105 protein-coding genes (1 of these 105 running past the window's edge) are annotated in these 114,116 nt (G+C 71.3%); 57 read left to right on the forward strand and 48 right to left on the reverse strand.

The features are described 5' to 3' along the window. Positions 1–421: 421 nt before the first annotated feature. A complete protein-coding gene (locus JIG36_RS06010) occupies positions 422–3,271 on the reverse strand; it encodes an ATP-binding protein (protein WP_236045991.1) in 2,850 nt (949 codons plus the stop codon). An 83-nt stretch (positions 3,272–3,354) separates the two neighbouring features. Beyond that, positions 3,355–3,534: a hypothetical protein gene (locus JIG36_RS06015; RefSeq protein WP_203375048.1), complete on the reverse strand. Its 180-nt coding sequence runs from the start codon at positions 3,532–3,534 to the stop codon at positions 3,355–3,357. Positions 3,535–3,703: 169 nt separating this feature from the next. Between JIG36_RS06015 and JIG36_RS06020 the strand changes: the two genes are divergently transcribed. After that, a complete protein-coding gene (locus tag JIG36_RS06020) occupies positions 3,704–4,393 on the forward strand; it encodes a DUF4191 domain-containing protein (RefSeq protein WP_203375049.1) in 690 nt (229 codons plus the stop codon). A 501-nt stretch (positions 4,394–4,894) separates the two neighbouring features. Beyond that, positions 4,895–5,110, forward strand: coding sequence for a hypothetical protein (locus JIG36_RS06025; RefSeq protein WP_203375050.1), 216 nt, complete (start codon positions 4,895–4,897; stop codon positions 5,108–5,110). 281 nt (positions 5,111–5,391) lie between these two features. Here the strand turns inward: JIG36_RS06025 and JIG36_RS06030 are convergent, their stop codons facing one another. Then, the gene (locus tag JIG36_RS06030) at positions 5,392–6,366 is read right to left on the reverse strand and encodes a hypothetical protein (protein WP_203375051.1); all 975 of its coding nucleotides are present in this window, start codon (positions 6,364–6,366) and stop codon (positions 5,392–5,394) included. 296 nt (positions 6,367–6,662) lie between these two features. Next, the gene (gene lipA, locus JIG36_RS06035) at positions 6,663–7,559 is read right to left on the reverse strand and encodes a lipoyl synthase (RefSeq protein WP_203375761.1); all 897 of its coding nucleotides are present in this window, start codon (positions 7,557–7,559) and stop codon (positions 6,663–6,665) included. A 380-nt stretch (positions 7,560–7,939) separates the two neighbouring features. On the opposite strand from lipA, the gene aspS reads away from it, so the two are divergent. After that, on the forward strand, positions 7,940–9,199 hold the full coding sequence (aspS, locus tag JIG36_RS06040) for an aspartate--tRNA(Asn) ligase (protein ID WP_203375052.1): 1,260 nt from the start codon (positions 7,940–7,942) through the stop codon (positions 9,197–9,199). Between the two features lie 63 nt (positions 9,200–9,262). Here aspS and JIG36_RS06045 read toward each other — a convergent pair whose 3' ends face one another. Continuing rightward, the gene (locus tag JIG36_RS06045; RefSeq protein ID WP_307872591.1) at positions 9,263–11,803 is read right to left on the reverse strand and encodes an endonuclease/exonuclease/phosphatase family protein; all 2,541 of its coding nucleotides are present in this window, start codon (positions 11,801–11,803) and stop codon (positions 9,263–9,265) included. A gap of 429 nt (positions 11,804–12,232) precedes the next feature. Between JIG36_RS06045 and JIG36_RS06050 the strand changes: the two genes are divergently transcribed. Continuing rightward, positions 12,233–13,387 carry a PQQ-binding-like beta-propeller repeat protein gene (locus tag JIG36_RS06050; protein WP_236046007.1) on the forward strand — a complete coding sequence of 385 codons (1,155 nt, stop codon included), beginning with the start codon at positions 12,233–12,235 and terminating at the stop codon, positions 13,385–13,387. A gap of 127 nt (positions 13,388–13,514) precedes the next feature. On the opposite strand, the gene JIG36_RS06055 is transcribed toward JIG36_RS06050, so the two are convergent. The 6 genes from JIG36_RS06055 to lpdA form a co-directional block, all read right to left on the reverse strand. After that, the gene (locus tag JIG36_RS06055; RefSeq protein WP_203375055.1) at positions 13,515–13,679 is read right to left on the reverse strand and encodes a DUF5808 domain-containing protein; all 165 of its coding nucleotides are present in this window, start codon (positions 13,677–13,679) and stop codon (positions 13,515–13,517) included. Continuing rightward, positions 13,679–14,314: a lipoyl(octanoyl) transferase LipB gene (gene lipB, locus JIG36_RS06060; protein ID WP_203375056.1), complete on the reverse strand. Its 636-nt coding sequence runs from the start codon at positions 14,312–14,314 to the stop codon at positions 13,679–13,681. Before lipB ends, JIG36_RS06055 begins: the two co-directional genes overlap by 1 nt. 10 nt (positions 14,315–14,324) lie before the next feature. Beyond that, the gene (locus JIG36_RS06065; RefSeq protein ID WP_203375057.1) at positions 14,325–16,187 is read right to left on the reverse strand and encodes a DUF6311 domain-containing protein; all 1,863 of its coding nucleotides are present in this window, start codon (positions 16,185–16,187) and stop codon (positions 14,325–14,327) included. 31 nt (positions 16,188–16,218) lie between these two features. Beyond that, a complete protein-coding gene (locus JIG36_RS06070) occupies positions 16,219–17,127 on the reverse strand; it encodes a TIGR01777 family oxidoreductase (RefSeq protein ID WP_203375058.1) in 909 nt (302 codons plus the stop codon). A gap of 85 nt (positions 17,128–17,212) precedes the next feature. Beyond that, complete coding sequence (gene sucB / locus JIG36_RS06075) at positions 17,213–19,033, reverse strand: 2-oxoglutarate dehydrogenase, E2 component, dihydrolipoamide succinyltransferase (protein ID WP_203375059.1); 1,821 nt, start codon at positions 19,031–19,033, stop codon at positions 17,213–17,215. 38 nt (positions 19,034–19,071) lie between these two features. Continuing rightward, positions 19,072–20,460 (reverse strand): dihydrolipoyl dehydrogenase, encoded by a 1,389-nt coding sequence (gene lpdA / locus JIG36_RS06080; RefSeq protein WP_203375060.1) that lies wholly within the window; start codon positions 20,458–20,460, stop codon positions 19,072–19,074. A gap of 246 nt (positions 20,461–20,706) precedes the next feature. Here lpdA and JIG36_RS06085 point away from each other — a divergent pair, with 246 nt between their 5' ends. Beyond that, positions 20,707–21,036: a hypothetical protein gene (locus tag JIG36_RS06085; protein ID WP_203375061.1), complete on the forward strand. Its 330-nt coding sequence runs from the start codon at positions 20,707–20,709 to the stop codon at positions 21,034–21,036. 37 nt (positions 21,037–21,073) lie between these two features. Here JIG36_RS06085 and JIG36_RS06090 read toward each other — a convergent pair whose 3' ends face one another. Further along, complete coding sequence (locus JIG36_RS06090; RefSeq protein ID WP_203375062.1) at positions 21,074–22,609, reverse strand: leucyl aminopeptidase; 1,536 nt, start codon at positions 22,607–22,609, stop codon at positions 21,074–21,076. Between the two features lie 140 nt (positions 22,610–22,749). Between JIG36_RS06090 and gcvT the strand changes: the two genes are divergently transcribed. After that, positions 22,750–23,832, forward strand: coding sequence for a glycine cleavage system aminomethyltransferase GcvT (gcvT, locus tag JIG36_RS06095; protein ID WP_203375063.1), 1,083 nt, complete (start codon positions 22,750–22,752; stop codon positions 23,830–23,832). Between the two features lie 186 nt (positions 23,833–24,018). Here gcvT and cobS read toward each other — a convergent pair whose 3' ends face one another. Both cobS and JIG36_RS06105 read right to left on the reverse strand, forming a co-directional pair. Further along, on the reverse strand, positions 24,019–24,774 hold the full coding sequence (gene cobS, locus JIG36_RS06100; RefSeq protein ID WP_203375064.1) for an adenosylcobinamide-GDP ribazoletransferase: 756 nt from the start codon (positions 24,772–24,774) through the stop codon (positions 24,019–24,021). Beyond that, entirely contained in the window at positions 24,771–26,609 is a 1,839-nt protein-coding gene (locus tag JIG36_RS06105; protein ID WP_203375065.1) for a bifunctional adenosylcobinamide kinase/adenosylcobinamide-phosphate guanylyltransferase, read from the reverse strand. The genes cobS and JIG36_RS06105 overlap by 4 nt, the downstream gene beginning before the upstream one ends. Positions 26,610–26,690: 81 nt before the next feature. Here JIG36_RS06105 and JIG36_RS06110 point away from each other — a divergent pair, with 81 nt between their 5' ends. Then, positions 26,691–26,888, forward strand: a complete 198-nt coding sequence (locus JIG36_RS06110) for a hypothetical protein (RefSeq protein ID WP_203375066.1) — start codon at positions 26,691–26,693, stop codon at positions 26,886–26,888. 10 nt (positions 26,889–26,898) lie between these two features. Further along, entirely contained in the window at positions 26,899–27,726 is an 828-nt protein-coding gene (locus tag JIG36_RS06115) for a site-2 protease family protein (protein ID WP_203375067.1), read from the forward strand. A 115-nt stretch (positions 27,727–27,841) separates the two neighbouring features. Here JIG36_RS06115 and JIG36_RS06120 read toward each other — a convergent pair whose 3' ends face one another. Beyond that, positions 27,842–28,840 carry an aldo/keto reductase family protein gene (locus tag JIG36_RS06120; protein ID WP_203375068.1) on the reverse strand — a complete coding sequence of 333 codons (999 nt, stop codon included), beginning with the start codon at positions 28,838–28,840 and terminating at the stop codon, positions 27,842–27,844. A gap of 20 nt (positions 28,841–28,860) precedes the next feature. Further along, a complete protein-coding gene (locus JIG36_RS06125; protein ID WP_203375069.1) occupies positions 28,861–33,624 on the reverse strand; it encodes a WG repeat-containing protein in 4,764 nt (1,587 codons plus the stop codon). A gap of 2,096 nt (positions 33,625–35,720) precedes the next feature. On the opposite strand from JIG36_RS06125, the gene JIG36_RS06130 reads away from it, so the two are divergent. Genes JIG36_RS06130 through JIG36_RS06140 form a run of 3 tightly spaced genes read left to right on the forward strand, consistent with a single transcriptional unit; the run spans position 35,721 to position 38,294 of the window. Then, positions 35,721–36,533, forward strand: coding sequence for an ABC transporter permease (locus JIG36_RS06130; protein WP_236046015.1), 813 nt, complete (start codon positions 35,721–35,723; stop codon positions 36,531–36,533). After that, the gene (locus JIG36_RS06135) at positions 36,526–37,326 is read left to right on the forward strand and encodes an ABC transporter permease (protein WP_203375070.1); all 801 of its coding nucleotides are present in this window, start codon (positions 36,526–36,528) and stop codon (positions 37,324–37,326) included. Before JIG36_RS06130 ends, JIG36_RS06135 begins: the two co-directional genes overlap by 8 nt. Then, positions 37,323–38,294, forward strand: coding sequence for an ABC transporter ATP-binding protein (locus tag JIG36_RS06140; RefSeq protein ID WP_203375071.1), 972 nt, complete (start codon positions 37,323–37,325; stop codon positions 38,292–38,294). Before JIG36_RS06135 ends, JIG36_RS06140 begins: the two co-directional genes overlap by 4 nt. On the opposite strand, the gene JIG36_RS06145 is transcribed toward JIG36_RS06140, so the two are convergent. Then, the gene (locus JIG36_RS06145) at positions 38,278–38,844 is read right to left on the reverse strand and encodes a helix-turn-helix domain-containing protein (protein WP_203375072.1); all 567 of its coding nucleotides are present in this window, start codon (positions 38,842–38,844) and stop codon (positions 38,278–38,280) included. The genes JIG36_RS06140 and JIG36_RS06145 overlap by 17 nt on opposite strands. 55 nt (positions 38,845–38,899) lie before the next feature. Here JIG36_RS06145 and JIG36_RS06150 point away from each other — a divergent pair, with 55 nt between their 5' ends. Continuing rightward, the gene (locus JIG36_RS06150; protein WP_203375073.1) at positions 38,900–39,562 is read left to right on the forward strand and encodes an AzlC family ABC transporter permease; all 663 of its coding nucleotides are present in this window, start codon (positions 38,900–38,902) and stop codon (positions 39,560–39,562) included. Positions 39,563–39,699: 137 nt separating this feature from the next. Next, positions 39,700–40,008 carry an AzlD domain-containing protein gene (locus JIG36_RS06155; RefSeq protein WP_203375074.1) on the forward strand — a complete coding sequence of 103 codons (309 nt, stop codon included), beginning with the start codon at positions 39,700–39,702 and terminating at the stop codon, positions 40,006–40,008. Between the two features lie 263 nt (positions 40,009–40,271). Here the strand turns inward: JIG36_RS06155 and JIG36_RS06160 are convergent, their stop codons facing one another. The 4 genes from JIG36_RS06160 to nadA all read right to left on the reverse strand — a co-directional run bounded on the left by JIG36_RS06160 (position 40,272) and on the right by nadA (position 44,638). Then, the gene (locus JIG36_RS06160) at positions 40,272–41,048 is read right to left on the reverse strand and encodes a class I SAM-dependent methyltransferase (RefSeq protein ID WP_203375075.1); all 777 of its coding nucleotides are present in this window, start codon (positions 41,046–41,048) and stop codon (positions 40,272–40,274) included. Positions 41,049–41,201: 153 nt separating this feature from the next. Then, positions 41,202–41,825 (reverse strand): DUF3043 domain-containing protein, encoded by a 624-nt coding sequence (locus JIG36_RS06165; RefSeq protein WP_203375076.1) that lies wholly within the window; start codon positions 41,823–41,825, stop codon positions 41,202–41,204. A gap of 69 nt (positions 41,826–41,894) precedes the next feature. After that, positions 41,895–43,250, reverse strand: a complete 1,356-nt coding sequence (gene murA, locus JIG36_RS06170; RefSeq protein WP_203375077.1) for a UDP-N-acetylglucosamine 1-carboxyvinyltransferase — start codon at positions 43,248–43,250, stop codon at positions 41,895–41,897. Positions 43,251–43,459: 209 nt separating this feature from the next. Beyond that, complete coding sequence (nadA, locus tag JIG36_RS06175; RefSeq protein WP_236046022.1) at positions 43,460–44,638, reverse strand: quinolinate synthase NadA; 1,179 nt, start codon at positions 44,636–44,638, stop codon at positions 43,460–43,462. Between the two features lie 60 nt (positions 44,639–44,698). Here nadA and JIG36_RS06180 point away from each other — a divergent pair, with 60 nt between their 5' ends. From JIG36_RS06180 to JIG36_RS06195, 4 genes are all read left to right on the forward strand, one after another. Continuing rightward, complete coding sequence (locus tag JIG36_RS06180) at positions 44,699–45,805, forward strand: glycerate kinase family protein (RefSeq protein ID WP_203375079.1); 1,107 nt, start codon at positions 44,699–44,701, stop codon at positions 45,803–45,805. A gap of 129 nt (positions 45,806–45,934) precedes the next feature. Beyond that, on the forward strand, positions 45,935–46,306 hold the full coding sequence (erpA, locus tag JIG36_RS06185; RefSeq protein WP_203375080.1) for an iron-sulfur cluster insertion protein ErpA: 372 nt from the start codon (positions 45,935–45,937) through the stop codon (positions 46,304–46,306). A gap of 134 nt (positions 46,307–46,440) precedes the next feature. Beyond that, entirely contained in the window at positions 46,441–47,418 is a 978-nt protein-coding gene (locus tag JIG36_RS06190; RefSeq protein WP_203375081.1) for a carbohydrate kinase family protein, read from the forward strand. Positions 47,419–47,488: 70 nt separating this feature from the next. Then, on the forward strand, positions 47,489–47,989 hold the full coding sequence (locus tag JIG36_RS06195; protein WP_203375082.1) for a P-loop nucleotide/nucleoside kinase family protein: 501 nt from the start codon (positions 47,489–47,491) through the stop codon (positions 47,987–47,989). Positions 47,990–47,996: 7 nt separating this feature from the next. Here JIG36_RS06195 and JIG36_RS06200 read toward each other — a convergent pair whose 3' ends face one another. Beyond that, positions 47,997–48,209 (reverse strand): sulfurtransferase TusA family protein, encoded by a 213-nt coding sequence (locus JIG36_RS06200; protein WP_203375083.1) that lies wholly within the window; start codon positions 48,207–48,209, stop codon positions 47,997–47,999. After that, a complete protein-coding gene (locus JIG36_RS06205) occupies positions 48,206–49,351 on the reverse strand; it encodes a cysteine desulfurase family protein (protein ID WP_203375084.1) in 1,146 nt (381 codons plus the stop codon). The genes JIG36_RS06200 and JIG36_RS06205 overlap by 4 nt, the downstream gene beginning before the upstream one ends. A gap of 250 nt (positions 49,352–49,601) precedes the next feature. On the opposite strand from JIG36_RS06205, the gene ctaC reads away from it, so the two are divergent. Beyond that, on the forward strand, positions 49,602–50,480 hold the full coding sequence (gene ctaC, locus JIG36_RS06210; protein WP_203375763.1) for an aa3-type cytochrome oxidase subunit II: 879 nt from the start codon (positions 49,602–49,604) through the stop codon (positions 50,478–50,480). A gap of 10 nt (positions 50,481–50,490) precedes the next feature. Beyond that, the gene (locus tag JIG36_RS06215; protein ID WP_203375085.1) at positions 50,491–50,916 is read left to right on the forward strand and encodes a cytochrome c oxidase subunit 4; all 426 of its coding nucleotides are present in this window, start codon (positions 50,491–50,493) and stop codon (positions 50,914–50,916) included. 614 nt (positions 50,917–51,530) lie between these two features. Here the strand turns inward: JIG36_RS06215 and JIG36_RS06220 are convergent. The 4 genes from JIG36_RS06220 to JIG36_RS06235 form a co-directional block, all read right to left on the reverse strand. Then, entirely contained in the window at positions 51,531–51,722 is a 192-nt protein-coding gene (locus JIG36_RS06220) for a hypothetical protein (protein WP_203375086.1), read from the reverse strand. A 272-nt stretch (positions 51,723–51,994) separates the two neighbouring features. Next, a complete protein-coding gene (gene trpD, locus JIG36_RS06225) occupies positions 51,995–53,053 on the reverse strand; it encodes an anthranilate phosphoribosyltransferase (RefSeq protein ID WP_203375087.1) in 1,059 nt (352 codons plus the stop codon). A gap of 38 nt (positions 53,054–53,091) precedes the next feature. Continuing rightward, positions 53,092–53,526: a hypothetical protein gene (locus JIG36_RS06230; protein ID WP_203375088.1), complete on the reverse strand. Its 435-nt coding sequence runs from the start codon at positions 53,524–53,526 to the stop codon at positions 53,092–53,094. 50 nt (positions 53,527–53,576) lie between these two features. Beyond that, positions 53,577–54,590 carry a cytochrome c oxidase assembly protein gene (locus tag JIG36_RS06235; RefSeq protein WP_203375089.1) on the reverse strand — a complete coding sequence of 338 codons (1,014 nt, stop codon included), beginning with the start codon at positions 54,588–54,590 and terminating at the stop codon, positions 53,577–53,579. A gap of 106 nt (positions 54,591–54,696) precedes the next feature. Between JIG36_RS06235 and ctaE the strand changes: the two genes are divergently transcribed. From ctaE to qcrB, 4 genes are read left to right on the forward strand one after another with little or no spacing between them, the layout of a single operon-like run. Continuing rightward, entirely contained in the window at positions 54,697–55,296 is a 600-nt protein-coding gene (gene ctaE / locus JIG36_RS06240; RefSeq protein ID WP_202993007.1) for an aa3-type cytochrome oxidase subunit III, read from the forward strand. Between the two features lie 51 nt (positions 55,297–55,347). Then, on the forward strand, positions 55,348–56,196 hold the full coding sequence (qcrC, locus tag JIG36_RS06245) for a cytochrome bc1 complex diheme cytochrome c subunit (RefSeq protein ID WP_203375090.1): 849 nt from the start codon (positions 55,348–55,350) through the stop codon (positions 56,194–56,196). Beyond that, the gene (gene qcrA / locus JIG36_RS06250) at positions 56,193–57,299 is read left to right on the forward strand and encodes a cytochrome bc1 complex Rieske iron-sulfur subunit (RefSeq protein WP_203375091.1); all 1,107 of its coding nucleotides are present in this window, start codon (positions 56,193–56,195) and stop codon (positions 57,297–57,299) included. The genes qcrC and qcrA overlap by 4 nt, the downstream gene beginning before the upstream one ends. Then, a complete protein-coding gene (gene qcrB / locus JIG36_RS06255) occupies positions 57,296–58,906 on the forward strand; it encodes a cytochrome bc1 complex cytochrome b subunit (RefSeq protein ID WP_203375092.1) in 1,611 nt (536 codons plus the stop codon). Before qcrA ends, qcrB begins: the two co-directional genes overlap by 4 nt. Before the next feature lie 58 nt (positions 58,907–58,964). Here the strand turns inward: qcrB and JIG36_RS06260 are convergent, their stop codons facing one another. After that, on the reverse strand, positions 58,965–59,723 hold the full coding sequence (locus tag JIG36_RS06260) for a PKD domain-containing protein (protein ID WP_203375093.1): 759 nt from the start codon (positions 59,721–59,723) through the stop codon (positions 58,965–58,967). Between the two features lie 141 nt (positions 59,724–59,864). On the opposite strand from JIG36_RS06260, the gene JIG36_RS06265 reads away from it, so the two are divergent. Further along, the gene (locus tag JIG36_RS06265) at positions 59,865–60,152 is read left to right on the forward strand and encodes an Lrp/AsnC family transcriptional regulator (RefSeq protein WP_203375094.1); all 288 of its coding nucleotides are present in this window, start codon (positions 59,865–59,867) and stop codon (positions 60,150–60,152) included. Between the two features lie 41 nt (positions 60,153–60,193). On the opposite strand, the gene JIG36_RS06270 is transcribed toward JIG36_RS06265, so the two are convergent. The 5 genes from JIG36_RS06270 to JIG36_RS06290 all read right to left on the reverse strand — a co-directional run bounded on the left by JIG36_RS06270 (position 60,194) and on the right by JIG36_RS06290 (position 66,563). After that, entirely contained in the window at positions 60,194–61,417 is a 1,224-nt protein-coding gene (locus JIG36_RS06270; protein ID WP_307872592.1) for an MFS transporter, read from the reverse strand. Between the two features lie 85 nt (positions 61,418–61,502). After that, a complete protein-coding gene (locus JIG36_RS06275; RefSeq protein ID WP_203375095.1) occupies positions 61,503–62,336 on the reverse strand; it encodes a nucleotidyltransferase family protein in 834 nt (277 codons plus the stop codon). Further along, positions 62,333–62,782, reverse strand: a complete 450-nt coding sequence (locus JIG36_RS06280) for an NUDIX hydrolase (protein ID WP_203375765.1) — start codon at positions 62,780–62,782, stop codon at positions 62,333–62,335. Before JIG36_RS06280 ends, JIG36_RS06275 begins: the two co-directional genes overlap by 4 nt. An 82-nt stretch (positions 62,783–62,864) precedes the next feature. Further along, positions 62,865–64,655 carry a RelA/SpoT family protein gene (locus JIG36_RS06285; protein ID WP_203375096.1) on the reverse strand — a complete coding sequence of 597 codons (1,791 nt, stop codon included), beginning with the start codon at positions 64,653–64,655 and terminating at the stop codon, positions 62,865–62,867. Between the two features lie 108 nt (positions 64,656–64,763). Beyond that, positions 64,764–66,563, reverse strand: coding sequence for a DEDD exonuclease domain-containing protein (locus tag JIG36_RS06290; protein WP_203375097.1), 1,800 nt, complete (start codon positions 66,561–66,563; stop codon positions 64,764–64,766). A 104-nt stretch (positions 66,564–66,667) separates the two neighbouring features. On the opposite strand from JIG36_RS06290, the gene JIG36_RS06295 reads away from it, so the two are divergent. From JIG36_RS06295 to JIG36_RS06320, 6 genes are all read left to right on the forward strand, one after another. Next, entirely contained in the window at positions 66,668–68,038 is a 1,371-nt protein-coding gene (locus JIG36_RS06295) for an NYN domain-containing protein (RefSeq protein WP_203375098.1), read from the forward strand. 116 nt (positions 68,039–68,154) lie between these two features. Next, positions 68,155–68,376, forward strand: coding sequence for a hypothetical protein (locus JIG36_RS06300; RefSeq protein ID WP_203375099.1), 222 nt, complete (start codon positions 68,155–68,157; stop codon positions 68,374–68,376). 55 nt (positions 68,377–68,431) lie between these two features. Continuing rightward, entirely contained in the window at positions 68,432–69,685 is a 1,254-nt protein-coding gene (locus tag JIG36_RS06305; protein WP_203375100.1) for a M48 family metallopeptidase, read from the forward strand. Further along, a complete protein-coding gene (locus JIG36_RS06310; protein ID WP_203375101.1) occupies positions 69,685–70,809 on the forward strand; it encodes a glycosyltransferase family 4 protein in 1,125 nt (374 codons plus the stop codon). Before JIG36_RS06305 ends, JIG36_RS06310 begins: the two co-directional genes overlap by 1 nt. A gap of 424 nt (positions 70,810–71,233) precedes the next feature. Then, positions 71,234–73,021, forward strand: a complete 1,788-nt coding sequence (locus JIG36_RS06315) for an ABC transporter ATP-binding protein (RefSeq protein ID WP_236046039.1) — start codon at positions 71,234–71,236, stop codon at positions 73,019–73,021. A gap of 51 nt (positions 73,022–73,072) precedes the next feature. Continuing rightward, on the forward strand, positions 73,073–73,675 hold the full coding sequence (locus JIG36_RS06320; protein ID WP_203375103.1) for a TlpA family protein disulfide reductase: 603 nt from the start codon (positions 73,073–73,075) through the stop codon (positions 73,673–73,675). 25 nt (positions 73,676–73,700) lie between these two features. Here JIG36_RS06320 and JIG36_RS06325 read toward each other — a convergent pair whose 3' ends face one another. Beyond that, a complete protein-coding gene (locus JIG36_RS06325; protein WP_203375104.1) occupies positions 73,701–74,936 on the reverse strand; it encodes an MFS transporter in 1,236 nt (411 codons plus the stop codon). Positions 74,937–75,004: 68 nt separating this feature from the next. On the opposite strand from JIG36_RS06325, the gene JIG36_RS06330 reads away from it, so the two are divergent. Both JIG36_RS06330 and JIG36_RS06335 read left to right on the forward strand, forming a co-directional pair. Then, entirely contained in the window at positions 75,005–75,508 is a 504-nt protein-coding gene (locus JIG36_RS06330; RefSeq protein ID WP_203375105.1) for a MarR family winged helix-turn-helix transcriptional regulator, read from the forward strand. Between the two features lie 59 nt (positions 75,509–75,567). Next, the gene (locus JIG36_RS06335) at positions 75,568–75,981 is read left to right on the forward strand and encodes a DUF4395 domain-containing protein (protein WP_203375106.1); all 414 of its coding nucleotides are present in this window, start codon (positions 75,568–75,570) and stop codon (positions 75,979–75,981) included. A gap of 62 nt (positions 75,982–76,043) precedes the next feature. Here JIG36_RS06335 and JIG36_RS06340 read toward each other — a convergent pair whose 3' ends face one another. Beyond that, positions 76,044–76,712 carry a response regulator transcription factor gene (locus tag JIG36_RS06340; RefSeq protein ID WP_020512124.1) on the reverse strand — a complete coding sequence of 223 codons (669 nt, stop codon included), beginning with the start codon at positions 76,710–76,712 and terminating at the stop codon, positions 76,044–76,046. Between the two features lie 7 nt (positions 76,713–76,719). Then, a complete protein-coding gene (locus tag JIG36_RS06345) occupies positions 76,720–78,402 on the reverse strand; it encodes a GAF domain-containing sensor histidine kinase (protein WP_438870700.1) in 1,683 nt (560 codons plus the stop codon). 90 nt (positions 78,403–78,492) lie between these two features. Here JIG36_RS06345 and JIG36_RS06350 point away from each other — a divergent pair, with 90 nt between their 5' ends. The 6 genes from JIG36_RS06350 (at position 78,493) to JIG36_RS06375 (ending at position 83,922) form a co-directional block, all read left to right on the forward strand. Then, positions 78,493–78,942 (forward strand): SRPBCC family protein, encoded by a 450-nt coding sequence (locus tag JIG36_RS06350; protein ID WP_203375107.1) that lies wholly within the window; start codon positions 78,493–78,495, stop codon positions 78,940–78,942. A 24-nt stretch (positions 78,943–78,966) separates the two neighbouring features. Further along, complete coding sequence (locus JIG36_RS06355) at positions 78,967–80,067, forward strand: hypothetical protein (protein WP_203375108.1); 1,101 nt, start codon at positions 78,967–78,969, stop codon at positions 80,065–80,067. Positions 80,068–80,081: 14 nt separating this feature from the next. Further along, positions 80,082–81,032 (forward strand): ROK family glucokinase, encoded by a 951-nt coding sequence (locus JIG36_RS06360; RefSeq protein WP_203375109.1) that lies wholly within the window; start codon positions 80,082–80,084, stop codon positions 81,030–81,032. Further along, complete coding sequence (locus JIG36_RS06365; protein WP_203375110.1) at positions 81,032–81,715, forward strand: endonuclease/exonuclease/phosphatase family protein; 684 nt, start codon at positions 81,032–81,034, stop codon at positions 81,713–81,715. The genes JIG36_RS06360 and JIG36_RS06365 overlap by 1 nt, the downstream gene beginning before the upstream one ends. Before the next feature lie 75 nt (positions 81,716–81,790). Continuing rightward, positions 81,791–83,152: a flavin-containing monooxygenase gene (locus JIG36_RS06370; protein WP_307872593.1), complete on the forward strand. Its 1,362-nt coding sequence runs from the start codon at positions 81,791–81,793 to the stop codon at positions 83,150–83,152. Then, the gene (locus JIG36_RS06375; RefSeq protein WP_203375111.1) at positions 83,149–83,922 is read left to right on the forward strand and encodes an alpha/beta hydrolase; all 774 of its coding nucleotides are present in this window, start codon (positions 83,149–83,151) and stop codon (positions 83,920–83,922) included. Before JIG36_RS06370 ends, JIG36_RS06375 begins: the two co-directional genes overlap by 4 nt. A 46-nt stretch (positions 83,923–83,968) precedes the next feature. Here the strand turns inward: JIG36_RS06375 and JIG36_RS06380 are convergent, their stop codons facing one another. Together JIG36_RS06380 and JIG36_RS06385 are read right to left on the reverse strand one after the other, a co-directional pair. Beyond that, positions 83,969–85,375, reverse strand: a complete 1,407-nt coding sequence (locus JIG36_RS06380; RefSeq protein ID WP_203375112.1) for an alpha,alpha-trehalose-phosphate synthase (UDP-forming) — start codon at positions 85,373–85,375, stop codon at positions 83,969–83,971. Between the two features lie 80 nt (positions 85,376–85,455). Further along, positions 85,456–86,277: a DUF308 domain-containing protein gene (locus JIG36_RS06385; RefSeq protein ID WP_203375113.1), complete on the reverse strand. Its 822-nt coding sequence runs from the start codon at positions 86,275–86,277 to the stop codon at positions 85,456–85,458. Positions 86,278–86,406: 129 nt separating this feature from the next. Between JIG36_RS06385 and JIG36_RS06390 the strand changes: the two genes are divergently transcribed. Further along, positions 86,407–87,138, forward strand: coding sequence for a lysophospholipid acyltransferase family protein (locus tag JIG36_RS06390; RefSeq protein WP_203375114.1), 732 nt, complete (start codon positions 86,407–86,409; stop codon positions 87,136–87,138). Here JIG36_RS06390 and JIG36_RS06395 read toward each other — a convergent pair. After that, positions 87,089–87,769, reverse strand: a complete 681-nt coding sequence (locus JIG36_RS06395; protein WP_236046255.1) for a Crp/Fnr family transcriptional regulator — start codon at positions 87,767–87,769, stop codon at positions 87,089–87,091. The two genes, JIG36_RS06390 and JIG36_RS06395, sit on opposite strands and share 50 nt — an antisense overlap. A 248-nt stretch (positions 87,770–88,017) precedes the next feature. Between JIG36_RS06395 and JIG36_RS06400 the strand changes: the two genes are divergently transcribed. The 5 genes from JIG36_RS06400 (at position 88,018) to proC (ending at position 91,986) form a co-directional block, all read left to right on the forward strand. Next, positions 88,018–88,872 carry a phosphotransferase enzyme family protein gene (locus JIG36_RS06400; protein ID WP_203375116.1) on the forward strand — a complete coding sequence of 285 codons (855 nt, stop codon included), beginning with the start codon at positions 88,018–88,020 and terminating at the stop codon, positions 88,870–88,872. Positions 88,873–88,894: 22 nt separating this feature from the next. Beyond that, positions 88,895–89,383, forward strand: a complete 489-nt coding sequence (locus JIG36_RS06405) for a polyadenylate-specific 3'-exoribonuclease AS (protein ID WP_203375117.1) — start codon at positions 88,895–88,897, stop codon at positions 89,381–89,383. Between the two features lie 41 nt (positions 89,384–89,424). Continuing rightward, positions 89,425–89,922: a pyridoxamine 5'-phosphate oxidase family protein gene (locus JIG36_RS06410; RefSeq protein WP_203375118.1), complete on the forward strand. Its 498-nt coding sequence runs from the start codon at positions 89,425–89,427 to the stop codon at positions 89,920–89,922. A gap of 147 nt (positions 89,923–90,069) precedes the next feature. Continuing rightward, complete coding sequence (locus JIG36_RS06415) at positions 90,070–91,098, forward strand: 6-phosphofructokinase (RefSeq protein ID WP_203375119.1); 1,029 nt, start codon at positions 90,070–90,072, stop codon at positions 91,096–91,098. A gap of 66 nt (positions 91,099–91,164) precedes the next feature. After that, positions 91,165–91,986 (forward strand): pyrroline-5-carboxylate reductase, encoded by an 822-nt coding sequence (gene proC / locus JIG36_RS06420; protein WP_203375120.1) that lies wholly within the window; start codon positions 91,165–91,167, stop codon positions 91,984–91,986. Positions 91,987–92,125: 139 nt separating this feature from the next. On the opposite strand, the gene JIG36_RS06425 is transcribed toward proC, so the two are convergent. Further along, positions 92,126–92,803, reverse strand: a complete 678-nt coding sequence (locus JIG36_RS06425) for a DUF429 domain-containing protein (protein WP_203375121.1) — start codon at positions 92,801–92,803, stop codon at positions 92,126–92,128. A gap of 217 nt (positions 92,804–93,020) precedes the next feature. On the opposite strand from JIG36_RS06425, the gene JIG36_RS06430 reads away from it, so the two are divergent. From JIG36_RS06430 to JIG36_RS06460, 7 genes are all read left to right on the forward strand, one after another. Then, entirely contained in the window at positions 93,021–94,496 is a 1,476-nt protein-coding gene (locus JIG36_RS06430; RefSeq protein ID WP_203375122.1) for a glycosyl hydrolase family 18 protein, read from the forward strand. A 74-nt stretch (positions 94,497–94,570) separates the two neighbouring features. Further along, positions 94,571–95,977, forward strand: a complete 1,407-nt coding sequence (locus JIG36_RS06435; RefSeq protein ID WP_203375123.1) for a class II 3-deoxy-7-phosphoheptulonate synthase — start codon at positions 94,571–94,573, stop codon at positions 95,975–95,977. Then, positions 95,970–96,995, forward strand: coding sequence for a threonine aldolase family protein (locus tag JIG36_RS06440; RefSeq protein WP_203375124.1), 1,026 nt, complete (start codon positions 95,970–95,972; stop codon positions 96,993–96,995). The genes JIG36_RS06435 and JIG36_RS06440 overlap by 8 nt, the downstream gene beginning before the upstream one ends. 23 nt (positions 96,996–97,018) lie before the next feature. Then, complete coding sequence (locus JIG36_RS06445; RefSeq protein WP_203375125.1) at positions 97,019–98,221, forward strand: hypothetical protein; 1,203 nt, start codon at positions 97,019–97,021, stop codon at positions 98,219–98,221. Beyond that, positions 98,218–98,730, forward strand: a complete 513-nt coding sequence (locus JIG36_RS06450; RefSeq protein WP_203375126.1) for a hypothetical protein — start codon at positions 98,218–98,220, stop codon at positions 98,728–98,730. The genes JIG36_RS06445 and JIG36_RS06450 overlap by 4 nt, the downstream gene beginning before the upstream one ends. After that, positions 98,727–99,365 (forward strand): hypothetical protein, encoded by a 639-nt coding sequence (locus tag JIG36_RS06455; protein ID WP_203375127.1) that lies wholly within the window; start codon positions 98,727–98,729, stop codon positions 99,363–99,365. Before JIG36_RS06450 ends, JIG36_RS06455 begins: the two co-directional genes overlap by 4 nt. Then, on the forward strand, positions 99,362–102,370 hold the full coding sequence (locus JIG36_RS06460; RefSeq protein ID WP_236046048.1) for a coiled-coil domain-containing protein: 3,009 nt from the start codon (positions 99,362–99,364) through the stop codon (positions 102,368–102,370). The genes JIG36_RS06455 and JIG36_RS06460 overlap by 4 nt, the downstream gene beginning before the upstream one ends. Here JIG36_RS06460 and JIG36_RS06465 read toward each other — a convergent pair. Together JIG36_RS06465 and JIG36_RS06470 are read right to left on the reverse strand one after the other, a co-directional pair. Beyond that, on the reverse strand, positions 102,354–102,971 hold the full coding sequence (locus JIG36_RS06465; RefSeq protein WP_203375128.1) for a thymidine kinase: 618 nt from the start codon (positions 102,969–102,971) through the stop codon (positions 102,354–102,356). The genes JIG36_RS06460 and JIG36_RS06465 overlap by 17 nt on opposite strands. Positions 102,972–103,088: 117 nt before the next feature. Next, positions 103,089–103,289: a hypothetical protein gene (locus tag JIG36_RS06470; protein ID WP_203375129.1), complete on the reverse strand. Its 201-nt coding sequence runs from the start codon at positions 103,287–103,289 to the stop codon at positions 103,089–103,091. Between the two features lie 55 nt (positions 103,290–103,344). Between JIG36_RS06470 and JIG36_RS06475 the strand changes: the two genes are divergently transcribed. Together JIG36_RS06475 and JIG36_RS06480 are read left to right on the forward strand one after the other, a co-directional pair. Continuing rightward, positions 103,345–103,869 (forward strand): SigE family RNA polymerase sigma factor, encoded by a 525-nt coding sequence (locus tag JIG36_RS06475; protein ID WP_203375130.1) that lies wholly within the window; start codon positions 103,345–103,347, stop codon positions 103,867–103,869. After that, entirely contained in the window at positions 103,850–105,208 is a 1,359-nt protein-coding gene (locus JIG36_RS06480) for a hypothetical protein (protein WP_203375131.1), read from the forward strand. The genes JIG36_RS06475 and JIG36_RS06480 overlap by 20 nt, the downstream gene beginning before the upstream one ends. Positions 105,209–105,278: 70 nt before the next feature. On the opposite strand, the gene JIG36_RS06485 is transcribed toward JIG36_RS06480, so the two are convergent. Beyond that, a complete protein-coding gene (locus JIG36_RS06485; protein ID WP_236046062.1) occupies positions 105,279–106,718 on the reverse strand; it encodes an MFS transporter in 1,440 nt (479 codons plus the stop codon). Between the two features lie 144 nt (positions 106,719–106,862). Between JIG36_RS06485 and JIG36_RS06490 the strand changes: the two genes are divergently transcribed. Next, positions 106,863–107,342, forward strand: coding sequence for an SCO5741 family PH domain-containing membrane protein (locus JIG36_RS06490; RefSeq protein WP_203375132.1), 480 nt, complete (start codon positions 106,863–106,865; stop codon positions 107,340–107,342). A gap of 5 nt (positions 107,343–107,347) precedes the next feature. On the opposite strand, the gene JIG36_RS06495 is transcribed toward JIG36_RS06490, so the two are convergent. The 3 genes from JIG36_RS06495 to metF form a co-directional block, all read right to left on the reverse strand. Continuing rightward, a complete protein-coding gene (locus JIG36_RS06495; RefSeq protein WP_203375133.1) occupies positions 107,348–107,815 on the reverse strand; it encodes a MarR family winged helix-turn-helix transcriptional regulator in 468 nt (155 codons plus the stop codon). 145 nt (positions 107,816–107,960) lie between these two features. Then, positions 107,961–108,617 (reverse strand): CDP-alcohol phosphatidyltransferase family protein, encoded by a 657-nt coding sequence (locus tag JIG36_RS06500; RefSeq protein WP_203375134.1) that lies wholly within the window; start codon positions 108,615–108,617, stop codon positions 107,961–107,963. A gap of 4 nt (positions 108,618–108,621) precedes the next feature. After that, entirely contained in the window at positions 108,622–109,539 is a 918-nt protein-coding gene (gene metF, locus JIG36_RS06505) for a methylenetetrahydrofolate reductase [NAD(P)H] (protein WP_203375135.1), read from the reverse strand. A 50-nt stretch (positions 109,540–109,589) separates the two neighbouring features. Here metF and JIG36_RS06510 point away from each other — a divergent pair, with 50 nt between their 5' ends. Beyond that, the gene (locus JIG36_RS06510; protein WP_203375770.1) at positions 109,590–110,645 is read left to right on the forward strand and encodes a polyprenyl synthetase family protein; all 1,056 of its coding nucleotides are present in this window, start codon (positions 109,590–109,592) and stop codon (positions 110,643–110,645) included. On the opposite strand, the gene JIG36_RS06515 is transcribed toward JIG36_RS06510, so the two are convergent. Together JIG36_RS06515 and JIG36_RS06520 are read right to left on the reverse strand one after the other, a co-directional pair. Next, on the reverse strand, positions 110,642–110,992 hold the full coding sequence (locus JIG36_RS06515; protein WP_203375136.1) for an Rv2175c family DNA-binding protein: 351 nt from the start codon (positions 110,990–110,992) through the stop codon (positions 110,642–110,644). The genes JIG36_RS06510 and JIG36_RS06515 overlap by 4 nt on opposite strands. 89 nt (positions 110,993–111,081) lie before the next feature. Beyond that, positions 111,082–111,531 (reverse strand): hypothetical protein, encoded by a 450-nt coding sequence (locus tag JIG36_RS06520; RefSeq protein WP_203375137.1) that lies wholly within the window; start codon positions 111,529–111,531, stop codon positions 111,082–111,084. Between the two features lie 328 nt (positions 111,532–111,859). Here JIG36_RS06520 and JIG36_RS06525 point away from each other — a divergent pair, with 328 nt between their 5' ends. Together JIG36_RS06525 and JIG36_RS06530 are read left to right on the forward strand one after the other, a co-directional pair. Then, positions 111,860–113,803 carry a PASTA domain-containing protein gene (locus JIG36_RS06525; protein WP_203375138.1) on the forward strand — a complete coding sequence of 648 codons (1,944 nt, stop codon included), beginning with the start codon at positions 111,860–111,862 and terminating at the stop codon, positions 113,801–113,803. Further along, positions 113,794–114,116 carry the 5' portion of a deoxyribonuclease IV gene (locus tag JIG36_RS06530; RefSeq protein ID WP_203375139.1) on the forward strand. Its footprint extends 526 nt past the window's final position, so the window shows 323 of its 849 coding nt (coding positions 1–323); its start codon is at positions 113,794–113,796; its stop codon lies beyond the right edge, outside the window. The genes JIG36_RS06525 and JIG36_RS06530 overlap by 10 nt, the downstream gene beginning before the upstream one ends.

The raw sequence follows: 114,116 nt of genomic DNA on the forward strand, positions 1-114,116 counted from the left end.
CACCGAGGCCGCGACCGGGGTGCATCATCGTGCTGCAGAAGTCGGGGCTGCCGCTGCACCGTGTTGCGGGAGATGAGTGTCTGCACCGAGGCCGCGACCGGGGTGCATCATCGTGCTGCAGAAGTCGGGGCTGCCGCTGCACCGTGTTGCGGGAGATGAGTGTCTGCACCGAGGCCGCGACCGGGGTGCATCATCGTGCTGCAGAAGTCGCGGCTGCCACCGCACGGTGTTGCATGAGACGGGGATGGCGCCCGCGCCGGGGCGCGTCAGGGCTGCCACATCACCGTGCTGCGGAAGTTGCGGCTGCCACCGCACCGTGTTGCGGGAGACGGGACTGCCGCTGCACCGGGGCCCGACGCAGCTGCCGCTGCACCGTGAGACGGAGCGGCCACCGCGCCGAGGCCGCGGCCCGACCCCGGCGTCAGTTGTCGAGCAGGCCCAACCGTCGTGCCACCGCGGCGGCCTCGCCCCGGTTGGAGACCTCCAGCTTGGCGATGATGCGGGAAACGTGGACGCTGGCCGTCTTCGGGGAGATGTAGAGGTCGGCGGCGATCCGGCTGTTGGAGTGGCCCTCGGCGACCAGCCGCAGCACCTCGCGTTCCCGGGCCGTCAGCAGCTCGTCGCGATCGGCCGCGGGTGTCGACGGCCGGATGCCCAGGCGGCGGGTGAGCGTGTCGGCCGCATCGAGGAGCGGCTTCGCGCCCAGCGCCGAGGCGACCGCCACCGCCTCGGCGATGGAATCTGCGGGCGCGGACCGGTCGCCGGCCGCGGCCTGGGCCTCGGCCAGGCTGAGCAGGGCCGACGCCAGCTCGTGGCGATGCCCGTCGGTGCGCCAGGCGGCCACGGCCTCGGCCCAGCGGGCCGGCCCGCCCTCGAGCACGGCCCTCATCTGGGCGGCGAACGCCGTCTCGGCCGGGTAGCGCTGCGGCAACCCCTCGGCAACGCCGGCGACCGCGCCGGCCAGTTCGGTGTCGCCGGCCCGGACCGCGGCCTGGGCGGCGTGGGCCAGGATCGACCACGAATAGCGCGGCAGGACGGTCAGGCGGGGTTCGGCCAGGGCCGTGCGTGCGGCGTCGGCGGCGGTGACCGGGTCGGGGTCGTCGAAGGCGGCGACCAGGCACAGGTCGAGCGTGGCCAGGCGGCCCTCGGTGCTCAGATAGGGCCGGCGCAGAAACGCGGCCGAACGGCTCACCAGGGACTCGGCTCCCTCGCGGCCGCGGGCCAGGCGGATGCGGGCCCGCAGGCGCAACCAGGGCAGCGCCATCGTCTCGGGCGGGTCGAGGCGGGCGGCCTCGGCCAGACGGGCGTCGGCCTCGTCCCACCGGCCCAGGGCGATCAGCGCCTCGGCGTGGTTGGCCAGCAGATAGACCCCGGTCGTGCGGCCGACGCCGATGCGGCCCGCGTCGGGCAGCCCCTCGGCCGCGGCGGCCGCGGAATCCTCGTAGCGCCCGAGCTCGAACAGCGAATCGGACACGCTGACCAGACCTCGCGTCACGCTGGGGAAATCGTCGGCGGCGCGGGCCCGGTCGACGGCCTCACGCATGACCGGCAGGGCATCGCCGGCCGGTATGCGGCCGGAGCACGAGGACCCGTACGCCACCTCGGCCGACACCATCGCGACGAGGTCGCCGGACTGGTGGGCGTCTTCCATCGCGAGGCGTGCCACCTCGGTGCCCTGCTCGGGGTCGACGGCCGAGATGAGGTGGGCCAGCTCGGCCAGCAGCCGGACCCGCGTGGCGCCGCGCGGGGCGTGGGTGAGCAGGCGCAACGCCTCGTCGCACTCGGGCGTGGCGTCGGACTTGCCGGCGGTGCGCAGCAGTTTGGCCCGCCGCACCAGAAGCCGGCCCGCGCGCAGCGGCTCGGCCTCGCAGTCGAGATCGCCGAGGGCGGCCCGGGTGAGGCTGAGCGCGCGCATGTATTCCCCGGAGTCGATCGCGGCCAGCGCCGATTCCTCGAGCAGGTCGAGGTGGTCGATGCCGAGCCGGGCCGCGGCGTCGGGGACGTCTTCCCACAGCTGCAGGACCCGATCGAGCAGACGGGCCTGTTCCCCGTACGCGAAGCGGCACTTGGCCTCATCGGCCGCGATCTTGGCAGTGAGCAGCGCGCGTGGATGATCGTGGGCGGCGTGCCAGTGGTGGGCGATCTCGGCGGCCGCGCGCCCGGCCGCGACCAGTTGCGGTTCGGCCTCGACGGCCTGGGCGTAACGCGCGTGGAGGCGGGCATGCTCGCCGGGGAGCAGGTCGTCGTGTACGGCCTCGCGCACCAGGGCGTGGCGGAACTCGTAACCTCCCTCGGCGTCGACGACCACGACGAGCTGGGCCGCGACGATGACCCGCAGCGCGGACTCGAGGTCGGCCTCGTCCATGCCGGCGACGCGGGCCAGCAGCGCATGGCCGAACCGGGTGCCCCCGACGGCCGCCACCCGCAGCACACGCTGGGCCGGCTCGGGCAGCAGGTCGACCCGGGCGAGAAGCAGGTCGCGCAGGGTGGCCGGGATGTCGCCGCAGGCCGGATCGGCGGTCGCCGCGAACTGCTCGATGAAGAACGGATTGCCCTGGGCGCGCTCGTTGATGGTGTCGACCGTGCGCGGGTCGGGTTCGGCCCCGAGCAGATGGGCCAGCATCTCGGCGGTGCCCTCGCGGTCGAGCCGGTCGAGCTCGAGGCGCAACACACCCCGTACGCGGTCGAGCTCGCCCAGGAAAGGCCGGAGCGGATGCCCGCGGTGGAGCTCGTCGGTGCGGTACGTCGCCACCAGCAGCAGCTGGGGCAGCCGGGCGGCGCGCACCAGGAAGCCGATGAGGTCGCGGGTGGAGCGGTCGGACCAGTGCAGATCTTCCAGTACGAGGACGAGCGGCTGCTCGGCGCTGAGCCGGCCGAACAGCGCGGCGACCGCCTCGAACAGCAGCCCCCGGCGGACGTCACCCTCGGGCGGCGGGCCCAGCTCGGGCAGCAGGCGGGCCAGCTCACGCTCGTGGCCGTCGAGAACCTCGCGGCCCTCGGCGCGCACCAGCTCACGCAGCGCGCCGGCGAACGGGGCGAACGGCAGGCCCTCCTCACCCAGCTCGAGGCACTGACCGGCCAGAACGCGGGCGGGCTCGGGGGCGAGACCTCGCCGGAACTCCTCGACCAGCCGCGTCTTGCCCACTCCCGCCTCACCGCCGACCAGCACGGTCGACGGCTCGGCGTGGCGCGCCCGCTTCAGTGCGTCGCGCAGCACGGCCAGGTCGGCCTCGCGGCCGACGATGACCTCGCTGTGGGCATGCACCGCCATGAGTTCGAGCATGCCATGGGGGTGCGACAGAATTTCCGGCCCGAAATCAGCAGCCGGCCGGGTCCCCCCGAAGCCCGTGACCGTCATGCGGCCACGGCGGCCCGGGCCGGCTGCTGTTCCGCCCGCGACCGGCGTGGCCACCGGCCGAAGCGGCGTACGCGCGCTTCCCGGACCAGCCGCGCCGAGGCCGCCCGGCCGGCGAGCTCACGGGCGCGCTGGTGGTGCAGGTCGAGCATCGTGTAGGGGTCGTTGTAGGGAAACATCGCGGGCTCCTTCGAAGAGTGGGTCCTCCTTGCTGACTTCGACTCTTCGCCCGAAGGCCCCCGCCGGGCATGGGGCAGCTTCCTCATCTTGGGCCGCAGGCCCTCCTTACGCGGTGGGCGAACCTCCCGCCCCGCGTAAGGAGGTCCCGTCCCACTACACTTTCGAGCTATGGCAAAACCCCAGGAGAAGGTGTCGTTCGGCGAGCGCCTGAAGCAGATCGGCCAGGTGTTCTCGTTCACGGCAAAGCAGGACAAATGGTTCGTTCCGCTGCTTCTGGCGGCCGTGCTGATCCCGCTCGCCCTGACTGTTCTCCTGGTGATCCTGTTCGGCTGGATCTACCTGCCCATCGGCATCATGGTCACGCTGCTGGCCGCCGTCATCGTGCTCAACCTGCGCTCCAACGCCGCGATGATGAACGCGGCCGAGGGCCAGCCCGGCGCCGCGGCCTCGCTGATGGAGAACATGCGCGGTGACTGGCGCGTCCGCCCCGCCGCCGCGTCGACCACCCAGTTCGACATGGTCCACGTGGTGATCGGCCGCCCCGGCGTGATCCTGCTGGCCGAAGGCAACCCGCAGCGCGTCCGCGGCCTGCTCGGCCAGGAGAAGAAGCGCTTGGCCAAGGTCATCGGCAACGCCCCGCTCTACGACTACGTCATCGGCTCCGACGAGGGCCAGCTCCCGGTCCGCAAGCTGCGCACCACGATGATGCGCCTGCCGCGAAACCTGACCGGCAAGGACGTGAACTCCCTCGACAAGCGCCTGGGCGCCCTGATGGCCCGCCCCCAGATGCCGAAGGGCGCCATCCCCAAGAACATGCGCCCCAGCAAGGGAGCGTTCCGCCAGCAGCGGCCGCGCTAAAAGCAAACAACGACAAAAGCGTTCCCGTACGCTCCCACGCGCGCAAACCAAGCGCCAACTTCCCGCGTACGCCTCCTGACACGCCCGCCAAGCAGTCAGTCTCCCGCGTACGTGTTCTCGTGCGCGTGCCGAGCGGCGAGCCTGCCCCTCCTTACGTCTGTTGGCCGGCCTTCTTGCGCACTCCAGGAGTCGGCGTGGCCTTTGCCGGCTCGTTGGCTCTGTGCGCGGTGCTGAGCACGGCACGTCTCGACGTCCGACGTTGCCGGCGGAGCGCTGCGGTGGCCGCGGCGCTCCGCGCTTGACGACGGGCATTCGAGGTCGCCGCAAAGGCCGTGTCCCTGGCCCTGGCGACGGCATCATTGTGGCGCGTTCGGCCGATCTCTGCGGGCGGGCTGTGGATAACTGTGGACTGTGGACAAGTCTGGTTTGTCGACCGGGTGGTCGGTGCCGCAAGCCGGAAAGGCGTCGCCAGGCGTTGACCGTGATCGTTACCTTGTGGTCATGACTTGGCTGCGTTCGGTGGTGGGATTGTTCCGGAAGCGGGAGCTGACCAAGGAAGAGCGTCTGCGTCAGGCGCAGCGGGCCAGCATGCAGGCCTCGCGGCAGAGCCGGCGCATGCGTGTGGGCAAGATGGCCGGCAAGGGCGGCGGCGGTCAGGACTACAACGCCACAGACGCGGCCATCGGCAGCGACGCCGGAACGCCGTCGGGCATGTAGCGCCTGCCCTGGGCGGGCGGCTCGCCCACAGGCGAACGGGCGCGGTCGAGCAGGGCGTGCCGAGTGGGGCCTGCTTGGGCGCGGTCGAGCAGGGCGTGTCGAGTGGGGCAGTTGCGCAGCCGCGGTCAGCGGGGCACGCCAAGTGGGGCAGTTGCGCAGGCGTGGTCGAGCACGCGCAGCCGGGCATCGTGGCAATGTGAAGGTGGCCGGGCGCGTGGGCATCAACCCGCCCGGCCGGCCGGGTGATCCGGGCCCCCGCCGGGTGGCTGGTGTCGGCGGCGCTAGGCGGGGTCGCGTAGGGACTTGATCACGCGGACCAGCAGGATGCTTCCGCCGCCGATCAGGACCAGGCCGAAAGCGATCGCTATGACGCTGCTTGTGCTCATGGCCTTTTTCAGGGCCGTGGCCGTGGTCTCGGGGGTTGGCGTGGGAGTCACGTAGACGGCGGCGGGAGCGTCGGCGGTTGCGGTCGTGGTGCCGCTCTGCGGGGCCGACGCGGCGGGCGGGACCGCGACCGACGGTGGGACCGGAGGCGCCGCGGTGGGGGCGGTTGCGGCCGGTGGCGGCGTGTTCCCGGTGGTGCAGCCGCTTGCGGGTGGGCGCCAGGTCCCGACGTACGTGGTGAAACTGCTGTCTCTGATCGTCAGCGAACCGCCGATGGGGGCGGGGACCGTGGTGGAACGACCGGGGGCCAGGCGGGTCAGGCGGCCGCTCACCAGGAAGCCGGCGCTGACGTTGGCGCTGGCGGCGTTGGACAGGGTGGCCTGGAAGGAGCCGTCGCAGGCGTTCGTGAAGGCGACCCGGGGCTGGGGCTGACACTCGGCCGAGCCGCCGCGGTAGTGGGCCAGTGTGCCGGAGGAGCGGCTGCCCGAGGTGCCCAAGGTCCTTGCGCCGTACGGGTTGTCGGTGCTCGTGACCTCGTCCAGCAGCTCGTTGCCGAGGATCGCGGTGACCTGGGTGTTACAGGGCGGGACGACGACGTCCAAACTGACGCTGCGGCGGGACGAGGTGATCGAGGCGCGGTCGGTCGAGTACACGAACTGGCCGGCGTTGCCCGTGCCCGCCGTGTAGGCGATCATCGCGAACGCCTGCGTCTGGCCGGGGCACAAAGGCCGTACGGAGGAAATGGTCGTCTTGCCGGAATTGCCGTTGAACGTGTGACGGAAGGTGGCGGAGGAGGCGGCCGTGCACGACTCGGCGGCCGAAGCGGTGACCGGTGCTACGAACGCGGTCGCCACGGCGGCGAGCAGAAGCATGGTCCGGCGCACCCTGGCGACCTCCTGGAAACCGTACGAGACCTCATTATCAAAATCGGCCGAAATATCGGATTTGCTTAGCGCGGAGGGCAGCCCGGCGTGGGGGAGGGCGGGCGCGGCTGGCAGAGGCGCGAAGAGCAGGGCGCGGAGGGCAGGAGTGCGAAGCGGCGCGCGGGGGAGGGGGCGGAGGACAGAGGTTGCGGCGCGGGGAAAGCGCGGAGGGCGGGAAGTGGAGCACCGCGCATACAACGATGCCCCGGCCTCGTGGCGAGACCGGGGCATCGGCGGAAGACGGGTTACTTACGCGCCTCGAGGGCCTGCTTGTAGAGGCGGCCCGCCCGGTACGACGACCGGACCAGCGGCCCGCTCATCACGCCGGCGAAGCCGATCTGCTCGGCCTCCTCGCGCAGCTCGACGAACTCTTCGGGCTTGACCCACCGCTCGACCGGGTGGTGACGCGGCGTCGGGCGCAGGTATTGCGTGATGGTGATCAGCTCGCAGCCCGCGTTGTGCAGGTCGCGCAGCGCCTGGGAGATCTCGGCCCGCTCCTCGCCCATGCCCAGGATCAGGTTGCTCTTGGTGACCAGGTCGGCCGCGCGGGCCTGGGTGATCACGTCGAGGGAGCGTTCGTAGCGGAAGCCGGGACGGATCCGCTTGAAGATGCGCGGCACGGTCTCGACGTTGTGCGCGAGCACCTCGGGCGCGGCCCCGAACACCTCGGCCAGCTGGTCGGGCTCGGCGTTGAAGTCGGGGATCAGCAGCTCGACACCGCAGTCGGGCTGGAGCTTGTGGATCTGACGGACGGTCTCGGCGTAGAGCCAGGCGCCGCCGTCGGGCAGGTCGTCGCGGGCGACGCCGGTGACGGTCGCGTATTTCAGGCCCATCGTGGCGACGGACTCGCCCACACGACGCGGCTCGTCGGCGTCGAACTCGGCCGGCTTGCCCGTGTCGATCTGGCAGAAGTCACAGCGCCGCGTGCACTGGTCGCCGCCGATGAGGAACGTGGCCTCGCGGTCTTCCCAGCACTCGTAGATGTTGGGACACCCGGCCTCCTGACAGACCGTGTGCAGGCCTTCCTTCTGCACCAGCCCGCGCATCTGGGTGTATTCCGGCCCCATCTTCGCTTTGACCTTGATCCACGGAGGCTTCCGCTCGATCGGAGTTTCGGCGTTGCGCGCTTCGATGCGCAGCATGCGGCGGCCCTCGGGAGCAATAGTCACAGGGTCGAGGTTACGCCTGAATAGGTCCCTGCCTAGACAGGGGCGACGAGGCTCACGTGACGTCTCCTGTGACCGCCGCCACATGAAACGTGTTAAATGCCTTTCGCACGGCCGTTGCCCCTTGTTAACGTCGCCGCACGGCGTTGACGGAACCGAGTAGCACCCCGATCCGCCGGCCGAGAGAGCCACCGCGAGCTGTGAAGGTGGCCCGCGCGCCGGGGTGCGAAGACACTCCCGAGCCGAGCACGACAAGAGGCGCCCGCGAGGGCGCGAAGGTGTGGTGGTACCGCGAGGATCCCGCTCGCCCACGCCTCCCTGGGGCCGCGTTGCCGAATCCAAGGAGGTCACCCACCGTGCAACGCATCCTCTCCTCCCAGCTCACGGCCCATGTCCGCGAGACCGTGACGATCGCCGGCTGGATTCACCGCCGCCGCCTGCTCAAGGCGGTGGCCTTCCTGATCGTCCGGGACGCTGAGGGGCTCAGTCAGGTCGTCGTCACCGAACCGGCGGCCCGGACCCAGCTCGAGGAGCTCACCGAGGAGACCGTCGTCGAGGTGGTCGCCACGGTCACCCCGAACGAGCAGGCGCCCGGCGGCGTCGAGCTCACCGAGCCCAAGATCCGCGTCCTCTCCGGCGTGGCCGCGCCGCTGCCGTTCGAGCTGCACCGCCCCGCGATCGGGGCCGCGCTGCCGACGCAGCTCGACCACGCGGCGCTCGCCCTGCGGCACCCCACGCGCCGGTCGGCCCTGCGGATCGCGGCAGCCGCGACGGCCGGCTTCCGGGCCGCGCTCACCGAGCAGCGCTTCGTCGAGATCCAGACGCCGAAGATCGTGGCGTCGGCCACCGAGTCCGGTGCGAACGTGTTCGAACTGGACTACTTCGGCCGTCCCGGCTATCTCGCCCAGTCGCCGCAGTTCTACAAGCAGCTCATGGTCGGCGTCTTCGAGCGGGTCTTCGAGGTCGGTCCGGTCTTCCGGGCCGAACCCAGCGACACCGTGCGGCACCTGGCGCAGTACACGTCGCTCGACGCCGAGATGGGCTTCATCGCCGACCACCGCGACGTGATGGCGATGCTGACGCGGACGCTCTCCGGGATGATGGCCGCGGCGGCGCCCTTCGCGGAGGTGCCGCCGGTGCCGTCGGAGATCCCCGCCGTGCACTTCACCGAGGCGTTGCGCATCGCCGGAGCACCCGCCGACGAGCCCGACCTGGCCCCCGCGCACGAGCGGGCGCTGGGCGAATGGGCGCTGCGCGAGCACGGTTCGGAATTCGTCTACGTGACCGGTTATCCGATGCGGAAGCGGCCGTTCTACACACACCCCGACCCGGCCCGACCGGCGTACTCGAACGGTTTCGACCTGCTTTTCCGAGGCCTCGAGATCGTGACCGGTGGCCAGCGCCTGCACCGATGGACCGACTATGTGGAGGCGCTGACCCGAGCCGGCGAGCCCCTGGAGCCGTACGCGGGATATCTGGACGGCTTCCGCTACGGCATGCCCCCGCACGGCGGCTGGGCGATCGGCCTGGAACGCTTCGTGGCCCGCCTGACCGGGACCGCGAACGTGCGCGAGGTGACCGCCTTCCCGCGCGACCTCAACCGCATAACCCCATAGATCAGTTTCCTTCCGTACGGCGGTGGGGCCCCTCGGGTGTCGAGGGGCCCCACCGTCCAGGCCTTACGGTCCGACCGCAACCGGGATCGGGTCTCCCGAGACCGATGGTCCGCCGGTGAGCCGGGTGAGGTCGGCCGCCGCCCACGCGCCGCCGGACAACCTGAGCTCCCGGACGTGATCGTCCCGGTCCCGGTAGACAACACGTTGCGTGTCGGTCAGGAACGTCGTCAGGTATCCGGCTGGGCGTCCGTCGGCACGGCTGTCCCCGGACAGGGGTGCCAGTCGTTGCGAGGTCCACGCGCCGGTCGGCTGCTGCACGAACTGCCAGACCTGGCCTCCGGAGTCGCGGAACTGGACGGTCGCCAACGGCGTCGCGATACCCCACGGGTCGTCGGAGACCGATGCCGTCGCGCCGGCGAGCCGGTTCAGGTCGGCGAACTTCCACCCGCCCGCCCCGGCCGGGGAGAAGAGCTCGTGGATGTGGTTGTCGTCGCCGCGGTAGATCACCCGGGCCCCCGACGAGGACAGGTAACCCTTCGGCGTGCCACGCACGTCCGAGCCCCGGCCGGCGAGCGCGTTCAGGTCGGCGTGCACCCATCCGGACGTGCCGAGGAACATTTCGTGGACGCGATTGTCGGTGCCCCGGTAGACGACACGGGGTGCCGGCGACGCGTAGCCGTACGGGTCGCTGCGGACCTGAGCGTTCCGGTTACCCGCCACGTTGGACAAAGCGGTCAGGTCGGACCGGGCCCATCGGGTGCCGTCAAAAGACAGCTCGTGGAGACGGTCGTCCCCGGTCCGGTAGACCACCCGCGGCGCCGGCGCCAGGAAGACCTGCGGTGAACCGACCGCCTTCTGCCCCGATGGAAGCCGTCCGGTCGGCGGGACACCGGCGGCCGTGGACAGATTTTCGTCCCGCCACACGCCGCGTGCGTCGTTGACCAGCTGGTGGATCCGGCCGTCCTCGGCCCGATAGACGACGCCCACCGTGGTGCCCTGCTTGTAGCTGGAGACCTGCCCGGCGGCGGGAACGGCGCCGTAGGTCACGCGGGTGACGTCGGTCCACGCCCAGGCGCGGTCCGGGCCGAGCGCGTACTCGAGCACGTGCCCGTCCGACACCACATGGACCCGCGCGGAGGGATTCGTCGAAGCTGTCTGCAGAGTGACCGAGAGGGGCAGGTGGTCGGAGACCTCCCAGTACTTCTTCGTGCTCCCGGCGCGTTTCGGAATCTGGGCGTCCTCGTCCGGGACGTTCGCCGCCACGACCTCGTATCCGCTGTTCTTCCCGACGAAGGCGTAGTCGATCCGCGCGGTCGGAATGATCCGGCCCACGTTGGCTTTGGCGTTCTTCCGCACCGGGTTGGTGAGGCCGCATTCGGGTGGTCCGGGTTTGGTCAACGTCCCGATCGCGAAGAAGCACGAAGCCTGCTCGGCCGCTTTCGGGTGCAGGGCGGCCCACGCGTCGGTCAGGACCGACGAGAATGCCTGGCCGGCCGGTTCCCACGCGAACGAGTTGAGGTCGCCGACCAGCACCGGGCGGAAAGTGCCGCGTTCCGCCGTCCGATCCTGCTCGATGCGGGCCAGCGCGGCCTGAGCCTGGGCGCCCATCTGGCCGGCCTTGTTGGTCAGATGCGTGTTGTAGAAGTACATCTTCTGCCCGCGCACAGTCAGCGTCGCGCGCATCAGGAAGCGGTCGTGATCGCCCGTCCCGGCCGGGAGGAGTTTCCAGCTGGTGCTGCCGGTCAACGGATAACGGCTCAAGATCGCCGTGCCCTCACCGGTCCAGAAGCTCACCTGTTTCCAGAAGCAGTACGGCAGGGCGCAGGAATCGGCCCAGCCGAGCTTCCGCGCGACCTGGCCGGCCTCGTACCGATTGATCTCCTGCAGTCCGACGACGTCGGCGTTCTCGGCGGCGATGGCGTCGGCGTAGTCGGTCGGGCCGCCGGGCTCGTGCCGATCCGGGGAATCGTTGTTGCCGCGCACGTTGTAGGACATCACCGTGAAGCGGGCCTGCTCACCACCCCCGCCGAGGGCGGCGTCGATGGCCTTCTTGATGCCCTCGGTGTCGGAGGCCGGAAAATACGATCCGCCGGTTGCCGTGGCGATGCAGGACAGTTCGGTCTCGGCCTGGCCGTCCGTCTGGAAGCCGACGGTGAAGGCGGTGAAGGCGATGCCCTGCTGCTCCTTCAGTTCACGCGCGACCGGGCACGGATCGCCACAGCTGCTCTGCCCGTCGGAAACCAGAATGAGGACCTTCTCCTTGGCGCCGGCCGGAAAGTTCGCGGCCGCCGACCGGAGTGCGTCCGGTGTCGGCGTCCCACCACTGGCCTCCAGGGCGCCCACGGCCGTGTGCAGGGACTCCCGATTGCCCACACCGGGCGGAACCAGCAGCTCCCCGCCGTCACCGCAGGCGCCGCCGTAGCGCTGCACGCCGGCCACATCGCTCGCCGGAAGGGCGTCGATGCCGGCGTTCAACGCGGACTTGGCCTCGTTCAGCCGCGTGCCCGCCATGGACCCCGACGTATCGACCACAAACATCACCGCCCGCCCGTCGGCGGCCGACGCCACCGGCGCCGTCAGCGTGACGAACGCTCCCGCGGTCACAAGAAGCGCGACACCGCAGACTGTGAACCGGAACGATCTCCACCGATGCGCTGAACCCATCGCGTACCTCCTGGACCGGTTGAGCATGGACAGCTATATCGATGCCCAACGGCGCCCGGAAGCCGAGGTTGTGTCACCGGGGCCGACCGTTCCTTCAATCCACCCGAACGGTCGCGTGGCCGTGGGCGATCCGCGGGATCGTGCACCGGCCGTAGGACCCCCTTCCGGGTCCCGAAGACGGATGAGCCGTCCGCCAAGATCGCTTCGGCCGCTGTAGTGCCATCCCCAACCCCCACCCGCCACTGGGGATAAGGAAGCAAGCTACGCCCGTGTCAAGGTGATCAAGCTGGTTGTCCACAGCTCCTGCGGCGGCCGGGGCGGAATGTGGACAACCGATTTTGATCTCCGGCTCGGCGTAAAGTCCCGTTCGTGGTCATCGATCTCGATGTTGGGCCCGCTCACCGTGAGCGGGTCAGAAGTGCGGGATCGGTTCGCTACGCGGTCGTGGCGGTTGTCGCCGCGGCTCTGCTTCTGCTCGGGGGCTCGGCCGCTCTGCCCCGCGGCTCCGGGGTCGTCGAGGTGCTCAAGGCCGACGCCCGCGGACTGTCGGCCGAGCTGCTCACGACCGAGGCGCTTTACGTCGTACGGTCGGACGGGCTGGTCCAGGCGACCCCGCTCTGTGCGGGGTGCCCGTCGTGGAGTGCCCAGATCACGGCGGGGCAGCGGGTGACCTCGGCCGGGGCCGGGACGCTCGTCATCGACGCGAACGACGCGGGGGTGGCGACGTTTGTCGACGCTCGTACGGGCGCTGTGCTGTGGAGCCGGGACGGCTTTCCGGTGGTGCAGCTGGTCGGCGGGCGGGTGGCCGACTGGAACCCGGAAGACGGGGTGCTGAGCGTGCGTGACCTGCGGACCGGGCGCCTGTTCTGGAAACGGCCGGCCGCGGGGTTCACGGGCGACGACCGGCGGATCGTGCTGCTCGAGGGGACGCGGGCCGCTGTCTACGCCGCCGAGGACGGGCGAGAGCTCACCGGGTTCAGTGATCTCGGCGTACCGGAGGAACTGAACTTCTCTGCCCCGGGCGCGGGAGCGTTGATCGTGGGGGAGAGGCTGATCGTCTTCGGCGGGAACCGCATCGCGTCCTACCGGCTCGACGGGCTCTCGCGGGAATGGATCAAAAAGGTCGTTTCCCCGTACGCGGTCGCGAGTTGCGGCGATGCGCTGCTGTGCGCGATCGGGTACGAGGGGGCGACCGTGCTCGATCTCGTCACGGGTGTCGAGCGGTGGAACGGCGAGCAGTGGCGCCTGGTCACCGAGAGCGGCGTGCTGACCGACGTGAACGGGCGTTCCGCTCGGGTCGACCTCGCCACCGGCCGGGTCGAGGCCGACTTCGGGCGGGGGCGGCCGGTCAGCGACCTGGTCTTCTATCCCGAAGGCGACCGGACGACGCTGGTCGGGCCGGAGGACGGCCGCGTCCGGGCGGTCATCCCGCGGGTCACGCCCGACGCCTGCTCGACCGCCGGTGACCTGCTGGCCTGCCGGCGCTACGACCTGACCGTCACGGTGTGGCGCACAACGGGCTAGGCGGTCCCGGCAGCGGCGTGCCGCCCGGCAACGGGCCAGGAGCGAGGGGCGTAGTGCCGCGCGGGGCCAGGAGCGTGGGGCGTAGTGCCCGCGCGGGGCCGAGAGCGCGGCGACGGCGGCCGGCGGGCTAGGAGAGGACCGCGATGGTCATGCCGATCACGATCGCGAACGGGATGATCGTGGTGCAGATGAGGATCACCCAGGCGATGGGGTGGCCGAAGTTCAGCGACACCCCACCGCCACGTTTGGGGACGAAGACGCGCTTGTCGTTCGGGTCCCGGTAGAGAGCCATCAGAGCAGGGTAGTGAGGTGCTTCTCGACGACCGGCAGCACCTCGGCCACCGTCACGTCGCGGCCCAGCTCGGCCGAGAGCGACGTCACGCCGGCGTCGCGGATACCGCACGGGGTGAAGCGGTCGAAGTTCGCCAGGTCGCAGTCGGCGTTGATGGCGAAACCGTGCTGCGTCACGCCGCGGGCGACCCGGATGCCGATCGCGGCGATCTTGCGGTCGGGGCCGCGGTCGTCGGCCAGGACCCACGCGCCGCTGCGGCCCTTGATGTCGGAGCGGGCGGCGGTGACACCGAACTCGGCGCACACGTCGATCAACATCTGTTCCGTACGGCGGACGTAGGCGACCACGTCGATCGGGTCCGGCAGCTTGAGGATCGGGTAGCCGACCAGTTGGCCGGGGCCGTGCCAGGTGATCTTGCCGCCGCGGTCGACGTCGACGACGGGGGTGCCGTCGATCGGCAGGTCGGCCGGTTCGGTGCGCTTGCCCGCCGTGAGCACGCTGGGGTGCTCGAGCAGCAGGACCGTGTCGGGCTGGGTGCCGTCCACCACGGCGTCGTGCAGGCGCCGCTGCTCGTCCCAGGCCTCGCGATAGTCGACCAGGCCGGGCCGCAGGACAGTGAGCGTGGAAGTTGTCACGCGATCCACGTTAGTCCCCTGCCGGCCGGTCGACCGGATCCACACCGGGACGGATGCGCCACACCAGCACGTCGCCGACGCGCTCGGGCTCGCCCAGCAGGTCACGCGCGGTGACCTCGACCGCCGAGCGGAACAGCGGGCCCTCGGGACCGGTGATCTCGTCGGGCAGGAACAGCGCGTTGATGCCCCAGCGCTGGAAGTCGGCGCGGGCGGTGGCCCGGTCGGCGTTGTCCAGGTCGGCGATGTAGCCGTAGAGGGCGGCCCGCAGGAACAGCCAGTCGGTGGCGCGCGGGACGGCCCCGATGCGGCCCTTGCCCTCGACGCCGTCGATGTCGGGACCGAGGAAATAGCCGTCGGGGATGCGGAACATCTGGCCGCCCCGGGCCATCGTGTACGCCTGCCAGCGCTGCCCGTCGGCCGCCACGTTGATCGCGAACGGCAGCGCGCTGATGACGCCGCCGTCGGGGACGTACCTCTCCCACGTGCCGTCGGCGATGAACTTCGGCTCGGGGGCGCGGTGCCGGTATTCGAGCGGGATCGGGAAGATCGGCAGGAGGGCGACGACCAGGCCCATCACGTACAGGGGCTGGGGTTTGACCTGGCCGAAGGCCTGCTCGCACGCCATCGCCAGGATCACGCCGAAGACACCGACCAGCACCAGGGCGAAACGGGCCGGGAGCGCCGCGTCGAACAGCGGCACGTGCTGGAGGAGGGCGTACAGAAGGGGAATGGGGGTTTCGCTCCCGGCCACCCGCAGCCGGGGGCCGAGCGAGATGAGCAGGAACAGCCCGCCCACCACCATCAGGGCCCGCAGGGTCGCGCGGCGGCGGTCGTCCGCGTTCCGATAGAGCATCACCAGCGACACGATGATCAGGATCATCAGCGGCAGGCCGAAGAAGCTCTGCTCCTCGGTGCGGTTGGCCGCCAGGTCGTTGTCGAGCCCGGCCCAGCTGGCCAGCGACCGGTCGGCGAACGCGAAGAACGAGAACAGGTCCTCGGAGTAGTGCCGCTGGTTGAAGCCGGTGCCCTTGAAGGTCTGCGGGCCCGCGAAGTGCATGTAGAGCGGGTAGGCGAGCAGGGCGCCGGCCACCACGGCGGTGACTCCGAGCCCGGCCAGGAACTTCGGCAGCGCCGCCCGCGCCTCGGCCCGGTTGATCGGGGCGAGCGCCCACGTGATCACGAACACGCCACCGGCCAGCGCCGCGAAGAACAGGCCCTCGGCCGCGATCGAGAAGCCGAGCGCGAGCGTCACACCCAGCAGCAGGCCGTTGCGCAGCCAGCGGCCGGTGTCGCGCATCTTGAGCAGCCGCCACAGCACCAGCGGCGCGATCCAGCCCGAGGTCCAGTTGAGGTGGCCGTTGGCGTGTGCGATGAAGCCCGGCGCGAACCCGCAGAACAGGCCGGCCAGCGCGGCCGCGGCCCGGTTGGCGGTGATCCAGCGGCCGAGGAACAGGTACCACGCGAAGGCGGAGCCGGCCAGGTTGAGTGTGAGGATCGTCAGGAACGTGACCTGCGGGCCGGCCAGCATCGTCAGCGGGGCGAACAGGATCGCGTACACCGTGATCGAGGTGTTGGCGGCCAGGTTCACGCCGTCCGGCACGTTCAGCAGATCGGTGAAGAACGGGTCGCCGCCGTGCTGCAGCAGGTGCACGCCGTAGGACAGCACCCATTCGAAGAACGCCTGGTCGCCGACGTTCTCGGCGACGGCGTGCTGAAACGGGTCCTGCCACAGCCGGCTGATCACGTAATAGCCGAGCAGGAGGGCGGCCAGCGCGACGAACAGATGCGACCGCCACCGCCGGGTCGCCGCGGGGGCGTCGGGCGGGGCCGGCTCGTCGGCGGCGGACGTGGTGGTGGGAACGGCGACGGACATCAGGCGCAGGTTAGCAAGCCCGCACCGCTGCTCAGCGCGATGCCGTCGCTTCCTGCCCGACGGCGGCCCGCAGAGCGGACTCGATGGTCGGGTGCGTCCACCGGAAACCGGCCCGTTCCAGCACCGCCGGGACGACCCGGCTGCTGCGCAGGGATTCGCCGGCGAGCTCGCCCAGCGCCAGGAACAGGGCCGGGCTGGGGACCGACAGGAGCGCCGGGCGGTGGACGGCGGACGCCAGGGCCTTGGTGAACTCGGCGTTGGTGGCCGGCTCCCGCCCGACCAGGTTGACCGGGCCCGCGATGTCTTCGCGCTCGAGCACGAACTCGGCCGCACCGAGCCAGTCGGGCACGTTGGTCCACGGCATCCACTGCTTGCCGCCGCCCAGCTTGGCCCCGGCGCCCAGCTTGAACAGCAGCACCAGCCGCTCGACCAGGGTCTCGACGGCGATGCCGGTGCGCAGGAGCACGACGCGTACGCCGGCGTCCTCGGCGGGCCGGGCGGCGGCCTCCCACACGCGGCACAGGTCGGCCAGGAACGTGTTGCCGGCCGGCGCCTCCTCGGTGACCGGGTTGTCACCGGTGTCGCCGTACCAGCCGACGGCAGAGGCCTGCAGCAGCGTGTGCGGTCGGTCGGCCTCGGGCAGCTTGCGGATCGCCCGGGCGAGCGTGCCGGTGGTGTCGACCCGGCTCGAGCGCAGTTCGCTCTTGTAGCGGGCCGTCCAGCGCTTGGCGCCGACGTTCGCGCCGGACAGGTTGATCACCACGTCGGCCGCGGCCACCACGTGCGGGTCGATCTGCCCCTGGGAGGGCTGCCAGGTGGCCTCGTCGGGCTTCTCGGCGGGCCGGCGCACCAGCCGGGTCACCTCGTGGCCGCTCTCGCGCAGCCGCTCGACGAACGGCGTGCCGAGGAAGCCGGAACCGCCGGAGATCAGGATCCGCATGGTTCTCATCATGCCCTGAAATGAACCCGTTCAAAACGAAGGGAGCGCCCGGGATGATCCCGGACGCTCCCTGTCGTCGGTGTCGTTACGCGAGACCCAGGTCGCCCTCGAAGTGGCCGCCCTCGAGGCGCTCCTTCAGCGTGACCAGGAAGCGGGCGGCGTCGGCGCCGTCCACGATCCGGTGGTCGTAGCTCAGGGCCAGGTAGACCATCGAGCGCGGCGCGATGATCTCGCCCAGCTCGGGGTCGTTGATGACCACGGCCCGCTTGACCACGGCGCCGGTGCCCAGGATGCCGACCTGCGGCTGGTTGATGATCGGCGTGTCGAAGAGCGCGCCCCGGCTGCCCGTGTTGGTCAGCGTGAACGTGCCGCCCGAGATCTCGTCCGGGCCGATCTTGTTGTTGCGGGTGCGGTCGGCCACGTCGGCGATCCGCTTGGCCAGCCCGGCCAGGTTGAGGTCACCGGCGTCCTTGATGACCGGGACGATCAGGCCCTTCGGCGTGTCGACGGCCATGCCGAGGTGCTCGGCGTCGTGGTAGGTGACCGTGCCGGCCTCCTGGTCGATCGACGAGTTCACGACCGGGTGCTGGCGCAGCGCCTCGACGGCGGCCAGGGCGAAGAACGGCAGGAAGCTGAGCTTGACGCCGTGCTGGGCCAGGAAGTCGGCCTTCGCCTTGTTCCGCAGCTGGGCGATCCTGGTCACGTCGACCTCGACCACCGTGGTGAGCTGCGCCGAGATCTGCAGCGACTCGACCATGCGACGGGCGATCGTCGCGCGGGTGCGGGTCAGCTTCTCGGTGCGGCCCCGCAGCGGGCTCGGGGCCGGCTTGGCGGCTGCGGCGGGCTTGGCGGCCGGCTGGGCCGGGGCGGGCGCCGGAGCGGCCTTGGCGGCGGCCGCCTTGTCGGCGGCGTCGGTCACGTCCTGCTTGCGGATGCGGCCGCCGACGCCGGTGCCGGTCAGGGTCGACAGGTCGACGCCCTTCTCGGCGGCCAGCTTGCGGACCAGCGGCGTGACGTAACCGGCGTCGCCGGCGCCGTTCGGGCTGGCCGTCTCGGTGCGCGGCGTCGACGGGGCGGGCGGCTCGGCCTTGGCCTCGGCCGCCACCGGGTCCTTCGACGTCTCGGCCTCGGGGGCCGGGTCGGCGTAGGACTCGCCGGACGGCGCGAAGTCGGGCGCGGGGGCCGACTCGACCTTCGGGGCTTCCTGCTCCTGCTTGGGGGCGGGAGCCTGCTGCGGGGCCGGCGCTGCCTTCTCCGGCGCCGGCGCGGGAGCCGCACCCTCGGCGCCGATGATCGCCAGGTCGGCGCCGACGTCGGCCGTCTCGTCCTCCTGCACCTTGATCTCGAGCAGCGTGCCCGCGACCGGCGAGGGGATCTCGGTGTCGACCTTGTCGGTCGAGACCTCGAGCAGCGGCTCGTCGACCTCGATCGAGTCGCCGACCGCCTTGAGCCAGCGGGTGACGGTGCCCTCGGTGACGCTCTCGCCGAGCGCCGGCATCTTCACCGCGGTGCCCTCGCCGCTGGAGGCGGAGGCGGTCTGCGGGGCCGGGGCCTCCTCCTCGACCGGCTTCTCGGTCGACGGGGTGGTCGGCGCCGCCGGCTCGGGCTCGGGCTCCGGCTCGGCCTGCTGCTGGGCCGGGGCGGGGGCGGAGGTGTCCGCCTCCTCGCCGTCGCCGGCGATGACCGCGAGCTCGCTGCCGACGTCGGCCGTCTCGTCCTCGCCGACGACGATCCGGGTGAGCACACCCGCGGCCGGCGACGGGATCTCCGTGTCGACCTTGTCGGTGGAGACCTCGAGCAGCGGCTCGTCGGCCTCCACCCGCTCGCCCTCCTGCTTCAGCCAGCGAGTGACGGTGCCCTCGGTGACGCTCTCACCCAGCCGCGGCATGGTGACCGATGTCGGCATGTCTCAGAACTCCTTAACCGCTTCTCGTAAGACTCAGGTCAGCTGTGTGCGTGCAGGGGCTTGCCGGACAGGGCCAGGAACGCCTCGCCGAGCGCCTCGTTCTGCGTCGGGTGGGCGTGGACCAGCTGAGCGACCTCTTCCGGGAACGCCTCCCAGTTGTAGATCAACTGAGCCTCGCCGACCAGTTCGCCCATCCGCGCGCCGACCATGTGGACGCCCAGCACGGGGCCGTCGTTGAGGCGCACCAGCTTGACGAAGCCCGCGGTCTTGAGGATCTGGCTCTTGCCGTTGCCGCCGAGGTTGTAGTTGTACGTCGAGACCTTGTCCGCGCCGTACTGCTCCTTGGCCTTGGCCTCGGTCAGGCCCACCGACGCGACCTCGGGGTCGGAGTAGGTGACCCGGGGGATGCCCGCCTCGTCGATCGGCGCCGGGCGCAGGCCCGCGATCTCTTCGGCCACGAAGATGCCCTGCTGGAAGCCGCGGTGCGCGAGCTGCAGGCCGGGGACGATGTCGCCCACGGCGTAGATGTTGCCGACGCCGGTGTGCAGCCGCTCGTTGGTGATCACGAAGCCGCGGTCGAGCGTGATGCCCTGCTGCTCGTAGCCCAGGTTGGCCGTTGTCGGGCCGCGGCCGACCGCGACCAGCAGCACCTCGGCCTCGACGGTCTCGCCGCCGGCGATGGTCGCGCGGACGCCGTTGGAGGTGTGCTCGACCTTCTCGAACGGCTTGCCGACCTTGAAGTTGATCTTGCGCTTGCGGAAGGCGCGCTCGACCGTCTTGGAGATCTCCTCGTCCTCGGCCGCGACCAGGCGGGGGAGGGCCTCGAGGATGGTGACGTCGGCGCCGAACGACTTCCAGACGCTGGCGAACTCGACGCCGATCACGCCGCCGCCCAGGACGATGGCCGAGGACGGCACCCGGTCGAGCTTGAGGGCGTGCTCGCTGGTGATGACGCGCTTGCCGTCGACCTCGAGGCCGGGCAGCGAGCGGGAGTAGGAGCCGGTCGCCAGGATGACGTTGCGCCCGGTGTAGCGCTTGCCGTCGACCTCGACCGTGTCCTTGGCGACAAGCTTGCCGGCGCCCTGCACCAGCGTGATCTTGTCCTGCTTGAGCAGGCCCTGCAGGCCCTTGTAGAGGCGGGCGACCACGCCGTCCTTGTACGCGTTGACGCCGGCCATGTCGATGCCGACCAGGTCGGCCTTGACGCCGAACTGCTCGCTCTCGCGGGTCTGGTCGGCGATCTCGGCCGCGTGCAGCAGCGCCTTGGTCGGGATGCAGCCGCGGTGCAGGCACGTGCCGCCCAGCTCGGCCTTGTCGATCAGCGCGACGGAGAGGTTGAGCTCGGCCGCGCGCAGGGCGGCCGCATAACCACCGCTGCCGGCGCCGAGGATGACGATGTCGAAGGTTCCGCCGTTCGGCTGGCTCACGTTGACTCCAGTGTTCGCGTCGTTGCCATGCGGGTCACACAGTCAGAATTATTCGGGGCGGTGGGCGCCGAGGCGTTCAGCTGTAGCTGTGCGTCGGTCAAGGTGAGCCCCGAATAACTCTGAATGGAAACGGTCACAGTATGTCCAGGCCATCTTTCCACTTGACGATCCCGCGGATGCACTCAGGTTCCCCACGGCGAGCGTGCCCGACGTACTCTTGCCGCAATTGAACGTGAGGAGTGTGCGGTGGCCTGGTTTCGGCGTCGCCAGGAGCCGCGTGCCGCGGCCGGACGGGCTGTCGACCGTGCCGATCTTGAGTATCTTGCGGAGTTCGTCCGCACTCGTCGCGGGGTCGAGGCCTTCATCGAACCGCGCACCAACGTGACCGAGACCACGGTGTTGCTCGTGGCACACGACGGTGAGTGGACGCGGCGTCGCACCGAGACTCCCGAGATCGCCCGTCGGTGGGCTCATCAGCTGAGCGTTCCCATCTATGACGTGCGGCTCATGGGTTATCCGCAGCGGATGCGTGACTACAACGAGCGCCAGAAGCGCCGGCCCGCTCAGGAAAACTGACATGGTTCCGGGCGATGTGCGCCCGGAACCATGATAATCAGCTCAAACGGTCGATAACCGCCAGCAGCGTACGAATCGGGACGCCCGTGCCGCCCTTCGTCCAATAACCGGTCGGCTCGCCCGTGTGGTAGCTCGGGCCCGCGATGTCGATGTGCGCCCACTCGACACCCTCGGCGACGAACTCCCGCAGGAACACCCCGCCCTGCAGCATGTGGCCGGAGCGGTCCAGGTTCGAGTTGGTCTGGGAAATGTCGGCGATGTCCGACTCCATGCCCTTGCGCACCTCGTCCGGCAACGGCATCGGCCAGGCCGGCTCGCCCACCAGGTCACCCGCCGCGCGCACCAGCTCGACCGCCTCGTCCGAACCCATCAGGCCCGAGATGCGCTTGCCCAGCGCGACCACCTGGCCGCCGGTCAGCGTCGACGCCTCGAGCACGTAGTCGGTGCCGTCGGCGCAGGCGCGGGCGATCGCGTCGGCCAGCACCATGCGGCCCTCGGCGTCGGTGTTGTAGACCTCGACGCGCTTGCCGTTGAACATCGTGATGACGTCGCCCGGCCGGTACGCCGTACCGGAAGGCATGTTCTCGGCCATCGCGAGATAGGCGCTCACCGCGACCTGGGGCTTGAGCGCGGCGACGGCCAGCATGGTGGCGCCCACCGCGGCGGCGCCGGCCATGTCGGACTTCATCTCCCACATGCCCGCCGACGGCTTGATGCTGATGCCACCGGTGTCGAACGTGATGCCCTTGCCGACCAGCGCGACCCGCTTCGGCGACTCGACGCCCTCGGGCGTGTAGCTGAGCTTGACCAGCCGGGGCGGGGCCTCGGAACCCTGGCCCACGGCCACGATGCCGCCGTAGCCGCCGGCCTTCAGCTCGTCGAAGTCGAGCACCTCGACCTCGAGGCCGGTGCCCTTGGCCGCGGCCACCACGGCGTCGGCGAACTGCGGCGGGCGCAGCGAGTTGGGCGGCGTGTTGACCCAGTCACGGGTCAGGCGGACGGCCCGCGCGACGACCTCGGCCCGCGTCACCTCGGCGGCCGCGGCCGCGTCGGTCGCGTCCGGCACGTGCACCTGCAGGGCCGAGACCGGGTCGCGGCGGTTCGGCTGCGGCTTGGTCTTGTAACCGGCGAACTTGTACGACCCCAGCAGCGCGCCCTCGAGGATCGCGCGCAGCACGCCCGGAGCGTCCTCGTCGTCGGGCAGCGGCAGTGCCAGCGCGACGGTGGTGCTGCCGGCCAGCGCGCGCACGGCGGCGCCGGTGCCGCGGCGCAGCGTCTCGAGGTTGGGCGCCGACCCGGAGGGCTCGTCGCCCAGGCCGACCGCCACCACCAGGGGGGCCGTGATCGTGCCCAGGGTGGCCAGCTTGGTCACCTCGCCGGGCGCGCCGCTCGCGCCGAGCAGCGCCAGCGTCGAGGTCAGCTTGCCGTCGAACGCGGCGGCGATGCTTTCGGCGCCGGCCGCCGGCAACAGGGCGCCACCCTCGTCGGGCTGGCTGTGCAGGCCGATGACGATGGCATCGACGGCCAATTCGGCCGGGTCGGTGTCGACCAGGCTGAGGCTGGGCTGGCTCACAGAAGGCTCTCCGCGGACTTCGGGGCCGGGCGCCTCATGGGCCACGCCGGCTGATCGGTGGTTCCCCGGCGGACTGACGCCGGAGGTGGGGTGTCCCCGCGACTCTAACCACATGCAAGGTCACGGGTAAGTTGACTCTCATGTCTGCCGACGCCCTTTCTCGTTCCCCGTTGCACGAGCGCCATGTCGCCCTCGGTGCGAAGTTCGCCGCTTTCGGGGGCTGGGAGATGCCGCTGGAGTACGCGGGCGGCGGCGTCATCAAGGAGCACACGGCGGTCCGGGAGGCCTCGGGCGTCTTCGACGTCTCCCACCTGGGCAAGGCCCGCGTACGGGGGGAGGGCGCGGCCGCCTTCGTCAACGCGTGCCTCACCAACGACCTGGGCCGCATCGCACCCGGCAAGGCGCAGTACACGCTGTGCTGCGACGAGTCCGGTGGCGTGGTCGACGACCTCATCGCCTACCTGGTCTCCGACGACGAGGTCTTCCTCATTCCGAACGCCGCGAACACCGCTTCCGTCGTACGGCTCCTGACCGCCGCTGCCCCGGCCGGGGTGACCGTGACCGACGAGCACTCGGGCTGGGCCGTTCTCGCCGTGCAGGGCCCGCAGTCGCCCGAGGTGCTGGCCAAGCTGGGCCTGCCCACGCCCGACGACTACATGGCGTTCGTCCCCTCCGGCGAGTTGATCGTCTGCCGCACCGGCTACACCGGCGAGCACGGCTACGAACTCGTCGTGCCCTGGTCGGCGGCGGGCGAGGTGTGGGACTCGCTGATCGGCGCCGGGGTGCGCCCGTGCGGTCTGGGCGCGCGCGACACCCTGCGTACGGAGATGGGTTATCCGCTGCACGGTCAGGACCTGTCGCTCGACATCACGCCGGTGCAGGCGCGCTCGGGCTGGGCCGTCGGCTGGGGCAAGCCGGCCTTCTGGGGGCGGGACGCGCTGGTCGCCGAGAAGGCCGCCGGTCCGCGTCGCACCCTGCGCGGTCTCGAGCTGACCGGGCGGGGCATTCCCCGAGGCCACATGCCCGTGTACGCCGGTGAGTCGCTGATCGGCGAGACCACGTCGGGCACGTTCTCGCCGACGAAGAAGGTGGGCATCGCGCTGGCCCTGCTCGACACGGCGGCCGGCATCAGCGACGGTGACCTGGTCGAGGTCGACATCCGTGGACGCCGTACGGAGGCCCGGGTCGTGAAGCCGCCGTTCGTGCAGCCGTCCGTCCGCTAGCCGCCGCTCGCCCGGGGGCCTGTTCCCTCGCTGCCCTGTGCCGGCCTGTTCCGCAGCGGCCTGTTCAGCGCGCCTAGCACTGTTTGGGCTGGGAATACTGTTGGCAGGCTCACCTGTGGATAACCCGGATCGCTCGTCTGGCGGCGCGTATTTTTTGGCCAGCCCCCTGGGAGCGGTGGGGTGGGCCTAGTTGGCGGCGATCTTGGTGAACGACAAGCCGATCATGGCTAGCGTCGTGGCGACCTCGACCGAGGCGCCGAGCACGTCGCCGGTGATGCCGCCGAAACGGCGTACGGCGTGGTGCACCAGGGCGACCACCGCCAAGAGCGAGACGGCCACCGCGACCGGGCCCTGCCACGGACGGTCCGGAGTTGCGGCCACCCCCGCGGCGACCACCAGCGCCCCGATCACCACGGCCGGCCATCGGGGCACCGTGCCGGCCACCAGCGCGCCCAGGCCCTCGTTGCGGGCCGCGGGCACCCCGGACCGGCAGGCCAGCGTGATCGCCGTCCGGCCGGCCGCGAACGCCACGACCACCGCCGCCACCGGGAGCGTGGACAGCGCCGACGCCTGGATCAGCAGCGTCAGGGCGATCGCGGCCACCCCGAACGGGCCGATGTCGGACTTTTTCATGATCTCCAGGGCGGCCTCGCCCCGGCGGTAGGAACCCAGCGCGTCGACCGTGTCGGCCAGCCCGTCGAGGTGCATGCCCCGGGTCAGCAACGCGGCCGCGGCCACCGTCACCGCGGCCGCCACCATCGCGGGCGCGTGCGCCTCGCGCAGCGACCACAACAGGGCGCCCAGGATCAGGCCCAGCAGCGCTCCGACGGCCGGGGCCACGCTCATCGCCACCGCGGCCGCCGGGCGGTCGATGCGGCCGGCCCGGACCGGCAGGACCGTCAGCGTGGTGATCGAGAGGCGGATCCCGGCCGTGAGGCTCACGTGCTCGCCGGGCCCGGCCCGTCCGGTTCCGGCTCGATGAACTCCGCGTCGTCGTCCGACAGGCCCTCGTCGCCGTGCTCGGCCAGCATCGCCGGATGCACGCCGACCGCCGACGCCAGACCCACGGCCGTCCTCAGCAGCGGCAGCGCGGCCAGGGCGTTCGCTCCTTCACCCAGACCCAGACCCAGGTCCAGTACGGGGTTCAGCCCGAGCACGTCCCCACCCTGGCGCACCAGTTCGAGGTTGCCCACGTCGACCAGCATCGACCAGTGCCGGGTCTGACTGGCGAGGTCGCGGGCGATCAGGCCGGCCGCGACACCGACCGGCCCGTCGAGCACCACCGGCAGGCGGCGGGCGGCCGCGCCGAGGAGCGCGCCCGTGGCGACCGCGAAGTCCTGGCCGCCGAGCTCCCGCAGCACGTCCTTGGCGCCGCGGGGCTCCCGGCGGATCCGGTGCATGGCGTCGCGGACGGCGGCGCACCGGACCATCCACGACTCGTCGTCGATGACCCCGCCCGGCAGCAGCACCCGGGGCAGCACGGCGACCGCCTCGGCGCCGGTGGTCGCGACCGAGACCGCGGCCGCGACGGCGTCGGTGCCCGTGCCGATCGACGCGAGCACGAGCAGGTCCTTGCCCGCCTCGGCGGCCGCGTCGGCCAGGTGCCAGCCCTGCAGCAGGGCCCGTTCGACCTCTTCGTCGGTGGCGGCCGGACCGTCCTCGATGGGCGCGGCCTCGCCGGTGCGCAGGACGGCGATGTCGGCCCCGGCCGAACCGGCCAGGCGGCTCAGCACACCCTCACCGTTCTCGACCTGGGCGACGCGGCGCTCCACGTCCTCGATGTCGTCCCCGGCCGCGGCCCCACCGGCGTGCCGGCCCGAGAGCAGCAGCACCCGCACGGCCGACCACGGCTGCGGGGTGACCGTGGACTGGGTGGCGGCGGCGAACTCGACCGCCTCGACCAGTCGGCCCAGCCCGGCGCCGGGGAAGTCGACGGTGGCGAGGCGGTCGCGCGCGTCGGGGCCGGCGTCGCCGTCGGGCAGCGGCAGTTCCATGCCGGGCTCGATGACGGTCTGCGACGCCACCAGCGGAAGCACCATGGTGGGCTCGTCGATGACTCCGGGCGTACGGGAAACCGGGGTCGGCTCTTCCACCTCGGGACTGACGACCGTGGCCTCGACCGGGGGCACCTCAACCGGGGGCGCCGGAATGATCGCGGGCGCCTCCACCAGGGGCGCCGGAGACGCGGCGGCCGGAGCGGCGGGTGCCGGAACCACGGGCGTCGCGGCCTCGGGCGACTCCTTCAACCACACCGCGCGGCCGGCGACGACCAGCGCCACCCGGTCACAGGCCTCGGCGAGGGCCTGGTTCGTGGTGCCCAGCGCGTCGGCGAAGGCCCGCCCCACCGGCGTCGTGGGCACCAGCGCCAAACCGACCTCGGGGCTGACGAACACGACCCGGGCCGAGCACGTACGCACCGCGGCCGCCAGCGCCTCCACGTCGGCCTCGTCGTCGTTGGGCTGCCGGGCCGGGTCGAGCACCGCCGCCACCCAGCCGCCCAGGTCGTCGACGAGCAGCGTCTCGTCGGGCTTGGCCTCGGTCAGCAACTCGGTCAGCCGGGCCGGGTCGGCCCCGGTCTCCTCGGTCGACCACGACTGCGGCCGCCGCCGCTGATGGGCCTCGATCCGCCCCAGCCACTCGGGATCGTCCTCGCCGCCGGTCGCGGTGGCCACGTAACGCACCGCGGGGGCGTCGGCCACCAGCGATTCGGCGAACGCGGACTTGCCGGAACGGATACCGCCGAGCACCAGGACCGTGTGCCACCGATCATCGGACATGCCCCGTACCTTAAGGCCGGAGCGCACAGCCGGAAGCCGTAGGGTGGAGTCGCACCGACCGAAGACGTGAGGGGGCGGCGAATGCCGTGGAGTTGGCGGTACGAGAACGTCGAAGGTCAGCCGGTGGGCGGGCCGCAGGAGACGTTCAGCAGCCAGGCCGACGCCGAGTCGTGGATCGGCCAGGAATGGCGTGCTCTGGCCGAGCAGGGAGTGGCCGGGGTCGTGCTCCTGGAGGACGATCGCGTCGACTACCGGATGAGCCTGCTCCCGGCGGAGTGAGCGGAGCGACGTGACTTACGAACCGGTCTACACCAGGACGCCTCGCCACGCCTTCGTGCCCAGCCCGGTGTTCGTGGGCATCGTCGCGGTCTTCGTCGTCAGCGGCTGGATGACCTGGACGGGCTTCGGCAACGTCCGGGTCGACGTCTTCCTGTTCATCGTGGCGGGCTGGCTGGTCTCGCTGTGCCTGCACGAGTACGCCCACGCGCTGATCGGCTATTTCTCGGGCGACCGCAGCGTGGCCGAGCGCGGCTACCTCAAGCTCAACCCGCTGAAGTACACCAGCCCGCTGCTGTCGATCGTGCTGCCGGTGGTCGTGGTGGTCCTCGGCGGCATCGGCCTGCCCGGCGGCGCCGTCTGGATCGACCACCGCTACATCAACAGCAAGGTCAAAGACTCGCTGATCAGTGCGGCCGGTCCGCTGACCAACGTGGTGCTCGCGCTGATCTGCGCGTTCCCGTTCCTGATCGGCGTCGGGCCCACGCTCGACGTGGTCGGCGGTCAGCTCGTCGCGGGCGGGTCGAGCGATCACCTGGAGTTCTGGGCGGCGCTCGCGGCGTTGGCGTTCCTGCAGGTCACGGCGACGATCCTCAACCTGCTGCCGATTCCCGGGCTCGACGGCGGCAGCATCCTCTCGCCGTGGATGAGTCCCGCCTATCAGCGGGCGTGGAACCTCTTCGCGCCGTACGGCTTCATCCTGCTCTTCCTGCTGCTCTGGCAGACGCGTATCGGCGAGTGGTTCTTCGACCTCGTCTACTGGATCACCGACCGTCTCGGCCTCTCCCAGGTCCTCATCCAGGTCGGCCTCGAGCTGATGAGGTTCTGGTCGGGCAGCTGAGCCGGTCGGCTCAGCTCGCTCCACGGGAGTTGGCACGCGGTTCGCCGCCGGCCTCGCGGCCGTCGAGAACCGAGTGCCAACTCACCGGCGGCGATCACCCGGGAGGGCAGTTCGCCTAGGGACGCCGAGCGGGGCTCTGGGTCTTGGCCGGGTCGCGCTCGACGACCGGCTCCAGGGCCGCGTCGATCGCCTTCATGAGGTCGGCGTCGAGCTTGCGGCCGGAGGCGACCGCGTTGTCGTGCACCTGCTCGGGCCGCGACGCGCCGATGATGGCGGCCGAGACGTTCGAGTTCTGCAGCACCCAGGCCAGGGCGAGCTGGGCCATCGACAGCCCGGCCTGCTCGGCCAGGGGCTGCAGCTGGGCCACGGCCGACAACGTCTCGTCGTTCATGAAGCGGGCGATGAAGCCGGCGCCCGACTTCTCGTCGGTGGCCCGCGAACCGGCCGGCGGCTGCTCGCCCACCTTGTACTTGCCGGTCAGCACACCCTGCGCGATCGGCGAGAAGACGATCTGACCGACACCCAGCTCGATCGAGGTCGGCACCACCTCGGCCTCGATGACCCGGTGCAGGGCCGAGTATTGCGGCTGGTTCGAGACGAACGGGATCCGCAGCTCCTGGGCCATCTCCCAACCGGCCCGGATCTCGGACGCGGTCCACTCCGAGACGCCGATGTAGAGCGCCTTGCCCGAGCGGACCACGTCGGCGAACGCCTGCATGGTCTCCTCGAGCGGGGTCGAGTAGTCGTAGCGGTGGGCCTGGTAGAGGTCCACGTAGTCGGTCTGCAGCCGGCCCAGCGACGCGTCGATCGACTCCATGATGTGCTTGCGGGACAGGCTGCGGTCGTTCGGGCCGGGCCCGGTCGGCCAGAACACCTTGGTGAAGATCTCCAGGCCGGCGCGGCGCTCGCCCTTCAGGGCCCGGCCCAGCACCTCCTCGGCGCGCCCACCGGCGTACGCGTCGGCGGTGTCGAAGCTGGTGATGCCCACGTCGAGCGCGGCCCGTACGCACGCGACGGCGGCCTCCTCCTCGACCTGGGAACCGTGGGTGATCCAGTTGCCGTAGGCGAGCTCACTGATCAGCAGGCCGGAGCGGCCGAGATGACGATGTTCCATGCCCCGACCCTATGCCTTGCTCAGAGCACGGGCCGCGTGTCCTTGATCAACTTATCGATCTCGTCGAGCACGTCGGCCCGCTCCCGATACTTGAGCTCGACCATCGGCTGACCCTTGCGGTCGAGCGCGCCCCACAGCCCGAACTTGTCGGCCACCAGGAACGCCGCCGGGTGGATCAGCAGCGCGGCGTGCACCGGCTGCACCAGCAGCTGCCCCGAGCGGTCGACCACGCCGTAGACCTCGCCCGCGTCGACCACCGCGAGCCCTTCCTCGGTGAAACCGTCGACCGGCTTCCCCGAGGCGAGCATGGTCGCGAACGCCCGGTAGTGCGGCTGCACCACGAGCCGGGCGTGGCGGTCGACCACACCCCAGCCCCCACGCCGTACGAGGGCCAAGCCGTTGTGGAAAGGCCGCGCGTCATCAAATCCGCCCGGCACGATGACCCGGTTCTGCTTGTCGACGGCGTACCAGCCACCGGCGTCGTCCCGCGACACCCAGGCCAGCCCCTCGGCGAACCGGCCGGCCGCGCGGTAGCCGGCCGACGCGTCGATCAGCAACGCCCCCGACTCGTCGATCAGCTCCCAGGCCTGCGCCTCGGGCCGGCGCACCCACGCCACGCCGTCCGCGAACGGTTGCGCCTGCGCGAACACGGGCGCCAGCGACCCCGGATACCCGTAAAGCCCCGAGCTCTCGTCCCGCTGCGGGCGCGGAGACGCCGTACGGCCGATGATCTCCTCGCGGGACCGCGGGTACGGACCCCACCCCTCCGAGGCGTGCCCGGTGATCGTGTCGAGGGCCAGCTCGATCCGCTCGACCAGGTCGGGATCGGCCCCCTTCCGCAGATCGAGAGCGCTCTCCAGATGGTTGACGGCCTCCAGCCAGCGCCCCTGTTCGAACGCCGACCGCCCCGCCAGCTCGTGGATCTCGGCCCGCAGCCGGTCCGGCAGCTCGGCCGAACTGATCTCCGCGTAGATCCGGTCGGCCTCGGCGAACTCCCCGCGCCACTGCAACACGTGTGCCAGCCGCGCCCGCACGACCGCGGCCTTCGCGAGATCCCCGGCCGCCTCGGCGTGCACGAGGGCCGCCCGCGCATCTTCCAAGGCCGGGTCCAGGTCGCCCAGCAGCCGCGACGCCACCGCCCGCAGACTCAGAAGCCGCGCCCGGTCGGAGTCGCGCTCGGCATACTCGAGCTTGTCGGTGAGCCGGTCCAGAACCACCCACATCGGTTCGTCGTCCTCGATGCGTTCCCGCAGCGTCCGGGGGTCGAAGACGACCGGGTAGGCGGCCAGAATCTGCTCCGGGTCGGTCCGCCGGTTGCGGGGGTCCGCCTGCTGTTCGCGCCGCTGCCGGATCGGTGCGAGTTCCTTTTTCCCGTACGGGGTGACGCCCGTCCCAAGCCCAGCCGGCGCGTCGCCGTCCGCCTCCGCGGTCTCCCCGGTCAGGGGCTCGGCCGTGTCCGCGGTTTCGTGCTCGGTCGCGTGCTCGGCCGCTTCTGCCGTTTCGCGCTCGGCGTTGTCCGCGGTCTTGTGCTCGGTCGCTTCTGCCGTCTCGTCCTCGGCCGTGTCCGTGGTGTCCTGCTTGGCCGTCGCGACGGTTTCGGCTGTCTCTGAGGTCCCGCGCTCGGCCGTGTCCACGGAGTCGGCGTCCCCGGCCCCGCGTCCGGCCGTGTCCTCAGCGTTGGTGCCTGCGGTCGCGGGCCCGGTTGTTTCTGACGTTTCTGCGGCCCCGCGCCCGGCCGTGTCCTCAACGTGGGCGCCTGCGGTCGCAGGCCCAGTCGTGCCCGCCGCTTCCGCGGTCGCGCGCTCGGCTGTGTCCGCCGTGTCGGTGTCCGTGGTTCCGCGCTCGGCTGTGCTCTCAGCGTGGGCGCCTGCGGTCGCGGGTCCGGTCGGGCCCGTCGTGCCGCCAGATTCCGCAGTTCCGCGCCCGGCTGTGTTCGCCGCGCCGGCGTCCGCAGTTCCGCGCCCGGCCGTGTTCGCCGCGCCGGCGTCCGCAGGTCCGGGCCCGATCGTGTCCGCTGTGCCGGTCGTGTCCGTGACCGCTTCCGGCCAGTGCTGATCCGCCACAGCGTTGCCGGTCTCGGCCGCCTCGTGCACGGCCGGTTTCGCCGTGTTTGCCGAGCTCTCGGTATGCACGGTTCCGGGCCGGACGGTTCCGGCGGCGTTCCGCGTGTTGTCGTCCTCGGGCGCGTCGCCGGTGGTGGTCGGTGTGCCGTGTCCGGTCGTTTCGGCGTTGCTCTCCGCCGCGCCGTGGTGGGGCGTGTCGGCGGTCGGGTCGGCCGCTGCGGACTCGATGTTCCGTTCGGACACGCGCGAGTCCGTGTGCGTGGTGGGGCTGTCCGAATCGGGCTCGCCGGCCAGGGGATCGGTGGCCCGATCGAACGCGTGCGAGGCCGTAGACCTGGTGAAGCCGCCCGTGTCCGGCTCGCCGGCGACGGTGTCCTGCTCGTAGGCGGAACCGGAGGGCTCGGCCGTGATCGCGTGCGTGACCGACGGAGCCGAGAGCACGCGGGGCGGGTCCTCGATGAGCTCGGCGTCCACGATGTCGTCATCGTCGTTGGCCTCGGTGGCGTGCACCACCACCGGAATGCCGGCACCGGATTCCGGTTCGATCAGCTCAGCGTCGATCGGCTCGTCGTAGTCGTGAAGTCCGGGCTCCGCGTCGACGTGGAACCGGGCTGCCGGCTCGTAGTCACCGTCCGCGTAGCCGTGCTCATCCCGCCCGGTAGCTCCGGTTTCGGCAGCCTCCGCCGAGCCGTGGCCCGTGGACTCGCTGTGGTGCGTTCCGGCGTAATCCGTGCCGGCGTCGGCCGCCGCGTGGAAGCCGGGCGCGGCCGTTGACGCGTCGGAGTCGGGAAGACCGGAGGTGGGCTGCGCCGACACCGGGCGGGCCGAGACAGGGTGCGCTGAGACAGGGGCGCCCGATGTCGGCTCCGTCGGAGCCGGAGGAGCCGAAACGGGGGTGTCCCAGCCCGGTTGAGCGGAAGTCGGTCGTGTGGGAGCCGGGGAGTCCCAACCGGACTGTGTCGAGTCGGGCCGGCCGGAAACTGGCTGTGCCGAGACCGGGTCGACGGAGGTGGGCGCCGCAGACGTGGGCTGGTCGGTGTCGGGCGCGGACTCCGGTTGGGCGTGGGCCGGCTGGGCCGAGGTGGGGAAGGACGACGTCGGCTGGGCTGACGTCGGGTGGGACGACGTGGGTTCGGATGAGACCGGGTGTGTTGCGGCCGGCTCGTCGTAGGTCGGCTGGGCCGAGACGGGTTGCGCTGAGACGGGTTCGGCTGCGACGGGGTGGGCCGACACCGGGCTGGTCGGCGTCGGCTCGGCGGAAACCGGGCGCGTGAGGATCTGCTGGACGGCGATCGGCTCGTCGTAGTCCGCGTAGGGGAGGTCGGCGTAGGGCGCGGCCTGGGACGGCTCCTCGGCTGAACTGGCCGAAGGGGTCGCAGAGGTCGGGCTGGATTCGGGCTGGGCCATGCCCTGGGGAACCACGATGGGCTGGGCGCCGGAGGGGGCGAACCAGTCCGGAGATTCGGCGCCGGGGTCGGTGGCGCCGGGGCTTGTCGGAGCCGTGGCCGGAGTCGGGGGAGCGGGTTGCGCCCACTTCGAACCGGCGTCAACCGGCCGGGTCCCGTCCGGCCGTCCCGCGTCGGCGGCCATGGGCTGACCGGAGACCGGATGCGGCCAGCTCGGTGCTGCCGAGACCGGCTGCGTGACGGGCTGCACGGAGACCGGGTGCTGGGCGCCCGGGAACGACTGAGCGGTTCCGGGCTGGCCGGAGACCGGGTGGGGCCCGGTGTACGACTGCGCGGCTTCGGGCTGACCGGAGGCCGGACGGGGACCGTCCTGCCAGTCGGTGGCTTCGGGCTGACCTGAGACCGGGCGGGGACCGCCTTGGGGTCCGGCGTACGACTGCGCGACCTCGGGCCGGGCGTAGAGGTGCTGGGCGTGGGGGTCGCCGGAGACTGGGCTCGGGCCGCCTGGCTGCGCGGATGTCGGGCCGCCTGGCTGCGCGGATGTCGGGCCGCCTGGCTGCGCGGATGTCGGGCCGCCTGGCTGCGCGGATGTCGGGCCGCCTGGCTGCGCGGATGTCGGGCCGCCCGGCTGCGCGGACGTGGGGGCGCTCGGCTGTGCGGAGACCGGCTGGGTGTTGCTGGGGTAGCCGGAAACCGGCCGGGAGCCGGGGGCCGAGACCGGGTGGGTTGCGGCGGGCTGGGCTGATGTCGGCTGCGTGGGGGCCCAGATCGACCGCGCGGCCGGAGCGTCGGTTGTGGGCTGGGCAGCCGAGACCGGGGCGGCGGCAGCGGGCGAGACCGGGCGCGAGGCGGGCGAGACCGGTCCGGAAGGGCTTTCCGGATCGGTGATGGGCTCGATGGCTACCGGCTGGGCGACCGGGGGCTGGGCGATCGCCTGCGGGACCGGCGGGGGCAGCGGCGTGACCGCGCCCAAGCCGCTCTGGGAGAGCAGCCAGCCCAGGCCGTGCGGTTCGTCGTCGCCGGCCGGAGCGGCCGGGGCGTGGCTCTGATCGCGCTCGGCGGCCGGGCCCCACGACGGAGACGGGTTCGAGGGCTCGGTGTTCGGGGGAGGCGGGTTCGAAGGCTCGGTGTTCGCGGGAGGCGCGGTGACCGGATCGAGGGCCTCGGTGGGGCGGGGCGACGCCGACTGGCCCGCGGGCAGGGTGGAGACGGGGCCGACCGACGGGTCGTACGCGTCGTCGCGGGTGGTGGTCGTGTCGTCCGGCACGGGGTAGGGCGGCGCGGTGGTGGGTGCGATGGACTCGGCCGGGGACACAGGATCGGATGCGTTCCGCCGCGACGGGTCTCCCGGGCCGGACTGCGCGGGCGGTGCTGAGCCCGGGCGCGGCGACACGGGCTGAACCGACGACGGGGGACGACCCGCTTCGGGCCAGCCGGGTGCCTGGTATCCGGTCGACGAGTGAACACCCGACACCGGCTGCGCGGCCTCCGGACGCGATGCCGGGTAGTCCGGATAGTGAGGCTGGCCGGACGTCGGATACGCCGGCGACGAGGTCGGACGCGGCGTCGGCTCGCCCGAGACCGGGTGCGCGGACGCGGGCTGCGCCGAGCTCGGGTACGTGGGCGGCTGCTGTCCCGCGCCCGTGCGTGGCTGCATTGGCTCGCCCGAGACCGGGTGCGCGGACGCGGGCTGCGCCGAGCCCGGGTACGTGGGCGGCTGCTGTCCCGCGCCCGGGCGTGGCTGCATCGGCTGGCCCGAGACCGGGTGCGCGGACGCGGGCTGCGCCGAGCCCGGGTACATGGGCGCCGACTGTCCCGCGGCGGGGTATGGCTGCCCCGAGGCGGGACGGGGCTGCGCCGGCTGACCCGAGGCAGGGCGCGGCGGCATCGGCTGTCCTGAGGCCGGGTGCGTGGGTGTCGGCTGTCCCGAGGTCGGGCGCGGCATCCCCTGACCCGAAGTTGGGCGCGGCATCGGCTGGCCCGAGGTCGGGTTTGCCGGCGTGGGCTGACCCGGAGCGGGGCGTGGCGGCGTCGGACCCGCGGCCGGGTGCGGCGCGGGCTGGGACGACACGGGATGGGGCACGCCGGGCTGGGCGGGGAGGGGCTGGGGCCGTACGGGAGCTTGGTCCTGATGGGTGGGAACCGGACGGCCGGGCGTGTGGGGATAGGCGGGCGCGGGCGCATCCGGACGCTGCGGAGTCATCCGGGTGGGCTGTGGCGTCGGGCGCGCCTGGGCCGGCGTTCCGCGCTCGGGCGGCGCGGGGCGCAGGTCGAAGGGGGCGTCGTCGCGGCCGTCACGCTGAGTGGGGGCGGGACGGGAGCCGGGCCGGGACGGGAAAGCGTCGGCCGGCGCGGGACGGGCGTTTCCATAGACGCCGGCCGAGGGCGACACGGGACGCGGCCCGGACGGTGACTCCGGTGGACGACGGTCGTCGGTCGGCCGGCGGCCGTAGTAGGGCTCGGACGACGGGCGCGCGGCGCCGTAGACGCCGGACGCGGGAGGTGAGACCGGCGCCGCCTGCGAACGGCCGTAGGGCTGGCCCTGAGGCTGAGGCTGAGCCGGCGGCTGCTCCCGACCAGGCGCGGAAGACTGCCGACCGGGCGGGGAAGACTGCTGCCCAGGCGCCGAGGACTGCCGACCGGGCGCGGAAGACTGCCCAGGCGCGGAAGACTGCCGACCGGGCGGGGAAGACGGCTGCCCGGGTGCGGAAGACTGCCGGCCGGACGCGGGCGGCGGCCCGGGCGTGAACGGCTGGCGACCGGGCGACGAAGGCTGCTGAGGTCCGGGCGTCACGGGCACCTGCCCACCGCCGCGGAACTGCGGCGGCCGCGGCCCGGAAGACGACGGCGGCGTGGCGGCCTCGCGCATCTGCGCCTCACGGAACTGCACAGCGTCGCGGTAGGAGCCGCCGCTGTCGGGGGACGGCGACCGCCCGTACGTGCCTCGCCTCTGTTCCGGCATCGCCCCGGCCGGCCGGTTCCACAGCGGTTCCTCACGAGGAGCCGCGGGCGGCTGCGGGGGCCGGCTCTCGCGAGCAGAGTCGGGAGGCGACCAGGAGGCCGGCGCCGAGGTGGAACCCGAGTCGGACGCCTCGTAGACCGGCGTGTGCACGGCCTTGCGCTTGCCCGGATCGCCGGGATAGCGCTGACCGGGCTGCGGCTCCCACTCCCAGGTGACCTCGTAGACCCACGCGGGTTCGTCGGCCCAGTCGCCCCAGCCGCTCATCGGGCACCCAGAGCCGGGCCCGGCGAATGGCGACGCTCCGTCACGGCGAACTTCCACTTCTGGTCGAAATTGTGCGTGGGCGTCCGGAATCCCGGGTAGAGTCGCCCGGCTCTACTTCAGGGAAGGAGATTAACGGCGTGGACGGGCTTGACGCCAGCGTGCCGACGATCTCCCCTCACCGTCCGATGAGCGCCTCCGTCGCTACTTTCGGTGCGTTGATGTGGTCGGGTTTCCGGCGCTACGCGACGTATCGGCAGGCCACGGTGGCCGGATCGTTCACCAACATAGTCTTCGGTTTTCTTCGCTGCTACGTGCTGCTCGCCGTCGCGGCCGGCGCCGCGGCCGGTGCGGCCGGGGGATACGACGCGCGGCAGCTCGCGACCTTCGTCTGGGTGGGTCAGGGGTTACTCAACGTAGTTGGCATCTGGGGCTGGAACGACCTGGCCGAGCGGATCCGCACCGGTGACATCGCCGCCGATCTGTTGCGGCCGGTCCCGCCGGTCACCGCCTATCTCGCCGCCGACCTGGGACGATGCGGCTATCAGATGCTCACCCGGTTCACCCCGCCGGTGATCGTCGGCGCGATCGCCTTTCCGCTGGTCGCGCCATCGCGCTGGCAGACTGTGCCGCTTTTCGCAGCTTCTGTGCTCCTGGCCGTGATCGGCAGTTTCGGATGTCGCTATCTGGTGAATGCGACCGCGTACTGGCTCGGCGACGCCCGCGGCCCGCTCATGTTCTGGACGCTGGGCTCGGGGGTGCTGGCCGGCCTCTACTTTCCGTTGCGCCTGCTGCCGGAGTGGGCGACCGTCACGATCTGGGTCGCCACGCCCCTTCCGGGTCTGCTCCAGACGCCGCTCGACGTGCTGGTCGAACGGGACGGCCCGGCGCTGCAGGCCGGGCTGGTCGCGCTCCAGGCGGTCTGGGCAGTGATCATGGTCGCACTCGCGGGCGTCGTGCAGCGCCGGGCCGAACGCAAGCTGGTGGTCCAGGGTGGCTGAGCTCCGGGCGTACGCGGCTCTGCTCGGCGGCCGGTTCCGCAGCGCCACCGCGTACCGGACCTCTTTCGCCGTTGAATTGATCACCAATGCGGGCGGTACGGCGGTCGACGTCTCCACGGTCTTCGTGCTCTTCCACGCGGCCAAGGTGGTGGGCGGGTTCACGCTGGGTGAGGCGCTGATGATGACCGGGCTGACCGCGTCCGGGTTCGTGCTGGCCGACCTCACCGTGGGAAACGTCGACCAGCTCAAGACGTACGTGCGGAACGGGACCCTCGATGCGGTTCTCGTACGTCCCCTGGCCGTACTGCCGCAATTGGTGATCGCCGACCTGCCGCTGCGCAAGCTGATGCGGTTCGTGGTGGGTGTCACCGTGCTGGTCGTGGCGGTCCTCAGCAACGACATCGACTGGACCCCGGGCCGGGCCGTGCTGCTCGTGACCGCTCCGCTGGCGGGCGCGGTCTTCTTCGGGGCGATCTTCGTGCTGAGCGCCAGCCTGGCCTTCTGGTGGGTCGAGTCGGGCGAGGTCGGGGCGGCTTTCACGTACGGCGGTCGCGACTTCACCTCCTACCCGATCACGGTGTACGGCACGTGGTTCCGAGCCGTGTTCGCGTACGGGCTGGGCTTCGGTTTTGTGGCTTATCACCCGGCGCTGACCCTGCTCGGGCGCGCCGACCCGCTCGGTCTGCCGGCCTGGGCGGGATACCTGTCCCCGCTGGTGGCGCTGGCCGCCGCGGGGATCGCCGGGATCGTCTGGAGGACTGGCGTGCGGCACTACCGGAGCACCGGCTCATGATCGAGATGCGGGAGCTGCGCAAGGATTTCACCGTACGGGTCAAGGCGGGCCGCCTCCGCCGGGAGAAACGGGTGCTGGCGGCGGTCGACGGGGTCAGCCTGTCGATCGGCGCGGGGGAGATGGTCGGCTACATCGGGCCCAACGGCGCCGGCAAGTCGACCACGCTGAAGATGCTGACCGGCGTGCTCTCCCCGTCCGGCGGCGAGGTGTCGGTGTGCGGGCTGCGACCGGTGCCGCAACGCACCCGGCTGGCGCTGCGTATCGGCGTGGTGTTCGGCCAGCGCTCCCAGCTGTGGTGGGACCTGCCGCTGGGCGAGTCGTTCCGGCTGCTCCGGTACGTCTACCGGGTGCCCGCGGCCGAGCACGAGGCCCGGTTGCGCCGCTGCCGTGACCTGCTCGACCTCGACGAGTTCATGGACACTCCCGTACGTCAGTTGTCGCTCGGCCAGCGCATGCGCGGTGAGCTGACGGCGGCCCTGCTGCACGGTCCCGAGGTGCTGTTCCTCGACGAGCCGACGATCGGGCTCGACGTGGTGAGCAAGCAGGCGGTCCGCTCGTTCCTGGGCGAGCTGGGCGCGACCGGCGACGTCACGCTGGTGCTGACCACCCACGACCTGGCCGACATCGAGCGGCTCTGCGAGCGTCTGGTCGTCATCGACCACGGCCGGGTGGTGCACGACGGCACGATCGACGACCTGCATTCCCGGTACGGGTCGAGGCGCAGCCTGGTGGCCGACCTGGACACGCCGTTGCCGCCCGGGTTCGCGCTGCCCGGCGCCACGACGGCCTCGATCGAGGCCGACGGTCACCGCGTCACGTTCACGCTGGAGTCGACCACGGCCGGCGCGGCGGTGGCGGCCCTGGTCAACGCCGCACCGGTGCGTGACCTGTCGGTGGTCGAGCCGGAGATCGAGGACGTGGTGGCGCGCCTCTACACGGATGGCCGCGGTGTCAGCGGTGTTCCATGACCAATACGGCCCATGAGGGCTCGAGCGCCTCGTAGTGGTGGTCGACGTCGCCCGGGAACGTGATGTAGTCACCCGGGCCCAGTTCGACCTCCTCGCCCACCGGCCCGGCCTTGATCCGGCCTGAGGCCAGCACGATGTGCTCGATGCTGCCCGGGATGTGCGCGACGGCGTCGCGGGCCTGCCCCGGCTCGAGCTCCATCAGATAGAGGTCGCGCCGGGTGTGCGGCGCGCCCGCCGCGAGCAGGGTCGCGATGAAGTCGGCCTCGTCGGCCTGCAGGCGCGGCCCCTCACCGGACCGGATCACCCGGACCTGCGTCTCGGGCGGCTCGACCAGGCGGCTGAACGGCACGCCGAGCGCCACCCCGAGCGACCACAGCGTCTCGATGCTCGGGTTGCCGGTGCCGTTCTCGAGCTGCGAAAGCGTCGACTTGGCCAGGCCGGCGCGCCGAGCCAGCTCGGCCAGCGAGATGCCGGCCCGTTCCCGTTCCCGGCGCAGGGCGGCAGCGATCGTGGCAAGCGGGGGCGCCGGCTGATGCAATGTTCGCTCCATCGATCGAGTTGTTCGGTTTGACGAACGCGCTTCACGTCGTTCAGTATCTCGAACTATGCGTACGATACAGCGAACGCTCCTGCGGGACGCCGTCGCCATTGCCGCCGCGATGGTGGCCGTCGGCGCGTCGTTCGGGGCCATCGCCATCGCGTACGGTCTCCCGGTCTGGGTGCCGTTCCTCATGTCGACGGTGGTGTTCGCCGGGGGAGCGCAGTTCCTGGCCGTTGGCCTGCTGGCCGCCAGCCCCGTCGCCGCGGTGTTCGCCGGCCTGCTGCTCAACGCCCGCCACCTGCCGTTCGGCATGGCGATCGGCAGCAGCATGGGCACCGGGTGGCGCGACCGCCTGATCGGCAGCCACCTGATGACCGACGAGGTGGTGGCGTTCACGCTGGCCGAGGACGATCCCGTCCAGCGTCGCCGCACCTACTGGCTGATCGGCATCACCCTGTTCACCTCGTGGAACCTGGGAACCGCCCTGGGTGTGCTGCTGGGCACCGCCGTCGGCGACTACGAGTCGCTGGGCCTGGACGCCGCCTTCCCCGCCGCGCTGATCGCCCTGATCCTGCCCTCGCTGCGCGACCGCCCCACCCGCACGGTAGCCCTGACCGGCGCCGCCGTCGCCGTGCTGGCAACGCCGGTGCTGCCCGCGGGCCTGCCCGTCCTGTGCGCCCTGCTGGGCCTGCTTACATTGCTGCTCCCCAGGAGGGCCGCCACATGACGCTGGGCTTGCTTCCCTCGCCGTTTCTGGGGAGGGCCGCCGCATGACGCTGGGCTTGCTTTCCTCGCCGTTTCTGGGGAGGGCCGCCGCATGATGCTGGGCTTGCTTCCCTCGCCGTTTCTGGGGAGGGCCGCCGCATGACGCTCGCCGCGATCATCGTTCTGGGCATCGGCACGTACACGATGCGCCTCGGCGGCGTGCTCCTGCGCGAGCGACTGGAACTCTCCGACAGCCTGCAGCGCCTGCTCCCCATGGCCGCCGCCGCCCTGCTGACCGCCTTGGCCGCCACATCGACCCTGATGGCCGGCAGCGGCTTCGCCGGAACTGCCCGCCCAGCCGGCGTCGCCGTCGGGGCCCTGCTGGCCTGGCGCAAGGCCCCTTTCGTCGCGGTGGTCGTGGCCGCCGCAGCCACCGCCGCCCTGCTCCGCATGGCCGGCATCGACTGACACAGTTATCCACAATCTTCGGTTGTCCACAGCCGGAGCGCCCGGCCCCCGCAGAGATCGCCATTCCCCGCCACACTTATGGCCGAGGGCGGGGGCCCCCGGTAAGGGTGGGTTATGGGTAGGAGTACGTAGCAGCCGATCTTGGTGACGGCTCCTGGAGTCGTCAGCAGCGGGCAGCCGTTAGTGGAGGGCCTTGGAGCTCAGCGGCGGCCTTGGAGTTCTCAGCGGCGGCCCGGTGCCGTCGGCGGCGGGCCGTGGAGCTGTCAGCGGCGCGCCAGCCAGACCGTCCGCTCGGTGCGGATGCTCAAGTCGTCGCGGCTCGACAGCCCGGCCACCACCCGGTCCAATGCTTCCAGATCGGCCCGCCCCTCGAGCCGGTGCCGCATCCGCCCCAGCGTCACCTCGGCATAGCGCCGCGCCGCCGCGGGCAACGGCGGCTCCAGGGCGATGTCGAAGTGTCGCTCGACCACCTCGGTGAAGCCGGCCTGCGACGCCCGCGTGCCCCAGTTCTCGTGCATGTGCAGGCCCGCGTCGTGGCGCATCTTGTCCGCCTCGGTGTGGACCATCGCTTCGACCTGCTCGTCGGCGGTGCCGGTCAGGAAGCGCGGGAACGACTCGAGCTCGGCGATCAGCAACACGCCGCCGGGGCGCAGCGCGGCGTGGGCCGAGGCCAGCGCGCGGGCCGGGTCGGCCATGTGGTGCATCGAGGACGACGCCCAGATCAGGTCGACCTCGCCGAACTCGGGCCACGGCTGGTCGAGGTCGGCCTCGACCGTGGTGATGCGCCCGCCCAGGCCGGTGGCGTCGGCCCGGGAGCGCAGGTGGGCCAGCATCTCGGGGGACACGTCGACCGCGGTGACCCGGGCGCCGGGCAGTTCGCGGGCCAGGGCCAGCGAACCGGTGCCGCTGCCCGCGCCCAGGTCGACGATGTGGGGGCGGTCGCCGGCCTCGCGACCGGCCCAGGCGATCAGGTCGCGGTGGTAGGCGCTCAGGACCTCGGCGTCCAGGTCCAGCATTTCGATCAGGTGGTCGTGTGCCATACCTCGACGCTAGACACCGTTTGCACCGACGGCACGTACCCTTGCGGAATCAGCAAAATCCCAACCCGGCGCGCGGCCAAGGTAAGGAAGCACCAAAGCCAGACGAGCACTCAAGAAGCCGACGAGCGCCCGCGAGCCGGCAAGAGCTAGGAATCAGACAGCGTCGCCCAACTCGACCCGCGCCTTGGGAACGCGCATCCGGCGGAACGTCAGCCCGCGCATCACACCGTAGATCTGCAGTGACCCCACCCGCTGCGTCGTCTTCGGGAAGCGTTCGTTGACCAGGCGCTTGACCTTGCGCGAGATCAGCACGCTGTCGATCACCACGCCCACCGCCAGGATCAGCCAGAGCAGGTTGCTGGCCAGCTGCACCGCGGGGATCTGCACCGTCGAGCCGATCAGGACGATCAGCGCGCCGCCGAAGAAGTAGGTGCCGACCGTGCGGCGGCTGTCGATGATGTCGCGCACCAGCGCCCGCTCGGGGCCCCGGTCACGGGCCAGCAGGTAGCGCTCGTCGCCCGCCTTCATGCCGGCCGACGCCTCGGCCCGCTCGACCCGCTGGCGCTCGCGCATCTGCTTGAGCTGCTCACGACGGTTGGCGGGGGCGGGCTCGGCACCGCCAACCCGGCGGCCGGTCGACGTGCGCTTGGGCGTGACGACGCCGAGTTCCTTCTTGCTGGGGGTGTAGCCCTTCGGGCGCGACTCGGCCGGCGTCACCTCCTCCTCGACTTCGGGAGTGGCGACGTCGGACTGCTTGCGGCGAAAAAGCGAGGGCACGCTAGGAGAGTAGCCAAGCGGCGCGGTGTGATTCACACCGCGCCGCTGATAGTGATGAAACTGAAGGGTTTACAGCCGCTCGACGTGGGCGCCGAGCGCGGCCAGCTTGCCTTCGAAGTCCTCGTAGCCCCGGTTGATCAGGTCGACGCCGTACACCCGGGAGGTGCCCTCGGCGGCCAGCGCCGCGATCAGGTGGGCGAAGCCGGCCCGCAGGTCGGGGATGACCAGGTCGGCCGCGTGCAGCTTGGACGGGCCGGCGATGACCGCGGAGTGCTTGAAGTTGCGGCGGCCGAACCGGCAGGGGGTGCCGCCCAGGCAGTCCCGGTAGACCTGGATGGTGGCGCCCATCTGGTTGAGCGCGTCGGTGTAGCCCAGCCGCTGCTCATAGACGGTCTCGTGCATGATCGACAGGCCGCGGGCCTGGGTCAGCGCCACCACGAGGGGCTGCTGCCAGTCGGTCATGAAGCCGGGGTGCACATCGGTCTCGAGCGCGACCGCCTGCAGCTCGTGGCCGGGGTGCCAGAACTTGATGCCGCCCTCGGCCCCGGTCACGCCGGGGCGCGCGACCCGGTCGTCGGTGATCTGGAACTCGCCACCGATCGAGCGGAACACGTTGAGGAACGTCATCATGTCGGCCTGCCGGGCGCCCAGGACCTCGATCTCGCCCTTGGTCGCGAGCGCGGCCGCGGCCCAGCTGGCGGCCTCGATGCGGTCGGGGATCGGCTTGTGCGCATAGCCGTACAGCCTCGGCACACCCTGGATCTCGATGACCCGGTCGGTGTGCACGGTGATGATGGCGCCCATCTTCTGCAGCACGCAGATCAGGTCGATGATCTCCGGCTCGATGGCCGCGTTGCGCAGCTCGGTCACACCCTCGGCCCGTACGGCGGTCAGCAGCACCTGCTCGGTGGCGCCGACGCTCGGGTAGGGCAGTTCGAGCTTCGCGCCCTTGAGGCCGTTCGGCGCGCTCAGGTGCATGCCCTCGGGCTGCTTGTCGACGACCGCGCCGAACTCGCGCAGCGCCTGGATGTGGAAGTCGATCGGGCGCGGGCCGATGTGGCAGCCGCCGAGGTCGGGAATGAACGCGTGCCCGAGCCGGTGCAGCAGCGGGCCGCAGAACAGGATCGGGATACGGCTGGAGCCGGCGTGCACGTTGATCTCGTCGGTGCTGGCGCTCTCGACGTTGGTCGGGTCCATGACGATCTCGCCGTCGTCGGCCCCGTCGGAGACCTTGACGCCGTGCAGTTCGAGCAGGCCGCGGACGACCTCGACGTCGCGGATGCGCGGGACGTCGAACAGGCGGCTCGGCGTCTCGCCCAGCAGGGCGGCCACCATGGCCTTGGAAACCAGGTTCTTGGCGCCACGGACCCGGATCTGACCCTGCAGCGGCGTTCCGCCGTGCACGACCAAGACGTCGTCGGTCAACGTAACCTCCAGCCGGTGGGCGTCAGGGGCGCCCGAAGATGATCGAGGGGGCAGGCGCGGGTGGGGGTACCCGTTCCTGCAACCGGGGAAGCATAGCGCTGAGTGACAAGGACGCCAGTCACACAACGCCCGCGAGGCCGCGAAAAGCCGACAGTTAAGACAGCGCAAAGAAATCCTCGCGCTGAGCGGATCTTGCTGACTACGGTCCGTTACGGCAAGGCGAGCATCTGGTCCAGCGCGACACGCGCGTTGGCGGCCGTGTCCTCGTCCACCGTGATCACGTTGGGGACCCGGCCCGCGACCAGCTCCTCGAGCGCCCACACCAGGTGGGGCAGGTCGATCCGGTTCATGGTGGAGCAGTAGCAGACCGTCCGGTCGAGGAACATGATCTGCTTGTCGGGGTGCGCCAGGGCCAGACGCCGTACGAGGTTGAGCTCGGTGCCCACCGCCCACGCCGACCCGGCCGGGGCCGCGTCGAGCGCCTTGATGATGTATTCGGTCGAGCCCACCTGGTCGGCCGCGCGCACGACCTCGTGGCGGCACTCCGGGTGCACCAGCACGTTGACCCCGGGCACCCGCTCGCGCACCTCGCGCACGCTGTCGAGCGTGAACCGCCCGTGCACCGAGCAGTGCCCCCGCCACAGGATCATGCGGGCGTTGCGCAGCTGGTCGTCGGTGAGCCCGCCGCCCGGCTTGTGCGGGTCGTAGAGCACGCAGTCGTCGAGGTCGAAACCCATCTCCAGGACGGCGGTGTTGCGTCCCAGGTGCTGGTCGGGCAGGAAGAACACCTTGCTGCCCTGCTCGAACGACCAGGTCAGGGCCCGCTGGGCGTTCGACGACGTGCAGACCACGCCCTTGTTGCGCCCGACGAAGCCCTTGATGTCGGCCGACGAGTTCATGTACGTCACCGGGACGATCTCACCGGTGATGCCGAGGTCTTCGAAACGCTCCCACGCCGCCTCGACCTGGCCCAGCACGGCCATGTCGGCCATCGAGCAGCCGGCCGCCAGGTCGGGCAGGATCACCTGCTGGTCCTTGCCGGTCAGGATGTCGGCGCTCTCGGCCATGAAGTGCACGCCGCAGAACACGATGAACTCGGCGTCGGGCCGGGCCGCGGCCTGCTGGGCGAGCTTGAACGAGTCGCCGGTGACGTCGGCGAACTGGATGACCTCGTCACGCTGGTAGTGGTGGCCGAGAACGAAGACGCGGTCGCCGAGCGCGGCCTTGGCGGCGGTGGCGCGGGCGACCAGGTCGGGGTCGCTGGGTGCGGGCAGGTCGCCCGGGCAGTCCACGCCACGCTCGGAGGCGGGGTCGCTGCCCCGGCCGAGCAGCAGCAGGGCGGTGGCGGTGTTCGAGGGTTCGGTCCAGGTCGACGTCACATCGGCCATCGTCGCACAGCGCGGGAAGGGTATCGCTGGTCAGAAGAGTGGGCTGCCACACTCGTACGCGTGCGCGTACTCATCTGTCCGGACAAGTTCGCCGGCACCCTGTCCGCCCCCGAAGTCGCCGAGGCCGTGGTCGCAGGCTGGTCCAAGCCTGATGAATTGATCAAGAGGCCGCTGTCCGACGGCGGGCCCGGGTTCATCGAGGTGCTGGCGGGCGCGCTGCCCGGCCGGCGCATCCCGGTGCCGACCGTCGACCCGCTCGGGCGACCCGTCGAGGGCGAGATCCTGCTCTCCGGCACGACGGCCTACGTCGAGAGCGCACACGCCTGCGGCCTCCATCTGCTGAGCGCCGAGGAGAGAGACCCCAACAGCGCTTCCTCGTACGGGTTGGGCCTGCTCCTCCAAGCAGCGGTGGAAGCGGGCGCCGCCGAGGTCGTGATCGGCCTGGGCGGCTCCGCGGTCAACGATGCCGGGGCCGGCATGCTGGCCGCGCTCGGCGCCCCACCGGTCGACATCGCCGGGTACGCCCTGCCCTACGGCGGCGCCTATCTGAACGCGGCCGCCTCGCTCGGGGGCGTCCCCCGGTTGCGGCAGGTCAGCCTGGTCGCCGCCACGGATGTGGACAACCCGCTGACCGGCCTGCAGGGGGCGAGCAACGTCTTCGGGCCGCAGAAGGGTGCCAGCCGGGAAGACGTGTATCGACTCGACGCCGCCCTCGAGCAGTTCGCCGGCGTACTGGAGAAGGCCTTCGGGGTCGAAGATCTGCAACGGGCCCCGGGTGGGGGAGCGGCCGGTGGGATCGGCGCCGCCCTGATCGCTCTCGGCGGGCGTGTGGTCTCGGGGATCGGCCTGGTCAGCACGGCGATCGGGCTGGAGAAGGAGCTCGACGCGGCCGACCTGGTGATCACCGGAGAGGGATCTTTCGACCACCAGTCGCTGCGGGGCAAGGTCGTGGCCGGCATCGCCAACGCCGCCCGCGACCGTGGCCTCCCCTGTGTGGTGCTCGCCGGGCGCAACGAGACCGGCTACCGCGAGGCCGCCGCGGCCGGTGTCACCGAGACGTATTCCCTCACCGAACACTTCGGCAGCACCGATCTGGCGATGGCCGAGCCCGCCCGGGGCTTGCGTGAGCTGGCCGGACGCCTGTCGGAGCAGTGGAGTCGCCTGTAGTCCGATCAAGGGGTGGTGGCCGGGGTGGTTGGACGGGGTGAACTGGGCCACCCGGATTGGGAATCTTCCGGAATGGGGCTAGCGTTGGCCAGTACGGCAGATCTGTCCGCACCTGCAGGGAGATACCTAGTGACCACTGAAGCGCACACCGAGTCGGCCGAGGCGACGACCGCCCCGTCCGGCGTCATTCTGACCGACGTCGCCGCGGTGAAGGTCAAGGCCCTGATCGAGCAGGAAGGGCGCGACGACCTGCGCCTGCGCATCGCCGTCCAGCCCGGTGGCTGCTCCGGCCTTCGCTACCAGCTCTTCTTCGACGAGCGCTCGCTCGACGGTGACATCGTGGCCGACTTCGGCGGTGTCGAGGTCGTCGTCGACCGGATGAGCTCGCCCTACCTGGCCGGCGCCACGATCGACTTCGCGGACCGCATCGACGCCCAGGGCTTCACCATCGACAACCCGAACGCGCAGAACTCCTGCGCCTGTGGCGACTCGTTCCACTGATCCACCGGCTGATCGCCACCACATAGCAGAACCTTGCAGCAGGCCGCTCCGTTAACGGGGCGGCCTGCTGCGCGTAACCAGCCGGTAGGCTGCGTACGTAAGCCCCCCGTTCCCTGAAGACCCTGAGGGCCCTCATGAAGATCGCCGTGACCGGCTCGATCGCCACCGACCATCTGATGCACTTTCCGGGGCGGTTCGCCGACCAGCTCATCGCGGACCAGCTGCACAAGGTGTCTCTCTCGTTCCTCGTCGACGACCTGGTGGTCCGGCGCGGCGGCGTGGCCAGCAACATCTCGTTCGGCATGGGCAAGCTCGGCCTGCGGCCGATCCTGGTCGGGGCGGTCGGCGCCGACTTCGCCGACTACCGCTCCTGGCTCGAGCGTCACGGCGTCGACTGCGACTCGGTGCACGTCAGCGAGGTCGCGCACACCGCGCGTTTCGTCTGCACCACCGACGACGACCTCAACCAGATCGCCTCGTTCTATGCGGGCGCGATGTCCGAGGCCCGCAACATCGAGCTGGCGCCGGTCGACCAGCGCGCAGGCGGCCTCGACCTGGTGCTGATCAGCGCGAACGACCCGGCCGCCATGATCCGCCACTCGCAGGAGTGCCGGGCCCGCGGCTTCAAGTTCGCCGCCGACCCGTCGCAGCAGCTCGCCCGCATGGACGGCAGCGACGTGCTGACGCTGATCAGCGGCGCCGACTACCTGCTGACCAACGAGTACGAGCGGTCCCTGCTCGAGACCAAGGCCGGTCTGAGCTCCGAGCAGGTCCTCGAGCAGGTCAAGATCCGGGTCACCACGCTCGGCAAGGACGGCGTCGAGATCACCGGTCACGGCATCGAGCGCATCCACGTGCCGGTGGCGCGCGACGTGCTGGCCGAAGACCCGACCGGCGTCGGCGACGGCTTCCGGGCCGGCTTCTTCTCGGGCGTGTCCTGGGGCCTCGGCCTCGAGCGGGCGGCCCAGGTCGGCTCGCTGGTGGCCGCGCTCGTGCTCGAATCGGTCGGCCCCCAGGAATACGACATCCGCGCCGAAGACTTCGCCAAGCGCTTCGCCGACTCGTACGGCGACGCCGCGGCCGCGGAGATCAAGGCCCACCTTCCGGCCTGATCCGGCAAAGCGTTCGCCAAGATCCAGGCCCGTCTTCCGGCCTGATCCGGCTCATGGTCTGATCGGAGTCATGGTCCTAGCGGTTTTCGCCGGTCTCCCCGGTGTCGGGAAGAGCACGCTCGCCGCGCGGGTGGCCACGGAGCTGCCCGCGTGTGTGCTCGCCGTCGACACGGTCGACTCCGCCCTCCAGCGCTACGAGGTGAGCGAGCCGAGACCCGGTTTCGCCGCGTACGGGGCGGTGGCCGCGCTGGCCGAGGTCCAGCTCGGCATCGGCCACCACGTGATCATCGACGCCGTCAGCCCGGTCAAGGCGGCCCGCCAGCTGTGGGTCGACGTCGCCGACCGGGCCGGGGTGCCGCTGCGGGTGGTCGAGGTGGTGGTCGGTGACGACGCCGAACACCGCCGCCGCGTCGAGAAGCGCTACGAGAACCGCGACCACGACGGCGTACCGGACTGGGTGCGGGTTCTGGAGCGCCAGGCGGAATACGAGCCCTATCTCGGCCCGCGCCTGGTCGTCGACACGAACCTGGCCCAGGACCCGGTCGAGGCCGTCGTCCAGTACCTGCGCTGAGGAGCCGTCAGCTCAGGCGGCGGACCTCGAAGGCGTTCGGGGACGGCGAACCCACGTACTCCTGCTTCTTCATCCGGCACCAGGCCGGGATGTCGTTGGCGGCGGCCGGATCGTCGGCGAGGACGCGGACGATCCCGCCCACCTCGACCCGGCCGATCGTCTGGGCGAGCCTGATCACCGGGAGCGGGCACTTCTGACCGAGGCAGTCCAGTTCGATCACATCCCCGCCTCCTTCCGGATCGCCTCGACCAGGCCCGGCAGCACGGCCAGGAACCGGTCGACGTCGGCCTCGGTGGTGCCGCGGTGCAGCGAGACCCGTACGTTGCCGTGACTGAGCACGCCCATGGCCTCGAGCACGTGACTGGGCCGCAGCGTCGACGCCGTGCACGACGAACCCGACGACACCGCGAAACCGGCCCGGTCGAGCGCGTGCAGCAGCGCCTCCCCGTCCACGTACAGGCACGAGAACGTGACCAGGTGCGGGAGCCGTTGCGCGGGATCGCCGACCACTTCGACGTCGGGCACCAGCGCCGGCACCTGCTCGCGGATGCGGTCGACCAGCGCGCTCAGGCGTACGGACTCGGTCCGGGCCTCGGCTTGGACGGCGCGCAGGCTCGCCGCGGCGGCAACCACCGCGGGCAGGTCGACACTCCCAGGCTGGCCGGGGCGATAAAGATCATCCTGCGGGTACGGGGAGATCCAGCGCACACCCTTGCGGACCACCAGCACGCCGACTCCCGGCGGGCCGCCCCACTTGTGGGCGCTCGCGCTCAGCAGCGACCAGCCCGGCGGCACATCGGCCCGGCCCACGGTCTGCGCGGCGTCCACGAACAGCGGCACCCCCGCCTCGGAGCAGTAGCCGGCGGCGGCCGCGACCGGCTGGATCGTGCCCACCTCGTGGCTGGCGCTGATCAGCGAGGCCAGCGCGACCCCGGGGGCGCTGACGGCCCGGTCCCAGGCGTCGAGGTCGAGGCGGCCCAGGCGGTCGACGCCGACCTCGGTGGCCCGGCCCCGGGCGGCCGCGTGCAGCACGGCCGAATGCTCGATGGCCGAATGCACCAGCGTGTCGCCCTGACGGGCCCGGCCGGTCAGCCCGCCCAGCACGGCGGCCTGGGCCGCGGCCGTGCCCGAGGGCCAGAAGGACACTTCGTCCGGGCGTACGGCGAAAGCCTCGGCGAACGCGGCCCGGGCCGCGTCGGAAAGCTGCTGGGCCCGCCGGCCCGCGGAATAGAGGCGCGCCGGGTCGGCCCAGCCGTCGGCCAGCGCGGCCAGCAACGCCTCGCGGGCCACCGGATGCAGTGGAGACGCGGTCGCCGCGTCGAGGTATGCGGCCGGACCGGCGGGATCGCCCGTGAATTCCACCCAGGAACGGTATCGTCCGGTTGTTGAGGGGTACACGCGCACGGCCGAAGATCGGACCCCCGGAACGGTGTGTCAAGGCCTGGTCGAGTAGTGTGCGACCGTCGGTAACGCCTGGCCACTCGTGTCCGTTTCGGGCGGGAGGCGGCGCTGCTAAGGGAGGCAAAAGCAGGTGAGCGCAAAGAGTTCGGCCGCGCGGCCACGAGCTGCAGTCCGGGTCGCCGGGCTCGGCTTGAGCGGGGCGGCGCTGCTGATGCTGCTCTCGGGTTGTTCCCTCGAGGGCGTTGGGAACGCCTTCGGCCACTTCGGATGGCCGGGCAAGGGCATCACCCTCCAGGCGCACAAGATGTACGACCTGTGGATCGCCTCGGTGATCGCGGCGCTGATCGTCGGCGTCTTCGTGTGGGGCCTGATCTTCTGGTGCATCATCCGGTATCGCAAGCGCGGCGACGAGCTGCCCGTGCAGACCCGGTTCAACATGCCGATGGAGGTTCTCTACACGGTCACCCCGGTGCTGATCGTGGCGATCCTCTTCTACTACACGGCCGTCGTGCAGACCGACGTGGACAAGCTGTCGAAGAACCCCGACCAGGTCGTCGAGGTCGTCGCGTTCAAGTGGAACTGGCAGTTCAACTACCGTGACGGCATGGGCGAGGAGGCCAACACGGTCGCCTCGACGGTCGGCTCGTCCGACGTGATCCCGATCCTGGTCCTCCCGACCAACGAGAAGATCCGGTTCGAAGAGACCAGCAAGGACGTCATCCACTCGTTCTGGGTCCCCGAGATCCTCTTCAAGCGGGACGTGTTCCCGGGCAACGTGCGCAACACCTTCGAGATCACTCTCGACAAGGAAGGCCGCTACGTCGGCCGCTGCGCCGAGCTCTGCGGCACCTACCACGCCTTCATGAACTTCGAGCTGGTCGTCGTCTCGCCCGAGCGGTTCGACCAGTTCCTCGCGGCCAAGCGCAACGGTTCCTCCACGCAGGAGGCGATGGCCGCCATCGGCTTCACCGGCGACCAGCAGTACGCGGTCACGACCGAGCCGTTCAACACGCGGCGCCAGAAGAACGGCTGGAACCAGAACGGTGCGGTTGCCGCAGGCAGCGGCGCGGCCGTGACGGCCGGGAAGTAGGGACAGAAACGTGCGTACCGAATACAAGATCTTCGCGGGCGTCGCCGTCTTCCTCTTCGGCGCGTCGGTGGTCTACGGCTTCTACACCCACGGCGCCACCGGTCATCTGGAGTGGATCGGCACGGTCGCGCTGATCCTGTCCGGCCTGCTCTGCTCGATGTGCGGCGGCTTCTTCTGGTTCGTGGCCCGGCGCATCGACCTGCGGCCGGAAGACCGCGAGGACGGCGAGATCGCCGAGGGCGCGGGGGAGATCGGCTTCTTCAGCCCGGGCAGTTACTGGCCGTTCGGGATCGCGTTGTCGGCCTCGGTGGCCGGCCTCGGCCTGGTGTTCTGGATGTGGTGGCTGCTGGCGATGGGGTTGATCCTGGTGATCTTCTCGTCGTGCGCCATGATCTTCGAGTACTACACGGGTACTCGGCATCCGGCTGAGCACTGAGTTTGTGCTTCTCAGCCCGCGTCCCCGTTGGGGGCGCGGGCTTTTGTTGTGCGGCGGTGCGTTGTTGGGTGGGGGTGCTCTGCCGTGGGGGGGGAGTAGGGGGTGCTCTGCTGTGGGCGGAGTAAGGGGTGAGGTTGCTCTGCCGTGGGCGGAGCAAGGGCGAGGTTGCTCTGCCGTGGGACTAGTCGGCTGAGCTTGCTGGCTCCGCTTCGCTCCGCGTGGGCCGAGCGTCTTTTAGGTCAATGAGATGAGCCCGGTTTTCCAACGCCGCAAAGAGCGACGGCGTCGGAAAACCGGGCTCATCTCATTGACGACGCTCGGCCCGGCAGTTCTGTGGGAGCGTGCTCTCGCCGACGAGGGGCTGGTCGCGCTGCTGTAGGGCGCGCGGCGAAAGCAGCGGCGCGCAAGACCGGGGGCCTACTCGCTGACTGACCAGTCGGGCCGTTTTGTGGGAGCGTGCTCTCGCCGACGAGGGGCTTGGTCGCGCTGCTGGAGGGCGCGCGGCAAAAGCAGCAGCGCGCAAAACCGCTGAGCTTACTCATTGACGATGGGTCGCCCGGCAGTTCTGTGGGAGCGTGCTCTCGCCGACCTGGGGCTTGGCTGCGCTTGGGGGTTCAGGCGGCGCGGCGCTGGTGTGGGAGTGGGCGGGATGGGCTGGGCCAGAGGTGGGCGACGATGGGGGTGACGACCTCGGCGGCGCCGCAGCGGGCGCATACCAGCTCCTCGACCTGGTCGTCGGTGGTGGCCGGCACCTCGAACAGCATGTCGCCGTCGCAGATGACGCAGCGGGGCTCGCGATCCGACACGGGTGGCTCCTCTCTTCGCCGGAAGGTGGATTACCCGAAACTGATTCCGACGTTGCCACGTAAAAGCGGCATTTGGGAGCATTGGCGGCGGCGTGTCCGCTGTGAAATTGCTCGTGGCGCCGAGGCCTCGCTCCGCATCGGGCCGGTAGGCCATGCTTCGCGGCCCCGGGCACGGCGTTGCGTCTGTGCTCGGCGGTCCCGGGCTCGGCGTTGCGTCTGTGCTCGGCCTCGCTTGGCGCTACGAGGCCGCGGCGGGACTGCTCGACAGAGGGCTACTCGGCGGCCTTCGCTTTTTGGGCTGCGTCGACCCAGCGGGCCAGCTGAGCGGTCGCGGCGCCGGAGTCGATCGTTTCCTGGGCCCGGGCGATTCCGGCCCGCAGCGTGTCTCTCAGGTCGCCGGGGAAGCCTCCGTGCGCGGCCAGGGCCGCCGCCGCGTTGAGCACGACGGCATCACGCACCGGGCCGGGCTCGCCGGCGAAGGTGCGGTGGGCCACGTCGGCGTTGAACGCGGTGTCGCCGCCGCGCAGGTCGCCGGGCCGGCTGCGGGGCAGGCCCAGCTCGACGGCGTCGATCAGGTGCTCGGTGACCCGGCCGTCGTGCGCCTGCCACAGGCGCGTGGGGGCCGACGTGGTGAACTCGTCGAGGCCGTCCTCGCCCCGCATCACCAGCGCCGAGTCGCCACGCTGGGCGAACACGGCCGCCATGACCGGGGCCATGCGGGCGTCGAAGCAGCCGACCGCGGCCGCCGTGGGCCGGGCCGGGTTGGTCAGCGGGCCGAGCACGTTGAAGAACGTCGGAACGCCCAGCTCGCGACGCGTCACCGAGGCGTGCCGCATGCCGGGGTGGTAGCGGGCGGCGAAGCAGAAACCCATGCCGGCGCCGGTCACCGTGCTGGCCACGCCCTCGGGGCCCAGGTCGAGCGGGATGCCGAAGTGTTCCAGCAGGTCGGCCGTGCCGGTGGTGGACGAGGCGGACCGGTTGCCGTGCTTGACCACCGTCACACCCGAGGCGGCTGTGATGATCGCCGCCATCGTCGAGATGTTGACCGTGTTGGCCCGGTCGCCGCCGGTGCCGACCACGTCGACCGCGTCGGTGCGGACCTCGTCGGGCAGCTCGACCAGGGTGGCGTTGGCCAGCATGGCGTCGACCAGGCCGGCCAGCTCGCCCGGCGTCTCACCCTTGGCCCGCAGCGCGATCGCGAACCCGGCGATCTGGGCCGGGGTGGCGTTGCCGGCCATGATCTCGCCCATGGCCCAGGCCGTGTCGGGGGTCCCGAGTTCTTCGCCCCGCAGCAGGGCGCTCGTCAGATTCGGCCAGGTACGTGCGCCCATGGCGGGGCCCTCCGGGGGGAGTCAGCGAAGAGTTGTCGTCAGCCGAGCTTGCCGAGCGTGCCCAGCGGCACGGCGCCGTTGCGGCGGGCGCGGAGCATGGCGGCGACCGTCTGGCCGGTGGTGACCGGGTCGAGCGGCGCGACCAGGGTCTGGTCGACCTGCGCGTAGGCGGCGAGCCAGCGGTCGGCGGCGCGGGCGATGACCACGCAGACCGGCGGGGGAGTGGCGTATTCGTCCTTGGTCTGCCGGGCGATGCCCATGCCGCCGGCGGGGGTCGCCTCGCCGTCGAGGACCATCAGGTCGATCTCGTACTTGTCGAGCAGGTCGCGGCAGTCCTCCCAGGTGGAGGCGTCGGCGAACTCGACCTTGAGGTCGGCCGCGGGCCGCACCCCGATCGCCAACCGGATGCGGTCGCGCACAGCGGCGTCGTCGCTGTAGAGGAGGACCGTGTATTGAGTCGGTTCGTCGCTCATAATGTGCCCCGGTTCACGTCGTAGGTGCCCGCCGATCGTAACGGACCCGGTTACGAGGTGACCGACCCCGGTCCGCCCGTGTCGGCGGGGGCCCCGTTTGTGATCTTGGCTGCATCCGGCCCGGCCTGCTCGGTGGCTTTGGCGGCCTCCGCTGCTTCCTCGGCCTCCTGGCGGTCGAGGGCCCGGTCGATGCGACGGGCCTCCCGTTCGGACTGGCGGATCCACTGCATGACCAGGATGCCCAGCATCGTGACGCTGACGATCTCGCCGCCGGCCCACAGGATGCCGCCCGCCGTGACCTGGTCGGAGACCGGATCGGTCCAGCTCAGGCCCAGGCTCGGGTAGTAGTCGCCGGCCAGCAGCGTCTTGCTCTGCATGATGGTCAGGCCGAGCACCGTGTGGAACGGCACCGACAGCACCATCAGCAGCGCGCGGCCCGGGTAGGGCCAGCGGTTGGGCAGCGGGTCGAGGCCCAGCAGCGGCCAGAAGAACAGGCAGCCGGTCACGATGAAGTGCACGTGGATGAACTCGTGCAGCCAGGAGTGCAGCAGCGTCTGGCGGTAGAGGTCGGTGAAGTACAGGACGAACGGGTTGGCCACGAAGATGCCAAACGCGACCAGCGGGAACGTCAGCACGCGGGCAACCCGGCTGTGCAGGACGGCCAGCAGTTTCTTGCGGGAGGCGACCGGCAGCGTACGCAGGGCCAGAGTCACCGGCGCACCGAGCGCGAGGAAGATCGGGCCGACCATCGACAGCACCATGTGCTGGACCATGTGCACCGAGAGCAGCGTGGTGTCGTACGCCTCGATGCCGGTCACGGCCACCGCCGCGATCGAGCCGAGTCCACCGACGACGAACGCCACCGTGCGGCCCACCGGCCACTTGTCGCCCCGCTGCCGCAGGCGGTGCACGCCGTAGCCGTACAGCGCCGCGGCCACCAGCAGGAACAGCGCGATCAGGCTGCCCAGGTGGATCTCCGTGAAGATGACGCCCGGCGTGAACGGCGGAAGGACAGTATCCCCGCCGGCGGCGGCGAGTGTGGGCGTTTCGGCTAGGTGCACCACTCGAGGCTAGGCCTATCCGGTCGGTACCCGTTCTTCCGGGCTGCAACTGCTGCCGGAATTCGACCCCCACGGCACGTTGGACTGATCGCGGGGCAATAATGAGCCCGTGACAGCGGCCTCAGCCATCGACAAGAGCAGGATCCACTCGCTGACGCGACCGAACATGGTGAGCGTCGGAACGATCGTGTGGCTCTCCAGCGAGCTCATGTTCTTCGCGGCGTTGTTCGCGATGTACTTCTCGATCCGCGCGGCGGACTACAGCATGTGGGAGGAACACACTCCCCATCTGGAGCTGCCGTACGCGACGACGTTCACGGTGATCCTGGTTCTCTCCTCGGTCACCTGCCAGCTCGGCGTCTTCGCGGCGGAGAAGGGTGATGTGTTCGCGCTCCGGCGCTGGTTCACCATCACCTTCGTGATGGGCCTGATCTTCGTGCTCGGCCAGGCGAACGAATACCGGAACCTCGTCCACGAGGGCATCAAGCTCAACGGCGACGGCTACGGCTCGATGTTCTACCTGACCACCGGCTTCCACGGCCTGCACGTCACCGGCGGTCTGATCGCCTTCATCGTCTACATGATCCGCACGACGATGGGCCGATTCACTCCGGCGCAGGCCACCTCGGCGATCGTCGTGTCGTACTACTGGCACTTCGTGGACATCGTGTGGATCGCGCTGTTCGCCATGATCTATTGGCTGCAGTAGAGCCGCACGCCGTCCATGAGCCTCAGGTCAAAACTCAGAGGGATACAACCCATGACTTCAGACACCCCCGCCGGCCGGCGCCTCCGGGTGTTCTCCCGGCGGCGTGGCGCGCCGAGCAAGACGCGCCGGCGTCTCGGAGCGGCGGTGCGCATGGTCGCCGCGCTCGCGCTCGCCGGCGGCGTATACACCGCGTTCGCTCCGGGTGCGTTCGCTGACGAACCCCGGCAGCTGTCGGCCACCGCGCAAGAGGGCAAGCAGCTGTACGACAACAGCTGCATCACCTGCCACGGGCGCGACGGCCAGGGTGTCGACGACCGCGGTCCGAGCCTGATCGGCGTCGGCTCGGCATCGGTGGAGTTCCAGGTGGGCACCGGCCGCATGCCGATGGTCCGCCAGGAGGCCCAGGCCGAGCAGAAGAAGCCGCAGTTCGACAAGAACCAGACCAAGCAGCTCGGTCAGTACATCCAGGAGCTGGGTGGAGGCCCCCAGCTGCCCTCCGGTGAGCTGGTCGAGAACCTCGAGGAGAACCCCGAGGCGCTTGCCCGCGGTGGCGAGCTGTTCCGCGTCAACTGCACGTCCTGCCACAGCTTCACCGGCGCCGGCGGCGCGCTCAGCTCGGGCAAGTTCGCCCCGGCCCTGCACGACGCCACCCCTGAGCAGATCTACGCGGCGATGCTCACCGGCCCGCAGAACATGCCGGTCTTCGGTGACAACCAGCTCACGCCGGACGAGAAGCGCGAGATCATCACCTACATCAAGGTGCAGCTGCAGGACGACCGTGATCCGGGCGGTATCTTCAACCTGGGTGGGTACGGCCCGTCGACCGAGGGCATCGCGATCTTCCTCGTCGGCATCGTGCTCCTGGTGTTCACGGCTCTGTGGATTGCGGGGAAGTCATGACCACGCTGCACGACGACGCGACGGCCACGCAGAAAGCGGTCGACGTCAGCGACCCGCGGCTCAGCCGTTTCGACATCGTCAAAGAGGGCCTGCGCCGCGACGAGATCGAAATCATCACGTACGAGTCGCAGTTCCAGGGCACGAACTCCAAGGCCGAGAAGCGGGTCGTCCGCAACATCGCCCTGCTGTTCATCATCGCCGGCCTGGGCGCCCTGGCCTTCCTCGGCTTCTACATCTGGTGGCCGTGGCGGTTCGAGCTCGGTGAGACGCTGAGCGACTTCTACACCCCGCTGCTGGGCATCTCGCTGGGCGTCTCGCTGTTCGCGCTCGGCCTGGCGATCCTGGCCTGGGCCAAGAAGCTGCTGCCGCACGAGGTGTCGATCCAGGCCCGCCACGACGGCGGGTCGCCGACCGACGAGCAGAAGATCACCGGTCAGACGATGATGTTCGTCGCCGACGAGCTCGGCAACGGCGTCCAGCGCCGCCCGCTGCTCAAGGGCGCGATCGGTTTCGGCCTGGCGCCGATCGGCCTGGTCGCGGCGGCGCCGCTGATCGGTGGCCTGATCGAGAACCCGCACAAGGACGAACTGCCGATCATGTACACCACCGGGTTCAACCCGGGGAAGAACGGCGGCAACCTGGTGCGGCTGACCCGCGAGGACGGCTCGCCCATCCGGCCCGAAGACGTCAGCACCGGTGGTCAGATGACGGTCTTCCCGGGCATCCCGCACGGCGCGACCAACGAGTACGCCGACTCGCCGACCCTGCTGATCCACCTGCGCGCCGACGACGCGCAGAAGACCCGCGAGGCGGCCGAGGCCGACCGTCGCAACCAGGGGTCGATGTGGGGCGACTACGTGGCGTACTCGAAGATCTGCACGCACGCCGGTTGCCCGGCGAGCCTGTACGAGCAGCAGACCAACCGCCTGCTGTGCCCCTGCCACCAGTCCCAGTTCCTCATCACCCGGAACGCGCAGCCGATCTTCGGTCCCGCCACCCGGCGGCTGCCGATGCTGCCGCTGGGGGTGGACGAGGAGGGCTACTTCGTGGCAACGTCCGACTTCAAGGACACCGTCGGACCTGACTTCTGGGAGCGGCCGTGAAGCGCCGAAAAGTAGACCTCCAGCAGGCGCCGGTCAATGCGGCCAAGGGCGTCGACGAGCGGTTCCAGGCGGCCACCCCGCTGCGGGCCCTGCTCAACAAGGTCTTCCCTGACCACTGGTCGTTCCTGCTCGGTGAGATCGCGCTCTTCTCGTTCATCATCCTGCTGCTCACCGGTGTCTTCCTGACCCTCTTCTTCGACCCGTCGATGAAGGAGGTCGCCTACGAGGGCGCCTACCCGGCCCTGCGCGGCACGGAGATGTCGGCGGCGTACGAGTCGTCCCTGCACATCTCGTTCGAGGTGCGCGGTGGTCTGTTCATGCGTCAAATGCACCACTGGGCAGCCCTGCTGTTCATGGCGTCGATCGTCATCCACATGGCCCGCATCTTCTTCACCGGCGCTTACCGCAAGCCGCGTGAGGCCAACTGGGCCATCGGCATGATCCTGTTCCTCCTGGGCTTCCTGGCCGGTTTCACCGGCTACTCGCTCCCGGACGACGGCCTCTCCGGCACCGGTCTCCGCATCGCTTCGGCGATCATGCTGTCGATCCCGGTCGTCGGCACCTGGCTCTCCGCCTCGATCTTCGGCGGCGAGTTCCCGGGCCACCTGATCATCGGCCGGTTCTACATCGCGCACGTGCTGCTCATCCCGGGCGGCCTGCTCGCGCTGATCAGCGTCCACCTGGGCCTGGTCTTCAAGCAGAAGCACACCCAGTGGCCCGGCCCGATGCGGACCAACACCAACGTGGTCGGCGAGCGCATGTTCCCGCGTTACGCGCTCAAGCAGGGCGGCTTCTTCATGGCCGTCTTCGGCACGGTCGCGCTGATGGCCGGTCTGTTCCAGATCAACCCGATCTGGCTGTTCGGCCCGTACCGTGCGTCCGAGGTGTCGTCGGCGTCGCAGCCCGACTGGTACGTCATGTTCATGGACGGCCTGGTCCGGCTCATGCCGAACTGGCAGATCTACATCGGCGACTACAGCATCCCGCCGCTGTTCTGGCCGGCCGTGGTCGGTCTGGGCGCCCTCACCACCGGCCCGATCTTCTGGCCGTGGATCGAGGCCCGCAAGAGCGGCGACAAGCGGATCCACAACCTGCTGGAGCGTCCGCGTGACAACCCGGAGCGGGTCGGCATCGGCGCGATGGCGTTCACGTTCTTCATCATCGCGACGCTGTCCGGCGGCAACGACGTCATCGCCGACAAGTTCCACATCAGCCTCAACGCGATGACCTGGGCCGGCCGCATCGGCATGCTGGTCCTGCCGCCGCTGGCCTACTTCATCTCGGTCCGTATCTGCCTGGGTCTCCAGCAGCACGACCGCGAGGTGCTGGCCCACGGCGTCGAGACCGGCATCATCAAGCGCCTGCCGAACGGCCAGTTCGTCGAGGTGCACCAGCCGCTCGGCCCGGTCGACGACCACGGTCACCCGATCCCGCTGGAGTACGGCGGCTGGGTCGTCCCGAAGAAGATGAACCGCGTCGGAGCCCTGGCCCCGGCCGTGAAGGGCTTCTTCTTCCCGGTCGAGAAGCCGGCCGAGGCCCCGGTCTCGCCGGGCATGCCGCCGGTCAGCGGCGACACCCGCGAAGAGATCACGTCCGGCCGCAAGTAAAGCGACAGCGCAACAAAGGGGGCCCGCTCCGGCGGGCCCCCTTTCGCGTGTCCGGGTTCTACTTGGTGATCGTCTGGGTCAGGTATTTCGGGGCCGAGCGGTTGCCGGCCCGGTCGAAGGCCGAGTAGGCGATCCGGATCGACCCCTTGGTCACGCCCTTGAACTTGAAGCTGAAGAGACCCTTCAGCGGGGTGACCGTGAGGACCTTGGCCTTCTGGCCGGCCGTGGTCTGCGAGCTCGCCTTCACCCAGGCCGAGCCGTTGTAGTAGTACCAGGCCGAGCCGCGCTTCTCGATGGCGGTCACCGCCACCGTCTTCAGACCCGAGCCGGTGTCCGAGGCCTTGCCCTTGAGCAGGGCCCAAGAGGTGGCCTTGGTCGGGCTGGCCGGCTTGTTCAGGCTGACCACGGGCTTGGTCGCATCCTTCTTCACGCTGAGCCGGCCGACCATCCGCACGTTCGGCGCGGAGACGCCGTCCTCCAAGGTCACCTGGATGGAGTACGACCCGGCGGTGCGGTAGACGTGGCTGAACTTCTTCGTGGTGCCGTACGCCCGCTGGACCGTGCCGTCGCCCCATTTGATGGTCTGCACGACCTCGGAGGCGGGGGTGTCGCCGACGGTGATCGAGGTCTGGGTCATGGTCACCGGAGCCCCGATGAAGGGGTAGTACGTCGAGAAGTCGTACGAGGCGGCGGGTGCTGCGCTCGCCGACAACTCGGAGCCTTGGGCGTTCGCGGCCAGGACGACCCCGGTCGTGCCCAGAGCCGTGACGGCGGTGGCGACGGTGATTGATGTGAGCATGCGGCGTCGGCCGGTCATGCGGTTCCTTCCCCCGTAACGGTCAAAGATCAGCAGATTAGGGGTGCCGGCCACTTCGATCAATCGGCCGATCCGGTACGGGTAACGAGCTGCGGATAGCATGGTCGCGACGACCCGCCCGGCCACCCGAGGAGTTCGCTGGTGAACACCGCGATCGTGCACATCGACTGCGCTACCGACTCCATCCCCGAGGTCGCCGAGGCGCTGGCCGCGCTCGACGGCGTCAGCGAGGTCTACTCGGTGGCCGGCAACGTCGACCTGATCGCGATCGTGCGGGTCGCCAAGTTCGAAGACATCGCCGAGGTCATCGCCGGCCGCATCTCCAAGACCGCGGGCGTGCTCAACACCGAGTCCCACATCGCCTTCCGCGCCTATTCCAAGCACGACCTGGAAGACGCCTTCGCGATCGGCCTGCCCGACGCCGACTGAGGGTCAAGGTCAACTTCTTTCCCCGTACGGCGGTCCGGCTCTCAGCTCTCCGGCACCCGCCACGGCAGGAAGGCGACCCCGCCGAGCAGCACCACCGCGACGATCGTCAGCGCCGTCCGGGCGTTGGTAGCCGCCGCGACGGCCCCGGCGGCCGCGATGAAGACCGGCTGCACGACCTTGTTGGTGACCGACCAGGCCATGACCACGCGGGACATGTGGCCGTCGTCCGTGGCGTTCATGCGGTAGGTCGCGAACGTGGGGCTGAACATGCCCGCGAACAGCACCAGCAGGAACTCCGCGGCCGCGATCAGGACCAGCCCGGTGGCGTTCGCGGGGGCGAGCGGGATCAGGACCAGCCACAGGTTGCGGCCGACGCCCGAGGCCAGCATCAGGCGATGCTCGCCCAGCCGGCGGCGGAGCGGCCCGGCCAGCAGCGAGCCGGCGACCCCGGCCACGCCCGCGGTGCCGATGATCAGGCCGTACTGCCAGGGTGGGAAGCCGAGGTCGCGGACCACCAGCACGGCGAGCAGGGGCGACAGCGCCATGATGCAGCCGCCGAAGATGAGCGAGTTCCAGAAGAGCGCGGCCAGCCCCGGGTGGCCGAGGATGTGGCGCCAGCCCGCGGTGATGTCCCGGCGCCAGTGATGGTCCGGCGCGCGCGGTGGCGGGGGCGGCTCGGGGTGCCGCAGGCCATGCAGCAGCAGCGCCGAGAGCAGAAAGCTCAGTGCGTCCACAACCATCGTGACGGTGGCGCCCAGCGCTGAGATCAGCAGGCCGCCGGCGGCCGGGCCGACCGCGTTGGTGGTCCACAGGGTCGTCTCGAAGCGGCCGTTGGCGTCGGCCCGGTGTTCGCGGGGCACCAGCGTGCGCAGTTGGGCGATGCCGGCCGCGTCGAAGGCGAGCCGGGCCGCCATCTGCGCCATCGCCACCGCGGCGAGGTGCCAGTAGGTGAGGATGCCCAGCCACGCCGCCGTGGGCACGGAGAGCACGGCGAGGAACCGTACGAGGTCCGCGGTCACCATCACCGGGAGTTTGCGATGGTGTTCGATCCAGGGGCCCAGCGGCAGGGCGGCCACGGCGCTGACCACTCCGGCCAGGACGGTCAGCAGCGAGACCCGGAAATCCGAGGCGCCCAGCACCAGCACGGCGACGAGCGGGAGAGCCGAGTAGCCGACGGCACTGCCGAACTCGCTGACCGCGTACGCCGCCCACCGCCGCCGGAAGTCACCCCGCCACTCCCGCGTCACCGCGCCGGCCGCCACCACGGACGGATCGTGTCAGATCCCGCCGCGGATGTGTCAGACGTGGGCGGTGATGTCGCCTCGGTCGGCTGCTCGGCGGCGGATCGTGTCAGACGTGGATGGTGATGTCGCCGCCGGCGCGGATGGCGTCCACCAGCGACTCGTCGGCGGTCACCTCGGCGCCGGGCCAGACGACGCAGCGGGTGACCGCGCCCGCGATGTGGGCGTGCGGGCCGATCACGGACTCGGTGACGGCTCCGGTGACCGTGGCGGTGGGGTCGACCAGGGCGGCGCCGTTCGCGGCGTGCAGATTGGCCTTGAGGTAGTCGGCGGGCGTGCCGGTGTCGATGTAGACGCCCTCGTAGTTGACGAGCTCCAGGGCACCCTCGGCTTCGGCCGGCCGCCACACCGTACGGACGAGGTTGCCGTGATCGGTGCCGAGGTCGCGGACGTAGCGCCAGGGCAGCAGCGAGAAGCCGGTGAAGCGGCGGCCGCTGAAGCCGCCCGTCGCGCCGGGGAGGTTGGGTTTGGTTAGCATGCGGACCGTGTCGCCCGACCAGCCGTCGAGCAGGGCGGCGATGTCTTTGCCGGGGTCGCGGGCGGGGTCGGCCAGATAGGCGTCGGCGTTGCCGACCAGGGCGCCGCGACCGTCGATCCAGCCCTTGAGCCGGCCCACGCCGCCCGAGGTGCCGACCGGGCCGTCGGGCTCGACCGACAGGTGGGCGCGGTCGCCGACGTGCCGCACCACCTGCTCGCCCAGATAGGCCGCGTTGACGGCCACCTCGGCCGGGCCGGACAGGCCGAGCGCGGCCAGCCGGGCCAGGGCGCGGTCGAGCAGGGCCACGTTGCCGACCGGGCAGAGCGCCTTGGGCAGGGTCGCGGTCAACGGCCGCAGCCGCTGCCCCTCGCCGGCGGCCAGGACGACGCCGCAGACCCGGGTCACTTCCGGCGGCCGATGTCGTAGCGGTTCAGCAGCTGGGCGGTGTTGCGGGTGAGGCGGGGCAGGTCGTCGACCGGGAACCAGCCCGCCTCGAGGATCTCGCCGCCGTCGACGCGCAGTTCGGTGGTGGAGGCGGGCACCCGGCCGAAGAAGACGGTGTCGACCACGCCGACGGGGTGGACGATCGCGTTCGGGTTGCCGGGAGTCAGCTCGTCGGGGTCGACCCGTACGCCGGTCTCTTCGAAGAGCTCACGGGCCGCACCCACCGCGGGCGGCTCGTGACGCTTCAGCAGACCCGCCGGCAGGCTCCAGCCGTGCGTGGTGGGCTGGCGCAGCAACAGCAGCCGGTCGGGGCCCTCGGACTCGGAGTCGTGGATCACCGCAACCGCGCCGACCAGGTATTTCGGAGCGACCAGGCTCGCGACGGCGCGGCGCACGGAACTCGGCATGCGATAGAACGTCTGGTAGGCGTACGCCCGCACGCGCCGAGGGATATTCACAACGGCAAGGCTAGCGGGGCCTCGCCGCGGGCTAGTCAGGGTGGTCGACGAGCGCGATCAGCTGCTCGACGACCGTGTCGGGTTCGAGGGTGCGCTCACAGACCGCGACCAGCATCGTCTCGAGGTCGGGATAGCCCAACTCCTCGGCCAGCCGGCGCAGCGGCACCTCGCTGGCCAGGCCCCGGTCGTGCTTGCGCAGGGTCAGCCCGATGGTGGCGCGGCCCAGGCGGACCTTGTCGGCGATGCTGATGCCCGGTTCGTTCTTCTCGTCGAAGTACCGGTTGATCTGCATCTGGGCGGTGCTCGATTTCACGAAGCCGAGCCACTCGCGACGCGGACCGCGAGGAGCGTTCGGCTCCACCTCCACGTGGTGTTCGTTCTCGGAGAAGATCTCGACGACGTCACCGTCGCGCAACTGCGAGCTCAGCGGGGCCAGCCGGCCGTTGATGGTCGAGGCCAGGCACTGGTCGCCGGTCTGCGGGCCCAGTTCGTAGGCCAGGTCGACCGGGGTGGAGCCGCTCGGCAGCTCGAACGCGTGCCCGTGGGCGAAGACCGTGATCTGGGCCTCGGCCAGGTCGCAGCGCAGCGAGGCCAGGAACTGGGCGGCGTCGGTGGTGTCCTGCTGCCAGTCGAGCACCCGCTTGAGCCAGGTCAGCTGGTCGGCGCCGGACGCCTCGGCGGTCTCCGCGTATTTCGGATAGCGGTAGGTCGTGGCCACGCCGTATTCCGAATAGCGGTGCATCGCCCGGGTGCGGATCAGCACCTCGACCAGGCGCCCGTCGGGGCCGGTGACGGTGGTGTGCAGCGAGCGGTAGAGGTTGTTCTTGGGGGAGGCGATGAAGTCTTTGAAACGGCCGGCCACCGGGCGCCACTGGCCGTGGACAGCGCCCAGGGCGGCGTAACAGTCGGTTTCGGGACCGTCGACCACGACCGCGATGCGGGGCAGGTCGAACGGGACGGTGTGGCCGCCGGCGACCGTGTCTTTCCAGATCGAGTAATAGTGCCGGGGGCGGGGGGTGACCTCGGCCGTCACACGCTGGCGGCGCAGGGCCGAGCGCGCCTTGGTGCTGACGTCGTCGAGGTAGTCGTCCCAGCCGGGGCGGTTTCGCACGTGCTCGTCGATGCGTGCGAACGACTCGGGTTCGAGGTGGTAGAGCACCACGTCGTCGAGGTCGCGCTTGAGGGCCTGGATGCCGAGTCGGTCGCAGAGCGGGACGAGCACGTCGAGCGTGGCCGTGGCGATGCGGGCGCGGGAGGCGGGGGAGCGGGCGTCGAGGGTGCGCATGTTGTGCAGCCGGTCGGCCAGCTTGATCACGAGGACGCGGACGTCCTTGCCGGCGGCGACGATCATCTTGCGGATGGTCTCGGCCTCGGCCGCCTTGCCGTAGAACGCCTTGTCGAACTTGGTCACACCGTCGACGAGGTGGGTGACCTCGGGACCGAAGTCGCCGTGCAGCGCCTCGAGGGTGTAGCTCGTGTCTTCCACCGTGTCGTGCAGCAGGGCCGCGACCAGGGTGGTGGTGTCCATGCCGAGCTCGGCGCAGATCTGCGCGACCGCGAGCGGGTGCGTGATGTAGGGCTCGCCGGACTTGCGCATCTGGCCGCGGTGCATGTTTTCGGCGATCGCGTAGCTGCGGCGCAGCACGCCCGCGTCGGCCGACGGATGCACGGCCCGGTGGGTGCGCGTGAGGACGGTGACGGGATCGTCGTCGTCGCCATTGAAGCTGAGGAAGGAGCGCAGTCGCTGGGTGATCGACATGTCGCGCTGGGTTGTCGGCAGGGCACGTCCAAGGGCGGCGCCGTGGCCGGCGTCGACGTCCACTGGACACCCCCTCACCACTGGGCCGCCGGCGCTCGCGCGGGGGACCGCGGGAACCGATGGCCAAATCGTCGTGAAGCCCCGCGAACCAGGCCGGAGATTTCACTTGCCTTACAGCCTAAGCGAGCGAGCGTCATCCGAACGGTCAGTTACGGATGAGCGAACGGACGAGTCTTTGCCCGAAGCTGCGGCTTCTGCCCGGTTGAGCAGGGAGGTGAAGCGCGCCGCGCCACGAACCGGTGACACCCAGTCGCCGGAAGTTTCCACCAGGCGGGTGTCGGGCCGCTCGAGCCAGGCCAGGATCCGCTCGGTCTCCTCGGCCGAGGCGGCGGGCACCGGGCCGCGTCCGGGTAGGACCGTTTCGGCGGTCATCCGGGCCGCGTCGAGAGTGGGGCGCGGGTGTTCGCGGGGTGGCGATGTGGCGGCGGCGGCCAGCCGGCCGTGGCGGACCACGGTGATCTCCCAGCCGCCGACAGTGTCGCGCCGGGCCGCCACGATCTCGGTCAGACGGGTCAAAGCGGACAATCGCTGCATGCGGACGGTGGCCCGCAGCAGCGCGATGAGCCGCGAGCGCAGGACCGCCGCCTCTTCGTAGCGGCGCTTGTCGGACAGCGCCTCGATTCTTTCCATCAGGGCGTCGACCACCTGGGACGGGTCACCGTGGATGGCGTTGCGGAACGGCAGCGCGGCGGTCGTCGCGTAATCCTCCGGAGTGATCTTGTGTTCGCACGGCGCGGGGCACCGGCCCAGCTCGGCCAGGGCGCACGCGGGCGTGGGGGTGCGCACCGACAGCTTGTGGCCGCACTGGCGCAGCGGGACGGCGTCGTAGACCCCGGCCGCGGCGAGCTCGGCCGTGCGGCGCGACGAGAACGGCCCGAGATAGGCCGCGTCGTCGTCGGCCAGCGAGCGGACCACCGACAGGCGCGGATAGGCCTCGGTGGTGAGCTTGAGCCAGACCACCCGCTCCGGATATTTCGAACGGCGGTTGTAGGGCGGGGAGTGGGCCGCGATGAGCCGCAGCTCGCGGACCTCGGCCTCGAGCGGATGGGCGCACTCGACGGCCTCGACCCGGGTGGCCGCCCCCAGCATCTCGGAGATGCGCGCGCGTTTCTCGCTGGCGGTGAAATAGCTGCGTACGCGGGTCTTGATGTCTTTGGACGTGCCCACATAAAGAGGGCGGTCGTCGGCGGCGCGGAAGACGTAGACCCCCGGCACGTGGGGCAGGTCGTCGGCCAGATGGCGCTGGCGGCGCTGGGTCGGGGTGACCGCCTTGGCGAACTCGATGGCGTCGCCCAGGGTGTGGACGCGGAAGCTGCCCAGCCGCTCGATCAGGCCGTGGAGCACGTCGACGGTGGCCCGGGCGTCGTCGAGCGCGCGGTGGGTGGGCTGGACGGTGGCGTGGAAGAACTGGGCGAGCGTGCCGAGCTTGCGGTTGGGCACCTCGTCGCGGGTGAGCGCGCGGCGGGCCACGGCGGCCGTGTCGAGCACCCGGGGGTTGGGCCACTGGTAGCCGTGGCGGGCACACGCCGCCTTGAGAAAGCCCACGTCATAAGGCGCGTTGTGGGCCACCAGCACCGCGCCCCGCAGGAACTCGAGCAGGCTCGGCAGCACCGTCTCGATCGGCGGGGCCGGCGCCAGCATGGCCTCGGTGATGCCGGTCAGCACGGTGATGAACGGCGGCAGCCGCTCACCCGGGTTGACCAGGGTCGCGAAGACGCCCTGCTCGACGCCGGACCGAACCTTGACCGCGCCGATCTCGGTGATGCCGGCGCCGTCGGCCGCGCCGCCGGTCGTCTCGAGATCGAGCACCACGAAGGTGGTGTCGGCGAGGGAGAGCGCCGCCGGGTCGACCGACCCGTCGGCGCTGAGGAGGGTGTCCAGAGTGCCCTGGACATATGCCGGTTGTGCCACGGCGGGGAGATTAGAGAGGGGGTATGACAGAAACTCGCGGCGCTCCTGAAAAGATCACTTGCTTCGACAAGCTTTTCCGCAGCCCGCGGTGGGAGAATGGGGAGATGTCAGAGCTCCTGCCGTCCGGCGACCGCCCCGAGGAGGAGGCGGCTGTCCAGGATGAGGAGTTTGCCCCGGAACCGGTGCTTCCCGAGCCCGTCCGCCAGCGGGTGACCGTTCTGGCCGCCGCCGCCCTCCCGGGTCTGCCCGCCGACGAGATGCCGGTGCAGATGCGCCGCGTCGCCCGCTTCGCCCCCAACCGCCGGGCCCGCCTGGGTGGTCGTGAGATCGCCGCTCAGCTCGCCGCCGACCCGCTGTTCCGTCAGCGCATCAGTGGCCGCATCGTGGCCGACGCGGGCGACCTGGGCAGTGCCGTCGTCGACGGCCGGCCCCCGGGCGCGGCCGACCCGGTCGAGGTGGCCGCCCTGGCCTATCTGGCCCGCCCCGAGGGCTGGCGCGCCCTGATCGAGCAGGCCGGCCAGGCCGTGCAGGCCGAGGCCGACAGCGCCGCCGTGGCCCACCAGGTGCGCGACGCCGAGCAGCGCGCGGTCCGGGCCGAGCACGACCGCACGGTGGCCAAGGTCGAGGCCGACAAGCTGCGCGACGAGCTGGCCCGGGTCCGTGAAGAGCTCGGCCAGGTGCGCGAGGAGGCCCGCTCGGCCGGCAAGGCCCTGCGCGAGGCCCAGGCCGCCCAGAAACGCGCCAGTGACCTGCTGGCCACTGAGAAGGGGCGCGCGTCACGCGTCGCGGCCGACCACGACGCCGAGGTCCGCCGGCTCAAGACCCGCCTGGCCGAGGCCGAGGCGCTGGCCGCCACCGGCAAGGCCGCCGCCAAGGACGCGCGCGCGGCCGACGACGCCCGGCTCTGGCTCCTGATCGAGACGATCGGCCAGGCCGCTTCCGGGCTGCGTCGCGAGCTCGCGCTCAACCCGGCCGACAAGATGCCGGCCGACTATGTGGCCGACGCCGTGGCCGACCGTCCCGGCTCGCCCGAGCGCTCGCAGGCCCGCGCGCAGGACACCGACGACCCCGGCCGGCTCGACCAGCTGCTCGCCCTGCCCCGGGCCCACCTGGTCGTCGACGGCTACAACGTGACCAAGCGCGGCTTCGCCGACATGTCGCTCGAGCAACAGCGCAAACGCCTGATCACCGGTCTCGGCGGCATCGCGGCCCAGACCGGCGACGAGGTGACGGTGGTCTTCGACGGCGCCGAGCGGGTGCATGGCCTGCCGCCCTCGCCGCGCGGCGTCCGGGTGCTCTTCTCCCGCAAGGGCGACACCGCCGACGAGCTGATCCGTCAGCTCGTGCGGGGCGAGCCGGCCGGGCGGCCGATCGTGGTCATCTCCTCCGACCGCGAGGTCGCCGACGGCGTCCGCCGCCACGGTGCGTATCCGATGGGGGCCGACTCGCTGCTGCGCCGGCTGGCCCGCTCCTGACCTGCGGTTTCGAATTTTTGTCATACCCCCGCCCTAGCTTTGTGTCACCGATGGTGGTCGGTCCGCGACGGTGCTTCCCCCGTTGACGTCGCGCCGCCACCCGGGGAGGAGGAGTGATGATCATCGACTGCGGTCGCTGCGACAAGACGGCCCGTGAGTGCCGCGGGTGCGTCGTGGGCGCCCTGCTGAGCACGCCCGACGGCATCAAGGACCTGACTCCCGGCGAGCTTCAGGCGATCGAGGTGTTCGAGCTGGCCGGCTTCGAGGTCGAGCTGCTCGAGACGCCCGAGCCGCCGGTGGTGGTCCCGATGTATCCGCGAGGCCGTCACGTGGCGTGATCACGACTCTCTAGGATGGGCGGTCACGGTCAGTGCCGGTGTTGAGGAGCGGACGATGAATCGGGTCTGGGCGGCCGGCACGCTGCTGGTCCTGCTCGTGGTGCTCGTCCTCGTCGCCTGGCAGACGATCCCGTGGCACCGCCCGCCCGCGCCGCGCGCCGACCAGCTGGCCGCCCTCGGGCAGCTCCCGCGCGACCAGGTGGCCCGGGCCCGCGAGTTCCACGCCGAGCTGCGACCCGGGTCCTATGCCTCGATGCTCCTGACCCTGATCGTCTCGCTGGTGATCGGGCTCACCCCGATCGGCGCCTGGCTGGTCACCCAGGCCGGCCGTCCGTTCGGCGGCCACTGGCTGGCCCAGGCCGTGCTCGGCGGGTTCGCGGTCGTGCTGGTGGCCGAGGTGGTCACGCTGCCGCTCGCCGCCTGGCGGCACACGATCGTCGTCCGCTACGGCATCTCCACCCAGTCGTGGGGCGCGTGGACGGTCGACCTGCTCAAGGGGTTCGCGGTCGGGGCCGTGATCGGTGGCCTGGCGCTGGCCGGGTTCTACACGGTCACCCACTTCGCGCCGCGCTGGTGGTGGGCGATCGGGGCGGTGGGCGCGGCCGGGCTCGTGGTGCTGCTCTCGTTCGTGCTGCCGGTGCTGGTCGAGCCGGTCTTCAACAAGTTCACGCCGATGGCCGACGGCCCGTTGCGTACGGAGTTGATCGAGTTGGCGGCCCGTGACAGCGTACCGGTGAAGGACGTGCTGGTCGCCGACGCGTCCCGGCGTACGAGAGCCGTCAACGCCTATGTCTCCGGCCTCGGCCCGACCCGCCGCATCGTCGTCTACGACACGATGCTCACCGAGGCCGAGCCGGCCGAGGTGGTCTCGGTCGCCGCCCACGAGCTGGGTCACGCCAAAGACGGCGACGTCCTCACCGGCACGATCCTCGGCGCCCTGGGCACGGCCGCCGCCGTGATCGCGCTCTTTCTGCTCGGCTCCTGGCAATGGCTGCTCGACCGGGCCGGCGTCGACTCGATGGGGGAGCCGCGTGCCATCGGCCTGCTTCTCGCGTTGGTCACGCTGGCGGGCCTGATCGCCGGGCCGGCCCAGGCCAACGTGTCGAGGCGCATCGAGGCCCGCGCCGACGAGCACGCCCTCGTGCTCACCGGCGACCCGGCCACGTTCGAGGCCATGCAGCGCCGCCTCGGCACGGTCAACCTGTCCGACCCCGATCCGCCCGCCTGGGAGCACACCATGTTCGCCTCACACCCGTCCACGGTGGAACGGATGGCCGCCGCCCGCGCCTTCGCCCGGGGCGAGCGCTGATGGGGCGCACCCTGCTGGTCACCAACGACTTTCCGCCCCGCCCCGGCGGCATCCAGCAGTTCGTGCACAACCTCGCCGTGCGCCAGCCGCCGGGCTCGGTGGTGGTCTATGCGTCGACCTGGCGCGGGGCCGAGAAGTTCGACGCCGAGCAGCCGTTCGAGGTGATCCGCGAGAAGACCGGCATCCTGTTGCCGACACCCGCGGTCGCCCGGCGCGCGGCCGAGATCGCCCGCGAGCACGACTGCGACCGGGTCTGGTTCGGGGCCGCGGCCCCGCTCGGGCTGCTCGCCGAGGGGCTGCGCCGCCGGGCCGGCATCACCCGCGCGGTCGCCCTCACCCATGGCCACGAGATCGGCTGGGCCGCCCTGCCCGGCGCGCGGGGGGCGTTGCGGCGCATCGCCCGTGGCAACGATGTGGTGACCTACCTCGGGGAATACCAGCGCAGCCGCCTCGACCGGGCGTTGCACGGGCTGACCTCGCTCGAGCGTCTGGCGCCCGGCGTCGACGTCGACGCGTTCCACCCCGGCGTCGACGGCAGCGAGGTCCGGGCCCGCCACGGGCTGACCGGCCGTCCCGTGATCGTGTGCGTCTCGCGCCTGGTGGCCCGCAAGGGGCAGGACATGCTGATCCGGGCGCTGCCGACCATCCGCCGCCGCGTTCCGGGGGCCGCCTTGTTGCTGGTGAGCGGGGGCCCGTACCGGAAAACGCTCGAACGCCTGGCCCGCGAGCACGACGTGGAGAAGGACGTCGTCTTCACCGGCTCGGTGCCCTGGCCCGAACTGCCGGCCCACTATGCGGCCGGTGACGTCTATGCGATGCCGTGCCGCACCCGGGCCGCCGGGCTCGACGTCGAGGGGCTGGGCATCGTCTATCTGGAGGCCTCGGCCACCGGCCTGCCGGTCGTCGGCGGTGACTCGGGTGGCGCGCCCGACGCCGTGCGCGAGGGTGAGACGGGTTATGTGGTGGGTGGCCGCGACGTGCCCGCGATCGCGTCCCGCCTCACCGACCTGCTCACCGACGAGGCGCGGGCCAAGGCGATGGGTGCCGCCGGGCGGGCGTGGGTCGAGCAGGAGTGGCGCTGGGAGGCTCAGGCGTCGCGCCTGACCCGCCTGCTCGACAGCTAGCCGGGCCGGCCCGGTCCGCGAGGGCGGGATGGGCGCCTGGCATGCGGCGGCGGGTGGGCGGCGTGAGGTGGCAGCTCTGTAATCGGATGGACGCGCAATGTCACTGTGGCGTAGGAAAGGCTTGTCCCGTGGTGACGCCGAGCGGAAAACGCCGATGCCCGACGCCGATGACACCAAGACTGCTGACGCCCCATCTGCCGACGACCGGCCCGCCGCTGAGGGGTCAGCTTCTGGCGGGCGGCCCACTTCTGAAGAGCGGCCCGCCGCTGAGGGGCCCGCTTCTGGCGGGCGGCCGACTTCTGAGGAGCGGCCTGCTGATGGGCGGACCGGGGCCGACGGGGAGCCGGAGTTCACCGGGGACGAGCTGGCGGTTCCCTACTGGCTGGCCAGCAGCGACGAAGCAGCCAACACCAGCTTTCTGAGAATGGCGCTGCGGCTGCCGCGGCTGCTTCGCGAAGCGTGGCTGCTGGCCTGGCGGGCCGACCCGCGGGCCACCGCGGCGGTGATGCTGCTGCAGATCACGGCCGGTGCCGCCGATGCGGTCGGGATGATCAGCGTGGTCGGTGTGCTCGACGGCCTGCTGCGCGAGGGACCTACTCCCGAACGCGTGCGTGCCGCGCTGCCCTCGCTGCTCCTGCTCGTCGGGGCCGGGGCGGCGCGCAGTGTGCTCGGTTCGGCCGCCGCCGCGGCGAACGGGCGGCTCACGCCCCGGGTGACGCAGGCCGCCGAGATGCGGCTGCTCGTCCTGACCACGCGGGTCGATCTGTCCACGTTCGACGATCCGGCCTGGCGCGACGCCCTGCAGCGGGCCGACGCCCGCGGCCCCAACGCGGCCGGGCAGCTCGTCAACCAGGCGATCCAGCTGATCACCAACCTGATCGGGCTGGTCGCGGCGGCGGGCGTGCTCACCGTGCTGCACCCGGTGCTGCTGCCTCTGCTGGTGCTCGCCGCCGTGCCGGTCGGCTGGGCGGCGGTGCGGTCGGCCCGGCTCGGCCACCGCCGGGACCTGCGGCTCATCGCGGTCTGGCGGCGCAAGTACATGCTGGCCGACCTGCTGGCGTCGCGGGAGTCGGCGCCCGAACTGCGGGCCTTCACGCTGCGCTCGTTCCTGCTGGCCGAGGTGCGCAAGTTGCTGACGATCGCGGCCGACGAGGAGATCCGGGTCTCGCACCGCCAGGTCCGCACCACCCTCGTCGGAGCCGCCCTCGGTGCGGTGGCGACCGGACTGACGTACGGGACGCTGTTGTGGCTCCTCTGGACCGGGCGCATGGAGCTGGCCGTGGGCGGCGCGGCGGCGTACGCGATCAACCTCGGCATCGGGAAGCTCCGGCAGATCGCGCTGGCCGCGATGCAGATCTTCGAGCAGGGTCTCTACTTCGCCGACTTCCAGGGTTTCTGCGACCTGTCCCAGGCGCGGGCCGAACCCGAGCCGGGCGGGGTGGCGCCGCCGTCGTTCGCCGGGATCGAGCTGCGGGGAGTCACGTTCAGCTATCCCGACGCGGAGAGACCGGCCGTACGGGATGTGGACCTCACCCTGCGCCGTGGAGAGGTGATCGCGCTGGTCGGCGAGAACGGGTCGGGCAAGTCGACGCTGGCGGCGCTGCTCGCCGGGCTGTACCGGCCGCAGGCGGGACGCGTGATGTGGGACGGCGCCGATGTGGCCGGGTTCGATCCTGAGTCCGTACGGGAAAGGGTCGCGGTTGTCATGCAGGAACCGACGCGCTGGCCCTTCTCGGCCCGCGAGAACATCGCGATCGGGCGGCACGACCGGGCCGGTGGCGAGGCCGAGGTGCAGGCGGCGGCGCGGGCCGGGGACGCGCATGAGTTCGTGATGGAGCTCGCGCGCCGGTACGAGACGATGCTGTCGCGTCATTTCATCGACGGCGCCGACCTCTCCGGTGGGCAGTGGCAGCGGCTGGCGGTGAGCCGGGCGTTCTATCGGGACGCGCCGCTGCTGATCTGTGACGAGCCGACCGCGAACCTCGACGCCCGGGCCGAGCACGACGTCTACCAGCGGCTGCGGGAGCTGGCCGAGGGCCGTACGGTCGTGCTGATCACGCATCGCATGGCCAGTGTGCGCGAGGCCGACCGGATCTATGTGCTCGACCACGGCGCGGTCGTCGAACAGGGCGGGCACGACGAGCTGATGGCGGCGGGCGGGATCTATGCCCAGATGTTCACGCTGCAGGCCAGTGCCTACCAGTCGGCGTGAGCCGCGTCGCCTGCTCTCGCCGCCGCCCGCCGGTCGTGACAGAGTTGTCCCATGGATCCGGTAGGTATCGGCGCGGTGGTCGCGGTGCTGGTCATCGGCCTCGCCGTCGGTCTGTGGCGTCGTCGTGTCGATGGCCATTTGCGGCCGGTCTCCGCGCAGGCGCCCGGCTCGGCTGCTCCTCGGCCGGATCCCTCGCTCACGGCACCCGCGTCAGGGGCAGTGGCGGCGGACTCGGCCGCGACTGTTCCGGCGGTAGTCTCGGAGCCCGCCGCGTTCGTGGCCGACCAGCGGGAGGAACCGGGTGTGATCGAGGATTCCGGAACCGATCCGAGTGCGGCCGGTCAGCGGCTCGACGCCGCGCTGCTGGAGGAGTTGGGCGTGGGCGAGGCGAAGGCCACCCTGCTGCAGTTCTCGTCGGCGTTCTGCGCGCCCTGCCGGGCCGTGCGGCGGGTCAGTTCCGAGGTCGCGGCCATGGTGCCCGGCGTGCAGCACGTCGAGGTCGACGCCGAGAGCCACCTCGACGCGGTGCGGGCGCTCGGCATCTGGCGTACGCCGACGCTCCTCGTGCTCGACGCCGAGGGCCGCGTCAGCCGGCGCGCCACCGGAGTTCCGGCGAAGCCCCAGCTGATCGCGGCCCTGGGCGAGGTGCTCTGAGCCCCGCCGCGGCGGGAAAGCACCTTTACGTGCCGGTGGTCCCGGCCAGTTCCGGCGGGCGGGTGGGCTCGGCGGTGGCCGGCTGGACGCGGGTCAGGCGGCGGGCCCCCGGGATGAGCAACTGCACGGCGGCCGACAGGAACAGGACGGCCGCGCACACGGTCAGGACCTTGTTGGTGCCGTACGCGTCGGCCAGCGGCCCGGCCAGCACGTTGCCGACCGGCATGGCCAGGAACGACGTGAGGTAGTCCCAGGACGAGACCCGGCCCAGCATGCGCTGCGGAACGTGGTCCTGGATGGCCGTCTCCCAGGCCACGTCGAAGTAGATCAGGCCGGCGTAGCCGATGATCGCGCCCGCGATGACCGCGATCAGTTCGGCCGGCCAGACGTAGGCCAGGGCCCACAGCGGCATGAGCAGCAACGTCAGCCAGCCCGCCCGCAGCAGCCGGCGCGGTTTGAAGCGCAACGCCACGGCTGCGCCCAGCACGCCGCCCAGTCCCTCGGCGGCCGCGATGAAACCGGCCGCCGAGGGGCCGCCCAGCCGTTCGATCGCCACCACCTGCACCAGGACCAGGATCACGCCGTTGGCGATGTGGTAGACGGTCGCTCCGAACAGGCCACCCAGCAGCCAGTCCCGCTTGCTGATCTCGCGCCAGCCCTCGGCCAGCTCGCCGATCATCGAGGCGCGGGGGCCACGCTCGGCCCGTACGCGCAGCAGCAGCGCGGCGACCATCGACGCGAGGAAGCTGAGCGCGTTGACGGTGAAGCCGGCCGACGCACCGAACGCCGCGACGGTCACGCCGCCGAGCGCGGGCCCGGCCACCTGGCTGCCGGTCTGGAGCATGCTGAGGGTCGCGTTGGCCGACTGACGCTTCTCGACCGGGACGAGCAGCGGGCGCAGCGCGCCGAAGGCCGGGTCGAAGAAGCTGGCGGCCCCGGTCGAGATGGCGGCGAGGGCGCAGAGCAGCCACAGGTGGTAGCCGTCGCCGGCGAACATCGCGGCCATCGCCACCGCGGTGAGCAGCCGCACCAGGTCGGAGCCGACCATGACCCGCTGCGGCTGGAGACGGTCGGCCCAGACACCGCCGAACAGGGTGCAGGCGAGCCGGGCGACGATCGACGACGCCATGACCAGGCCGAGGTCGCCGGCGCCGCCGCCGGCCAGCACGACGGCGACGGCAAGCGCCACGGTCTGGAAGCCGTTCCCGACCCACGAGAGGGTCTGCCCGGCGGCGAGGAGCCGGAAATCGGAGATCCGCATGACCGGAAAACTAGTTCACCATCTAACTATTAGCAATCGAAAAGTCAGATGGTGGCAGAATGGGGATCATGGATCAGGACAGCGTCGACCACCATGTGGCCCGGTGGGCGGCGTTCTGGAAGGACGAGCCGGCGTTCGCCCCCGAGGTCGAGGGCGCGCTGGTGCGGATGAACTACATCCAGCGGGAGGCCCGCCGGGCCGACGCCGCCGCGTTCGCCGAGGCCCGCGAGCTGACCTTCGAGGACTACAAGACCCTGCACGTGCTGATGATCCAGCCGTGGCCGATCGAGGCGACCCCCGCGCAGCTGGCCGAGGCGTCGAAGGTGACCCGGGCCGCGATGACCAGCCGGCTCGACCGTCTGGTCGCGGCCGAGCTGGTGACCCGCGAGAACGACGAGACCGACCGCCGGCGGGTGCTGATCCGGCCGACGGCCGCCGGGCGGGCGATGTGGAGCAAATACATCTTCGAGGGCATGGCCCGCGATCAGCGGTTGCTGCGGGCGCTCTCGCACGAGGAGCTGATCCAGCTGAACGGGTTGCTGCGCAAGGTCCTTCTCGACCTCGAGGGCTGAGATGCCCCTCACTCCGGTCAGGGGGCGGCAAAAGTGCTGGTGAATGCGACTCTGACGGGATGGAACTGGATCCCCGCGGGCAGCGGTTCGCGGCCACGGTGACGAGCGTCGTCCTCGTCGTGGTGCTGGCGACCGGATGGGGCTGGCTGGCGCTGGCGCAGGCGGTCGTCTTCGCGATCACGGCGGGCGACCCGCGGCGTGGCCCTTATGCGTCCATTTATCGTGCTCTTCTGCTGCCTCGGCTGGGGCCGCCGGTCGAACGCGAACCCGCTCCACCCGTACGCTTCGCGCAGTTAGTCGGATTTAGCTTTATGGCTGTCGCGAGTGTCGGGTACCTCTCCGGGGTGACGACGCTCGGGGTCGTTTTCACCGCATTCGGGTTGCTGGCGGCGTTTCTCAACGCGGCGTTCGGCCTGTGCCTGGGGTGCGAGGCCTACCTGGCGATCAGGCGGATGACCGCCCGGAACGTCTGACCCCGGAAACACGACACGCCCGGTGGGGGGACCGGGCGCTGACGTCGTGGGGAAGGTGAGGGCTAGAACTTCGGGGCGTCGGGGGCCTCGAGCAGTCCGAGCCGCAGCGCCGTCATCAGGGCCTGCGCACGGTTGGCGGCACCCAGCTTCTCGTAGAGCTTCGAGATGTGGGTCTTGGCCGTGGACTCCGACACGAACAGCTGCTTGGCGATGCCGGCCACACTCATGCCGTCGGCCAGCAGGCGCAGCACCTGACCCTCGCGCGGCGAGAGCTGCGGGCCCGAGGGGGCGAGCCGGCGCTTCATGGCCTCGGCCAGGTCGGCCGCGGTGAAGGCGCTGGGGGCGGACGCGGCGTGCCGGGCGGCCGCCACGACCTCGTCGGCCGGGGCCGTCTTGGGCACGAACGCGCTGGCCCCGGCTTCCAGGGCACCGAACAGCTGGTCGTCACCGGCGTACATGGTGAGCACCACGATGCCCATGTTGGCGTTGTTCTTGCGGAGGGCCTTGGTCGCCTCGAGACCGCTGCCGTCGGGCAGGCGCAGGTCCATGATCACGACATCGGGCTGCAGGGCGCCGGCCTGCCGGACCGCCTCGGCCGCCGTGGCCGCCTCGCCGACGACCTCGAACTGACGGTCGCGCTCGAATGCGTGTCGCAGCCCCTTACGAATCAAGTCATGATCGTCAACAAGGAGGACCTTGGTGCGCGTAGTCGGCGCCGGACTGGTCGACATGCTCGGGTTACTCCCCTTCTGGAGCGGAAACGCTATCCCGCACGCTATCGCGCCTGGCAGGGGATCCGAGCACTACGGCAACGGTTGTCCCGCTGGGGTGTCGCGGCGTGATCTTCAATCGGCCCCGGATCCGTTCGGCCCGCTCGGCCATGATGGTCAGACCGTAACGACCGTCCGGGCGGTCGTCGGCGAATCCCCGTCCGTCGTCGGAGACTTCGATCTCGGCGTAGGGCGGGTCGACAGTACAGGTAACCCACAGATTAGAGGCTCCGGCGTGCTTGCGCGCATTGGTGATCGCCTCTTGGGCGATGCGCAGCAGCTCGGCCTCTGTCGCGGCGGGCAGGCGAGCCGTCGACTCGTCGAACGTGAAGTGCACGCGCAGGCCCGCTGAGGTGCCGAGCGTGCGTGCGTACTCGGCGATGGCGGCGGCCAGGCCACCGTTGCGGTCCACCTCGGAGCGCAGCTCGAACAGGCTCAGGCGCAACTCGGTGATCACGCGGGTCACCTCGGCCCGCAGGGCCCGCAGCTCCTCGGCCGTCTCCTCGGCACCTTCCGGCAGGGTGGCCTGCGCGTTGTCGATGCCGTAGCCGACCATGACCAGCTCCTGCGCGACCCCGTCGTGGATCTCGCGGGCGAGCCGCTGACGTTCCTCGTTGGTGGCCAGCGACCGCACGTCGTCGAAGAGGAGGGCGGCCTCGAGCCGCAGGGCGGCGGCGTCGGTCACCCAGGTCACCTCGCCCACGGTTTCCTTGGGGTACGCGTTGGCGACATCGCTCTCGAGGATCACGAGCCCGATCGTGCGCACGCCGGCGACCAGCGGGACGACCAGCGACGAGGTGTCGCCGCGGCGGCTGGAACGGGCCTGCGAACGGCTCGCGACCTGCGGCTGCTGGCTGGCCCAGGCGTCGGCGATCGCGGAGTCGGCGTCGAGGGTGACCTCCCAGTCGACGCGCTCGACCCCGGTCTGGGCCAGCACGACGAGCCGGCCGCCGCCGCTGGCCGACAGCACGGCCGCCCGGTCGGACGGCTTGACGAGGCGCAACTCCTCGAGGAGGTGCTCGGAGATGCCACCCGGATCCAGCGTGGCCCCGGGCAGGGACCGCGCCACACTGCGCAGCTGGGTGAGCAGGCGAGTGGCTTCCGCGTACGGCTGGGGGGTCGGCTCCGTCGGTTGCATGAACTGGCGCATCGTGTCGGCCGCGAACGTGATGATCGCGCCGAGCACCAGCCACTGGCCGCCGGCCGCGAGGAACCCGGGCTTGGTGATGACGTCGCCGACCAGCGTGCCGCCGACCACCAGGGCGACCGCCGCCACTCCGAGCAGCGCCGCGCCCTCGGTGGGCCGGCGGCGCAGGGCCGCGGTGAGCAACGGGACGGCCAGGTAGGGCAGGACCGCCCACGCGCCGAAGCCGGCGTCCAATGTGTCGTTGGCGATGGCGGCCGAGGCGATCGAGCCGGCCGCGAGACCGGTGACGATGACCTCGGCGAAGCGGCCCAGCGGGGCGAAGAGCGGATGGTCGTGGGCGATCATCGCGGGCAGCGCCGAAACGGCGAGCAGCGCGATCCAGAGCAGCTGGACCGGCTCGCCGGTGACGACCAGGGTGAGCGCTGCGACCAGCGCGAGCATGACGATGCGCGCGGCCACCGCGAGCGGTAGGACGCGCGCGGAGACACTGGCTAGCACCGGCACCTGAGGGATGGTAGCCGCACACCCGCCCGGTGGCTCGTCGTGCCTGGCCCGGCCGCCGGGAATGTCGCAGGCGGGAGGTAGCCTCCGTGCATGGCGGATACCTCGACCCAGTCGATCCAGGTCCATGCGCCCCTCGACCGTGTGGCCGCGGTGATCAGCGACTTCCCGCGCTATCCCGAGTGGGCCGAGGCGATGAAGCAGGTGGAGGTCCTCGAGGAATATGAGGACGGCTACGCCTACCGCGTCCGTTTTGTCATCGACGCCGGGGTGATGGCCGACGACTACACCCTCGAATACGCGTATGCCGACGACCTCTCCCGTGTCGAGTGGCACCTGATCGAGCCCTCGAAGACCCAGAAGTCCCAGCGCGGCTCCTACGACCTGGTCGAGGGTGCCGACGGCACCACCACGGTGACGTACACACTCGAGGTGGAGCTCTCGATCGGCATGCTGGGCATGTTCCGCCGCAAAGCCGAAAAAATGATCATGGACACGGCGCTCAAGCAGCTCAAACGCCGGGTCGAGAGCCTGCAGAGCTGAGTCGAGCGCAGCGGGAGGTTTGTCATGGCCGGATCGGCACGGGAAGAAGCCGAGCGGCTCGTCGCCACGGTTCTGGCGAGGGCGGTCGCGGGGCAGGCCTTCAACGACCGCCGCTGGGCGACGGGTGATGCCGAGTGCTGCGTGTGCCCGGTGTGCAAGGCGATCGCGGCCATGCGCGACCCGAAGCCCGAGACGGCGGCCCGGCTGGCCGGCAGCGCGAGCGACCTGGCGGGCTCGGTGGCGAGCCTGTTGCGCTCGGTCTCGGCGATCGTGGGGGAGAAGCCGAAGCCGGCTCCGCCCGCTCCCGCCAAGCCCGGCAACGCCGACCAGACGTGGTCGGCCGCGACCCGGGCCGACAGCAACACGGCCGACGCCGCCTGGTCGGCCGCCATCAACGCCGCCGAGGCCGAGCGCGCCGCCGCGGCGGTGGAAGCCGGCAGTGGTGACGCGTTGGCGGCTGGCGACACGGCGTCCTCGGGCGGCGTCCTCGCCGGCTCGAGCCACCTTCCCGATTCGACGGATAAATCGGATTTGTCCGGGAAGACGATGAGCGGTGCGGGCGGCGGCGAAACGGATCGGCCGGAGCGAAGCCCCGGGCGGGCCGGGCTGTTCGGAAGCGCCACCAGCGACGACCCCTGGTCGGCGGCGACGACGACCAGCGCGGCTGAGGTAGCCCGGGAACACGCGGCTGAGCTGGCCGAACGCAAGGCGGCGGCGCTCCGGGCGGCGGCCGAGGCCGAGCGGCGGGTCGCCGAGGCGGCGGCTCTGGCGAAGGCCCGGCGTGACGCGGCCGTGAAGGAAGCCGCAGCCGGGGCAGGCGGTGCGGACGCGGGCGCGGCGGGCGGCGCGGGCCCGGCCGGTGGCGGTGCGGGTGCCTCGGGCGGGGCGGGCGGTGCCGGTGGGGGCGAGACCGGGAACACTGCCGGGCGGGCGGGGCGCGGGGAGCGTACGGCTCGAAGGTTGGATGTCTGGGCCGCGGCGACCGCCGATGCGGGTGTTGCCGCTGTGGCGGGCGGGGACGCCGTGGATCATGATGTTGCGGGCGCCGAGGCGTCCGGGGACGAGGGTGGCGGTGGCCCGGGCGACGACGCCCGGGACGGCGACGCTCAGCAAAGGGACAACTGAGGGGACGGGGCAGCGTGACGCTGACCATCGGAGTCGACGTCGGCGGCACGAAGGTGGCCGGAGGTGTGGTCGACGAGCACGGCACGGTGCTGGCTTCGAACCGCCGGAGCACGCCGGCCGAGGACCCGGCCGGCACCCGCGACACCATCGTCGAGGTGGCGGCCGAGCTCGCGCAGCAGTTCCCGCAGGCCACGGCCGTCGGCATCGGCGCTGCGGCGTGGATCGACGCCCCCGGCGCGACCGTGCTGTTCGCCCCCAACCTGGCGTGGCGGGACGAGCCGCTGCGCGACTACGTGAGCAAGGCCGTCGGTCTGCCCACGGTGCTCGAGAACGACGCCAACGTGGCGGCCTGGGCCGAGTTCCGCTACGGCGTGGCCCGCGAGGCCGACGACTCGATGGTGATGATCACCGTGGGCACCGGCATCGGCGGCGGCATCGTGCTCAACGGCAAGCTGTGGCGCGGCGCCAACGGCATCGCGGCCGAGCTGGGCCACATCCAGTCCGTGCCCGACGGCCACCCCTGCGGCTGCGGCCGGCTCGGCTGCCTCGAGCAGTACGCGAGCGGCAACGCGCTGGTCCGGTTCGCCCGGGCCGGGGCCCGGCAGGAGCCGGAGCGGGCCGCCAAGCTGCTCGAACTGGCCGGTGGTGACCCGCTGGCGATCAGCGGCCGCCAGATCACCGAGGCCGCCCAGGCCGGCGACGGCGTGGCCTGCGACGCGTTCGGTCAGATCGGCTACTGGCTGGGCGTCGCGATGGCCGACCTGGCCCAGAGCTTCGACCCGCAGATCCTCGTCGTCGGGGGCGGCGTGGTCGAGGCGGGCGAACTGCTCATGGCCCCGACCCGCAACACGTACCGCGACCAGCTCAAACAGCGCGGCCGCTTCCCGGTCGCCGAGGTGCACGCGGCCGAGACGGGCAACACCGCGGGCGTGGTGGGCGCGGCCGATCTGGCGCGACGGATCTGATGGCCGGTCCCTCGCTGCGGGTGGTCAGCTACAACGTCCACGGCCTCAAGGACGACCGGGCCGCCCTGGTCGGGCTGGTCCGCGACCTGGCACCCGACGTGCTGGTCGTGCAGGAGGCGCCGCGCCGGTTCCGCTGGCGGCACAAGTGCGCGGCCCTCGCCGACGACCTGGGCATGGTGGTGGCCGAGGGTGGTCTGCCCTCCCTCGGCAACCTGCTGCTGGTGAGCCTGCGGGTGCGGGTGCACGAGACGTGGTGCATGCGCTACCCGCTCACCCCGGGGCGGCATCTGCGCGGGGCCGCCTTCGCCCGTGGCTCGGTGCACGGGGGCTCGTTCACCGTCTCGGGTTCCCACCTGGCGACCGACCCGGGCGAGCGGCCCGTTCAGGCGGCGCTGTGGAAGCAGGAGCTGAGCCGGGTCGACGGCCCGGTGATCGCGGCCGCCGACCTCAACGAGGGGCCGGGCGGGGGTGCGTGGCGCACGGTCTCCGACGGTCTCACCTCGTACGGGGAAGCGCCCTTGACCTTCCCGGCGACGCTGCCCAACCGGCGGATCGACGGCGTCTTCGTGACCCCGGACATCACCATCGAGAAGTACGACGTGGCCGACTCCGACCGGGCCCGCCGCGCCAGTGATCATCTTCCCGTCGTCGTGGATCTGAGGCTGCCGTCGAACGACGGCTGACCCGTACGGAATGCCCGCCAACGTAGGCTGCATCCGCCCTTCCGAGTGAGGCTCGGGTTCTGGCAATATCGCCGGGTGCCCGACACTCCCGACATCGTTGACCGTAAAGACGTCGCCGACCGGCACGATGCCGTGTGCGTCATCGGGGCCGGCGCCAGTGGTCTCGCCGCGATCAAGAACCTGCGCGAGCACGGCTTCGAGGTCGACTGCTACGAGCGGGAGACGTCGGTGGGCGGCGCCTGGAACTGGCGGCACGACCGCAGTCCGGTCTATGCGGGCACCCACCTGATCTCCTCGCGACCGCTGACCGAGTTCCCCGACTTCCCGATGCCGGACAGCTGGCCCGACTATCCGGACCACCAGCGTGTGCTGTCCTATCTGGAGCGATATTCCCGGCATTTCAACCTGGAGAGCGACGTCTGGTTCGGCACCGAGGTCGTCTCGGTCGTGCCGGTCGGCGACGGCCGCTGGGACGTGACCACCCAGTCCACCGGCGGCGGCTCGTCGCGGGTGCAGCGCTACGCGGGCGTGGTCGTCGCCAACGGGCACAACTGGGCGCCGCTCAAGCCGAAGATCCCCGGCGAGTTCAGCGGCCAGCTCATCCACTCGGCCAAGTTCAAGGACCCGGCCCAGCTGCGCAAGCGCAAGGTGCTGGTGATCGGCGGCGGCAACACCGGTTGCGACATCGCGGTCGAGGCGGCCCAGCAGGCGAGCACGGTCTGGCATTCGACCCGCCGCGGCTACTGGTACGCCCCCAAGTACGTGCTCGGACACCCGGCCGACCAGGTCAACGACCGCATGCTCAAGCTCGGCCTGCCGTTGCGCCTGCGGCAGTGGATCTATCGCCGGACGCTCGCGCTGACCACCGGCGATCTGACGCGCTACGGCCTGCCGGCGCCCGACCACCGCCCGTACGAGAGTCATCCGATCGTCAACAGCCAGCTCCCGTACTACCTGGGCCACGGGCGGATCCAGCCGGTGCCCGACGTGACGGAGTTCGACGGGGCCTCGGCCGTGCTGGCCGACGGCCGCCGCATCGAGCCCGAGCTCGTGATCACCGCGACCGGCTACCGCCCGCGCTTCGAGTTCCTGGCCCCCGAGCTGCTCGACATCGGCGAGAACGGCCGCCCCGACCTGCACCTGCACACGTTCGCCCGCCAGCACCCGACACTGGCCGTGGTGGGGCTGGTGCAGGCCGACTTCGGGCTGTTCCCACTGGCGCACTGGCAGAGCGTGGCGGTCGCCCGCTGGATGCGGCTGCGCGTCACCGATCCGGAGCGCGCCACCGCCGTGCAGCAGAAGGAGTCGACCCGGCCGATCGCGAGCTGGTCGCGGCGGCGGGTGGTGCCCACGTCCCGGCACTGGTTCGAGGTCGACCACGCCGACTACCTGCGGGCCGTCGAGGGCCTTCTGCGCGAGATGGAGCCGTCGAAGTGAAGTCCGACCTGCTGCGGTTCGCCGACTGGACCGACCCCGTTCCGCCGGCCGAGCGGGAAGTCGTCTCGATCACGGAGGAGACCGACGCCGCCCGGCCGCCGCTGCTCTTCGTGCCCGGCCTCGGTCACGGAGCGTGGGCCTTCGCCGAGCACTGGCTGCCCGCCGCGGCGGCCCGGGGCTTCGCGGCCCACGCGCTCACCCCGCGGCCGGGAAGCGACCTGCGGGTCCAGGTGCACGACGTGGTGCAGGTGGCGGCGTCGCTGCCGCGCCAGACGGTGCTCATCGGTCATGGGGCCGGGGCACTCGTGGTGGCGTACGCGATGGGTCGTTACCCGGCCAAGGCGGCGGTGCTGGCCGCACCCGTGATGGACGGGTGGCCGACGCTGGGGGCGGCGCTGCGGGCCAACCCGTTCGGCACGCTGCCCGCGATGGTCGGCGGCCGGCTGCGGTTGAGCCGCAAGCAGCTGTTCAGCCCCGAGCTGCCCGAGGAACGCGCCCGGGAGCTGCTCGGACGCATCGACGCGCGCCCGCGCCGCGAACTGGTCACGCACGACCCGGCGCCGCGCCCGGTCGGGGGGCCGCCAGTGCTCGTGGTGGGCAGCCCCGACGACCGGGTCGTGCCGCGCACCTCGCTCGACCGCACGGCGACCCGCTATGGCGGTGCGCCGCTGCTCTTTCCGGGCATGGGCCACGACCTGATGCTCGACGTGGCCTGGGCCGAGCCGATCGAGGCCGTTCTCGACTGGCTCGGCAAGGAGCTAAAGAGCTAAGGCCTGTTTCATAACTGAGATGGGGCTGCGGAGGGGCCCATCTCAGTTATGAAACAGGCCTTAGGGCCTTCGAGTCTTCAAGGGCGCTCAGATAGGCCCGGGCCCAGGCGTGGATGTCGTTGCTGGTGATGTGGGCCCGCATCGCCTTCATCCGGGTGGCCAGGTCTTCCGGGGCAGCGGCCAGGGCCTGCAGCAGTGTCTCCTTCAGACCGTCGACGTCGTGCGGGTTGACCAGGAAGGCGTCTTCCATCTCGGCCGCCGCGCCGGCGAACTCGCTGAGCACCAGCGCGCCCGAGTCGTCGGGCCGGGCCGCGACGAACTCCTTGGCGACCAGGTTCATCCCGTCGCGCAGCGGGGTCACCACCATGACGTCGGCGGTCTGATAGAGCGCGGCCAGATCGGCCCGGTCGAACGGCTGGTTGAGGTAGTGGATCGCCGGCTCGCCGACCCGCCCGTACTCGCCGTTGATCCGCCCCACCTCGCGTTCGATCCGGTCGCGCAGGCCGCGGTAACTCTCCACGCGTTCCCGGCTCGGCACGGCCACCTGCACCATGACGGCGTCGCGCACCTTCACCCGGCCGTCCCGGAGCAGTTCCGAGTACGCGGTGAGGCGGTGCTCGATGCCCTTCGTGTAGTCGAGCCGGTCGACGCTGAGCAGCACCCGCTTGTGCGCGCCGAGGTCGTGCCGCAGCTGGCGGGCCTGGTTCACCACGTAGGGCCGGGCCGACAGCGACCGCATCTCGGCGACGTCGATCGACACCGGGAACGCGCCGGTGCGCACCAGCCGGCCGTCGAGCGTGATCGCGTCGTCGGCGCCGTGCGCGTCGAGCAGCTTGGCCGCGAGCTGGGCCACGTTGTGAGCCGCCTGCGGACGCTGGAAACCGACCAGATCGGCCCCGAGCATGCCGCGCAGCAGCTCGACCCGGCGGGGGAGCTGCATGAACAGCTCGGGCGGCGGGAACGGCACGTGCAGGAAGAACCCGATGCGGACGTCGGGGCGCAGCTCGCGGATCAGCTGCGGCACGAGTTGCAGGTGGTAGTCCTGCACCCAGACCGTCGCGCCGGGCTCGGCCACCTCGGCCGCGGCCTCGGCGAAGCGCCGGTTGACCGCGCGGTAGGTCTCCCACCAGCCCCGGTCGAAGACCGGCTGTTCGACGGCGTCGTGGTAGAGCGGCCAGAGCGTCGAGTTGGCGAAGCCCTCGTAATAGCCCCGCTGCTCCTCCTCGCTGAGCCAGACCGGGCGCAGCCGCAGGGTGCCGATGTCGGGCAGGTCGCGGGCCTGACCGAGGTCGCCGGCCCAGCCCACCCACGTCGCCGGGGTCTGTTCGAGGATCGCGTGCAGGGCCCCGGCCAGGCCGCCGGGACTTCGGCGCCACTCGCAGGCCCCGTCGGGCGCGACGTTGTCATCGAGCGGAAGGCGGTTGGCGACGACGACGAGCGAGCTCCGACGCATCACCGAAGGTTATCGGATGGCTACCCAGATATATACCGACAGTGGTCTATGGGTAATTTCACACCCGTTCCGGCCGCGGTTCAGACCACGGCTCCGTCGTCGTAGTCGTCCTCGTCGTCGCCCGAGCGCAGCCGCCAGACGAGCATCACCGCGCCGCCGACGATCGCCGCGAAACCGAGCAGCGTCACGTAGTCACGGTCGATCGGGAGCATCGTCGGGAACAGGAAGAGCAGGAACCCGAGGATCACCCCGAGCACGCCGATGACCGCGTATTTCGAGATGCGCGGCAGCGGCGGGGGCGGCGGCGGGACGTAGCGCTCCTCGTCGTCCTCGTCGTCGGGCAGGTCGTTGCCGAACGTGTCGAGCCCGTCGAGCAGCGACGGGTCTTCGGCCGGCTGGTCGGTGCGGCGCCGGTTGAGCGAGACGCCGGAGAAGTCGGCCGCGTTGGACAGGCCGGGCGCGCGCGGCGGCGGCTCCTTGGGCCGTTCGATGCCCTCGGCGGCGGGCCAGGGCGCGGCCGTCGGGTCGACCGAGGTGTGGAAACCGGCGACGATCTTGGCCCATTCGGCCTCGACATCGACGTTCTTCGCGGGCTCGGCCGTCGGGTCGGGCGGCGGCGGCACCGGCGACTCGCCCCCGGTCACCTTCTGCAGGTGTTCGCGGGCGACCTCGAGATGGGTGCGGTCGACATAGAGCCGGTCGATCGGCCGCGCGGGCAGGGTGGTGGCGCGCAAGATGGGATTGAGATCGGCCGTGGGCTGCAGATATGCCGCTATGCCCCCGGCCGCGAGCACGTCGAGGAGGTGTTCGCCGACGCGCGGATCCACGTCGCCCGCGACCGCGTAATCGGCCGCGTCGAGCCCGTTGTCCCGCCGCCCGCGGCGGGCGCCACCCGCTGTCACTCCTGCACACTCCCTCGCCGACCGTGCCTTGAATGGTGACACGACATGGACAGGTTTCGGGAGTGCGTTGTGGCGCGCCGTCCCGCTTCGTACGCTTCCTAGACGCTCGGACGTCCCGGAAAGGACACCGTGTTCTACTGGCTGCTCAAGTACGTGGTCCTCGGACCGGTGCTCAAGCTTCTCTTCCGCCCCGATGTGCGCGGGCTGTCCCACCTGCCCCGCAACGGGCCGGTCATTCTGGCCTGCAACCATCTGTCGTTCTCCGACTCGATCTTCACACCCCTGGTGGTGGACCGGAGGGTGACGTTCGTCGCCAAAGCGGAGTACTTCACCGGCAAGGGGATCAAAGGCTGGCTCATGCGCCAGTTCTTCAGTGGAACCGGGACGATTCCGGTGGACCGTTCGGGTGGCAAGGCTGCCCGGGCGGCCCTCGACACGCTGCTGAGGGTGCTCCGCGAGGACGGCGTGGCCGGCATCTACCCCGAGGGCACCCGTTCGCCCGACGGGCGGCTCTACCGCGGCAAGACCGGGGTGGCCCGGCTGGTGCTCGAGAGCGGGGCCGTCGTGGTGCCGGTCGCGCTGCTCAACACCGACGAGATCCAGCCGACCGGCACGCTCATCCCCAAGATCAAGCGGGTCCGCATGAGGTTCGGCGCCCCGCTCGACTTCTCCCGCTACCAGCACGCCAAGGGCGACCGTTTCGTCGAGCGGGCGATCACCGACGAGATCATGTTCGAGCTCATGGCGATGTCCGGCCGCGAGTACGTCGACGTGTATGCCAGCAAACTCAAGACAACCGTCGAGTCGCCATCTAGCTCACACTCATCCCCGCGCGACGCCGGAGCGCCTGCAGATCGGTGACCACGATGCGGCGGCCCTCGGTGCGCAGCCAGCCGCGGCTGGCGAACGAGCCGATCGCCTGGTTCACGCTCTGCCGGGAACCGCCCGCCATCTCGGCCAGCTGACTCTGGTTGAGCTCGATCGTGATCATCGGCGCCTGGCTCTCGCCGGCCAGCCGCACCAGCGTCTTGGCCACCCGGCCGGGCAGGTCGAGGAACACGTGGTCGGTGTTCTGCTCGGTCAGCCGCCGGATCAGCGCACCCACCGAGCGCATCACGGCGTCGAGGATGCGCGGGTTGGCGTGCACCAGGTCGATGAACGCGGACCGCGACAGCGTGAGCGCCTGGCAGTCCTCGATGGCCTCGGCCGACGCGCTGCGGGCGGAAGCGTCCAGGAGGGACACCTCGCCCAGCACGTCGGGCGGGCGGACGACGGTGAGCACCGCACGTTCCCCGGTGGGGGCCGTGCGGAAGATGGCGACGGCACCGCGCTTCAGGATGATCAAGGATTCGCCGGGGTCGTGCTCGACGAAGATGATCTGTCCTTTGCGGTACGTGCGCGGGACGGCCGTGGCGATGACCCGTTGCCGGACGTCCGGCTCCAGGCCGGCGAACATCTCCACGCCGGTCAGCGCGTCGCCGTTGTCCGGCATGCGATGGTCCACGGCGTCATCCCTCCCCCGGTGGGAGCCGCGGCGGCGAGGGGCCGCGCCGGCCCCACGACGCGAACGATCACTCTTAGCACACAGCAACCCACCGGCGCCATTTCTGAGCACCTATCCCGCCGGCGCCTCATAGGATCATGTCGTGCCGGTCGCCGTCTGTAAACACCTGAGTGCCCGGAGTGAGCGACGGACAGGGTGACCGTCGGTTTCACCTCTTCTGCCGTGATAATCCCGCCGTGCCGGATGCCGAGCTTCTTCGATCGACGCTGCGGGCCGAGTGGCATCTCGTGCCCAGCGAGATCACTGCCCTGGACGACGTGCTGCTGTCGCGCGGCTGGGAGGTGACGGCCGGGCCCGACCGGTACGTCGTCCGGCTGAGCGACCCCGGGGCACGCCTCGCCGTCGAGGCCGGCCTGGCCGCGGCCGACCTGCTGCGCGGACGCGGCATCGCGGCCGGGGAGCCGGTGCGCACCCTGTCCGGCGGCCTCACCGCGCGCACCGAGGCCGGGGCGTTCGCGGTGCTGCGCCGTACGCCGGGAAGACATCTCGACGGCCGCGACCCGGTCGACCAGCAGTGGTGGGGTGACCGTCTCGGCGCCGTGCACCGGACGCTGCAGGGCTTCCACCACGCGGGTCTGCGGTCATGGCAGCCGCTCGACCCCGAGGCCGGTCACCTGGACAGCGAGCCCTGGCTGCGCGGCGCCCTGGCCGACGCCTCGGCCGCGGCCACCCGTCTGACGATCACAGACCGGCTCACGTACGGGGTTCTGCACGGTGACCCGGCGCCCGGCGTCTTCGTGGTCGACCCCGGCACCGGCCGCGCCGGAGTGCTCGACTGCGGGGCCAGTGGCGTCGGCCCGCTGGTCTACGACGTGGCGGCCGCCGTTCTCTACGCCGGGGGAGTGGCGCGGGCCGGCGAACTGATCGACGGCTACCTGGCGGCCGGACCGGTGGAGGCCGGCGAGATGGACGCGGCCCTGCCCGTGCTGCTGCGCCTGCGCTGGGCCGTGAAGGCCGACCGGGCCGCCCGGTGGGGCTGTCCCGAGAAGCTGCGGCGGGCCCGGGAGGCCCTGGAGTCGGCGCCCGGCTGACCGTAGGCAAGGATGGGACCCGATGCCGTACCGCTATTTCTACGACTGTGAGTTCATCGAGGACGGGCGCACCGTCGACCTCGTCTCGATCGGGGTCGTCGACGAGTTCGGCCGCGAGTTCTACGCGGTCAGCACGGAGTTCGACGACAGCCGCGCCATTCCCTGGGTGCGGCGCAACGTGCTCGACAAGCTGCCCTCGCCGTCCGACCAGGCCTGGCGGTCCCGCGAGCGGATCCGCGACGACCTCTACGCGTTCCTGACCGAACCGGTCGCGGGCCGCGGCGAGCAGATCGAGCTGTGGGCCTGGTTCGCCGCCTACGACCACGTCGCGCTGGCCCAGCTGTGGGGCGCCATGCCGGCCCTGCCGCGCGACATCCCGCGCTTCACCAAAGACCTGCGCCAGCTGTGGGACGACAAGGGCCGCCCGACACTGCCGACCATGTCCGGCCGGCACGACGCCCTGGTCGACGCGCGCCACAACCTGGCCCGCTGGCGTGCCATGGGCGGCTGAGCGCCCGTTTGACCGCCCTCCCGGCGGGAACGACCGTGGGCATGACTGACACCGAGCAGGAACGCCGTGACAAGGTCAAGCAGATGGTGGCCGACGCCCGCATCTGCATGCTGACCACCATGACCTCCGACGGGCGGCACGTGAGCCGGCCGATGGCCGTGCAGGACATCGAGTTCGACGGCGACCTGTGGTTCTTCGCGTACGCCGACTCCGACCTGGTCGAGCAGATCGCCGTACACCCGCAGGTGAACGTGTCGTTCAGCGACTCCAAGCAGCACAACTGGATCTCGATCGCGGGCGAAGCCGTACGGAAGGAAGACCCCGCGAAGGCCAAGGAGCTGTGGAACCCGCTGCTGAAGGCCTGGTTCCCGGACGGGCTCGAGACGCCGGACCTGACCCTGGTCAAGGTGCACGCCGACACCGCCGAGTACTGGGAGGCGGCGCACAGCTCGAAGGTCGTGACCCTGCTGGGCTACGCCAAGGCGGCCGTAACCGGAAAGACCCCGGATGCTGGGGAGAACGAAACGGTCCGGCTTTAAGGGGCGGCTGCATCCGGGTAGTGGGCTGCGACTAGAGTTCGGGGCGCGGCCCGCCCCGGACCGGCAATGTTGCCGACGACATTCTCCCTGGGGCTCTCCGGGCTTCGAAGCTTCTCGCATACCCGATACAGGGAGGACGAGCAAAACATGCGTATCGGCGTGCTCACCGGCGGCGGCGACTGCCCCGGTCTCAACGCGGTGATCCGGGCGGTGGTCCGCAAGGGCGTCGCCGCTTACGGTCACGAGTTCGTCGGCTTCCGCGACGGCTGGAAGGGCCCGCTCGAGGGTCTGACGAAGCCGCTCGGCATCGCCGAGGTCCGGGGCATCCTGCCCCGCGGCGGAACGATCCTGGGCTCCTCGCGCACCAACCCGTTCAAGATCGAGGGTGGCGTCGAGAAGATCAAGGCCAACCTGGCCGAGCAGGGCGTCGACGCGCTGGTGGCGATCGGCGGCGAGGACACCCTCGGCGTCGCCACCAAGCTCAACGACCTCGGCGTCAACGTGGTCGGCGTGCCGAAGACGATCGACAACGACCTCAACGCCACCGACTTCACCTTCGGTTTCGACACCGCGGTCAACATCGCGATGGAGGCGATCGACCGGCTGCACACCACGGCCGAGTCGCACCACCGCACCCTGGTCGTCGAGGTCATGGGCCGCCACGCCGGCTGGATCGCGCTGCACGCCGGCCTCGCCGGTGGCGCCAACGTCATCCTGCTCCCCGAGCGGGAGTTCGACGTGGACCAGGTCGCGACCTACGTGACCAAGCGTTTCCAGGTCGAATACGCGCCGATCGTCGTGGTCGCCGAGGGCGCCCACCCGCTCGAGGGCCAGATGGCGCTGCAGAGCCAGGAGAAGGACTCGTTCGGCCACGTCCGCCTCGGCGGCATCGGCCAGTGGCTGGCCGAGCAGCTCGAGGAGAAGACCGGCAAGGAGGCCCGCACGGTCGTCCTCGGTCACATCCAGCGTGGTGGCACCCCGTCGGCGTTCGACCGCGTGCTCGCCACCCGGTTCGGTCTCCAGGCGATCGACGCCGTCCACGAGGGCGATTTCGGTAAGATGATGGCGCTGCGGGGCACCGACATCGTGCGCGTGCCGCTGATCGACGGCACCGGTGAGCTCAAGACCGTGCCGCTGTCGCGGTACGAAGAGGCCGAGGTCTTCTTCGGCAGCTGAGTCGAGCTTGGGGTTGGGGGCGGCCGGCGTCGGTCGCCCCTTACCTATTTATCGAGGGGCGCGGGAATGACCAAGCACAGTGTTGCCGTGATCGGCGCGGGCAAGCTCGGCGAGCTGGTCCTGGCCGGTCTGCTGCGCTCCGGCTGGACGCCGCAGCAGGTGCTGGCCACCGCCCGGCGCCCCGAACGCGCGGCCGAGCTGGCCGAGCGCCACGGCATCCGCCCGGTGCTCAACCTGACCGCGGTCACCCAGGCCGACGTGCTGCTGATCGCGGTGAAGCCGCAGGACGCGGGCGCGCTGCTCGACGACTTCGGCATGAAGGTGCCGCCCGACACGCTGGTCGTCTCGCTCTGCGCCGGGCTGCCCACCAGCTTCTTCTCCGAGCGGCTGCCCGGCGGCATCCCGGTCGTGCGGGTCATGACCAACACCCCGGCCCGGGTCGACCAGGCGATGACCGCGATCTCCCCGGGCCCGTACGCGACGGACGAGCACCTGGCGATCACTGAGGAGATCTTCCAGCCGCTCGGCCGCACCCTGCGCGTGCCCGAGAGCCAGCAGGACGCCGTGACCGCCCTCTCCGGCTCCGGCCCGGCCTATTTCTATCTGCTGGTCGAGGCCATGGTCGACGCCGGCATCCTGCTCGGCCTGCCCCGCAATGTGGCGCACGAGCTGGCCGTGCAGACCGCGGTCGGCTCGGCCGTGATGCTGCGCGACTCGGGGGAGCACCCGGTCAAGCTGCGCGAGTCGGTCACCTCGCCCGGCGGGACCACCGCCTCGGCGCTGCGCGAGCTCGAGACGCACGGCCTGCGCGCCGCCTTCCTGACCGCCTTGGAGGCGGCCCGCAACCGTGCCCGCGAGATCGCCACCGAGATGACCGCCAAGGGCTGAGCCTGGGGATGGTCGCCGCGGGCTGAATTGTCAGCAACGTCACGGGCCGCGGCTTGTGGATAAGTCGGTTTGACCGTTTCGCGCGGCGTATTTTCGTGGCCAGCCCCCTGTGGCGCGGTGGGGAGGGCCTATTGCGGGCTCAATACCAGATGGCGATCTTGGAGCCGTTGGTTTCCTCGGGTGGGCTGGGGTGGCTCAGGGCCGTGCCGGTGGCCATGCGGTGGGCCGACCAGGCCACGGCGGCCGCGTCCAAGATGTCGTCGGGCGGGGCCTGACCGGCCGGGCCGATCTGGTCGGGCAGCACGATGCCGTTGCGGGCCAGCAGCTCGCGGCGCCGGGCCTGACCGGTCCACGTCTTCTTCGCATGCTGCAACGGCTCGCCCGCCATGGTGCGGAACGAGACCTCGGGGTGCGCCTCGAAGAGCAGGCCGGGGTGCCGCTCCCAGATCGCGTTGGCCTCGAGCAGCTTGGGCCGCAGGGCCCACGACTGCCGGCTCAGCCCGGCGCCGGTCAGCTCACGGCAGAGGCGGTTGGCCGCGGTGAAGTCGGCCTCCTGCCAGACCGCGCGCGGCGGCACCCGGAAGACGCTGCCGCGCCGGGGGCCCAACTGGTCGGCGGCGAGGGTGTCGGCGGCCCGCCACCGGTCGGGGAGCATGCCCAGCGGGATGTCCACGCCGATCACGGAGGCGCCGGAGCTGCCGGCGACTATTTCGTACAGCGTGGAGGCCAGCACGGCCCGGCCGAACGCGCCGTCGCGCAGCTCGACGCCGACCCAGCCGAGCGCGTACGCATCGACTCCTATTACGCGGACACTCATCGGCGGCGTGCGGCCAATCGGACAACGACGTCGGAGATGGTCATGAACGCAGACTACGCGCTGTGTCCGTCAGTGTGCACCCCGTAGCCGTCGGTGCGACAAAGTTAAGCCTTTGCGTAAACCCTCGTCACTGTCTTGACGAGCGTGAATACCTGTGACTACCGTCTCCCCAACGAACTTTTTGGAAAGTTTCCTAACTGTTCAAAGAGGAGCCCCAGTGCAGAAATCCCTCCGCCGCGCCACCTGGGTGTCGGCGATCGTAGTGGTGGCTGCCACCGCTGCGATCCCGGCCACCCAGGCGTCGGCCGCTGCGGCCTGTGCCCCCGCGTGGTCCTCCACCGCCGTCTATGTCAAGGACAACCAGGCCTCCCAGAACGGGAAGAACTACACCGCCAAGTGGTGGACTCAGAACGAGTCCCCGGCCACGCACAGCGGACAGTGGGACGTCTGGATCGACAACGGCGCCTGTGGCGGTACGACTCCCCCCACCACGCCGCCCACCACCCCGCCGACGACTCCCCCCACCACCCCGCCCACGACGCCTCCGACCACGCCGCCGACCACCCCGCCCGGCAACAGTGGCAAGAACCTCGTCGGCTACTTCGCCCAGTGGGGCGTCTACCAGCGGCAGTACTTCGTCAAGAACCTGGTCACCTCCGGTTCCGCCTCGAAGCTGACGCACCTGCTCTATGCGTTCGGCAACACCACCGGCGGCCAGTGCACGATCGGTGACTCCTACGCCGACTACGACATGGCCTACACCGCGGCCAACAGTGTGGACGGCGTCGCCGACACCTGGGACGCCGGCGCGCTGCGCGGCTCGTTCAACCAGCTGCGCAAGCTCAAGAAGGCCTACCCGAACATCAAGATCATCTGGTCGTTCGGCGGCTGGACCTGGTCCGGCGGCTTCACGCAGGCCGCGGCCAACCCGACCGCGTTCGCCAACTCCTGCTACAACCTGATCAAGGACCCCCGCTGGTCGGACGTCTTCGACGGCATCGACCTCGACTGGGAATACCCGAACGCCTGTGGCCTGTCCTGTGACGCCAGCGGTCCCGCGTCGTACAACAACGTGATCACCGCCGTCCGGAACAAGTTCGGCAACAACTTCCTGGTCACCTCGGCGATCTCGGCCGACGGCTCCAACGGTGGCAAGCTCGACGTGGCCGACTACGCGTCCGGCATCTCGAAGCTGAACCTGGTCTTCCCGATGACGTACGACTACTTCGGCGCGTTCGCCCCGCAGGGCCCGACCGCCCCGCACTCGCCGCTCAACTCCTACGCCGGCATCCCGCAGCAGGGCTTCTGGTCCGACGCGGCGATCCAGAAGCTGAAGAGCAAGGGCGTCCCGGCCAACAAGATGCTGCTCGGCATCGGCTTCTACGGCCGCGGCTGGACCGGCGTCTCGCAGGCCGCTCCCGGTGGCTCGGCGTCCGGCGCGGCGCCCGGCACCTACGAGGCCGGCATCGAGGACTACAAGGTGCTCAAGAACAGCTGCCCGTCCACGGGCACGGTCGGCGGCACCGCGTACGCCAAGTGCGGCAGCAACTGGTGGAGCTACGACACCCCGTCGACCATCGCCGGGAAGATGTCCTACGTGAAGCAGCAGGGTCTCGGCGGAGCCTTCTTCTGGGAGTTCTCCGGCGACACCAGCAACGGTGAGCTGATCACGGCCATCAAGAACAACCTGTAAGCCTGCATCTCCTCAGAAAAAGAAGCGGGGCACCGGCCGCAAGGCTGGTGCCCCGCTTCCGTACGCTCTTCCTCATGCAGCGAGAGTGGCATCAGCTCAGCTACCCGGGAGTGGGCAACTCGGCCCTGCAGACCTCCCGCCCGTCGACCGACTCGGCCGAGGACGAGGCGCTCGGCCTCGACCACTGGCGCACGCTGCCCCGGGTGCAGGTGCCGCCGTGGGCCGACCCGGCCGAGGTCGCGTCGGTCTGCCAGGTCCTCGACAACGTGCCGTCGATCGTCGCGCCCTACGAGGTCGACCAGCTGCGCGTCAAGCTCGCCGACGTGTGCGAGGGCCGGGCGTTCCTGCTGCAGGGCGGTGACTGCGCCGAGACGTTCGCCGACAACACAGAGAGCCACCTGCTGGCCAACGCCCGCACCCTGCTCCAGATGGCGGTCGTGCTGACGTACGGGGCCTCGATGCCCGTGGTCAAGGTGGCGCGCGTCGCCGGGCAGTACACCAAGCCCCGCTCCGCGCCGACCGACTCCCTCGGCCTCCCGGCCTACCGGGGCGACCTGATCAACTCGCTCGACGCGAACGAGGCGGCCCGGGTGGCCGACCCGCAGCGCATGATCCGGGCCTACGCGAACTCGGCCGCCGCGATGAACATGCTCCGGGCCTATCTGGCCGGCGGCCTGGCCGACCTGCACGGGCTGCACGACTGGAACAAGGACTTCGTCCGCGCCTCGCCGGCCGGGGAGCGCTACGACGCCATCGCGCGCGAGATCGACCGCGCCCTCGACTTCATCCGGGCCTGCGGCATGACCGACAGCGAGGCCCTGCGGACGGTCTCGCTCTATTGCTCGCACGAGGCGCTGGCGCTCGAGTACGACCGCGCCCTGACCCGGGTGAGCGACGGCCGCGCGTACGGGCTCAGCGGGCACTTCCTGTGGGTGGGCGAGCGCACCCGTCAGCTCGACCACGCGCACATCGACTTCATCAGCCGGATCGCCAACCCGATCGGCGTCAAGCTCGGCCCCGGCACCTCGCCCGAGACCGCGATCGAGCTGTGCGAGAAGCTCAACCCGAACAACATTCCGGGCCGGCTCACGCTGATCAGCCGGATGGGCAACGGCAAGGTCCGCGACGCCCTCCCGCCGATCGTCGAGAAGGTGACCGCGGCCGGCGCCAAGGTCGTCTGGCAGTGCGACCCGATGCACGGCAACACGCACGAGTCGTCCAACGGTTACAAGACCCGCCACTTCGACCGGATCGTCGACGAGGTGCTGGGCTACTTCGAGGTGCACCGCGGCCTGGGCACCCACCCGGGCGGCATCCACATCGAGCTGACCGGCGAAGACGTCACCGAGTGCCTGGGCGGCGCGCAGGGCATCGAAGACCTCGACCTGCCCGACCGCTACGAGACGGCCTGCGACCCGCGGCTGAACACCCAGCAGAGCCTCGAGCTCGCGTTCCTGGTGGCGGAGATGCTCCGTGGTTGATCTCCGGTCCGACACGGTCACCCGCCCCACGGCGGAGATGCGCCAGGCGATGGCGTCGGCTGAGGTCGGTGACGACGTCTTCGGTGACGACCCCACGGTCAACGACCTCGAGGCGTACGTCGCGGGCCTGTTCGGCCACGAGGCGGCGCTGTTCGCCCCGTCCGGGTCGATGGCCAACCAGATCGCGCTCCAGCTGCACGTGCAGCCGGGTTCGGAGCTGCTGGCGGGCGGCGACGCGCACGTCGTCACGTACGAGCTGGGCGCGGCCGCGGCCATCGGGGGCATCACGACCCGCACGTGGCCGTCGGTCGGCGCCGACCTCGACGTCGAGCAGATCGCCGCGATGATCCGGCCGGTCGGCTACCCCTCGGTGCCGACGAAGGCCATCGCCGTCGAGCAGACCCACAACCTCGGCGGCGGCACGGTGGTGCCGCTGGAAACTCTCCGCGGTCTTCGCGAAATGGCGGAGAGGTCGGGTGTCGGCCTGCACTGCGACGGCGCCCGGATCTGGCACGCGCACGTCGCCGACGGGGTTCCCCTCGCCACGTACGGTGCCCTGTTCGACACCCTGTCGGTCTGCCTCTCCAAGGGCCTGGGTGCCCCGGTCGGCTCGCTGATCATCGGGAGCCGTGAGCGGATCGCGCAGGCCCGGGTGCTGCGCAAGCGGATGGGCGGCGGCATGCGGCAGGTCGGCATCCTGGCCGCGGCCGGGCGTCACGCGCTCGAGAACCACATCGACCGCCTGGCCGACGACCACGCCCGCGCCCGCAAGCTGGCCGAGGCCCTGGCCCCGCTCGGCGTGGTCGACCCGTCGAGGATCCGCACCAACCTGGTGCCGCTCGACCTGTCCAAGTCGTCGTTGGACGCGCCCACCCTGGCCGCCCTGGCCGCCAAGCAGGGCGTGCTGATCGCGCCCATGCTGCCCGACATCGCCCGCGTGGTCACCCACCTCGACGTCGACGACGAGGGCATCGACCAGGCCATCGTCGTGCTGGGCGGCCTGATCAGCGGGTCGTAGGGCTCGGCTATCGTCGTGGGGCCATGACGGAACCCGCTGCTCTCACGTTTGACGACCTTGCTGCCGAGTCGGCGGTTCTGGGGATCTACCGTCAGGTGTTCGCGGTGCTGGCGCGTGAGGCCAACGGCATGGTCGACGACGCCGCTTCGGTGGCGGCCGACGAGGCGATCCTGCGGGCGTTCGCGGGGGCGGGGCCGGCCGGCATGAGCGTCGAGCAGGTGGTGCTGGCCTGTGCGGGGCTGCCGGCCGACCGGGTGCGGCGGCGCTTCGAGGTGCTGCGGTCCTACCGGGCCGTCACGCGGGTCAACGAGCGCCCGCACGAGATGTTCTATCAAGCGACCTTCGCGCCGTACGTGATGCTGCTGTTCCTGCGGCGGCTGTCGCAGACCGGTGGGCAGGCCGAGCTGCACCGCATGCTGTCGATGGCCCGGCTCGCGCTGGACGACGCCGGGACGACCCCGGCCGTGGTGCGGGAACAGCTGGCCGAGATGACGACCGTGTTCCGGCTGCTCTCGAACCCGATCATGCAGCTGGCCAAGTCGGCGACCGTCGAGTCGCTGCAGGCCCAGGCGCAGCCGCTGCTGGGCAACAGCGACCTGCTCGACAAGGCCCGGGTCTTCCACAACGCGGCCGCCGACCGCTGGCCCGAGCTGCTGCCCGAGTGCACCCAGCTGCGGATGGCGCTGGCCGCCTACCGGGACTCGCTGAACACCGCGGCCGGGCGCCTGCTCGCCCACGCCGGCCGGACGCGCGCGCTGGGGCTGCTGCCGACCGAGCGGTGGCGCACCTTCGCCCGCGAGAGCAGCACCGCCGACCTGGCCCAGGCGCTCGACGGGCTGCTGTTCGACGCGCCGGAGCCGCTGTTCACGGTCGACGACATGCTCGAAGCGGTGGAGGAGGGGCTGCAGGCCGACGCGGGCCGGGTGCCGCCGCCGCGCCCGCGCACCGACGAGGAGCCGCCGCCGGCCGAGATGGACACCGACCCGCAACTGCGCCAGCTCGCCCTGCGGGCCGAGGAACTGCTGGCCGGGCGGGCCGAGGCGACCGTGGCCGAGCTGCTGGCCGAGGCCGGGGACTGGCCGGCCGGGCGGCGCGTGCTGTCCGACCTGACCGCGATCCACCTGCGCGACGAGATCCCGTACGGGCTCACCTGGGGTGACGGCTGGCAGGTGGACCCCACCTCGTCGCGCACCTGGGTCAGCGAAGGCTGGTTCCACCGGTCATGAACGAACGCGACACGGCCCTGTGGTGGGCCCGGATCCGCTCGGGCGGACCGCAACGGGTGGCCACCGGAGGTCCCACCCCGGACGGGCTGCGCCGGATCGTCGAAGCCGACGCGCAGGCGGTCTGGCTGATCCCCGACCGGCCGGAGAGCGCGGGACCGGCGGTGCTGGCCGAATACGGGGTGCCGGGCCCGGCGATGCTGGACAGCAAGGGCACGCTGCGGGTGCTCGCGGCGTGTGTGCGGTGCTGCTGGCCCGACCCGGCGACCGACCCGTGGCCGGGTGCCGCGGCCACCCTCGACCAGGTCGACCAGGTGCTGCAGCGGCTGGTGCCGGGGCGCAACGCGGTGAGCCGCAAGGCGCTGCTGACCGGGGCGTCACGCCGGTTGGCGGCTGCGGGCTGGCTGCTGCTCGAGGGGGCGGACACCGTGCGTCTGGGCCCGCGGATCGCCTCGTACGGGAATCTGGAACTCAGCACCCTGCGCGAGCTCTGGCGGATGGTGCCCGCATGATCTTCGACGAGGTGCTGGCGACGCTCACCGACCGCCGGCGCGAGATGGTCGAGGCCGCGTACGCGCTGCTCGAGAACGCGACCGAACCCGTGCACCGGCAATATCTGCCCGCCCTGGGCGACGCGACCAGCCAGGAACGGCTGCGGGAACTGCTGCGCCGCACCGGCCGCACCCTGGTCTCGGTGGACGGGCTGCATTTCACGTCCGGGTTCGACGACGCCGTGCGGGCCGAGCTGACCGGCCTGGGCTGGCAACCGCTGCCGCTCGCCGACCGGGCCGTCCTCGTGCTGGTGCTGGTCTATTCGGTGGCCATCCCGCGCAGCGAGGAGCTGATCAGCCAGGACTCGTGGGCCAGCCCCTACCCGGCCACGCTGCAGGACATCCTGCGCGACAGCAAGGTGCCGGCCACCGAGGCCCGGGCCGCGCTGGGCCGGCTCACCGCCTGCGGGCTGCTGCGCAACATCCGGGCCGGGGAGCAGGACGGCGGGTACGTGCCCGGGCCGCAGCTCAACCGCCTCACCCCGGCCGCCCGCGAGCAGCTGCAGGACCAGCTGATCCTCGCCGCCGCCCCGGACCACCCCCTCGCGGCCGCCATCCGCGAACGCCGACGGCACGACCCCGGAGACACGCGTTGACGACAGCCCCAGCCCCGCCCGACGGCCCCGCCGAGGACCTCGTCGGGTCGCGGGTCCTCGCCGGCGTGCAGATGGTCAACATCTCGCGCCTCTCCACCCACCCGGTGCCGATCACGGCGCGGGGGCTGATCACCGTGGCCGGGCAGGGACCCTCGGACTCCAACGGCGCGGGCAAGTCGTCGTTCATCGCCGGGCTCAGCCTGCTGCACGCCGACGAGCAGTGGCGGCTCCAGTCGGGGGCCCAGGCCGCGGCCGAACTGCTGTTCACGGCCGAGCTCGCCGGGCAGGAGTCGATGCACGCCAACGCCGACCGGGGCTACATCATCGGCGTGTTCGTGCCCCCGGCCGCGGACAGCTATGACGAGCTCGAAGCGGCGGCGCTGACCGTGTGGCTGCGGATCAACCGGCAGAGCCCGCACGTCGAGCTCCGGTGGGCGCATCGGCTCCACGTTCCGTACGGGGAAACCGAGAACGAACGCGCGGGCGGCGCCGATGCCCTGTGGGACGCGCTGCCCAAGGGCAACGGGCGCACCGACATCCGGGCCAACCGGCTGGCCCGCACCCTGTACGGCTCGACCGTGCGCTGCGTGTCGTTCCTGTCCACCTCCGTACGGGCCAGTCTGACCGCGAACCTGCTCGCGCAGCCGCTCAACGAGTTGTCGCCGGAACGGATCTTCGACGCCGTCGGGGCGCTGACCGGCCTGACCCGCGAGATCGAGCTGGAGCAGAAGGCCCGGGCCCAGGAGTACGAACAGGCCGCCAAGGCCGAGCAGGCGCAGGAGGAGTACGAGCTCTGGGACGGCCGGATGCGGGTCGTGGAACAGGGCATCGCCGACCGGCAGCGGGCGCGGACCCTGCTGGCCGGGGCCGAGGACAGCTGGCGGGCGCGGTGTGCGCGCTACCTGGTCGACGGCGTGCACGAGGCCGACCGCATCGCCACCGCCGTGGCCGCCCAGGAGAGCCGGCTGGACGACCTGGAACAGCAGGTCGCGGGCGCCTCCGAGGAGGTGGACCGGCTCTCCGACGACCAGGCCTTCGAGCAGAGCGGCCGGGCGCGGATCACGGCCTACGAGGACCTGAAGGCGGCCGAGAAGGCGCTGCACGACGAGCACAGCCAGAACGTCGGCAAGGCCGAGACCCTCACCGAGCAGATCGGGCGGCTGCGGGAGGAGGCGGCCGCGGCCGACGGGCGTACGGAGGAGCAGGCCGCGGCCGAGGTGCAGGCGGCCGAGGAACAGATCCGGGCGGCGCAGCGGGCCAAGGGGCGCACCGAACACGCGGTCGGCGTGGCGGCGGAGGCCCTGGCGGCGGCCGAACGCGGCGAGGACGTGGCGGTGGCGCAGGTCCGCCTGCTGCGCGAACAAGGCATCACGGCTGTGCCGCTGGTCGACGTGATCTCGCTGGCCGAAGAGGAGCGCGCCGAGTGGGAGACGCGGTTGCTGCCCTACCGGCACGCGGTCGTCGCCCCCGCCGAAGCCGTTCCGCTGCTGGCCGCGCTGCCGGGGTCACTGCTCGTCGAGGACGTCGACGGCTTCCGGGCCGCGCTGGCCGACCGGGCCGGCAAGGACGGCCACATCGACACCGCGGCCGGGGTGCACGGCGTGGCCGGGTTCGCCGAGGCGCTGACCGGGAGGGCCGGGCGGATCAGCGCGGCCCGGGCCGGGCGGGAACGGGCCGGCGCCGACGACCGGGCCGCGGACGAGGCGGCGGAGCAGGCACAACGGGCCCGGAGCCGGGCCGAGGAACACCTGCGGGGTTCGCGGGCCGAGGCTGCCGCGACCCGGGTGCAGAACGACATCCAGCGGTTGCGGGCCCGCAACGCGGCCGTCGACGACGAGCTCCGAGGGCTGGCCGGGGCGTTGCGGACGGCCAAGGACGGCTACGAGGCGGCGCTGGGGGAGCGGAACGCCCGGGCCCGGCAGATCGAGGCCGCCACCACCGTGCTGGCCAACCTGAAACGGGAACGCGAGAACAACCGGGCCCGGTGGACGGAGCTGCGCGAACAACGGGCGGAGCTCGACCTGCCCCGGCTGCACGCGGCCTGGGCGGGCACGGTCGAGACGGCCGAGCAGCATCTGACCACGCTGGACGAGGTGGAGCAGCGGCGGTCGCCGGCCGACTGGGACGAGCTGTGCGCACGCCAGGCCGACGAGGCCCGGGCGGCCTGCTTCCCGCCCGGCGACCCCGAGCAGAACCGGCCCGAGGAGCTGCGGGTGGTCGACGAGCAGCGGCGGGACCGGCGCTCGGCGGCGTACGTGCGCCTGATCCCGGACGTGCTGCGCATCGTCGGCGGATTCCTGACCGAGCACGAGCGGGTCGACCGGGACAACGCCACCCAGATCGAGCAGGAGCGGGCCGGCAAGACGCGGACGTTGCGCGGCGCGCAGGCCGCCCTGGAGGAGGCGCGGCTGGCGTCGGAGGCGTTGCGCGCGACCACGGCCAAGGCGATCCGGACCAAGCTGCGGCAGGTGTCCGAGGAGTTCGACCGGCTCGACCAGACGTACGGGGGTTACGGCGGCAGCCTCGACTTCCCCGAGCCCGAGGCGCCGGCCGACCCGAAGAAGCCGTGGCAGTGGACGATCACCCCGCGCTGGCGCCGGGGCGAGGGCAAACCACCGTCGTCGTACCGGCTGCGCGGCAACACGGCGCAGATGGACGACAAGGCGGTGAAACTGGTGTGCGCGGCCGCCCTGGCCGGCGCCCAGGACCGGCCGCTGATGCTGGTGCTCGACGAGCTCGGCCGCAACCTCGGTTCGGCCCACCGCCGCGACGCGGTCGCCCTGTTCGAGAACATCGGCCGCGACCGCGCGATCAGCGTGGTGGGCGCGTTGCAGGACGACATGGAACGCTACGCGATCGGGGCGTCCAGCCTGTACATCAAGCTGCGCCGCCCGTCCGACGTCATGCCCTACAACCAGTCCCCGGTGGTGATCGGAAGCGAGGCCGACACCGCCCGGGTGCAGCTGCTCACCGACTGGATGACCTCGTTCAGGCCGCCAACGTGATCTCGGGGGCGGGGGCGTAGGGGAGGCCGGCCCGGTGGTGCCGCCGGCACAGGACGACGTAGCGGGTCGCGGCGTCGCTGTCGGTGTTGCCGACGAGCACGGTGTCGCCGTCGCGGACCATGACGCCGCCGCTGACGCGGGCGTTCATCCGGGCCTGCTGCCCGCACCAGCACATCGGATAGACCTGGAGCGCCTCGACCACGTCGGCCAGCACGACCAGGCGGGACGAGCCGGGGAACTGCTCGCCGCGGAAGTCGGAGAGCAGCCCGAACGTGAAGACGTCGATGTCGTGGTCGTCGGCCAGCCCGGCCAGCTGGTCGACCTGCGCGGCCGAGAGGAACTGAGCCTCGTCGACGATGAGGTGGTCGACCGGGGTGCCGGGGTGGGTGAGCGCGATCTGTGCGAGGTCGGTCGTGGCGCCGAACTCGATGGCGTCGGCGCTGATCCCGATGCGGGACGAGACGATGCCCTCGCCGGCCCGGTCGAGCCTGGTCATCAGCAGGCCGTTGCGGCCACAGGCGGCGTACGTGTGCCGGTACTGCAACACCATGGTGCTTTTGCCGCTGTTCATCGCCGCGTACCGGAAGTGCAGTTGACCCACCGCGTGAACACTCGCCTCTCGTCGCCGACCGCGGGGAAGCATATAAAACGATCTTTGGACTCCGGATCACCGGTCAGCGGCGGCGGGCCCAGATCACAGCGCCCCGCTTGGTGACGGTCATCGGGGTCTCCAGCCGCTGAGCCTCGTGGATGGCGGCGTCGGGGGAGAGGCCACGGCCGCGCAGGAACGTGGCCGCGGCGGCGGCGTCGGGCAGAGCGCGGCCACGGCGTCGAACGAATCGCCGGCGTGGGAGAACAGCTCGGTGGCGCGCTGGTTGGTGCGGAAGCGCTCCGGATCGGTGTCGTAGTCGGGCTGCATTTCATCGATGATTACCCCCCCAACCATTCTGATCAACCTGGACGTTTGAAGAGACGTGGACGACGAGCAGTACCCCGGGTTCCGCGACTTCGTGTCCGCGCGTGGGCCGGCGCTGTCGCGGGCCGCGTATCTGCTGACCGGGGATCACCACGCCGCGGAGGATCTGGTGCAGGCGGCGCTGGCCCGGGTTCTGCGGCACTGGCGCAAGCTCAGTGACGGGGATCCGGAGAGCTATGTGCGCCGCACCATGTACCACCTTCAGATGTCGTGGTGGCGCCGCCGCCGGGTGGCGGAGAGCCTGGCCGCGGTGCCGCCCGAACCGGGTGGCGACGACCCGCACCGGACGACGGCCCTGCGGATGAGCCTCGAACGGGCGCTCGGCGAGCTCAGTCCCCGGCAGCGGGCGGTGATCGTGCTGCGTTACTACGAGGACATGACCGAGGCCCAGGCGGCCGACATGCTCGGCTGCTCGGTCGGCGCGGTGAAGCGCCACGCCCACGACGCGCTGGCGCGGCTGCGGACCCGGGCCCCGCACCTGATCGACGAGGAGGTGGGGCGCCGTGACCTTGCGATTGGGTGAGGAACTGCGGGACGCGGCCGAGCTTGTTCCGGCGTACGACCTGGTGGACGGCGCCTACGGCCGGGCCCGCCGTCACCGGGCGCGCCGCCGGGCCGCGGCCGTCGCCGCTGTGATGGTGCTGGTCGCGCTGGTGGTGGTCGCCCCGATGGGGTGGCACCGTTTCGAAGCGGAACCGGCCACGCCGTCCCCCACGCCGCCGTCGCTGCCCGAACGGGTCAGCAAGCCCCGGCCGGGCATCAAGACCGTCGAGCAGGCACCGCCCGGCCGGGCATCGGTCGTCTTCGGCTCCGGGGACAGCCAGGACCTGACCGTGGTCGGCGAGGGCCAGGATGTCTACCGCCGGGTTCCCGGAAGCGATTCCCCGTACGCCGGGGAGCAGTCGATCCTGTCACCCGACGGGTCCCGGCTGGCCGTCCCCGACGGGGTGGTCGACCTGATGACCGGGGTGTTCACCGAATACCCGCCGATCGCCGAGAAACCCGATGTGGTGGTGCCGCAGGCGTGGTCGCGGGACGGGCGCTGGCTGGCCGCCATCTCCCACATGGCGAAGCCCGGCGAGGACGGCCGGCGTGTCCCGGGCCGGGCCACGCTGTTTCTCTACGACCAGATCAGGGACATTTCGCGGGCCGTCGAGGTGCTGGACCCGACGGACCTGCTCGACGGGTACGCGGTCGCCTTCGCGGAGAACGGCTGGATGGCCTACCAGTCCGGGCGGACGATCAGCGTCGTGCGCCCCGAGCCGACGAGGAACGTGGTGATCAGCCACTTCGACGCGCCCGAGGGGGCGCGGCTGGCCGGGCGAGGGGCCTGGCACCCGGACAGCGGCCGCCTCAACCTGCTGCGGCAGGAGCGCTGCTGCGACGGGGACGCCTATCCCTCGAGGTGGCAGCTGGTCGCCGTCCACCCGCACACCGGGGCCGGGACCCCGACCCGCTATCGCGAGCTGCCCGGCCTGGTGGCGGTGCGTCAGATCGGCTGGTCGCCGTCGAACGAGCCGGTCCTCGTGACGCTCTCGCCGGTCGCCGGGGCGGAGGTGGCCGGGTTCGTCACGGGCACCCGCACCCTCGTGCCGGATCACGGTCACACCGATCAGAGGCGGGTCGAGTCGGCCCGGCTCGTGATCCTCGCCCGCGACGGCCGCGAACGGACCGTGCTGTCGGCGCCGTCGCGCGAGATGACCTCGATCGACGTCGCCGACCGGGTGATCGCTGCCGGATCGTCCCCGGCGGTGGCTCCGGCCCGGCCGGCCGATCGCGGGCGGTGGTGGGTCGCCGGGGCGGCGCTGGTCGCGCTGGCCGGGGCCGGGCTGGTCGCGCGGCGCCGGCGACCGCCCGGGTGACCACCGGGAACATCCCGGTCGCGCGCTACGGCCGGGCCGGCCGCGCCGGTCGCGGTTCCGGCGGCTCGCCTCAGTGCTTCTGGGGCGTCGACGATGCGTACGTCCGCGGTTCCGGGGTTTTGATCTTCGGGGTGCGCAGGGCGAAAGCGGCGATCAGCAGGGCGGTCAGCACGAAGCCGGAGGCCACCTGGAACGCGAGCGTGTAACCGGCGTGCAGCGCCTCGGTTGTGGGCCCGGGGAACGAAGCGGTGCGCCCGGCGGCCAGCGCGGCCAGCACCGAGAGACCGAGGGCGCCGCCGGCCTGCTGCGCGGTGTTGCTGAAACCGGAGACCAGGCCGGTGTCGGCGGGGGCGGCGCCGGCCATGGCCAGCATGATGATCGACGGGACGGTGACGCCGACGCCCAGGCCCATGACGATCAGCGGGGGCAGCATGTCGGTCGCGTAGGACGGGCTGACCGGCATGCGGCCGAGCAGCAGCAGCCCCGCGACCAGCAGGGTCAGGCCGGCCATGAGCACCGGGCGCGGGCCGAGACGGCCGGTCAGCCGCGGCGCTACGAAGAGTGACACCAGGCCGATCACGATGGGTGTGGGCAGGAACGCCAGGCCGGTGCCGAGCGCGTCGTAGCCCATCACACGCTGGACGAACAGGGCGTTCAGGAACTGGAAGCCCATGCCGGTGGCGAAGACCAGCACGACGGCCGCGTTCGCCTTCAGCAGCCACGGGCGGGCCAGGATCGTCAGCGGGATCAGCGGGCGGGCGGCGGTGTGCTGCCGCAGCAGGAAACCGAGGATCAGCAGGACGGCGAGTGCGCCGGTCACGGCCGCGGCCGGTCCGGCTTGCGGTTCCCCCGTACGCACAATGGAGTAGACCCCGAGCGAGAGTCCCCCCGTGATCAGGAGGGCGCCCGGCACGTCGAGGCCCCGGCCCAGCCCGGTGCCGGTCTCGCGGGGCAGCAGGCGCCGCCCGGCCAGCCCCACGGCGACACCGATGGGCACGTTGATCAGGAAGATCACCGGCCAGCCGAGCGCGTCGGTGAGCACGCCGCCCAGCACGAATCCGGCCGCCGCCCCGCCGGCCTGGGTGAAGCTGTAGATGCCCATGGCCCGGGCCTGCGCCGCGGGCTCGGGGAACAGCCGCACGATCATGCCGATCACCACGGCCGCCGCCAGTGCACCACCCGCGCCCTGCACGAACCGGCCGGCGATCAGCATTCCGGCCGTGCCGGCCAGGCCGCACAGCACGCTGGCCACCGTGAACAGGCCCAGCCCGGCCAGGAAGACCCGCCACGCGCCGGCCAGGTCGCCGAGGCGCCCGGCGAGCAGCAGCAGACCGGCGAACGCGACCAGGTAGCCGTTCACCACCCAGGACACCCCGGCGTCGGTGAAGCCGAGATCGCGCTGAATGTCGGGAACGGCGACGGCCACGATCGTGCTGTCCAGAACGATCATCAGGGACATCGCGCAGAGCACCGCGAGCGCGGCGCCACGACGGTTCACGGAAGGGGTCATGGCCCGACCGTAACAGATAATCCGTAAACAGACGATCCCGTACGGGATGACGACCGCTCCCCTTTCGAACCCGCGCCGAACCCTGAGCTCGTCCCGCCCGTAAGTAACCTGCGACGGCATCGTCGGGCGGAAGAGCGGAGCTTCATGAGCGAGAACTGGCAGCGGGCCTACCACCCCGGCGCGGGTCGCTGGGGTGTCATCGCGTGGGAGGCGGCCGGGCTCACCTACCTGCACTGGACCACCGTCCGGCTCTTCGACCTCGGAAGCGCCGCCGGTTGGGTGCTCGCTGTGACGTTCGCGCTGGCCTGGGCGGCCGGCTCGTGGCAGGTCGGGAAGATGGGGCTCTACGTCAGCGACACCGGGCTGCGCCTCCGCGGAGTCGTTCGCACGCGCACGGTGGAATGGGTCGCGATCGAGGCGGTCACCGTCGAGGAGGTCGTGGAGCGGGTCGGCCCGTGGCGCGTTCCGGCCGGTCGCACGATCATGCTGACCCTGCACGACGGCCGCCGCCTCAACACCGCGATGTGGGAGCGCGGCCTCGACTTCCACGGCCGCGCAGACGTGTTCCGCGCGGTCTACCAGGAGCTGCGCGACCGGATCAGGACGCCCGTCGGGGTCGGGTGAAGGGGTCAGCGGCCGCGGGCTCGGCGTACGGGCTGGGGGCCGGTGTCGCGGGTGGTGTCGGCCAGCCGGCCCAGGGCCTCGACGAAAGCGGCCCGGGCATCGTCCGGCAGGCTGCTCAGCGCGTCGGCGTGCACGCGGTCGACGATGCGCTGGCCCTCCTCGGCGGCGCGGCGACCCTTCTCGGTCACGGCGATGATGCGGGCGCGGCGGTCGGTGGCGCTCGGGCGGCGTTCGGCCAGGCCCAGGCGCTCCATCTCGTCGACGGTGCTGACCATGGTGGTCTTGTCCATGTCGGCCAGGGCGGCCAGCTGGATCTGGGTGCGTTCCCGCTCGAGCGCGTGCACCAGAACGCACTGCATGCGAGCGGAGAGGCCGACCTCGGTCAGGGCCGCCGACAGGCGGTTGGACAGGGCGTGCCCGGCCATGTTGAGCAGGCCGGTGACGTCGCGTTCGGTGCGCTCGGGGGCGGACATCTGTGCAGCGTAGCTCGGATTATCCGCTAGCGGATGATTCGGGGCCGGGACGGTCGGCGGACCTGCCCCCGTGTCGGCCCGCCGCCCGGCCCGGCGGCTCCGATGTGGACAACCGTACGATCGGCGACCGCGCGCTCACAACCGATTAACGATCACTCTCGGCCAGGGCGCGACGGATCGCGACGGCCAGTTGGACGCCTCCGGCCACGGCCAGGAACAGCCAGGCCATCGTCACCACGCTGATGAACCAACCGATCGCGGCGCTGGCGAGCAGGCCGAAGATGGCGACCAGCACCCGGGTCGGGCGTTCGGCCACCGTGACTACGCCGATCTCGGACATGCCGGCTGCGGTGGCCCGGGCCCGGGCGTACTCGTGGAGCCACGACGCCGCGCCCGCGGTGACGACCAGCCAGCCGGGGGCGCCGGCCAGCCAGAACGCGGTGAGCCAGGCCGCCTCGCCCAGGCGGTCGGCGAGCGAGTCGTAGACGTACCCGAGACGGGTGGCCCGGCCGGTGATCACGGCGACCGCGCCGTCCAGGCCGTCGGCGAGCGCGGCCACCAGCACCAGCACCGCCGCGAGCAGCAGGCCCCAGCGGCCCAGCGTTCCGGCCGCCACCGGCACCGACAGGCAGACGAGCAGACCCGCGGTCGTCACCGCCATCGGGCCGATCCCGCGCCGTCCGAGCCAGGAGCCGATTCCGTACGCAATCCGCACCCAGCCCCGGACCAGCACGGACGCCCGCCGCGGATCGAAGCCGCCGTGCAGCCCGGACCACGCCGTGGCGTAGTCGTCCCAGAGCACGGCGCTAGGCGGCCGCGGAGAGCGGCGCCAGCAGTTGCCAGACCTCGCGCGTCGCCGTCGACCGGTTCAGGGTGATGAAGTGGATGCCGGGCACGCCCTCGTCGAGCAGGCGGGCACACATCTCGGCGCACAGCTCGACCCCGAGCTCACGGACCGCGGCCTCGTCGCCGGCGACGCGCTCGAAGCGGGCCAGCAGCGCGGGCGGGAACGGCGCCCCGGACAGCTGGGCCGACCGCTCGATGGTCGCCATGCGGGTCACCGGCATGACGCCGGGCAGGATCGGGGTGTCGCAGCCGGTCGCCGCGACCCGGTCACGCAGGCGCAGGTAGTCGTCGGCGTCGAAGAACATCTGGGTGATCGCGAAATCGGCTCCGGCCCGGCATTTCCGCACGAAATGAGCGGTGTCCGTCTCGACGTCGGCCGAGCGCGGGTGTTTGTAGGGGAACGCGGCCACCCCGACGCTGAAGTCGCCCGCCTCCTTGACCAGGCGCACGAGGTCTTCCGCATAGAGCACACCCTCGGGGTGCCGGACCCAGTCACCCATCGGGTCACCGGGCGGGTCGCCGCGCACCGCGAGGACGTTGCGGATGCCCGCCCCGGCCAGCCGGCCGATCACGTTGCGCAGCTCGGCCACCGAGTGGTTGACCGCGGTGAGATGGGCCATCGGCAGCAGCGTGGTCTCGGTGGCGACCCGTTCGGTGACCGCGACCGTGGTGTCGCGCGTGGTGCCGCCCGCGCCGTAGGTGATCGAGACGAAGCTGGGCCGCAGCGACTCGAGCTCGCGGATCGCGCGCCACAGAAGCTGCTCGCCCGCCGGCGTCTTGGGCGGGAAGAACTCGAACGAGAACGTGGGCGCCGGCCCGCGCACGAGTTCGCCGATCGCCGGCGTCGCGGGGAGACGTGAGGGGAGTCCGAGAGCCACACGGCAACTCTACCGAGGGCGTCCGCTAGTTTCGTCCCGTGACCTCGCCCCTGGAAGCCGCCGACCTGCGCGCCCGCGTCGACAAGGCGCTCGCTGCCTTCCTCGGTGAGCAGCGTTCCCGCCTGACCGGCATCGATCCGGCCCTGGCCGCCGTCGCCGAGGCGCTGGAGGACTTCGTGCTCAAGGGCGGCAAGCGGCTGCGGCCCGCGTTCGCCTACTGGGGTTTCCGGGGTGCGGGCGGCCCCGACTCCGACCAGATCGTGGCCGCGGTCGCCTCGCTCGAACTGGTGCAGGCCAGCGCGCTGATCCACGACGACCTGATGGACCGCTCGGACACCCGGCGCGGCGAGCCGTCGGTGCACCGGCGGTTCGAGGCCCGGCACACCGCCTCGGGCTGGCGCGGCGGGGCGGCCGCGTTCGGCGACAGCGCGGCCGTGCTGCTCGGCGATCTGGCGCTGGTCTGGTCGGACGAGCTGCTGCACACCTCGGGGGCCGGCCCAGCCGAGCTGACCCGGGCCCGCCCGGTTTTCGACGAGATGCGCACCGAGGTCACCGTCGGGCAGTACCTCGACGTGCTCACCCAGGCCACGGCCGACACGTCACTCGAGCGGGCGGGCAAGGTCGCACGCTACAAGTCGGCCAAATACACGGTCGAGCGCCCGCTGCTGCTGGGCGCGGCTCTCGCCGGGGCGGGGCAGGAGCTGCGGGCCGCGTACGCCGGTTTCGGCCTCCCGCTGGGGGAAGCGTTCCAGCTGCGGGACGACGTGCTCGGCGTCTTCGGCGACCCCGGGCGCACCGGCAAGCCGGCCGGCGACGACCTGCGCGAGGGCAAGCGGACCTATCTGATCGCGTCGGCCTTCGCCGGGCTCGACCCCGACGGCCGTACGGAACTCGACACCGGCCTGGGCGACCAGGGGCTGGACGACAAGCGGGTGGAGCGCCTGCGGGCCCTGATCCGCGACAGCGGCGCCCTGGCCGCCACCGAACGCCGGATCGACGAGCTGATGGCGGCCTCGCTGGCCGCGCTGGAGGGCGCGCCGGTCGACGCGGAGGCCCGGGACGTGCTGCACCGCCTGGCCGACGCCGCCACCCGCCGTACGGTCTAGAACCCGAGCGCCTGAGCGCGCCTCTTCACCTCGCGGGCGCGATGCCCGCCGAGGCCCTTCGCCGCGTTCCCGTCCAGGGTCTCGTCCGGCTCGTACAGCCACTTGAGGGCTTCTTCGTCGTTATACCCGGAGTCACGCAGCAAGGTCAGGACGCCGGGGAGGTGCTTCAGCACTGTGCTGTTGGCCACCAGCTCCGCCGGGACCACGCGGACACCGTCACGGCGCACGGCGAGCAGATGCCCGTCGCGGATCATCTGGTGCACCTTGCTGATCGACACATCGAGCTTCGCGGACACGTCCGGCAGGTTGATCCACTCGGCCGGTCCGGCAGTTACGGAATCGCTCACTCCTACAGCGTACGAGAGCGGAGAACTGACCCGATGAGCCTGCTGCGCAGGACCCGTACGGAGGTGGCCGGAGCGTGGCGTTCGCTGCGCTACGACATGGGCCGGGCACCGGCCGAACCACCCGCCGGCGGTCCGGACGTGACCTCGACCGGGATGGGCACCTTCGGCTTGGACATCCCGGTCGGCGACGTCACCCGGGCGCCCGCGGCCCGGCGGCCCCGGCGGGCCCTGGCGGTGACCGCGTTCGGCACCCTCACCGTGGTGGGGGCGGCCGGGGCGTACCTGGGCGTGGTGAACGGGCTGGGGTCGCTCGTGTCGGAGAGCACCGCGGCCGCCGGGACCACCCCGCCGCGGGTCGCCGTGACCAGCGCCGTCGGGCTGGGGCCGTCCTCGCCGGCCGGGCGCGCACCCGGCCCGGCCGGCCCGGCCGCTCCGGCGGCGCCGGTCACCGATGCCGCCGCGCCGCCGGCGCCCGTGCCGACCGCGCCGCGGACCCTGGACGACCCGCCCCCGCCGGCCCCGATCCGGACTGCGGACAAACCGTCAAGTCCGGAAAGTCACGGAAAGCCGCCTGTTCCCACCCCGACGGCGCCCACATCGTCGCCGTCGCCGACCCCCTCGCCGACACCGTCTCCGTCGGATTCGTCGCAATCGTCCAGCCCGGACCCCACCGCGAGCGAGACCGCGGACCCCTCGCAATCCGTTTCGCCGAGCCGTTCCTGGGATGGCCGACGCCACAAGCGACGGCATTAAATCCGCTTTTGCCGGGGCAGATCAGGCGGCGTGGCGCGTTCGGTCGTACCCGTTTGGACTCAGCTGTGACATCCTGGACTGCCCCCAAGCGAAAGCCACATACACTTCACGCCGATGGACACCACAGTCGCCGACACGTTGATCGGCACGACGATTGACGGCCGCTACCGGATCACCGGTCGCGTGGCCCGTGGTGGCATGGCAACCGTCTACACGGCCAACGACGAGCGGCTCGAACGCACCGTCGCCCTGAAGATCATTCACCCGTCGCAAGCGACCAACGCCCACTTCGTGGACAGGTTCACCGACGAGGCCAAGACGATCGCCCGGCTCACCCATCCCAACGTCGTGGCCGTTTACGACCAGGGCCGCCATCAGGGCCTGCCCTATCTGGTCATGGAATACGTGCAGGGCAACACCCTGCGCGACCTGCTCACCCAGCGCCGCCGGCTCAACCCGGTGGAGGCGCTGGCGATCCTCGAGCAGATGCTGGCCGCGATCGCCGCCGCCCACCGCGCCGGGCTCGTGCACCGCGACGTCAAGCCCGAAAACGTGCTGGTGGCCGAGGCGCCCAGCGGCGGCGTGGCCAACCTGGTCGACGCGGTCGTCAAGGTGGCCGACTTCGGTCTGGCCCGGGCCGTCGAGGCGAGCAGCGCCGAGGATTCCGGCCAGCTGATGGCGACCGTGGCCTACGTGGCGCCCGAGCTGGTCACCGAGGGACACGCCGACGCCCGCACAGATGTCTACTCGGCCGGCATCGTGCTCTTCGAGATGCTCACCGGCCGGGTGCCGTTCGACGGCGACGACCCGGTCGCGGTGGCCTGGGAACACGTCGACAACGACGTCCCGGCCCCGTCCAGCATCGTCAAGGGCCTGCCCTCGGTGCTCGACGACCTGACCGCCCGCGCGACCCGCCGCGACCCGGGGGCCCGCCCCACCGACGCGGGCGCGCTGCTGGCCGAGGTGCAGACCGTCCGCGACGACCTCGGGGCGGCCAACGTCGAGACCGCGCTGCTGCGCCAGGTGCCGCCCACGCGGGGCGCCGTCACCGATGCGACGACCGTGGTGCCCGCCGTCGGCGCCGCCGACCGTCCGAACTGGGCCCGCCTGCCCAACCAGGCCCCGCGCGGCCAGGAATACACGGCCGGCCGCATCCCGCGGTCCCGGTCGCGCTCGGGCGGCGGTCCCGACCGCCGCCGCATCCTGCTCAGCGCCGCCGTGGCCGTGATGGTGCTGGTCGTCGTCGGCAGCACGTGGTGGGTGACGCTGGGCCGTTACACCGACTCGCCGCCCATGGTGAACATGACCAAGGCGCAGGCCGAGCTCTATGCCCAGCAGCACGGCTTCGAGCTGTTCTTCGGCGACGGGGCCTACAGCGAAAGCGTCGCCAAGGACACGGTCGTCTCGCAGGACCCGCCGGCCAACGAGCGGATCGTCAAGGGCGGCGTCCTCACGGTCAACCTGTCGCTCGGGCCCGAGCGGTTCGCCGTGCCCGACCTGGCCGGCCTCGAGCTGGCGGCCGCGCGCGGCGAGCTCGAACAGCTCAACCTGAAGCTCAAGGAGGGCGCGGGGCAATACAGCGACACCGTGCCCGAGGGTGCGGTCATCGCCTCCGACCCCAAGACGGGCACGGCCCTCAAACGCGGGTCGACCGTCACGGTTGTGCTCAGCCAGGGGCGCGCCCCGATCCGGGTGCCCGACCTCTCCGGCAAGAACATCAACGACGCCCGCAACGAGCTGGCCCAGCTCGGCCTGACCGCGGTCGAGCGTTACAAAGACAGCGACCAGCCGAAAGACACGGTGATCGGGCAGACCCCGAAGGCCAACACCGGCGCGACCAAGGACGACGAGGTCACACTCGACGTCAGCAAGGGCCCGCCGTTCGTCGTGGTGCCCGACGTGAACAACCAGCCGTGCCAGCAGGCGAAGGCGACGCTGGAGGGGCTCGGTCTGCGCGTGCGGGTCGACTTCAATGGCAACGCTTTCGTACGGGGTCAGCAGCCCGCCCCGAACACGCAGGTGCCGCCCCAGTCCGAGGTAGCCATCCAGTGCTTCTAGATCGTCGTATCGGCTCGCACACCAAGACGTCGGGCGGGCTGGCCAAGGCGGCCCTGCCCTACGTCGACGCCGCCGGGTCCGAGACGCTGCAGGTCTACGTCTCGAACTCGCGCGGCTGGGCCCTGCCGCCCGGTGACCCGAAGCAGGACGTGCTGTTCCGCGACGGCATCGGCGAGCGCGGGATGCCGGCCTACATCCACGCCGCTCTGCTGGTGAACCTGGGCTCCCCGACCGAGCTGACGGTCGAGAAGTCGGTGGCCGTGCTGGCCCACGCGCTCGAGCGGGGCCAGGCCATCGGCGCCACGGCCGTGGT

Origin of the sequence: Paractinoplanes ovalisporus, assembly GCF_016834655.1 — a bacterium.
GTDB classification, from domain to species: Bacteria; Actinomycetota; Actinomycetes; order Mycobacteriales; family Micromonosporaceae; genus Actinoplanes; species Actinoplanes ovalisporus.

Bases quoted from the DNA above. Each gene is read 5' to 3' on its own strand.
- JIG36_RS06260 (WP_203375093.1), bottom strand. From the start codon at position 59,723: ATGACCGGCCGACGCCGCATGCTCACATCAATCACCGTCGCCACCGCC.
- JIG36_RS06055 (WP_203375055.1), bottom strand. From the start codon at position 13,679: ATGGCTCTCTACCGGGACCCGAACGACAAGCGCGTCTTCGTCCCCAAA.
- JIG36_RS06030 (WP_203375051.1), bottom strand. From the start codon at position 6,366: ATGCTTCTGCTCGCCGCCGTGGCGACCGCGTTCGTAGCACCGGTCACC.
- JIG36_RS06110 (WP_203375066.1), top strand. From the start codon at position 26,691: ATGCCGTGGAGTTGGCGGTACGAGAACGTCGAAGGTCAGCCGGTGGGC.
- JIG36_RS06525 (WP_203375138.1), top strand. From the start codon at position 111,860: ATGGACACCACAGTCGCCGACACGTTGATCGGCACGACGATTGACGGC.
- JIG36_RS06140 (WP_203375071.1), top strand. From the start codon at position 37,323: ATGATCGAGATGCGGGAGCTGCGCAAGGATTTCACCGTACGGGTCAAG.
- JIG36_RS06490 (WP_203375132.1), top strand. From the start codon at position 106,863: ATGAGCGAGAACTGGCAGCGGGCCTACCACCCCGGCGCGGGTCGCTGG.
- JIG36_RS06340 (WP_020512124.1), bottom strand. From the start codon at position 76,712: ATGTCGACCAGTCCGGCGCCGACTACGCGCACCAAGGTCCTCCTTGTT.
- lipA (WP_203375761.1), bottom strand. From the start codon at position 7,559: ATGCTGCGCATCGAAGCGCGCAACGCCGAAACTCCGATCGAGCGGAAG.
- qcrA (WP_203375091.1), top strand. From the start codon at position 56,193: ATGACCACGCTGCACGACGACGCGACGGCCACGCAGAAAGCGGTCGAC.
- JIG36_RS06455 (WP_203375127.1), top strand. From the start codon at position 98,727: ATGATCTTCGACGAGGTGCTGGCGACGCTCACCGACCGCCGGCGCGAG.
- JIG36_RS06425 (WP_203375121.1), bottom strand. From the start codon at position 92,803: ATGAGTGTCCGCGTAATAGGAGTCGATGCGTACGCGCTCGGCTGGGTC.
- JIG36_RS06160 (WP_203375075.1), bottom strand. From the start codon at position 41,048: ATGGCACACGACCACCTGATCGAAATGCTGGACCTGGACGCCGAGGTC.
- JIG36_RS06230 (WP_203375088.1), bottom strand. From the start codon at position 53,526: ATGAGCGACGAACCGACTCAATACACGGTCCTCCTCTACAGCGACGAC.
- JIG36_RS06395 (WP_236046255.1), bottom strand. From the start codon at position 87,769: ATGCCGGACAACGGCGACGCGCTGACCGGCGTGGAGATGTTCGCCGGC.
- JIG36_RS06010 (WP_236045991.1), bottom strand. From the start codon at position 3,271: ATGGCGGTGCATGCCCACAGCGAGGTCATCGTCGGCCGCGAGGCCGAC.
- JIG36_RS06070 (WP_203375058.1), bottom strand. From the start codon at position 17,127: ATGCGGATCCTGATCTCCGGCGGTTCCGGCTTCCTCGGCACGCCGTTC.
- JIG36_RS06315 (WP_236046039.1), top strand. From the start codon at position 71,234: ATGGCGCTGCGGCTGCCGCGGCTGCTTCGCGAAGCGTGGCTGCTGGCC.
- JIG36_RS06195 (WP_203375082.1), top strand. From the start codon at position 47,489: ATGGTCCTAGCGGTTTTCGCCGGTCTCCCCGGTGTCGGGAAGAGCACG.
- JIG36_RS06470 (WP_203375129.1), bottom strand. From the start codon at position 103,289: ATGCAGCCCGACTACGACACCGATCCGGAGCGCTTCCGCACCAACCAG.
- JIG36_RS06280 (WP_203375765.1), bottom strand. From the start codon at position 62,782: ATGCCGAGTTCCGTGCGCCGCGCCGTCGCGAGCCTGGTCGCTCCGAAA.
- JIG36_RS06020 (WP_203375049.1), top strand. From the start codon at position 3,704: ATGGCAAAACCCCAGGAGAAGGTGTCGTTCGGCGAGCGCCTGAAGCAG.
- JIG36_RS06300 (WP_203375099.1), top strand. From the start codon at position 68,155: ATGATCATCGACTGCGGTCGCTGCGACAAGACGGCCCGTGAGTGCCGC.
- nadA (WP_236046022.1), bottom strand. From the start codon at position 44,638: ATGGCCGATGTGACGTCGACCTGGACCGAACCCTCGAACACCGCCACC.
- JIG36_RS06305 (WP_203375100.1), top strand. From the start codon at position 68,432: ATGAATCGGGTCTGGGCGGCCGGCACGCTGCTGGTCCTGCTCGTGGTG.
- JIG36_RS06025 (WP_203375050.1), top strand. From the start codon at position 4,895: ATGACTTGGCTGCGTTCGGTGGTGGGATTGTTCCGGAAGCGGGAGCTG.
- qcrC (WP_203375090.1), top strand. From the start codon at position 55,348: ATGACTTCAGACACCCCCGCCGGCCGGCGCCTCCGGGTGTTCTCCCGG.
- JIG36_RS06105 (WP_203375065.1), bottom strand. From the start codon at position 26,609: ATGTCCGATGATCGGTGGCACACGGTCCTGGTGCTCGGCGGTATCCGT.
- JIG36_RS06310 (WP_203375101.1), top strand. From the start codon at position 69,685: ATGGGGCGCACCCTGCTGGTCACCAACGACTTTCCGCCCCGCCCCGGC.
- JIG36_RS06065 (WP_203375057.1), bottom strand. From the start codon at position 16,187: ATGTCCGTCGCCGTTCCCACCACCACGTCCGCCGCCGACGAGCCGGCC.
- JIG36_RS06145 (WP_203375072.1), bottom strand. From the start codon at position 38,844: ATGGAGCGAACATTGCATCAGCCGGCGCCCCCGCTTGCCACGATCGCT.
- JIG36_RS06335 (WP_203375106.1), top strand. From the start codon at position 75,568: ATGGAACTGGATCCCCGCGGGCAGCGGTTCGCGGCCACGGTGACGAGC.
- JIG36_RS06445 (WP_203375125.1), top strand. From the start codon at position 97,019: ATGACGGAACCCGCTGCTCTCACGTTTGACGACCTTGCTGCCGAGTCG.
- ctaC (WP_203375763.1), top strand. From the start codon at position 49,602: ATGCTGCTCTCGGGTTGTTCCCTCGAGGGCGTTGGGAACGCCTTCGGC.
- JIG36_RS06190 (WP_203375081.1), top strand. From the start codon at position 46,441: ATGAAGATCGCCGTGACCGGCTCGATCGCCACCGACCATCTGATGCAC.
- JIG36_RS06350 (WP_203375107.1), top strand. From the start codon at position 78,493: ATGGCGGATACCTCGACCCAGTCGATCCAGGTCCATGCGCCCCTCGAC.
- JIG36_RS06435 (WP_203375123.1), top strand. From the start codon at position 94,571: ATGCAGCGAGAGTGGCATCAGCTCAGCTACCCGGGAGTGGGCAACTCG.
- JIG36_RS06380 (WP_203375112.1), bottom strand. From the start codon at position 85,375: ATGCGTCGGAGCTCGCTCGTCGTCGTCGCCAACCGCCTTCCGCTCGAT.
- JIG36_RS06120 (WP_203375068.1), bottom strand. From the start codon at position 28,840: ATGGAACATCGTCATCTCGGCCGCTCCGGCCTGCTGATCAGTGAGCTC.
- JIG36_RS06485 (WP_236046062.1), bottom strand. From the start codon at position 106,718: ATGACCCCTTCCGTGAACCGTCGTGGCGCCGCGCTCGCGGTGCTCTGC.
- JIG36_RS06015 (WP_203375048.1), bottom strand. From the start codon at position 3,534: ATGTTTCCCTACAACGACCCCTACACGATGCTCGACCTGCACCACCAG.
- trpD (WP_203375087.1), bottom strand. From the start codon at position 53,053: ATGGGCGCACGTACCTGGCCGAATCTGACGAGCGCCCTGCTGCGGGGC.
- JIG36_RS06355 (WP_203375108.1), top strand. From the start codon at position 78,967: ATGGCCGGATCGGCACGGGAAGAAGCCGAGCGGCTCGTCGCCACGGTT.
- JIG36_RS06415 (WP_203375119.1), top strand. From the start codon at position 90,070: ATGCGTATCGGCGTGCTCACCGGCGGCGGCGACTGCCCCGGTCTCAAC.
- proC (WP_203375120.1), top strand. From the start codon at position 91,165: ATGACCAAGCACAGTGTTGCCGTGATCGGCGCGGGCAAGCTCGGCGAG.
- JIG36_RS06365 (WP_203375110.1), top strand. From the start codon at position 81,032: ATGGCCGGTCCCTCGCTGCGGGTGGTCAGCTACAACGTCCACGGCCTC.
- JIG36_RS06450 (WP_203375126.1), top strand. From the start codon at position 98,218: ATGAACGAACGCGACACGGCCCTGTGGTGGGCCCGGATCCGCTCGGGC.
- JIG36_RS06325 (WP_203375104.1), bottom strand. From the start codon at position 74,936: ATGCGGATCTCCGATTTCCGGCTCCTCGCCGCCGGGCAGACCCTCTCG.
- JIG36_RS06320 (WP_203375103.1), top strand. From the start codon at position 73,073: ATGGATCCGGTAGGTATCGGCGCGGTGGTCGCGGTGCTGGTCATCGGC.
- JIG36_RS06295 (WP_203375098.1), top strand. From the start codon at position 66,668: ATGTCAGAGCTCCTGCCGTCCGGCGACCGCCCCGAGGAGGAGGCGGCT.
- JIG36_RS06130 (WP_236046015.1), top strand. From the start codon at position 35,721: ATGAGCGCCTCCGTCGCTACTTTCGGTGCGTTGATGTGGTCGGGTTTC.
- JIG36_RS06330 (WP_203375105.1), top strand. From the start codon at position 75,005: ATGGATCAGGACAGCGTCGACCACCATGTGGCCCGGTGGGCGGCGTTC.
- JIG36_RS06405 (WP_203375117.1), top strand. From the start codon at position 88,895: ATGCCGTACCGCTATTTCTACGACTGTGAGTTCATCGAGGACGGGCGC.
- JIG36_RS06410 (WP_203375118.1), top strand. From the start codon at position 89,425: ATGACTGACACCGAGCAGGAACGCCGTGACAAGGTCAAGCAGATGGTG.
- gcvT (WP_203375063.1), top strand. From the start codon at position 22,750: ATGTCTGCCGACGCCCTTTCTCGTTCCCCGTTGCACGAGCGCCATGTC.
- JIG36_RS06495 (WP_203375133.1), bottom strand. From the start codon at position 107,815: ATGTCCGCCCCCGAGCGCACCGAACGCGACGTCACCGGCCTGCTCAAC.
- sucB (WP_203375059.1), bottom strand. From the start codon at position 19,033: ATGCCGACATCGGTCACCATGCCGCGGCTGGGTGAGAGCGTCACCGAG.
- JIG36_RS06155 (WP_203375074.1), top strand. From the start codon at position 39,700: ATGACGCTCGCCGCGATCATCGTTCTGGGCATCGGCACGTACACGATG.
- JIG36_RS06150 (WP_203375073.1), top strand. From the start codon at position 38,900: ATGCGTACGATACAGCGAACGCTCCTGCGGGACGCCGTCGCCATTGCC.